A 111,970-nucleotide genomic window follows, 5' to 3' on the forward strand; every position below is an offset into this window, starting at 1 on the left:
AGTGACGGATGGTGCGCAGTGACAGACCGGTCCGCTCGGCCACCTCGCCGATCTGCATCTGCCGCTGATCCGTCATCGCCCCAGGATCCCCTTCGTTGTTTCCTTCGATCTTCGAAACCGTAAAGCATCTCGGGTGGAGTGGTGTGAATCACAGGATGCCCGTCGGTGTTCACCTGTGTTTCACATGCCGCCACTCTCACTCTGCCCTTACGTCAGGGTAGAGTCTTCAGGTGGCGCCGTGCCGCGGGCACCGACCGGCTCCGACGGCGTTCGAAGACTTCCGGGCCATGATGCCCGACCGAGGGGCTCCGCTCCTTGCGCAGGCACCGGGTCATGTGTGCCCTACGGCATGACCTCGCAGACGACGCGCACGCGTACCCGGCCGGTGACGCACGCGCCCGAACAGGAACGGTTGCATGTCCTCACTGCTGCCCGCGGCGCCCAGGTTCCGCCTGTCCAAGCCCGAATGGCTCGACTCCCCGAAGGTCCTGCGCACCGAGGTGCTGGCCGGCCTGGTCGTCGCCCTCGCGCTGATCCCGGAGGCGATCTCCTTCTCGATCATCGCCGGGGTGGACCCCGCGGTCGGGCTGTTCGCGTCCTTCACCATGGCGGTCGTCATCTCGGTCGTCGGCGGCCGCAAGGCCATGATCTCCGCGGCCACCGGTGCGGTCGCCCTGGTCATCGCCCCGCTCAACCAGGAGTACGGCCTCGGCTACCTGGTCGCGGCCGTCATCCTCGCCGGCGTCTTCCAGGTGCTCCTCGGCGCGGCCGGCGTGGCCAAGCTCATGCGCTTCGTGCCGCGCAGCGTGATGGTCGGCTTCGTCAACGCCCTGGCGATCCTGATCTTCATGGCCCAGGTGCCCGAGATGCGCGACGTCCCCTGGGCCGTCTACCCGCTCCTCGCCGGCGGCCTGGCCCTCATGGTGTTCTTCCCGAAGGTCACCAAGGTGATCCCGGCGCCCCTGGTCTCCATCGTCGTGCTGACGGTGATCACCGTGGCGGCCGGCATCGCCGTCCCCACCGTCGGCGACAAGGGCGAGCTGCCGTCCTCCCTGCCCGTCCCGGGCCTGCCGGACGTCCCCTTCACCCTGGACACGCTCACCACCATCGCCCCCTACTCCCTCGCCATGGCGCTGGTCGGCCTGATGGAGTCCCTCATGACGGCCAAGCTCGTCGACGACATCACCGACACCCGCTCCAACAAGACCCGCGAGTCCATCGGCCAGGGCATCGCCAACATCGTCACCGGCTTCTTCGGCGGCATGGGCGGCTGCGCCATGATCGGCCAGACCATGATCAACGTGCGGGTCTCCGGCGCCCGGACCCGTCTGTCCACCTTCCTCGCGGGTTCCTTCCTCATGGTCCTGTGCGTCGTCTTCGGCCCGGTCGTCTCCGACATTCCCATGGCCGCGCTCGTCGCCGTCATGGTCATGGTGTCGGTCGCCACCTTCGACTGGCACTCCATCCGGCCCGGGACCCTCAAGCGCATGCCGCTGGGGGAGACGATCGTCATGGTGACCACGGTGGTGTTCGTCGTCGCCACCCACAACCTCGCCATCGGCGTCGTCGTCGGCACCGTGGCCGCGATGATCATCTTTGCCAGGCGGGTAGCCCACCTGGCCAATGTCTCCGGCGTCGTCGACCCCGACGGCAAGCAGGTCGTCTACTCGGTCACCGGCGAGCTGTTCTTCGCCTCCTCCAACGACCTGGTCCACCAGTTCGACTACAAGGGTGACCCCGACGACGTCGTCATCGACCTCTCCGGCACCCACATCTGGGACGCCTCCTCCGTCGCCGCCCTCGACGCGATCGAGACCAAGTACGCCCAGCGCGGCAAGAAGGTCACCATCGTGGGCCTCAACGAGCCCAGCGCCGACATGCACCAGCGCCTCGCCGGCCAACTGACCGGCGGACACTGACCGAGGGCCGCTCCGGGCGGGTCAGCCCAGGGACTTCCAGAAGCCGTACCGGTGGTCCTTCGCGAAGTCGACCGGGTGGCTGCCTCCCGGCCCGGAGGCGAGGGAGTACGCGTTCGGTGCGGCCGGGGTGGTGGGCTTCCAGGGTGCCTCGCCGGTGCGGGCGAAGTCGGACCAGATCCGGATCATCGAGTCGGAAAGGCGTCGCTGGGCGTCGGTGAGCGGCTCGAACTCGCTGAGCTCGAAGAGGTAGGGGAGCTCGAAGGTGTGCGCGGCGCCCATCGGGAAGGAAGGCTTCGGACAGCTCTCCGCGTCCGCGTACCAGGGCGTCTCGTGGTCGGCGAACTCGTACGTGTAGGTAGGGACGGCACGTGAGAGGACCCGGCCGGTGTCGACCGTCAGCCGGGCGAGGTCGGAGTCGGTGAGGACCGCCCCCAGAGCGAGGGCCGGGCTCCCGTCGTACGCGACGACGGGGTAGCGGGCGGCGACGGCGGCGGCCTTCTCCGGGCCGAACGCGTCGTCCAGGCGCTCCAGGTAGTCGGCCTCGTCGAGCGTCGCCGCCGGGTCCTTGGTCTCGGACTTCTTGCCCATCTCCGCTCCGTACACCCCCGCCCGTCCCTCCTCGCGGTTGATGCCCTGGAGGACGGGGACCCTGTTGAACTCGCCGGTGGCGAAGGCCTCCCGCGGCGTGCGCGGCAGGAGCCTGCCGCCGTAGACCGGCCCGTAGGGACAGGGGCTCCGTCCGAAGTCGTACACCAGGTCCTCGGGTTCGGCGGTGCGCCAGTCGGTGCGCCGGCCGGTGCGCCGGTCGGCGGGCTCGCCGGGCCGGGTCCCGTCGTCCTCGGTGGCCCGCTCCCCGATCGCCCGGGCGGCCTCCTCGCCCTGCTCCAGTGCGTCCGCCCGCTCACGCGTGTGGGCCGTCGCGAGGCACGCCCCGCTCTGCAGGACGGCCCGGTGGAAGAGTCCGGCCGAGGACGGGGCGACCAGGTGGGCGCAGGTGCTGTAGGCGCCGGAGGATTCGCCGAACAGCGTCACGTTGTCCCGGTCCCCGCCGAAGGCGGCGGCATTGCGCTGGACCCAGCGCAGAGCCGCCTGCTGGTCGAGGAAGCCGTAGTTGCCGGACTCCCCGCGACGACCCTCCAGGCCGGGGTGGGCGAGGTAGCCGAGGGCGCCGAGGCGGTAGTTGACGGTCACCACGACCACGTCGCCCCGGGCCGCCGGCCGCCGGGCGCCGTGCATGTCCCCGGAACCGTCGGTGTGGTCGCCGCCGTGCAGGTAGACCATGACCGGCCTCGGCTCGGCCGAGGCGGTTCGCGGGGTGGTCACGTTGACGAAGAGGCAGTCCTCGTCCAGGGAGGCGGGACCGGCCGGCGGGGTGGATCCCGTCTGCGGGCAGGCACTGCCCGGCCGGGAGGCGTCCAGGACACCGTGCCAGCGTCTCGCGGGCGCGGTGGGAGCCCAGCGCCGCTCACCGGTGGGCGGGGCGGCGTAGGGGACGCCCTGGAAGACGCGCGCCGTGTCGGTCACCGTGCCGCGGACCGTGCCCTTGTCGGTGTGTACGACGGGACCGGCGCCGTGGTCCGTGGCGGCGGCGGTCCCCGTCGCGCTCACGAGTCCCGCGGTGATGCCGAGGGCGATGGCCATGCGTGCTGTCTTCTTCAACATGGCTGTCAGCGTAGGGAGTCGGGGCCCGGGGAAAGAGCCGGTCAGCCACCCCCGGACAGTGGGGGAAGCCCCACCACCCCACGGGTGGCCGACCGGCTCGCCTGTCGAACGCCGGCCCGGCCGGAGCCGGGAGTCAGCGCACCGGGAAGCCGAAGGAGTAGCCCTCCTCCTGGAGCCAGGGGAGGACGCGGCGCAGGGCCTCGACGGTCTGGGAGCGGTCGCCTCCCGCGTCGTGGAAGAGGAGCGTCGGCCCGTTGGGAAGCTCCCGCTCGACGGTGGCGACGATGGCGTCCGCGCCCGGCCGCTCGAAGTCCTTGGTGTCCACGTTCCAGCCCAGCGGGCGCATGCCCCGGGAGGCGGCGAGCTGACGGCTGTAGGGGGTGAAGGCCCCGCCGGGCGCCCGGTAGTACATCGGCCGTACGCCGCCGGACGCCTCGATGATCATGCGTTCGGCGTCGAGGATCTCCCGCGACTGGTAGGCCTCGGACTTCTTGTCCATGGCGGTGTCGTGCGACACCGTGTGGTCGCACAGCCGGTGACCGGCCGCGACCACTTCCTTCACGAGGTCCGGGTGGGCCTGCGCCTGCGTCCCCGTCACACAGAACGTGGCCTTCACCCCGTACTCGTCCAGGATGTCGAGAACCTGGGGGGTCCACGCGGGGTCGGGGCCGTCGTCGATGGTGATGTTCACGCCGCGCGGCCCCTTGTCCGAGGCGTGCGCGATGGTCACGTCGACCGGCTCGGCGCCACCGCCCGCCGGCGTGGCCGACACGGTCGCCTTCGGCGACGGTCCGCCCACGGGGTCGGCCTGCGCGGTCCACACCGAGGCGCCGACGGCGAGCACCGTCACCCCGAGCGCCGCCCCGACCACCTTGCCGTACCAGCCCCGTCCACCACCGTGCCGTGCCATGTCCGCCCCGCTCTCGCCCCGTCGCCCGTCGGTCCTCGTCGCTTCGGGACCATCTGACAGGACGACGAAAGGTGACCCCGGGATGCGTCCGTTACGGATCACGGACAATCCCGGCGGAGTTCACGGACAACTCGACGGTCACCGAGCTGTGTTCGACGGTCACCGAGCTGTGTTCGATGGCCACCGTCCCGCGTCCGCCGAGACCGTCCCGCGTCCGCCGTCACCGGCGACAGGGTCCCCGCACGTACCCGGTCCAGCGTTCCGGCCGGCGCCTCGGCCTACGTGAGCTCACCGTCGACGACGTGGACGCGGTGCTCGCCGGCCACGGTGACCCCAGGGCGACGGAGCACCTGTTGTTCGAGCCCCGCACCCGCGAGCAGACCGGCCGGATCGTCGCCCGTTCCGTCGCGGCGGCGACTGCGGAGCCCCGCACCGAGTACGCGCCGGCGGTGGTCACTCCGCCCTCCGGCCACCTGATCGGCTTCGCCCGGCTGGCGACGGACCCCCACCAGCAGCGCGCGGCCACCATGGGCTTCGCCCTCCGCCCGGACACCTGGGGCACCGGCCACGGCACCGAGACCGTACGCCTCCTGCTGGGCCTGGCCTTCGAGGACCTGGCCCTCCACCGCGTCTGGGGCGCCCGCTCCCCCCTCAACACCGCCTCGGCCCGCACCATGGCCGCGGCAGGCATGACGGAGGAGGGCACGATCCGCGGCCACGTGTGTACGCCCCCCTTCTCTCCCCGGGTGAACCCGGCGCAGGCTGTCGACCCGGTTCGAGTGGTTTGAACGCCTCTTCCGTGTGAAGTCACTACCTCCGTGTCGCTCGTGAGCCAAGAGTGATGCGCGATGAACACTCAGAACGCGCACACTCCCGGCGTCAGCACGCCGTCCGGGAAGAAGACCCACACGGCGGGCGAGGAGCAGCAGCCCGCCTCCGCCCCTCACGACACGTCGCACCGGCCGTCGGCCCCGCGTGTCCCCTTGCCCTCGCGGCGGTCCGTGGTCACGGCGACCGGCGCCTCGGCGCTCGCCGTCGGGCTCACCGCCGCCTCCACCACCTCCGCGACCGCGCTCAGCCCCGCCACCGCGCCCGCGATCGCACCGGCCGCGGCGCCGCCCGGCACCGACCCCGCTGCGTACCGGACGGTCGCCCGCGCCGTCGTCGTCCACGACGAAGACGACAAGCCCCTGGTCCCGTCCTATGTGAAGGTCGTCAACAACGGTCTGCCGACCGGCCGTTCGAAGGCCACGAAGCGGGTCCTGGTCGTCGGGGCCGGACCGGCCGGCCTGCTCGCCGCCGACCTGCTCAACCGGGCCGGCCACGACGTCGTCGTGATCGAGGCCAACGACAACCGGGTCGGCGGCCGTATCAAGACGTTCCGCAAGGGCGGTCACGAGAACGGCAGGCAGCCGTTCGCCGACCCCGCGCAGTACGCCGAGGCCGGGGCCATGCGACTGCCCGACAGCCACCCGCTCCTCATGGCCCTGCTGGAGAAGTTCAAGCTGCCCCGCCAGGAGTTCTACCTGGTGGACGTCGACCCCGACGACCCGGCGAAGAAGACCAACCGCACCTGGATCCACGTCAACGGCATCCGCGAGCGCCGGGCGGACTACGACAGGAACCCGGAACGGGTCAACGACACCTTCGGGATCACCGGCGCCGACCGCAAGAGGACCGCCGCCGCCATCCTCGCGGACGCCCTCGAACCAGCGCACCGGCTCGTGCGGGGCAAGGAGGGAACAGCCCTCGTCGACGGGTGGACCGAGGTCCTCGAGCGGTACGGACACTGGTCCATGTACCGCTACCTGACCGAAGTCGCGAAGCTCGACACCAGGACCATCGACCTGGTCGGGACCATCCAGAACCTGACCTCGCGGCTGCACCTCTCCTTCCTGCACAGCTTCCTGTCCGCCGCGCTGATCGACCCCAAGACCAAGTTCTGGGAGATCAAGGGCGGCACCGCGCTGCTCGCCGACGCGCTGTACGCGCCGGTGAAGGGGAAGGTACGGCTCGACCGGCGCGCCGTACGCATCGAACGCGCCGGCGGCAAGGTGCGGGTGCACACCATCTCCGAGGACTGCCAGACGGGAAAGGGGGGCGCCACGGAGGTCTTCGAGGGCGACGAGGCGATCGTCACCGTCCCCTTCTCCGGGCTGCGGCACGTCGCCTTCGACCCCCCGCTGTCGTACGGCAAGCGGCGGGCCATCACGGAGCTGCACTACGACTCCGCGACCAAGGTGCTGCTGGAGTTCTCCCGGCGCTGGTGGGAGTGGACCGAGGCACAGTGGAAGCAGGCCCTCGACACCATCGAGGACGGCCTCTACGACAAGTACCGGACGGGCAAGGTCAGGGACGCCAGGTATCTCGGCGCGCACAAGTCCGTGAAGGACCTGGGCGTGACGGTCCCCGACGCGTGCAAGCACTGCTTCGCCGCCTTCCGGCCCGCCATGGAGGGTGAGGTGGAAGCCGCTCACGTCCGTGGTGGCGGCTCCGTCAGCGACAACGCCAACCGCTTCATGTACTTCGAGCACGCCCACCCCATGGAAGGCAGCGACGGCGGCATCGTGCTCGCCTCCTACAGCTGGGCCGACGACGCCCTCAAGTGGGACGCCTACGCCGACGAGGAGCGCTGTCTGCGCGCCCTCGCCGGACTGCAGGCCGTCTTCGGCCGCCGGTGCGAGGTCTTCTTCACCAGCAAGTGCCAGACCCAGTCCTGGACGCGCGACCACTACGCCTACGGCGAGGCGTCCGTGCTCTTCCCGGGCCAGCACACGGAGTTGTTCCCCGACATCCCCACCTCCGAGGGACCGCTGCACTTCGCGGGAGACCACACCTCGATCAAACCGGCCTGGATCGAGGGCGCCCTCGAATCAGCCGTCCGGTCCGCCCTGAAGGTCCACACCGGCTGACAGCGGCGGCCACGATCCCCGTGTCCGCGACACCGGGCACGGGACCGGTCCACCGCGCACCCCGGGCCGGTGGCCTGGGGTGCACGGTGGAGCGCGGGTGACGAGAGGAGCCGTGGCGTTCACGGAGGTCCTCACAGGCCCAGTGCGCGGACGATGCGGGCCAGGTCGTCAGGGGCCGCCGCGAGGCGGACCGGCCGGCCCGCGTCGTCGAGTTCGGCGATGTGCCAGCTCCGGGGGACGGTCTCGCCGTCGCTGCCGCGGAGGCGTCGCACGCCCTTGGCGGTGAGCCGCCGCGCCGGGATCCGTTTCGCCGCGAACCGTCCCGGGCCGGAGTGCGGAGTGACCGCGGGCGCGCCGCCTCCGAGAACGATGTGGGTACCGAAGCCGTTCGGGTTGTAGTCGGTGGCTTCCAGGAACCGGGCGGCCAGGAACACGTCCCTGTCGGAGGGCTCCCGGGCCGCCGCTGCCGCCGTGGCTTCTCGGACGGTACGGACACTCGTCGCGCGCCAGGCCAGGGCGAGAAGTCCCAGCGTGGCAAGCGACCCCGCGACCGCCCAGGTCAGGGGCGCGGGAGACGCCGGCAGGCCCATGGGGTGGAGATAGCAGAGCGGCAGCAGCCACAGGGCCGTGACCACGATCACGCCCGTGAACGGGAGCGCCGACGGCAGTACCTCGTCGTCGGGCAGGCGGCGCCCGCGCCGGAGCAGCAGTACTCGGGCACCGGGCCAGCCGGCGGCGAGGGCGCACGCGGCCGCGACAACTGCCACTGACCGGGCGCTGGTGAAGTGCTCGCGCCACACGTGATCGCCTCTGGCGACCACCCTGACCTGCTCGCGCCAGAGGGTGACCTCGACGTGGTCGCCGGGCCGAAAGCCCCGGGCACCCTCGCGTGAGACCGTGAGCCGGTCCAGCGGGCGGTCGTCGGCGAAGTACAGGCTGCTGCTCCGCTTCCCCTCGCCGACCTCGGTCCGCGCGATCACGGCCGGCAGGGTGGTCAGGCACTCGGCGCGCTCGGCGGAGGGCGTCGCGGCGGTGCACGGGACGGCCGACGTCCACGCCTCCTTCGTGGCCCCGGTGACCGGCACGAACCACGCGGCCAAACCGGCCCCCGCGAGCAGCAGCACGCACAGGCCCAGCGGCACGGCCGAGCCCCGCCCGGCGGTGCGTTTCGAGATGACGGCGAGATGGTCCGACTCCGGCGCACCGTGACGACGGTGCAGCGCGCGGAACGCCTCCAACTCCTCGTCGAAGGCCGCCCGGTCGCTCCGGGACCCGCTCACCGGCAGGGGCAGGCGCCGGGTCCGCCCGTCGCGCAGCACCACCTCGACGCGCAGGTACTCCTCCCCGTGGCGCCCGTACTGCACGTACACGCGCAGGTCGGCGATGTCCTGCCACCGCATGCGCCTGCGGCGGCGCGACAACGACCGGGACTCCAGGCCGTTCGCGTCGGCGGTCACCCCGACGGTGACCGCGTACCAGCACACGGCGCCCACCAGAGCGACCAGCAGGCCCCCGAGCACCCACCCGTCCACGAGCTCACCCGAGTACGCCAGGCGCCCTCCGGCCAGGGCGGCCCCGGCCGCCCCCAGTCCGGCCACGAACCACAGGGGCCGTCTGTGGTGGGGGCGGCAGCTCACTTCCCGGCCAGTGGTCATGCGCGGCATCGTGCCATCGGCCGTGCCACGACCGCTTGTGCGGCATCCGGCAGTGTTCCGGCCCTCGACACTGCCGGAGAGCACATCGTGAAGCCCAGGTCAGGCGGTGCGGCGGTGCGGCGGTGCGGCGGTGCTGTGGTGCTGCGGTGCTGCGCGGAGGCGGAGGACGCCCGTCCGCCGGTGGTCGTCACCGGAGCACCGCGTCGGGTCGCGTGGGCCGTGCGCGCGGGTGGCGTGGGCCGTGCGCGCGGGTGGCCGGATTCCTTGTGCTGCGAGGGGGTCGAGTGGGACCGTGCGGCGTGACGGGAGAGGCATGCGACGACCAGATGAACCGCGCGGCGGCCGGGGTGCGGACGAGCACGAGTTCGACACCTTCTACGCGGCGAGCGTCGGCCGGCTCATCGGCCAGCTGTACGCGATGACGGGCGACCTCGCCGAGGCGCAGGACGTGGTCCAGGAGGCCTTCGTACGGGCCTGGGAGCGCCGGGCCGAGCTGGACCTGGACGGCGCCCCCGAGGCGTGGGTGCGCACGGTGGCCTGGCGGCTGGCGGTCAGCCGGTGGCGGCGGGTGCGGACCGCGCTCGCCTTCGCCCGGCGGCAGGGTCCGCCGGCCACGGTCCCGCCACCGGAACCGCACCACGTGCTGCTGGTCCAGGCGTTGCGGCAGATCCCCGAGGCCCAACGGCGGGCCGTCGTCCTCCACCATCTGTGTGACCTGTCGGTCGAGCAGGTGGCCGTCGAGGCCGGCTGCCCCGTCGGTACGGTCAAGGCACAGTTGAGCCGGGGGCGGGCGGCGCTGGCACGGCTGCTGGCCGACACCGAGCTGGATCCGCGGACGACCCGCCTGTCGGAGGTGCGTCATGGCTGACGAAGCCGGGCTGGAGGAGTACCTGGCCGAGCTCGCCGAGTCGGGCCGGCGGCACGCGGCGCCGCTTGCCGCGGAGCGGATCCGTGCGCGCGGTGAGCAGCGCCTGCGTCGCCGGCGGGCCGCTCTGGCGTCCGGCGGCGCGCTGCTGGCCGTGGCCGTGGCCGTGGGCGGTCTGGCACTGACCCGGGCGTCCCGGGAGCCCGAGCCGCCCGCCGCCGCCCCGACGCCGACCGCTTCGCGGTTCGTGCCGCCGAGGCCCGCGCCGGGTGAGGAGTACACCAGCGAGCTGGGCTACGTGTACGGCGCCGTGGCGAAGGAGGACACGGTCCAGGTCACGGTCGAGCGGCTCCGAGGCGAGGGGGGCACCGCGGAGCCCGGTGGTGTGGTGCACACGCTGACCCTGCCGCGGGGGACGCTGGTCGAAGCACGGCGGCTGGCCGGCGGGAAACCCACGGACACGCAGCTGGGCCGGCTGGTGGACCGACTGGCGGGCGGGCCGCGGTGGGTGTTCGCGATCGACTATGACGGCGAGGGCCGGGTGAACTCGCTGCGCGAGGCGTACTGGCTCGCCGACTGAGTCCGCCCGGGGTGCGCCGGGGTGCGCCGGGGTGTTCCGGGGCGGACGGCGGAAAATCCGCGGGACCGGGGTGCAACCCGAGGGGTGGGGTGGCGCGTAGAGACCACGTACTCAGAACACACCTGAACCTTGGGGGACTTCGACCATGCGCGTCTCACACCGCCGGACCGCCGTGCGCTGCCTCACCGCTCTCGCCCTCAGCCTCGCGGCCCTGACCGGGTGCAGCGGTGAGAGCGACGGGCCGGAGGCCGCCGCCACCGCACCCGCGGCATCGGCGACGCCCTCCCCGTCGGCCGCCACCACCGTGCCGGGCGACGGTGCGGACCCGGACGGCACGTCCTCGCCGGGCGACCCGGCCCCCTGGGCCGGCACCAAGCAGTTCGTGCAGATCGAGAAGGCCCGGACCAGCGACGCGGGGACGTACCTGTCGGTGCGGCCCGCCCAGAAGAAGGCCCACCCCCAGTTCGAGGCATGGGTGATCGTCCCCGGCGAGGGGCCGTACACCGAGGTGCGCATGGCCGAGGACGCCCAGGTGCTGCTGTCGGTCCCGCTCGGCGACGCGAAGCACGCCGCGTCGTACTCCCAGGCGGACTTCGTCAGCCGGCTGACGGCCCATGCCTCCTCGTCCCCCGCGCTTGTCGGGTACGACCTGAGTTTCGACGGAGAGGGACAGGTCACCAGGCTGCAGTCGCTGTACACGCCCTGACAGGCGGGCCACGACCTCGTCGACCCCGTGCCCGCTGGCAACCGGCGGCCCGAACCTGCTGTTACGGATCCGGCACGCGACGACGGACAACCACGGAGGCCGAACAACGGCGAAGACCGAAACAAACGGCGAAGACCGAAACAACGGCGGAGGCCGACCAACCGTGGAGGCCGAGCACGCGCGCGGCCGGACATCGCGTCCGCCCGGGGTGCCACCGGCCGCACCGCGCCCCGGGGGAAGGCGGGGCGCGGTGCGGCCGGACGGCGACTGTGTCGTGGGACGCCGGGACGGCTACCAGGAGAGGGCGTCCGCCGCGTTGTCCTGCCAGTACGTGACGGTGGCGGCGCTGTTGAAGAAGACACCGCCGTTCGGCAGCTTCTGGGTCTTCTCCTTGCCGGTCGCGTCGCCGTCCCTGTCGGCGAGGATCACGCCGAGGGTCTTCGCGGTGCTGCCGCCCTCGCCGTCGGGGGAGTACGTCAGGACACCCGCGTAGGCGGACTGGCCGGGCTTGAGCGTCACCACGGCCTGCGGCGTGGTCTCCTCGGCCCACGGCAGCGGGGCCTGAGCGTCGGCGCCGGCCCTCAGGAAGGGGGCGTTGTAGGCGTAGCAGGGCTTGGCGCCGGTGTTGGTGGCCTTGATCAGCAGGTGGTTGATCGGGCGGGACGCCTCGGTGACGGTCAGTTTCATGTTCGCCGCGGTGCAGGTGACGACCGAGGGCGCCCGCTTCGTGGCGGCGGAGGCGGTCTGGCCGGCGGCCTGGATGCCGACGAGTGCGAGGGCGGCGGTGACGACCATGGAGGAGGCGGCCGTACGGGAGAGGAAACGAGTGGCGATACGCATGAGTGGACTGCTTTCTCTGAGCATCAGGAGGACGTTCTCCTGATCGCGGACTGCCGGTCGGGTCCTGTCCTGGCCGTGCTGCCCGGGGCGCCGAAGAGCGCGCCGAAGCGCGGGCCGAGGGACAGGAGTCGAGCGGATCTGATCACCGTGCCCGGCGATGCGCCGTGCTGGGACGACCCCAGCCTGGGCCATGCGGCGTCCCATCCGCCGTTCCCTCGGCGATCGTGGGACGCTGGGACGCGTACACCGCCCTTGACCTGGTGGAACGGGACTCACCTGGGAAGCCGGAATGGAATGGCTCACGGCTGGGACGCCCCGGGCGAGGGGGCGGCCGACGCCGGGTCGTCCGGAAGCCGTCGGGCAACGCCTCGAACCGGATCAGGCGATGATCGGATACCGGTTCACCGTGCCGCGTTCACGCCTGGGCGGCCAGCACTGCCGCGAGGCCCTCTCGCAGGTCCTTGACGAAATACCGGGGGACCTCCAGCGACGGGAAATGCCCCCCGTTGTCGGGCGCCCTCCATCGGACGATCCGCCGGTACCGCTCCTGTGCCCAGGGGCGCGGACACTTCTCGATGTCGCGGGGATACATGCTGATCGCCGCCGGGACGTCGACCCGGAGGCCGGGGTCCAGCGAGTTGTGGCTCTCGTAGTAGATGCGGGCCGCGGACGCGCCGGTCCGCGTCAGCCAGTACAGGGTGACGTCGTCGAGAATCCTGTCTCTGGAGATCGTCTCGAACGGGCTGTCCTCGGTGTCCGACCACTCGGCGAACTTGTCAAGGATCCAGGCAAGAAGCCCGACCGGTGAGTCGACGAGCGAGTAGCCGATGGTCTGCGGTCGGGTCGCCTGCTGTTTCGCGTACGCCGCGCGGTGGCGCCAGAAATCCCGGGTCTGCTCGGTCCACTCGCGCTCGACCGCTGTCAGCCCGTCCGTCGTCAGTCCGGGCGGCGCCTCGGCGAACAAGGTGTGGATGCCGAGGACGTGCGCCGGGAACCTGCCGGCGAGAACCGTGGTGATATTGCCTCCCCAGTCGCCGCCGTGGGCCAGGAACTCGCGGTAGCCGAGCCGTCCCATCAGTTCCACCCATGCGGCCGCGATCCTTTCCGTTCCCCATCCGGTGCCGGCCGGCTTGTCGCTGTAGCCGAAGCCTGGCAGTGACGGGACCACGACGTGGAAGGCGGGCGCGTCCGCGTCTTGTGGATCCGCCAGTTCGTCCACCACGTCGATGAACTCGGCGATGCTGCCCGGCCAGCCGTGCGTCAGGACCAGAGGAGTGGCATCCGCGCGCGTGGACCGGCGGTGCAGGAAATGGATTCCCAGACCATCGACGACCGTGCGGAACTGGCCGATCCGGTCGAGGCGCTCTTCGAACGCCCGCCAGTCGTACCCGGTGCGCCAGTAGTTCACGACCTCGACGAGGTCGGCGAGAGGAACGCCCTGCTCCCATCGGCGAGAGCCGGACGCGGCGCGCGGGACCGTCTCGGCTTCCGGTAGCCGCGCCGCGGCCAGTCGCGCGCGCAGATCGTCGAGGTCGGCGTCGGTCGCATGGGCTTCGAATGCTCGTACGTCACTGGCTGGACGGGACATGAGACCTCCTGGGCAGCGCGGAACCGGCTAAGGCGGTTCTAGCATGCCGTCGTCCCGGCAGCAACCGGCTAAGGTGGTTCCATGCATGGTGAGGTACCTGACTTCCGTCTCGGTAACGTGCTGGCGACCAGCTTCACGGCGACTCTGACGGAGCGCCGTGGCGACGCTGTGGAGCGCATTCCCACGCCGCAGCGACTCGTCGACTGGCTGGCGGTGAACGGCCTGGCCGTGGAGTCCTGCACCCCCGCCCAGCTCGACCTCGCGCGGGCACTGAGGGAGTCGATCCACGCCGCCGCGACAGCGGCCGCGATCCAGGCCCCTCTCCCCGCGTCCGCTGTCCAGGTCATCAACGACCGCAGCGTTCGGGGGCGGGCCGCCGCTGTCCTGACGCCCGAGGGAAATCGCGAATGGCGCCTGGACTCGGCTTCCTCCGTGGAAGACGCCCTCAGCGTGATCGCCGCCGACGCGATCAGCGTCATCTCAGGCGAACGAGACGGAAAACTGGCCCTGTGCGCGTCACCGACCTGCCAGGCCGCGTTCTTCGACACCAGCCAGAGCCGCACCCGCAAATGGTGCGAGATGAACACGTGCGGGAACCGCCAGAAGAAGGCACGCTTCCATGCGAAACAGCGCGACACCCCAAGACCGGCGGAGTAGAGACAGCGGTACGGGTGACGCGAATCGAACTCGCGCTCTCAACTTGGGAAGCGGCGGCGCTTGAGTATCCACAGGGCGCCCGACCTGCACGGATTCGTCGTATCGCCCGCACGCGTCAGATCCTGGGGTCATCCGCTGCCGCGGTGAGGGTCCGCGGATGACGATTCGCGATCGCACGGGTGGGACATGGCCCGTCCGGCGACTTCGGCCGCACCAGCAGAGCGCCCGGCCAGTGACGGCGGCGATGCGGCCCGCAAGGGCGTTGGTGAAGCCGACACGCGGGAAACGCCGTAGAGCCCGGTCAACTCGGTGACGACACGGGCCATCTCCGCACGGGCCTCGGCGGGTCCGACGACCTGGACGTCGGTGCCGAACTGCAACAGGTGGCGGACCGCTTCCACCACGGGATAGACCACCTCCACCCGCAGCCACTCCCCGGTGCCCGCTTCGGCGACAGGTGGTCCGGTGAAGTAGCTGCCGGCGATGCGGGTCACCATGTCCACCCGCTCTCGGCGCAACCGCACGGTGACCCGAACGCCGGTCGTGCGGTCCTCCACCTCGCGGCGAAGGCTGTGCCAGACCTGGGCCAGCTCCACACCGGGACGACGGTGTGCCGCGGCTTCGACGACACGGACCTGTGCCAGCCGGTCGGTGCGGAAGAGTCGGGGCCTGCTCCGATGATCGGCGACCAGGTACCAGGTACCGGCTTTCGCCACCAAGCCGTACGGGTCGACGGTGTAGCCGCGCAGCGCGCTCCGGCCGCTGTGGCGGTAGCGGATGTGCAGCCGACGGTCACTGAGGACCGCGGCGTACAGCGCCTCCAGGTCCGTGTCGGAGCGGGGCGCGGCATGCCAGCGCTCCGGGTCGACCAGGATGCGGCGGCTGGTCAGCTCGGCCGCCGGGCGGTGCGGTGCGGGCAGCGCGGCCATCACCTTGCGCAGCGCGGAGCCGAGGGCGTGGTCCAGGCCGAGCGCCGCGTGTGCGCTTTGGGACGCCAGCACGAACAGTGCGCGCGCCTCGTCGGTCGTCAGGCCGGTGACGTCGGTGCGGAAACCGGGCAGCAGCCCGATGCCCCCGTTCTTGCCGCGCTCGGCGTACACCGGAACACCGGCCGACGACAGCGCTTCGGCGTCGCGGTAGATGGTGCGCTGCGACACCTCCAGGCGTTCGGCCAGCTCCTTCGCCGGGACCAGGCGACGGTGCTGGAGCAGCAGCACGATCGAGAGCAGGCGCTCGAACTTCACCCCCGCAGAATATGACGGCCGGTGTCATATATGCGTCTCAGGATTGCTCCCGCCGATACCGACGAAGGAGCAGGACTGTGGAGCGCACCGACTTCGATTCCCTGGCCGCCCGTTGTGAGGGGCCTGTGCTGTGGCCCGGTCAGGAGGGTTACGACGAGGAACGCACGGGATTCAACCTGGCCGTGCGGCACCGTCCGGAGGTGATCGTGGGGGCCGCGCGGGCCGACGACGTGACGGCGGCCGTCGCCTTCGCCACCGCACGTGGCCTGCCGGTCGCGGTGCAGAACACCGGGCACGGCTTCTCGGTGCCCGCCGAGAGCGGTCTGCTCGTCACCACCCGGCGCATGACCACGGTCCGCGTCGACCCGGCCGCACGAAGCGCGTACGTCGAGGCCGGCGCCCGCTTCGAGCAGCTCGTTCCCGAGGCGGCACGGCACGGACTGGCGCCGCTGAACGGCTCCGCCCCGCACGTGGGCATCGTCTCCTACACCTTGGGCGGTGGTCTCCCTCTACTCGGACGCAGCCACGGCTGGGCGGCGGACCGGGTGCTGGCCATGGACGTGGTGACCGCCGACGGCGAGCGGCGCCACGTGACCCCCAAGGCCGAGCCGGACCTGTACTGGGCCCTGCTGGGCGGACGGGACAACTTCGGCATCGTCACGGGCATGGAGTTCGGCCTGGTCCCGGTGGTCCGGCTCTACGGCGGCGGCCTCTTCTACGACGCCGAGCAGGTCCCCGGCCTCCTGGAGGCGTACGCGGGGTGGGCCGACACGGTGCCGGACGAGATGAACTCGTCGGTGGCGCTGATCCCCTTCCCGGACGATCCGCAGGTTCCGGAGCCGATGCGAGGGCGCCGCGTCTGGCACGTGCGGATCGCCTTCACCGGTTCCCCCGAGGCCGGCACCCGCCTGGTCGAGCCGCTCCGCCGGCTCGGCCCCCGGCTGGTGGAGAACCTGCGTGACATGCCCTACGAGCAGAACGCCGACATCCACGACGACCCTCCGGTCCCGATGCCGTGGGCCGCAGACAACGTCTTCCTGGCCGACCCCGACGGGGGAACGGTCCGTACGCTCCTCAAGCACGTCAGCGACGAGGCAGCGCCGCCCGCGATCGTGGAAGTGCGCCACCTGGGCGGCGCGCTCTCCCGTCGGCCCGCGCACCCGAACGCCGTCGGCCGGCGCGACGCGCCCTTCATGCTGGCGGTCCTCGTGCCTCTGACGAACGACTCGGCGGCCGGGCCACACGCGTTCGCGTTCCTCCGGCATCTGTTCGAGGAGCTGGAGCCTTGGGCCGCCGGCCGGTTCCTCAACCTCATGGGCCACGGCGCCGCAGCCGACCAGAAACGGACCCGCACCGCCTACACCCCGGACGACCACAGGCGACTGACCGGGCTGAAGGCGGCGTACGACCCACGGAACACCTTCCGCCTCAACTACAACATCGCGCCGGGTACCGGCGCATGACGCCGACTCCCGGAGGCCTCGATGACCCCGTCATCCGCGCCGGCACCGAGGCGCTGTCCCGCCCGCCGGTGGATGACCGGCTCCGTCGCGTCCTCGCCCTGGACGCAACCGGGATGATCCTCTTCGGGCTGGCCTACCTTCTTGCCCCCACGCGTCTCGCCCGGCTCCTCGGGGTCGGCGGCACGCTGGTGATCACCGTCGGCGGCCTGATGCCGACGATCGGCACCGGCGTCACTCTTCTGGCCCTTCGTGCCCGTCCACCGTCCGCGTGGGTGCTGTCCGTGATCGTGTTCGGGGCGGTGTGGGTGGCGGCGAGCATCGCCTCACTCGCCCTCGGCCGGTGGGACACCACCCACGTCGGCACGGTGTGGATCGCCCTGCAGGCCGTGCCCGTCTCGCTGCTCTCCGTCTTCCAACTTGACGCACTGCGCGCCAGGGCCCGGCTCCCTGCTCACTCCTGGGGTTCCCCGTGACCACTCACCACCGGCCCGCCCACGTGCCGGGCACCGCCGTGACCTTCATCAACATCTTCGAGATACCCGCTGATCACCTCGACGCGTTCATCACCGAGTGGGAACAGCGTGCCGCCCTCATGAGCACCAAGCCCGGTTTCATCGACTCCCGGCTGCACCGTGCCCACCGCTCAGAGACCCGGTTCCAGCTCGTCAACGTGTCTCACTGGACGAGCAGGGAGGCGTGGGAGGCGGGCACTGCGGACCCCGAGTTCCGCAAGCGCACTCGAGCCGTACAGGAGGACTCGCGGGTGCCGGTCACATCCAGCCGAGGGTTGTACGACGTCGCCGCGGAGTTCTCCGCCGCGGCGACGACTCCGAGGAAACCGCACTGACCCACCGTGCCGGCCTGCGCGGGACCGGCACCGATCGAGAGGAGGCAGGGGCTCACTCGTCCGAAGGGAAACAAGAAAGCGACCCCAGGCCATCGGCCTGGGGTCCGCAGCTTTGACCAGCATGGGCAGCGGTACTTCGAGGTGGTCGCGTGGCTCGGATGGCACCGCTGTTGACCGTGGGTTCCCGCCCTTACGGGCACGCGGAGGGCACGGAGTCCCGGGAAGAGTGGCAGCTGGCGCCACCAGGGGAGACTCCGCATGGTCCGCCCCATGCGCAGATCGGCCGTTGAGGTGGTGCTGCCGCTGTACGGCCCACCACCCCCGGCGCCGGTTCCTCTCGTCAGCCGATCACGGCCCGGCCCGTGCCCCCGCTGCACGCCGTGCCATATTGAATGGGCGTACTCGATGTGTGACTGATGACGACGTTGACTTCCCGCCCGGCGACGGCCACACCAGTGGTATCTCCCTCACGCTGACCGCCGGAACTCTGCGGGCGCTCCGTGAGCGGGTCGGCAAGCGAGGCGTCTCGGCGTACCTGGAGAAGGCGGCCCAGCGCCAGATCGAGCGCGACCACCTGGACGAGCTGATCGCGGACTTCGACAAGATGCACGGCCCGGCCGACCCCGCGGCCGTGACAGCCAAGCACGCCCGGCTGACCGGCGGCGCATCGGACGCCGGGGCGGCCGCGTGAGCGGTGCCCTGGTCCTGGACAGCGAGGGACTGGCGAAGGCCGTAGGGCGGGATCGGGAGATCCACGAGTGGCTGACGGCGGCTCGCGACGCGGACCTGCCCGTGGTCACCTCGGCGGCGGTGCTGGTCGAGGTGATCCACCCGAAGGTCAATGACGCCGCACTGAAGTGGACCCTGTCCCGTCTGAGTGTCGAGCCGGTTACCCAGGCCCTCGCGCAGTCCGCGGCCGCCTTGCTGCGCACGGCGGGGCTGCACGGCCACAAGTACGCCATCGACGCCGTGCTGTGCGCGACCGCCCTGCATCGTCCCGGCCGGGTGACGATCCTGACGTCCGGTGTAGAAGACATCGGGCTGCCCACCGCCGAGCATCCGCGTCTGAGGACATCGTGTCGGCAGGCCAAGGAGCCGGAGACGTGCAAGCGCTGCTTCGTTCCCTCGGAGACATGGCGCAGGAGACGCTGCGCCGGAACGGCGACCGCACCGACATGCGCAGCAGCTTGCTGCAACTGGAACCGCGGAGCTGGGACGACCTCGCCACGGCAGTACGGACGGCGGCAGGCACAGACGTCGGTGCGTTCCAGCTCGTGTGGGAGTCTTTCAGCGCCCGGGAAGGGCTGCAGAGCTCGGAGTTCTGCAGCCCGGTGGGGCTGGCCTCGTTGGCTGCGGCGCTCGTACTGACCCCGGGACGGAAGACCACGGTACTCGACCCCTACATGAGAGGGGGAGAGATGCTGGCGGCTGCGCACCGCCACCTCGGAGGCGCGCGCGGGACCGTGTTCGGCGAGACCCTCGACGGCCGGCTGCAAGCGGTCGCGAGTCTGTACCTTCTCCACCTCGGCGTGCGGCCGCGGTTGACCAGCACCCGGTCCGACCGATGGCCACCGAACCGCGAACACAGTGTCGACGTGGTGCTGACCAACCCTCCGTTCAACATGAGCGACGCTCCGGGCCCCGGGCGCCGGACCGGAAGATGGCCGTACGGATCACCGCCACAGGGCAATGACAATTTCGCCTGGGTGCAGTACGCCCTCGGCGCGCTGGTACCCGGTGGCCGGGCGGTGGTGGTCATGCCGGTCAAGGCAGGCAACTCGGTGAACACCGCCGAGCGGGAGATCCGCCGTGCCCTTGTCCGTGGATCGGCCGTGGAGTGCGTCATCACAGTGCCGTCCCATCTGTTCTCCGCGACGCCCGTGCCGGTGTCCCTGTGGGTGCTGCGACAAGCGGAGCGTCCGACGAGGAAAGGCATCTTGTTCGTCGACGCCCAAGAGTTGGGAACCAAGGTCCGACGCCGGCGTGTGTTGCGGGACGCGGATCGCGACGCGATCACAGCCGTGGTCCGCCCGTGGCTCGACGGAGAGCAGCGCCCGGACAGCGAGTACGGGGTGCGTGCGTCCGAGAGGGGCTTCTCCGCTGTCGTCGTGGCCCGCGAGGTCGTCGCCGATGGGGGATGTTCACTCCGTCCTGCCGACTACCTGGGAAGCGGGGACTACGGCGCCGCTCCCGTCACGGAGCAGTTGCTCGAAGCCGACGAGGCGGTGGCGGACTGCACGGACAGGCTGCGTCTGCTGGAGCGGCGCGCGAGGGAATCGGGGAGCGGCCACCGCACGGGTTCGGGGGCCGGCGACTGGAACAAGGCACTCCTCGTGGAGCTCTGCGAAATCAGACCCGGGCCGTCGTACACCCGCCTGTCAGCAGAGGCACGTACGGTGGACGTCGGCATCCCGCTCGTCTTCCCGCAGGATCTCGTTGACGGGAGGATCGCGGACGAGACGCGGGACCGCGTCTCGTGCCAGACGGCCGAGCGCTACAAGAAGTTCGAACTGCTTCCGAACGACATCGTCTGCGTACGCACGGGTGCGCAGCGACAACCCGCACTGGTCTCCGGCACGCAGGCCGGATGGCTGCTCAGCTCGAACGTGGTGCGTCTGCGCGTACGGCTGAACGCCGAGATCGACCCCCTCTACCTCCATGCCTACTTGAGCCTCCGGCATTCGCGCGAGTGGATGTCCCACCGTGCGGCGGCCACGGCAGCCCCCTCGTTGAGTTCCGCAGCTCTGGGTCACCTTCCCGTGCGCTTTCCGCCGATCTGGCAGCAGCGGCGGAGCGTGGCTCTTCTCGATGAGCTCGGCCGACGCGCCGACGCGTATGCCTCGTACGTTTCGGCGCTCGGTCGGCTGCGGGCCGAACTCTCCGAACACCTGCTGCACGGCGCCGTCGAGCCGCTGTGACCGCCTGTCAGCGCTGGGCGACTTCAAGCGCCCATTCCCTTCTCACCCACGACTCTCGAAAGGATCGGTCCATGTCCATGCCCGAATCGACAGCCCGTTCCGCACGTACGTGGCAACTGTGGCTGGCACTGTATGTCGCCTGCTCCATGGTGGTCGGCCTCTTCGTAAGCCTGCTGGCACTCCGGTCGGGCGTTGGCTCCACCGATGTGGTTCTGGCAGGCGGAGGGGGCTTCGCAACCTCCTTCGCCCTGTGCCTCGCGCTACCCGCGGCGGTACGTGAACTCAAACGACAGGGCTGACCCGCACTGATCGTCCGCACTGCTGGACCCGGCCGACCGAGACCTTCGAGCCACGGTCACGGCGAAGCTCTCGACGGCCTTCCGCAACGGTTCTGCTGTTGCCACAGCAAGGCCAGCAAAAAGGCCCAGGTCTCTGACCTGGGCCTACGTTCTGGAGCGGGTGACGAGAATCGAACTCGCCCCGCGACCGGTTCAGATCTGGCCGAGGTCGATCTCCGCCGCGAAGGGAGCGGTGATCTTCATGGTGCCGGCGAACACGTCCCCTTCGCGGTACGTCCTCGTCGCGGGATCGAGCAGGTACGTATACACCAGCGGTGTGCCCGTCGAGGCCTGCTCGATCCGCCAGTAGAAGCCGATCCCGGCCTTGGCGTACTGGTCCACCTTCACGATCCGATCGGTGGTCTCCGAGCCCGGCGTCACCACCTCGGCCACGAGCAGCACGTGCTCCGGACGGGTGGGCGTGATGTCGATCGTGTCCGCACGGTAGACGATGACGTCGGGGCGGCGATTGGTCAGCGGGACGTCCTGAAGCCGGACGTCGAAATCCGTGTCGGCGTTCCAATCGGGGCCGGCTGCGGCGTCCAGGGCGTTCGCCAGGAGCCGGGCCAGCCGATTGTGCCGCTTGGAGGCGCTGGGGCTCACGACGACCATTCCGTCCACGATCTCGATGCCGACGCACTGCTCCGCAGACCACGACTCGTACTCCTCGGCCGTGATCTGCTGGTGCATCCACGCCGGGGCCACCATCTCGGCAGTCATGACACGCCTCCCGGACACTGTGCGGCGGGCCTGGTCCCGCGCGACTCAGCGTACTGCGTTCGCTCGTCCGGCGTTCTGCGCAGAACTCGGCTCGCGGTTGCCTCTCGTCAGCCATGCGAACGTTCTGTTGCCCGTGCTGGCAGTGGTGACTCTTCTGCGGGAGCGGACGGCCGAACGGAGACTCGCGGCGCTACCGTCTGGTCTTCCGGCTCCGGTAGTAGCGCCTGGTGAGGGCGTGTGTCTGCCGGTACCGGGCTGATGGGCGGAGCAGGTACCTCGCCTGACAGGCACCCGGAGGACAAGAACGGACGCGACACGACCGGTGTGATTCGGCCGCAACGAACCGCTCTGGGTCCGGGGCTCCTTCGTCCCCTAATAGGGCACGTTGAGGGCACGCCGCCCCCTGATTGGACTAGACAACAAGTAAGGCCCAGGTCGATGACCTGGGCCCTCTTCATGGAGCGGGTGACGAGAATCGAACTCGCACTCTCAGCTTGGGAAGCTGATGTTCTACCACTAAACTACACCCGCGTAAGACGCCGACCACGGTCGGTGCCTGGACTCTCGCTCACTCTACCCCATCGCCGCCCCACGGTGTCCGCGCCGTGGGGCGGGTGGGTGTTTCGGGCGGGGTGATGCGGCTGCGGGGGGCCGGAGTTGGGGCGTACGGTGGGGGCCCGGCAGCAGGTCCGGGAGTGGGGCCGGGAGAGGCCGGAGTGCCGCCTGGAGAGTCGTCTCTTTGATCCCGTACTGTGGCTTTTGTCGTCAGGGTAGTAAGCCAGACGCGGCTCTTGGGGAAGGGACTTGAAGGACTTGATGGATCGCACCGTCCTCCGCTGTGCCGATGGGCACGTGTTCACCGCCGCCTCGTTCCCGATGCAGCAGGCCGAGCGACTCGGCCCTGGTCGGCTCGTCCGATGTCCGCGGTGCGCGCGGCTGCGGAGTGCCGTGCCCGTGGGCTCGGAGAAGCGGTAGCCGGTCTTCCGGGAGGGAGACCCCCAGCGGAACCCAGCGGAACCCAGTAGGACTCGCAGGACCCAGTAGGACCTGGCGCGCGGCGCGGCGGCGATTGTCGCTGCTCCGCGCGCCTTGCGTATCCTCGGTGCGTGCTTCTCTCAGACAAGGACATCCGGGCCGAGATCGATTCCGGGCGGGTCCGCATCGATCCCTTCGACGACTCCATGGTGCAGCCGTCGAGTATCGACGTGCGCCTCGACCGCTACTTCCGGGTGTTCGAGAATCACCGGTACCCGCACATCGACCCCTCCGTCGAGCAGGCGGACCTGACCCGGCTCGTGGAGCCGGAGGGGGACGAGCCGTTCATCCTGCACCCCGGTGAGTTCGTGCTGGCCAGTACGTACGAGGTCGTCTCACTGCCCGACGACCTCGCCTCAAGGCTGGAGGGGAAGAGCTCGCTCGGGCGGCTCGGACTCGTCACGCACTCCACCGCCGGGTTCATCGACCCCGGCTTCTCCGGGCACGTGACGCTCGAGCTCAGCAATCTCGCGACCCTGCCCATCAAGCTGTGGCCGGGGATGAAGATCGGGCAGCTCTGCCTGTTCCGGCTCACGTCGCCGGCCGAGCACCCCTACGGGAGCGAGCGGTACGGGTCCCGCTACCAGGGACAGCGGGGGCCGACGGCCTCGCGGTCCTTCCTCAACTTCCATCGGACCCAGGTATGACCAGTGAGAACGCAGGCGGGACGCGCGCATGAGTGATGTTCGGGAGAATCTGACCTACGAGCAGTTCGGTGTCGCCGTGCGCGAGCTCGCGCAGGCCGTCGCCGACGACGGGTACGAGCCCGACATAGTGCTCTCCATCGCGCGTGGCGGGGTCTTCGTGGCGGGCGGGCTGGCCTACGCCCTCGACTGCAAGAACATCCACCTCGTGAACGTGGAGTTCTACACCGGCGTCGGCACCACGCTGGAGATGCCGGTCATGCTCGCGCCCGTGCCCAACGTCATCGACTTCTCGCGGAAGAAGGTCCTGATCACCGATGACGTCGCCGACACCGGCAAGACACTCAAGCTGGTGCGGGACTTCTGCCTGGACACGGTCGCGGAGGTCCGCAGCGCCGTGATCTATGAGAAGTCCCACTCGCTCGTCCAGTGCGAGTACGTGTGGAAGCGGACCGACGACTGGATCAACTTCCCGTGGTCGGTTCAGGAGCCCGTCGTGCGGCGGTCCGGGCAGGTGCTCGACGCCTGATCCGGCGTACGGAAGAACCACGAAGGGCCCCCGGCGTCGCGCCGGGGGCCCTTTCGCGTGCCGGTCGGCCCGTCAGAACGTGCCCAGCTTCACGATCGACAGCAGCGCTATCAGCTGGATCGCGGAGGCGCCGAGCGCCTTCGGCCAGGGCAGGTCGTGGGAGCGGCCCACCATCAGGGTCAGCAGGGCGCCGGCCGCGACCCAGGTGGCCCAGCCGAGGATCTGGACGAAGGGCGCGTCGCCGCCGGCGAACATCGCGACGACCAGACGCGGGGCGTCCGTGATCGACATGATGAGCATGGAGAGGCCCACCGTGGGCTGCCAGGCGCCGTCACCGCCGAGCTGGCGGGCCAGGGTGTGGGTGACCACGCCCAGGATGAAGGCGCTCAGCACCATCGCCACGGCCGTGGTCAGGACGATCGGGATCGCGTTCGAGAGGGTGGCGTTGATCGCCTCCTCGCGGGCACCGTCGAAGCCGAAGACCGCCAGCAGGCCGTAGAGGAACGTCACGATGAGCGCCGGGACCCACATCGCGTAGTCCCGCATCTGCAGGAAGGTCTGGTTGGGGGCGAGGACGACTCCCCTCAGCAGGGCCTTCCAGTGCAGGCGGGGACCGACCGGGCCGGGCGGCGGGGCGGAGCCGGCGCGGTAGGTCCCGCCCTGGTTGTAGGGGTCGTCGCCGACGGTGAACGCCTGGGTGTGGCCCGGGTTGTTGGCGGCGTACGGGTCGTACGGGGCCTGGCCGCCCTGCGGGTGGTGCGGGCCGCCCTGGGGGTAGCCGCCGTCGCCGAAGTACTCCGGCTCGCCGTGTCCTGAGCCGTGCGGCTGGGGCCACGGTGAGCCGCCGGGGGCGGGGCCGCCACCCCCGTACGGCTGCTGCGGGTACGGCTGTTGAGGCGTCGCCGGACCGCCGTACGACGGTCCCTGGGGCGCCTGCTGTCCGTACGGAGGGTTTTGCGGTCGCGCGTGAGGAGCGCCGTTGTCCCGGCCGCGTCCGATCCTGAATCCAGCCACGCCTTCGAACGTACCTGGTCCCGGAGAGTGACGTGCCGGGACCGGCCCTTCGGGGCGTCCTTTGCGGCTGAGCTGTGACATCCCTTACGGGTGTTCCCCGAGGACTCCCCGAGGGCTCCCGACGACTCTCCGAGGGCTCCCGACGGCTCCCCGACGATTCCCCGAGGCCCCTTGAGGGGGCGGCCGTCGACAGTGGCGTACCGGTATACGGCGACACCCCCAGGTCCGTACGGGACCTGAGGGTGTCGGCGCGAGGAAGGCGGGCCGGTTACTTCACCGGTTCCGGCGTCGGCTCGCTCTCCGTCTCCGGCTCGCCCGCCGGGTCGGCCGGGGTCCTGACGGAGTCGAGGAGGAGCTGGGCGACGTCGACGACCTGGATGGACTCCTTGGCCTTGCCGTCGTTCTTCTTGCCGTTGACCGAGTCGGTCAGCATGACGAGGCAGAACGGGCAGGCGGTGGAGACGATGTCCGGGTTGACCGAGAGGGCCTCGTCGACGCGCTCGTTGTTGATGCGCTTGCCGATCCGCTCCTCCATCCACATCCGCGCGCCACCGGCGCCGCAGCAGAAGCCGCGCTCCTTGTGGCGGTGCATCTCCTCGTTCCGGACGCCCGGGACGGCGGCGATGATCTCGCGCGGAGGCGTGTAGATCTTGTTGTGGCGGCCCAGGTAGCACGGGTCGTGGTACGTGATGATGCCCTCGACCGGGGTGACCGGGAGCAGCTTGCCCTCGTCCACGAGGTGCTGGAGCAGCTGGGTGTGGTGGATGACCTCGTAGTCGCCGCCGAGCTGCGGGTACTCGTTGCCGAGGGTGTTGAGGCAGTGCGGGCAGGTGGCGACGATCTTCTTCGCCGACTTCGGCTTCGCCGACTCGGGCAGCACCTTGCCGTCCTCGTCCATCTCCTCGCCGAAGGCGGCGTTGAGGGACATGACGTTCTCCATGCCGAGCTCCTGGAACAGGGGCTCGTTGCCGAGGCGGCGGGCGGAGTCACCGGTGCACTTCTCGTCGCCGCCCATGATGGCGAACTTGACGCCCGCGATGTGGAGGAGCTCGGCGAAGGCCTTGGTGGTCTTCTTGGCGCGGTCCTCCAGGGCGCCGGCGCAGCCGACCCAGTAGAGGTACTCGACCTCGGTGAGGTCCTCGATGTCCTTGCCGACGACCGGGACCTCGAAGTCCAGCTCCTTGAGCCACTCCAGGCGCTGCTTCTTCGCCAGGCCCCAGGGGTTGCCCTTCTTCTCCAGGTTCTTGAGCATCGTGCCCGCCTCGGACGGGAACGCCGACTCGATCATGACCTGGTAGCGGCGCATGTCGACGATGTGGTCGACGTGCTCGATGTCCACCGGGCACTGCTCGACGCAGGCGCCGCAGGTGGTGCAGGACCACAGGACGTCCGGGTCGATGACGCCGTTCTCCTCGGCGGTGCCGACCAGCGGGCGCTCGGCCTCGGCGAGGGCGGCCGCGGGGACACCCGCCAGCTGCTCCTCGGACGCCTTCTCCTCGCCCTCCATCGTCTTGCCGCCGCCGGCCAGCAGGTAGGGGGCCTTGGCGTGCGCGTGGTCGCGCAGGGACATGATCAGGAGCTTGGGGGAGAGGGGCTTGCCCGTGTTCCAGGCGGGGCACTGCGACTGGCAGCGGCCGCACTCGGTGCAGGTGGAGAAGTCGAGCAGGCCCTTCCAGGAGAAGTGCTCGACCTGGGAGACGCCGAAGACGTCGTCGTCGCCGGGGTCGGTGAAGTCGATCGGCTTGCCGCCGGACGTCATCGGCAGCAGCTCGCCCAGCGCGGTGCCGCCCTTCGCGTCGCGCTTGAACCAGATGTTCGGGAAGGCGAGGAAGCGGTGCCAGGCCACGCCCATGTCGGTCTTCAGGGCGACCGTGATCATCCAGATGAAGGAGGTCGCGATCTTCAGGCCGGCGAAGAGGTAGACGAGGTTCTGGAGCGTGGAGACGTCCAGGTCCTGGAGCGCGGAGACGACCGGGTACGAGATGAAGAACGACGCCTCGTAGCCGTCCACGTGGTGCAGGGCGCCCTCGAGGGCGTGCAGCATGAAGATGCAGACGCCGACGATGAGGATGACGGCCTCGACGAAGTACGCCTGGCCGAAGTTGGAGCCGGCGAAGCGGGACTTGCGGCCCGGCTTGTTCGGCTTGCTCAGCTGGCGGATCCCGATCAGGACCAGGATGCCGAGCACCGTCATCGTGCCGATGAACTCGACGAAGACGTTGTACGGCGCCCAGTCGCCGATGACCGGCAGGATCCAGTCGGCTTCGAACAGCTGGCCGATCGCGTTGACGATCGTCAGCAGCAGGGAGAAGAAGCCCACCGCCACGAACCAGTGCGCCACCCCGACGATGCCCCAGCGGTTCATCCGGGTGTGGCCGAGGAACTCCCTGACCACGGTGATGGTGCGCTGTGCGGGTTCGTCGGTCCGTGTGCCGGCCGGTACGGGCTGGCCCAGCCGCATGGAGTTGTAGATCTGCAGGACGGCGCGGCCGAACAGTGCGACGCCGACCACGATCAGGACCAGCGACACGATGATCGCGGCGAGTTGCATTTTGGGGCTCCTCGGGCCTGCGAGGTTTCGAGGGGGGCGGTATTACTAAGCGGTAACTTAGGTAGTTCGTCTGAGACTACCCCCATCCTCCGCCGCACTGTAGCCGGACGTGCGGTGATCTGCGTCGCTGAGGCAACCCTGACCGGCGGGCCGGGCGGCCGGTCACGCGGGTCCCGCTGAGTCGGACGCGCCATTCATCGCAAATCATGATATTCAGCTTGTTTCCGGCATAGGTTGTGGCCGTGCTCTACGGGATCGCTGCTGCCACCGCCTCCTTTCTCCTCGCCGCCCTGCTCGCCGCGCTGCTGAGGAGGCCCGCGCTGCGCCTCTCCCTCGTCGACCGGCGACGGCAGCGGCCCGTTCCCCCGGTCGGCGGTGTGGCCGTCGCCCTCGTGACCGGGCTGGTCGCGTGGGCAGGGGACCGGACCGGTGTCGTGCCCCTCGGTACGGGGGTCGGCCGGGTGCTCGTGGCCGGGGCGGCCGTCGGCGCGCTCGGCCTGGCCGCCGACGTCTGGCGGCTGCGACGGCGGTGGCTGATCGCCGGTACGGCCCTCGCGGCGGCGTACGTGGTGCCGTACGACGTGACCGGGCCGGTGGCCGGGGTGCTCGCCGTGGGCTGGATCGCGCTGGCGGCCGTCGCCTTCCGGGGGCTCGACCACGCGGACGGGGTGGCCGGCACGGTGGGTGTGGTGACCGCCTTCGGTGTCGGTGCCTGTGCCGCGGCCGAGCTGATGGACGGGCTGGCGGTGCTGCTGAGCGCGCTGGCCGCCGCGCTGGCCGGGTTCCTGCTGCACAACGCGCATCCGGCGCGGATCGCGCTCGGCGCGTGCGGGTCGCTCTTCGCGGGCTTCCTGCTCGCCGCGGCGGCCGTGTTCACCCGGGCGGGCCGCGAGCCCGGGGCCGGCGTGGGGGTGCTGTTCGCGCTGACCGCTCTGGCGGTTGTCGACGCCGTCCTCGTACTCCTCTCGCGCCGGCTGGCGGGCCGGCCCCCGCTGCGCGGCGGGCCCGACCATCTCGCGCACCGCCTGCGGCGGCTCGGGCTCACTCCGCAGGGCGCCGTGGTGGTCCTCGGTGTGGCCTCCTTCTGCGGGGTACTCGTGGGCGTGCTCGTGCATACCGGCTGGGCGGGAACGACGGCGCTGCTGTGGGTGGCGGGCGGAGCGGTCGTCGTGGTGTTGGCGCTGCTGCGGGTGCGGGTGTACGAGCCGCGGAAGCGGCGGGCGGGGGTGCGGGCCCGGATCGGCGGACCCCGCGCGGCGCCGCCGGGGCCGACGGAGTGGCCGACGCGGCCGATGCGGCCGATGCGGCCGGCGCGGCCGGGGCAGTCGAGGCGGACGGGGGCGCCGGGGCGGCCTCGGGAGTGGCCTCCGCGGCCGCCTCAGGAGTCTCCCGAGGTGACGGGTGCACCGGCTCGTGCGCCCTTCCGGGCGCCGGTTTTTCCGGCTCGTCAGGCCGGGAGCGGGGAGAACGCGCAGGTCAGCGCGTCATTGCGCGTAAGGAACGGATAAGAGTTGAGCGACCCTGACTCACCTCTGTTGACCCAGCGACGGGCGTCGTGCACACTTGAGCCTGTTCCACTCAAGTCAGCTGGAGGTTATTCACCATGGCACGTGCGGTCGGCATCGACCTGGGCACGACTAACTCCGTCGTCAGCGTTCTGGAGGGCGGCGAGCCCACCGTCATCACCAACGCCGAGGGCGCCAGGACCACGCCGTCCGTCGTCGCCTTCGCCAAGAACGGTGAGGTGCTGGTCGGCGAGGTGGCCAAGCGCCAGGCGGTCACGAACGTCGACAGGACCATCCGGTCGGTCAAGCGCCACATGGGCACCGACTGGAAGGTCAACCTGGACGGCAAGGACTTCAACCCGCAGCAGATCAGCGCCTTCGTGCTGCAGAAGCTGAAGCGGGACGCCGAGTCCTACCTGGGCGAGAAGGTGACCGACGCGGTCATCACCGTCCCGGCGTACTTCAACGACGCCGAGCGCCAGGCCACCAAGGAGGCCGGTGAGATCGCGGGCCTCAACGTCCTGCGCATCGTCAACGAGCCGACCGCCGCCGCGCTGGCGTACGGCCTGGACAAGGACGAGCAGGTCATCCTGGTCTTCGACCTCGGTGGCGGCACGTTCGACGTCTCGCTGCTGGAGATCGGCGACGGCGTCGTCGAGGTGAAGGCCACCAACGGTGACAACAACCTCGGTGGTGACGACTGGGACCAGCGCGTCGTCGACTACCTGGTCAAGCAGTTCCAGTCGGGCCACGGCGTGGACCTCGGCAAGGACAAGATGGCGCTCCAGCGCCTGCGCGAGGCCGCCGAGAAGGCGAAGATCGAGCTGTCCTCGTCCACCGAGACCTCGATCAACCTGCCCTACATCACGGCGTCCGCCGAGGGCCCGCTGCACCTGGACGAGAAGCTCACCCGCGCCCAGTTCCAGCAGCTGACGTCCGACCTGCTGGAGCGCTGCAAGACGCCGTTCCACAACGTCATCAAGGACGCCGGCATCCAGCTGTCCGAGATCGACCACGTCGTTCTCGTCGGTGGCTCCACCCGGATGCCCGCCGTCGCCGAGCTCGTCAAGGAGCTGACCGGCGGCAAGGACGCCAACAAGGGTGTCAACCCGGACGAGGTCGTCGCCATCGGCGCCGCCCTGCAGGCCGGTGTCCTCAAGGGCGAGGTCAAGGACGTCCTGCTCCTCGACGTCACCCCGCTGTCCCTCGGTATCGAGACCAAGGGCGGCATCATGACCAAGCTGATCGAGCGGAACACGACGATCCCGACGAAGCGTTCGGAGATCTTCACCACCGCCGAGGACAACCAGCCCTCCGTGCAGATCCAGGTCTACCAGGGCGAGCGCGAGATCGCGGCGTACAACAAGAAGCTCGGTATGTTCGAGCTGACCGGTCTGCCGCCGGCGCCCCGCGGCGTCCCGCAGATCGAGGTCGCCTTCGACATCGACGCCAACGGCATCATGCACGTCACGGCGAAGGACCTCGGCACCGGCAAGGAGCAGAAGATGACCGTCACCGGCGGCTCCTCGCTGCCGAAGGACGAGGTCGACCGGATGCGCCAGGAGGCCGAGAAGTACGCGGAGGAGGACCACGCCCGCCGCGAGGCCGCCGAGTCCCGTAACCAGGGCGAGCAGCTCGTCTACCAGACCGAGAAGTTCCTCAAGGACAACGAGGACAAGGTCCCGGGCGAGATCAAGACCGAGGTCGAGGGCGCCGTCGCCGAGCTGAAGGAGAAGCTCAAGGGCGAGGACAGCGCCGAGATCCGCACCGCCACGGAGAAGGTCGCCGCCGTCTCGCAGAAGCTGGGCCAGGCCATGTACGCCGACACCCAGGGCGCGCAGGCCGCCGGCGGCGAGGCCCCGGGCGCCGGTGCCGCCGCGGGTGACAAGGGCGGCGACGACGACGTCGTCGACGCCGAGATCGTGGACGACGAGCGCAAGGACGGTGCCGCGTGACGGAGGAGACCCCGGGTTTTGAAGAGAAGCCCGACGTCCCTTCCGGCGCCACCCCTGACGACGCCGAGCCGAAGGCCGCCTCCGAAGAGGGGGCGGCCCCGGCCGGGGACGCGAACGAGAACGCGGGCCTGGTGGCCCAGCTGGACCAGGTACGCACGGCGCTGAACGAGCGCACGGCGGACCTCCAGCGACTCCAGGCCGAGTACCAGAACTACCGCCGCCGGGTCGAGCGGGACCGCGTCGCGGTCAAGGAGGTCGCCGTCGCGAACCTCCTGTCCGAACTGCTTCCCGTACTCGACGACATCGGTCGCGCCCGGGAGCACGGCGAACTCGTCGGCGGCTTCAAGTCCGTCGCGGAGTCGCTGGAGGCGGTCATCGCCAAGATGGGCCTCCAGCAGTTCGGCAAGGAGGGCGAGCCCTTCGACCCGACGATCCACGAGGCCCTGATGCACTCCTACGCGCCGGACGTCACGGAGACGACGTGCGTGGCGATCCTGCAGCCCGGGTACCGGATCGGCGAGCGCACCATCCGCCCCGCGCGGGTGGCGGTCGCCGAGCCGCAGCCGGGCGCGCAGCCGGCCAAGCCGGCCGAGGAGAGCGGCACCGAGGCACCGGCCGACTCCGCGGAGAACGCCGGGAACGCCGGAAGTACGGGTAACGCCGGAACCACTGGTAACGCCGGGAACAAGGAGAGCGGTGGCCCGGAGGAGGGCTGAGCTCGAAGTGACGAGAGAGGAGGGACGTCGGGGATGAGCACCAAGGACTTCATCGAGAAGGACTACTACAAGGTCCTCGGCGTCCCCAAGGACGCCACCGAGGCCGAGATCAAGAAGGCGTACCGGAAGCTCGCCCGCGAGTACCACCCGGACGCCAACAAGGGGAACGCCAGGGCGGAGGAGCGCTTCAAGGAGATCTCCGAGGCCAACGACATCCTCGGTGACCCCAAGAAGCGCAAGGAGTACGACGAGGCCCGCAGCCTCTTCGGCAACGGCGGTTTCCGTCCGGGGCCGGGCGCGGGCGGCGGCGGTACCTTCAACTTCGACCTGGGCGACCTCTTCGGAGGCGGCGCCCAGGGCGGAGGCGGGGGCCAGGGCGGAGCCGGCGGCTTCGGCGGCGGGCTCGGCGACGTCTTCGGGGGCCTGTTCAACCGCACCGGAGCCGGCGGCGCCGGCGCCGGCACGCGGACCCAGCCGCGGCGCGGCCAGGACATCGAGTCCGAGGTCACCCTGAGCTTCATGGAGGCCATCGAGGGCGCGACGGTCCCGCTGCGGATGTCGTCGCAGTCACCCTGCAAGGCCTGTTCGGGCACCGGCGACAAGAACGGCACGCCGCGCGTGTGCCCGACCTGCGTCGGCACCGGTCAGGTCGCCCGGGGTTCGGGCGGTGGCTTCTCGCTCACCGACCCGTGCCCGGACTGCAAGGGCCGCGGTCTGATCGCCGAGGACCCCTGCGACGTCTGCAAGGGTTCCGGACGCGCCAAGTCCTCCCGGACGATGCAGGTCCGCATTCCGGCCGGGGTGTCGGACGGCCAGCGCATCCGGCTGCGTGGCAAGGGCACGCCGGGCGAGCGGGGCGGCCCGGCGGGTGATCTGTACGTGGTCGTGCACGTCAAGGACCACCCCGTCTTCGGCCGCAAGGGCGACAACCTCACCGTCACCGTCCCGGTGACGTACGCCGAGGCGGCCCTCGGTGGCGAGGTCCGGGTCCCGACCCTGGGCGGCCCGCCCGTCACGCTGAAGCTGCCGGCGGGCACACCGGGCGGGCGCACCATGCGCGCCCGGGGCAAGGGCGCGGTCCGTAAGGACGGCACCCGCGGTGACCTTCTGGTCACCGTGGAGGTGAGTGTTCCGAAGGACCTGACGGGGAAGGCTCGTGATGCGCTGGAGGCGTATCGCGAGGCGACCGCGGACGAGGATCCGCGGGCGGAGCTGTTCCAGGCCGCGAAGGGAGCATGACGGAGATGGACGGTCGTCGACGCAATCCGTATGAACTGACCGAGGACACCCCGGTCTACGTCATCTCGGTGGCGGCCCAGCTCTCCGGCCTGCACCCGCAGACCCTGCGCCAGTACGACCGCCTCGGCCTGGTCTCCCCGGACCGCACGGCCGGCCGCGGCCGTCGCTACTCGGCCCGCGACATCGACCTGCTCCGTACGGTGCAGCAGTTGTCGCAGGACGAGGGCATCAACCTGGCCGGAATCAAGCGCATCATCGAACTGGAGAACCAGGTCGCCGCGCTCCAGGCCCGCATGGCGGAGCTGCAGGACGCCCTCGACGGGGCGGCCACGGCGATGCGCCAGCGCGAGGCGGCGGTACACGCCTCGTACCGCCGCGACCTGGTTCCGTACCAGGAGGTACAGCAGACCAGCGCCCTGGTGGTGTGGCGGCCCAAGCGGCACGGTCAGTCCCCCGACTGACCGGCCGCACAAGGCAGAACGGCGACGACAGGCCCGTGGGTTCGACCGAACCGACGGGCCTGTTCGCAACGGTGCTGTCTCATTGGTCTAGTACTTCTTGACGATTTAGTGAAGACAGCGTTGGCTTCCTTCACCTGGGTCACCACAACGCCCGTGTGTCGGAAGGTAAGTGCAGTGAACAGCCGTGCCCGTCGTATCGCCATATCCGTAACCGCGCCCATGATGATCCTTCCGCTGGCCGCCTGTGGCGTGCTGGGAGCGACGGAGAGCAGTGACGAGGCGAGTCCGACCAAGGGCAACGACATCACCGTGGGCCTGCTGCTTCCGGAGAAGGAGAACACGCGGTACGAGCACTTCGACTACCCGTTCTTCAAGGCGAAGGTCGCCGAGCTGACGCGTGAGCAGGGCGACGTCAAGTACGCCAACGCCGAGGGGAAGGCCTCGAAGCAGGCCGCCCAGATGCAGCAGATGATCGACGAGAAGGTCGACGTGATCGTCCTGGACGCGGTCGACGCGAAGTCCATCAGTACCAGCGTGGAGGATGCCGACGACGCCGGCATCCCGGTCATCGCCTACGACCGGCTGGCCGAGGGCCCGGTCGACGCCTACATCTCCTTCGACAACGAGCTGGTCGGTGAGGTCCAGGGCCGCTCCCTCGTCGAGGCGCTCGGCGAAGGCGCGGACAGCTCCGACAAGATCGTCATGATGAACGGCTCGTCCACCGACCCGAACGCCAAGCAGTTCAAGGCGGGTGCGCTGGCCGAGCTGAACGGCAAGGTGACGATCGCCCAGTCCTTCGACACCAAGGACTGGAAGGCGCAGAACGCCGAGGCGAACATGATCGAGGCGATCGAGAAGATCGGCCTGAAGAACATCGCGGGCGTCTACTCCGCCAACGACAGCATGGCGGGCGGCATCATCAAGGCCCTGGAGGACGCGGGCGTCACCGACCTGCCGCCGATCACCGGCCAGGACGCGGAACTCACGGCGGTGCAGCGGATCGTCACCGGCGAGCAGTACATGAGCGTGTACAAGTCCTACCCGCAGGAGGCCGAGAGCGCCGCGGAGATGGCCGTGGCGCGGATCCAGGGCCGGGACATCCAGTTCGACGCGCTCGCCCGCGACAAGGTCGACAGCCCCACCCACAAGGGCATCCCCGCACAGCTCGTCCCGGTCGTCGCCCTGACCCAGGAGAACCTCGAGCAGATCGTCGCCGACGGCTTCTACAAGGTCTCCGACATCTGCACCGCCACGTACGCGGAGGCCTGCGCGGAGATCGGGCTGAAGTAGTCCCGGTCCGGTTCCGGCACACCTCCCCGGCACCCTGGGTGTACCGCCGGAAACCGGTGTTTTCCGGCCGCCTCCCTGTGCGGAGCCGTGTTGCGGACCCGGTCCCGGCCGCGCATAGTTGCGCTGCGGAAAGAGCCGGAACCGGGGGTGGGATGGGCGATGGCCGGGCACGGGGCGGATGAGCATCCACACGGTGCCGACCGGCTGTGCGCGGCCGGGGACCGCGTGTACTCCCGGGCCGTACGACGCGGCCGGTTGCCCCGTCGGGACGCGGACTCGGTGCCCTGCCTGCTGGAGCTGGCCCTGCTGCACCCCGACCCCGACGACATGGACTGGCTGGTGCCGACCTCCCCGCAGGAGGTCATGACCCGCCTGCTGCGCGGGGTCCACGACGAGGTCAGTGCCAGTCAGCGGCGGGTGGGTTCCGCGGTGGAGGCCTTCGAGTGGTACGCGGGCCTCGGCCGGCAGATCCAGACGGTGGCCGGTGCCGAGGGGATGGCGATCCGGGTCCTCGACGGCCTGACCCGCATCCAGGCGGCGATGGACGAGGCGACGCAGGCGTGCACGACGGAGGTGCTCACCGTCCAGCCCGGCGGCATCCGGCGGGAGGCCGAGCTGTCGGAAGGGCTGCACCGGGCGCTGGCGCTGCGCGGGCGCGGGGTGCGGATGCGGGACATGTACACGCACGTCGCCCGGCACGGGCAGGGCCTGCTCAACTACCTGGAGCTGATGGGCGACACGGTGGAGGCCCGCACCCTCGACGAGGTCGTCGACCGCCTCATCCTCTTCGACCGCACGGTGGCCTTCATCCCCGCCAACACCGAGCGCACGGTGGCCCTGGAGCTACGCCACCCCGCACTGGTCGCCTACCTGGTCACCGTCTTCGAACGCCTGTGGCGCCTGGCGATTCCCCTGACCGCCCCGCTCCCCGACACCGGCATCGAGGGCATCTCCCACCGCGAGCAGTCCATCGCGGCGCTGCTGGCGGAGGGCCACCAGGACGCGGTGATCGCGGAGCGCCTGGGGATAAGCGTCCGCACGGCCCGCGCCCACATCGCCCGCCTCTCGGAGACCCTGGGCGCGACCAGCCGCACGCAGTTGGGGGTGCGCATCGCCCAGGCGGGCCTGGACGGCTCCCCGCGCGGCACGGCACCGGCCGCCCCCGTCAGGGTTCCTGGTCCAGAATCCCCGACTGCCCGATGAGGTAGCCGAGCTGTGCCCGGCTTTCGCTGCCGAGGGTGGCGGCGAGTTTGGCGATGTGGACGCGGGCGGTGCGGACGTTCATGCCGAGGCGGTCGGCGATGTCGGTGTCGGTGTGGCCTTCGACGAGGAGGGCGGCTATGGCGCGTTGGCGGGGGGTGATGCCGTTGAGGGTGGGCTGGCTGACGGCTTGGGGGTGCATGGGGGTGGCCAGGTGCCAGAGGCGGTCGAAGGTGTTGACGAAGTAGGTGACCAGTGCGGGGTGGCGGACTTCGAGGGCGAGGGTGCGGTCCGCGCTGGCGGGGATGAAGGCGACCGTGCGGTCCACGACGATGAGGCGTTCGGTCACTTCGTTGAGAGTGCGGGCCTCTACGTCGCCCGTCAGGCGTTCGTAGCGGTCGAGTACGTGAGCAGCGTGGCGGTACGTGTGCTGGTAGAGGGTACGGATGCGACCGCCGCGGTCAAGGAACGCCTGATCTCGCTCCAGCGCTCGCTCGTTGTCCTGCGGGGGTGGGGAGTTGGTGCCCCGGTAGGGCTGGATCGTCAGGGCCTGTTCCGTGGCGTCGGACAGAGTCTCGGCAATGGCCTTGCTGATGCGCTCCTTGCTGCTGAGGATCCTGAGCGACGGAGTGCCCTCGCTCGCCGCAGTGCGTGTGCCGAGGCGCATGAGTGGCTCGAAGACGTCGGCGATGCGTTGCCCGCGCTTCCGTTCGTCGGCGATGCGGTCCTCCGAGGCGCGCAGCAACCGCTGCAGGGCGACGGTCGGTGCGACCGGCTCCAACCGGTTCAGGTCGTCGACGGCCGGGTGGAGGAGACCGGTATCGATCAGGCAGGGCGCTGTGATGGCCGCGGCACTGCTCACATGCCCCTCACGCAATGCGCGGGAGTAGAGCTTGAGACCCGCCTCGCACGGTTCCTCGCCTGCATGCTGGTGGGTCTCGTCGGTCATGAGCGGTTGTCTCCTCCCAGGTCCCGGGGTTCCTGCTCCAGGATCCCCGACTGGGCTATGAGGTAGCCGAGCTGGGCCCTGCTGCCGCTCCCCAGGGCCATCGCCAGCTTGGCGATGTGGGCCCGGCAGGTGCGCACGTTCATGCCCAGACGGCGGGCGATTGCCTCGTCGACGTGGCCCTCCACGAGGAGCTTGGCAATGGAATGCTGGATCTCCGTGATGCCGTCGGGCGCGGTCTCGTAGGGAGCGCCTGTACTCAACGGAACCGCGCGGGACCACATGAACTCAAAGACCTTGATCAAGTAACGCACGAGCCCCGGGTGCCGGAGTTCCAGAGCCACCTGGCGATCATCACGCGTGGGAATGAAGGCGACGGACTCGTCGCACACGATGAGGCGCTCCACCAGCTCGTCGATCGTCCGGTACTCGACTTTGCCCTCCGCGAACTGGGACACGTAGCCCAGCGTCTCCGGGCTGTACCGCGCCGTGTGCTGGTAGAGAGTCCTGATGCGCACGCCGCGCTCGAGTAGAGGCCTGTCGCGCTCGAGTCCTTGCAGCAGGGTGTGTTCCAGGCGCCGGCCGCTCGGCTGGACCGTGAGCATCTCCGATCGGCACTCGGCCGTGGCCAGGTCCAGTGCCGCGTTGATGCGATCGAGTCCTTCCAGGACTGAGATCGAGTGAGTGTTCGTGGTGGCGTGTGCGCCGAGAGTCAGGAACGGTTCGAACGCATCGGCCAGTTCGATCGACATTCGTCGGCGTTCGGCGATTTCTCGCTCGATCGAGTTGAGCCGCTGAGCCAAGGCAACCGACGGGGGCACAGGGCACAGCCAGTTCGCATCGTCCGGATCTGGGTGGAGAAGAGCGAACTCCATCAGGCATGGAACAGCTTCCACGTCCCCTCGGGTGACGCGGCCCGTACGCAGGGCCGTCGCGTAGAGGCGACTGCCCTCCTCACAGAGTTCGGACATCGCATGGGGATGTGGCGTTTTAGTCTGATTCGTTGTCAAATCTACACCCCCCAGGGTCCTGAACATGCAGGAACATGATGCACTGATTGTGTGGCCATGACGTGCCCGAATGAGCCATCGTCTTGTTCGACGGGGGAAGAGGGACCTTCAAGTGAGGACGAAGCCGATTATGCGCAACAGATTGCTTCGCTCGGTGCTTGCTGTCGCCTTCTCCGCCGTCGTGGCCGTCGGTGCACTGACTGGTCTCTCCGGCGCGAAGGTCGACATTCGGGCGGACAGCACCTGGGGAATGGCTGCTGCCACGGTTGCTACGACCGTGGACAGTGCGGCGCCTGTTCCCCTTGGTGAAGACGACAGCACTTGGGGCTGACTGATGACCACACCACCCGACGACCGCTCCTTCCGGCGCGAGATGGCCACCGCCTACCGCTCCGGCTGGCACTTCATCGACCTGGTCACCGCGATCCCCCACGCCGGTGACTCCCTGATGGTGACCGTCTTCGGCGAGCCGGTCGTCGTCACGCTGGACGAGGACGGAGACGTGCGTGCCTACCGGTGCCTGCGGCGGCCTCGGGGGGCGCCGCAGCCCGTGCGGTGTGCCATCCGGTACGGAATGATCTTTGTGAACCTGGACCAGCGGGATCACCGGCTCGCACAGCCCGAGATCCCCGAAGTGAGGACCATCTCAGCCACCCCCCGCAGTGCCTGACGCGATTCCCCCGTCGCAACAAATCGCTCAGGTGCTTCCCCCCGGCAGCGGCGTCACCGTGACCTGAACACGGTGACGCCGCTGTCGTTTGCGGTGACATTTCCGGGTATCCCCCTGCCGCCGGCCTGGCTGGAAATCCTCTCGCGTCGCGTGGGCACCCACAGAGGGGAAGCGCGGTGGTCGCGCGGAGGCAAGTCGTGCCCGCGTTTCTTCCTTGAGTGGAATAGACTCAACTTTGTGTACGTTGTCTGAGTCAGCACTGGGAGACACGGCCGACCGCCGACGGCCGACGCGAGGAGGGAAGCCAGAACGTGGACGCCGAGCTGACCAACCGGAGCCGGGACGCGATCAACGCGGCCAGCAACCGGGCCGTGACCGAGGGGAATGCCGACCTCACCCCCGCCCATCTGCTCCTGGCCCTGCTCCAGGGGCAGGACAACGAGAACATTACCGATCTGCTCGCCGCCGTGGAGGCCGACCTCGCCGCCGTGCGCTCCGGCGCCGAGCGCATCGTCGCCGGGCTGCCCAGCGTGACAGGGTCCACGGTCGCGCCGCCGCAGCCCAGTCGTGAGATGCTCGCCGTGGTCGCCGACGCCCAGGCCCGCGCCAAGGATCTCGGGGACGAGTACCTCTCCACCGAGCACCTGCTCCTCGGCATCGCCGCGAAGGGCGGCGCGGCCGGTGAGGTACTGGAGGGGCAGGGTGCCAGTGCGAAGAAGTTGCAGGAGGCCTTCCGCAAGGCCAGGGGAGGGCGTCGAGTGACCACCGCCGACCCCGAGGGTCAGTACAAGGCGCTGGAGAAGTTCGGCACCGACTTCACCGCCGCGGCCCGGGAGGGCAAGCTCGATCCCGTCATCGGACGGGACCAGGAGATCCGGCGCGTCGTGCAGGTGCTGTCCCGCCGTACCAAGAACAACCCCGTCCTCATCGGCGAGCCCGGCGTCGGCAAGACCGCCGTCGTCGAAGGGCTCGCCCAGCGCATCGTCAAGGGGGACGTGCCCGAGTCCCTCAAGAACAAGCGGCTGGTCGCGCTGGACCTCGGCGCGATGGTCGCCGGCGCCAAGTACCGGGGCGAGTTCGAGGAGCGGCTGAAGACCGTCCTCGCCGAGATCAAGGACTCCGACGGGCAGATCATCACCTTCATCGACGAGCTGCACACCGTCGTGGGGGCCGGGGCCGGCGGCGACTCCGCCATGGACGCCGGGAACATGCTCAAGCCCATGCTCGCCCGCGGTGAGCTGCGCATGGTCGGCGCGACCACGCTCGACGAGTACCGGGAGCGGATCGAGAAGGACCCGGCGCTGGAGCGGCGCTTCCAGCAGGTGCTGGTCGCCGAGCCGACCGTCGAGGACTCGATCGCCATCCTGCGCGGGCTCAAGGGGCGCTACGAGGCCCACCACAAGGTGCAGATCGCGGACAGCGCGTTGGTGGCCGCCGCCACCCTGTCCGACCGGTACATCACCTCCCGCTTCCTGCCCGACAAGGCCATCGACCTCGTCGACGAGGCAGCCTCGCGGCTGCGCATGGAGATCGACTCGTCCCCCGTCGAGATCGACGAACTCCAGCGCGCCGTCGACCGGCTCAAGATGGAGGAGCTGGCGATCGGCAAGGAGACCGACGCCGCGTCGCTCGAACGCCTGGAGCGACTGCGCCGCGACCTCGCCGACAAGGAGGAGGAGCTGCGCGGCCTCACCGCCCGCTGGGAGAAGGAGAAGCAGTCCCTCAACCGTGTCGGTGAGCTGAAGGAGAAGCTCGACGAACTGCGCGGGCAGGCCGAACGCGCCCAGCGCGACGGCGACTTCGACACCGCCTCCAAGCTCCTGTACGGCGAGATCCCGACCCTGGAGCGCGACCTGGAGGCCGCCTCGGAGGCCGAGGAAGAGGTCGCGAAGGACACCATGGTCAAGGAGGAGGTCGGCGCCGACGACATCGCGGACGTCGTCGCCTCCTGGACGGGCATTCCCGCCGGGCGGCTGCTGGAGGGCGAGACGCAGAAGCTGCTGCGGATGGAGGACGAGCTGGGCAAGCGGCTCATCGGGCAGAAGGAGGCCGTGGGGGCGGTCTCCGACGCCGTGCGCCGCAGCCGTGCCGGGATCGCCGATCCGGACCGGCCCACCGGGTCCTTCCTCTTCCTCGGCCCCACCGGCGTCGGCAAGACCGAGCTGGCCAAGGCGCTCGCCGACTTCCTCTTCGACGACGAGCGGGCCATGGTCCGCATCGACATGTCGGAGTACAGCGAGAAGCACAGCGTCGCCCGGCTGGTCGGTGCCCCGCCCGGATACGTCGGGTACGAGGAGGGCGGCCAGCTGACCGAGGCCGTGCGGCGGCGCCCGTACACCGTCGTGCTGCTCGACGAGGTCGAGAAGGCGCACCCCGAGGTCTTCGACATCCTGCTCCAGGTGCTGGACGACGGGCGCCTCACCGACGGCCAGGGCCGCACCGTCGATTTCCGCAACACCATCCTGGTCCTCACCTCCAACCTCGGCAGTCAGTACCTGGTCGACCCGACGACCGGCGAGGCGGAGAAGAAGCAGCGGGTCCTGGAGGTGGTCCGGGCGTCCTTCAAGCCGGAGTTCCTCAACCGGCTGGACGACCTGGTCGTCTTCTCGGCACTGTCCAAGGAGGAGCTGAGCCGGATCGCGCGGCTCCAGATCGGCGCCCTGGCCCGGCGCCTCGCCGAGCGCCGGCTCGCGCTGGAGGTCACCGACGAGGCGCTGGCCTGGCTGGCGGAGGAGGGCAACGACCCGGCGTACGGCGCCCGGCCGCTGCGCCGCCTCGTGCAGACCGCGATCGGCGACCGGCTCGCCCGGGAGATCCTCTCCGGCGAGATCAAGGACGGCGACACGGTCCGCGTGGACCGCGTCGGCGACGACCTGATCGTGGGACCGGCGAGCGGCAAGACGCTCTAGCCCCGACGCGACGCACGGCCCGCCGCCCTCCCGGAGGGTGGCGGGCCGTCGTGCGTCACGTCGTGAACGCCGCGAACCGCACCAGCGCCGTCCGGGCGTCGTCCTCGTACACGACCCGCACCTCCACGGCATGGGCCCGCACACCGTCCGGCAGGCCCCGCGCGTAACCCAGATCCAGACACAGATCGACGTCGTCCCCCGCGCAGGACTCCGTCTCCGGCGCCGGGGCGTCCGGGTAGGTGTGCGCCAGCCAGGCCTGGACACCCGTGCGACCCGTGCGCGGCATGCGGAAGGACGCGCCGTAGTGAGTGTCCTGGAAGCCCTGAAGCGTGCACTTCCCGACGGGCCGGGCACCGTCCGGCAGGGCGGCGCCGCCGAACGCGAGCGCCTCGGAGCAGGGGACGTGGTCGGACGCCCGCCCGTCGCCCCGGCCGTCCTCCTCGGACAGGAGGACGCCCACGACAACGAGGAGCAAGGGGAGCAGGACGAGCACCGGCAGTGTCACGAGCGCCGCGAAAAGCCACCACCTGGTCCGTCCCCGCGGCACCACTTCGCCGCCTTCGGGCCCCACCGCCGCGTCCCGGGTCCGCCTCACGTACCCGCCTCCGTCCGCCGTACGTCCACCCGACCGGCCGGATCATGTCAGCCCAGGGCTGACAGGGCCACGGCGGGCTTGCCACGCCCCTCCCCGCATGGGAGAGGATGGCCAGATCCGTACGAAGGGAAATTCACGGTGACCATCGACCCGTCCTCGATTCCGAACTTCGGGGGCAAGCAGCCCGAGCCGCAGTCCCAAGGACCTGCGGGCCCCGTCGTCCCGGATCAGGATCTTGTGAAGCAGCTCCTCGAACAGATGGAGCTGAAGTACGTCGTCGACGACGAGGGTGACCTCGCGGCGCCGTGGGAGCAGTTCCGTACGTACTTCATGTTCCGCGGCGAGGGGGACCAGCAGGTCTTCTCGGTGCGGACGTTCTACGACCGGCCCCACCAGATCGACGAGAAGCCGCAGCTGCTGGAGTCGATCGACGACTGGAACCGGCGCACCCTGTGGCCCAAGGTGTACTCCCACACCCACGACGACGGCACGGTCCGCCTGATCGGCGAGGCCCAGATGCTGATCGGCATGGGCGTCAGCCTGGAGCACTTCGTCTCCTCGACGGTCAGCTGGGTCCGGGCCGCCATCGAGTTCGACCGGTGGCTCGTGGAGCAGCTCGGCCTGGAGCAGGAGGTCGACGAGTCGGACAAGCCGACGGACGAGGACGGCGAATAGTCCGCGCTGCGTGAGGAGAGCCCGGCCGGGCGCCGACCCACCGAGGTCGTGTGCCGGGGCCGGGCTCTCGCCGTTCCGGCTCCCGGCCCAAGCCCTCTCGGCTCATCCGGACAGTGTCTTCAGCCGGCGTACGGCCTCCTCGAGTACGGAGGTCCGCTTGCAGAAAGCGAACCGGACGAAGGGGGCGCCCGCCTCCCGGTGGTCGTAGAAGACCGCGTTGGGGACGGCGACGACACCGGCGCGTTCCGGCAGGGTGCGGCAGAAGGCGAAGCCGTCGCTCTCGCCGAGCGGGCGGATGTCGGTGGTGACGAAGTACGTTCCGGCGGGGCGGTAGACGCCGAAGCCCGCCTCTTCCAGGCCCGTCGCCAGCAGGTCCCGCTTGGCCCGCATGTCCTCGCGGTAGGCGGTGAAGTACGAGTCGGGCAGCGCGAGGGCCTCGGCGACCGCGTACTGGAAGGGCCCGGAGGCCACGTACGTCAGGTACTGCTTGGCCGAGCGGACAGCCGTGACCAGTGCGGGCGCGGCGGTGATCCAGCCGACCTTCCAGCCCGTGAAGGAGTACGTCTTGCCCGCTGACCCGATGGTCACCGTGCGTTCGCGCATCCCCGGGAAGGACGCGAGCGGGATGTGCTCGGCCGTGTCGAAGACCAGGTGCTCGTAGACCTCGTCGGTCACCACCAGCAGGTCCCGCTCGACGGCCAGCTGGGCGATCGCGGCCAGTTCGTCGCGGGTCAGGACCGTGCCCGTCGGGTTGTGCGGGGTGTTCAGCAGCAGCAGCCGGGTGCGGCCGGTGATCGCGTCGCGCAGCTCGTCGAGGTCCAGCCGGAAGGCCGCCCGCCCGTCCGTGGTCCCCGGGCGCAGGGTCACCGGTACGCGCGTGCCGCCCGCCATCGCGACGCAGGCCGCGTACGAGTCGTAGTACGGCTCCAGCGCGACGACCTCGTCGCCGGGCTCCAGCAGGGCGAGCAGGGAGGCGGCGATGGCCTCCGTGGCTCCGGCGGTGACCAGGACCTCGGTGTCCGGGTCGTAGGACAGGCCGTACCGGCGGTGCTGGTGGGCGGCGACGGCGGCGCGCAGCTCGGGGACGCCGGGGCCCGGCGGGTACTGGTTGCCGCGTCCGTCGCGCAGTGCCCGTACGGCGGCCTCCCGGATCTCCTCGGGCCCGTCGGTGTCGGGGAAGCCCTGACCCAGGTTGATCGCCCCGGTCTGCACGGCCAGGGCGGACATCTCGGCGAAGACCGTCGTCCCGAACTCGGCGAGCCGGCGGTTGAGGAAGGGGCGGGCGCTGGAGCTCATGGGGGTCATGCCGGTCATCCTGCGCCGAAGCTCTGGAGTTCCTCAACTCTGCTTTGGGGCGTGGCGGCGAGGGGCATCTCCCGTTCACGCGATGGGCTTCACCGGGCTTCAGTCAGCGACAAGAGGAGAAGCGCGGAGCGCGGAGACAGCGCGCGGAGACAGCGCGCGGAGACAGAGCGCGGAGACAGAGCACGGAGTGCGAGGCGCCCAACGGGGGGTTGCTTCGGGGGATCCGGGTGTGAGCCCGGGAAGCGGAAGGAGGGGTGGGTCATGATCGTCGGCATCATCCTGGTCGTGGTCGCCGTACTGGTGATCGGAGGGCTGCTGTCCGGAGCGCGGCGTTCCGGCGCGGGGGGCGGTTCGTCCACGGGCCGGTCACGTGGTCGGCACTCGCGGACGTCGAGCGGCGGCGACGGCGGCAGCACCAACAGCTGGTGGGCCGGCAGGGGAGACGGCAGCCCCTCCTCCAGCGGGAACGATTCAGGCCACTCCTGCGGAGGCGGCTCGTCCTGCGGGGGTGGGGGCGGATGCGGTGGAGGCGGCTGACACGGGGCAGCTGAGCTTCCGCAGAGGGAACCGCATCCCCGGCGCGGGGCCCGCGCCCGGGGCCGGGCCCCGCGCCCCCTCACAAGTGCCCACCGGGAACACATCCGGTGGGCACTCCCACACACCGGCGCGCGCTGTACGAGCGGGGTGTGCGCTCTGGTTGAACAGTTGAGCTGTGGAGCCCCCTGAGGGATGGAAACGCCACGAAGTTGGGTAAAAAAGCTGTGGCGGCGCCATCGTTCATGATTCCCTCTCCATCACCAACGCAGCTCCTCGGACGACCTGTTGACCCCCCTCCTGACCGGCCGACTGGGCTGAGCGGGCCGCATCCCCGGCAGTGGCCGGGATGCGCAGGCCCCACACCTTCCTCTCCTTGTGTGCTTGCGGAGCCGATCCATGCTCACGACCCTGAAAACCGCCTACACCGACACGCGCGCGGCCGACCTGGCCTGGGCCCTGGGGCGCGAGCCGCTGCCCGCGCTCGCCAGTCTCGACCTCGAACTGACTGGCGCGAAAATTCAGTTGAGACTCCTGGGGGCCTCGCACCAAGTCCTGCTCGAGGAGGAGCGGGGCAGCTGTTCGGAGACAGTGGCGTGCATCCCCGGCAGCAGTACCCCCCTTCCGCTGGGCGTCGCCAAGCGGGTGGGTGACTGGGAGTACGAGTTCGCCGCCCGCGTCGAGGTGCTGACGCCGGGCTCCTTCGCCGGGCGCGCCCAGGAGCTGCTGGCTCTGGTCGCCGACCACCCGCAGGGGCTGGCCGGCGTCTTCCCCGGCAGTCCGCACGCCTTCACCGCGCTGCTGGCCCAGCGGTGCGAGGGGCAGGTGCAGTGGCGGACCTGGCACGCCTATCCGCAGGACGGCCACCTGGTGGCGACCCGTACCCGGGTGGGTGTCCGGGTGCCGACGTCGCGGCTCAGCCCCTCCGGGGTGTGAGCGGTCGCGTCGCGGGCCCGGGCGGGATAAACCCGCGGTGTCCAAGGGAACGCCAGTTTCACACGTGTGGGTGACGAAGCGCAGTGACGGAGTGACGTAACGTCACCCCGTGATCGAACCGCACGCGCCCGTCCTGCCCGGCTCACCGCCGTCCTGGGGCGGCTCCGGCGGCTCCGGCGGCCCCGGCGACTCCTCGGGGAGTCCCGGTGGCTCCTCGGGTGTCTCCGGTGGCTCCCCGGACCCCTCCGGTGGCTCCTCGGGTGTCTCCGGTGGTCCTCCCGAGGGGTCGGGGGGACCGGCGCGGCTTCCCGTCCGGCCGGCCATGGGGCGGTTCCTGGTCCTGGCGGGGGTGTTCGTCTGTGCGGCCTGCGGGCTCGTGTACGAACTCGAACTCGTCGCCCTCGCCTCGTACCTCATCGGCGACTCGGTCACCCAGGCGTCCGTCGTCCTGTCCGTCATGGTCTTCGCCATGGGTCTCGGCTCGCTCGCCGCCAAACGGCTGCGCCGGTTCGCGGCGGCCGGCTTCGGCGCGGTCGAGGCCGTCCTCGCCCTCGTCGGTGGCTCCAGCGCGATGGTGCTGTACGCCGTCTTCGCCTGGACCGGCGGCTGGGGCGGACTGTGGGCCGACGGCCCGCGCTTCCTCCTGGTCGCCTTCTCACTCGCCATCGGCGTGCTGATCGGCGCCGAGGTGCCGCTGCTGATGGAGCTGATCCAGCGCGTCCGCCGCCAGGACGCGGGCGGCGCCGTCGCCGACCTGTTCGCCGCGGACTACGTCGGCGCGCTCGTCGGTGGCCTCGCCTTCCCCTTCGTACTGCTGCCCTTCCTCGGCCAGCTGACCGGCGCGCTGCTCACCGGCACCGTCAACGCGGTCGTCGGCGCCGCCCTGGTCCTCGGCCTGTTCCGGCGGGACATGACCCGCCGGGCCCGCTGGCTGCTGCTGACCGCCAACGTCGTCGTGCTCGCGCTCCTCGCCACGGCCACCGTCCTCGCCGACGACTTCGAGCGCGCCGCCCGGCAGGCGGTGTACGGCCACGACGTCCGCGTGGCCGTCCAGACCGACGTACAGGAGGTGGTCCTGACCGGCGACACCGACGGGCGGCCCCTCGACCTGTTCCTGGACGGCCGGCTGCGGGTCAGCGGCAGCGAGGAGCGGCGCTACCACGAGGCCCTGGTGCGTCCCGCGATGAGCGGCCCGCACGCGCGCGTGCTGATTCTCGGCGGCGGCGACGGCCTCGCCGCGCGTGAGGTGCTGCGCCACCCGGACGTGCGCCGCGTCGACATCGTCGAACTCGACCCTGGGCTCGCCCGGCTGGCCCGGCACGACCCCGGCCTGTCCGCGCTGAACGAGCACGCCTACGGCGATCCGCGCATCCACGTCACCACGACGGACGCCTTCCGCCGGCTGCGCTCGACGCCCACCGCGAGGTACGACGTGGTGATCTCGGACCTGCCCGACCCGGGCATCACGGCCAGCACGAAGCTGTACTCGCAGGAGTTCTACGGCCTGCTCCGGCGGGTGCTCGCCCCCGGTGGGCGGCTGGTCGTGCACGCCGGCCCGGTGGCCGCACGCACCCAGGCCTTCTGGACGGTGGACGCGACGCTCCGCGCGGCCGGTCTGCGGACCGCCCCCTACCGCGTCGATGCCCGGGACACCGGCTTCGCACCGGGCCCCGACCGCACGGCCGCCACCTCGCACGCCCCCCGCGACTGGGGCTTCCTCCTGGCCGCCCGCAGGGCCCCCGCGCTGCGCCTCGACCCGACGGCCCCCCGCCCGCGGACCCTCACGTCCTCGACTCTGTCCCAGGACGCCCGTTCCGCGTCCCGCACCCGGATCACCGGCCTGCCGCCGTCGACGCTGGTGCATCCGCGGTACTGAGCGCGCCGGGGAGGGAGGGAAGGGGAGCGGTAGGAGGACGAGGGCCCCCGCGCCCCGCACCCACGTCCACATCCACGTCCACGTACATGTACACGTCCGCGTGGCCGTCCGTCCTCTCCTCTTGGGCACCTCGCTCGGACATGCCCCCTGGAACGGCCCACTCGCGCCCCCCGGCACGAGCTGCCCTCCCATTCCCCCCGTACGTGCCGCCTGTGAGCCCTGGTGCCGAGCCCCGGTCCCGATCCCCGTGCGGCGGCCCGGCCCTCCCCCGGGTACGGGACGGGCCGCCACACCCCCCTGCGGATCGTTCGCACCGAGAACCTATGGCCGCCCCGCCCGCCCCGGAATCCCGCAGTGGGTGGATACGGGACCCAGCCCAGCGCGGTAGGCGCCCGGTTCCTGCGACTTCCGCGGTACGGCGGAAGGATGACGCCGCCGCCGGGCGGGCGGACTTACGCTGCCGCAATGCGCCCGCACCTCCTGGCGGCCGACGGCCTGATCGCCGCGGCGCTGACGACCGTGGCCGTCCTGCTCGGTACCGAGGCCGTCGCCCAGGGGTGGCCCGCGCTCGATCCGCTCGCCTGGACGCTCGTCGCCCTGCTGAACCTCCCGCTCGCCCTGCGCACCCGGGCCCCCGTCACGGTCTGCCTCGCCGTCCACACCTGCTGGGCGGTCTACGTCACCCTCGGCCACTGGCCCGTGGTCGGTTCCTTCGGCCCCATGCTCGCCGTCTACACCGTCGCCTCCCTGCGCCCCACCCGTACCGCCGCCGCGTGCGCCGCCCTGCTCGCCGGTGTCTGGATCTACGCCGGGGTGGTCAGTGACGCCGAGGCGATGGCGTCGGTCGTGGGGCAGGCCGTGGGCTTCCCCCTGGTGCTGTGGCGCTTCGGGTACGTCGCCCGCCGGACCGGCGAACTCACCCGGCAGCTCCGCGCCGAACAGGCCGACCGGGCCCGCCGCGAGGTCGCCGGGGAACGCGTCCGGATCGCCCGTGAGCTGCACGACGTGGTCGCCCACCACATCGCCGTCATCAACGTCCAGGCCGGACTGGCCCGCTTCGTCTTCCACTCCGACGCCCCCACCGCGCGCGGCGCCCTGGACACCATCGAGGGCGCCAGCGGCGAGGCCCTGGCCGAACTGCGGCGCATGCTGGGCCTGTTGCGCGCCGACGGTGTCCAGGACGCGGTCGGCGCCCCCGCTCCCGGCCTCGACCAGCTGGACGAGATGGTCACCCGGGTGCGTTCCGGCGGCGTGGGCGTGGAACTACGGGTCACCGGCGCACCGCGGCCCCTGCCGCCCGGTGTCCAGCTGTGCGTCTACCGGGTGGTGCAGGAGGCCCTCACCAACGTGCTCAAGCACGCGCCGGGGGCGTCCGCCACCGTCGAGCTCGCCTACCGCGCGGGCGGGGTGGCGGTGTCGGTGAGCGACGACGGATCGGGAGGAAGCGCCGGGGAGGCGGTCCGGGAGGGGGCGGATTCGGCCACAATCCCCGAGCGCGGTGGCCATGGCTTGATCGGAATGCGGGAGCGGGCCAAGCTCTACGGCGGGACGATCGCCGTCGGCCCGCGCAGCGAGGGGGGTTTCGGCGTGCGCCTGACCCTGCCGACGCCGGTACAGACCGCACGCCGGGGAGACGCCGTCAGGGAATGACCGACGCAGACCGCCCGACGGACCGGCCGGGGGAGCGCCCGCTGGACGGGCCGCACGACGACCCGATAAGGCTGCTCGTCGTCGACGACCAGTTCCTTGTCCGCAGCGGACTGGCCACGCTGCTGCGCGCGGCCCCGGGCATGGAGGTCGTCGGTGAGGCGGCCGACGGCGCCGAAGCGGTGGCGCTGGCCGCGAGGACCGGGCCGGACGTCGTCCTGATGGACATCCGTATGCCCGGCATGACGGGTATCGAGGCCACCGAGCGGATCCTCGCCGACGCGGTGGACCCGGCGCCCCGCGTCCTGATCCTGACCACCTTCGACCTGGACGAGTACGTGTACGGCGCCCTGCGTGCCGGGGCCTCCGGCTTCCTGCTCAAGGACGCCGGCCCCGAACGGCTGCTGGCCGCGGTCGCCGCGGTGCACGGGGGTGACGCGCTGTTCGCTCCCGCGGTCACCCGGCGCCTGGTCGAGGCGTTCACGCAGATGTCGGACACGAGACGGCCGGAGCCGTCGGACGCCGGCCCGCCACCCGGGCTGACGACGCTGACCACCCGGGAGGCCGAGGTCCTGAAGCTGGTGGCCCGCGGCCTGAGCAACGCCGATGCCGCCGACCGCCTGTTCATCAGCGAGGCCACGGTGAAGACCCACCTCAACCGCACGATGACCAAGCTGGGCCTGACCAGCAGGGCGCAGGCGGTGGTGGTGGCGTACGAGTCGGGACTGGTGACGCCGGGCGGTACGGGAGGGGCTGGAGGTACCTGAGAGGCAGGAGCTACGGGAGGCAGGGGAGGTCGCGGGTGACTTTGTGCGGCCGGGGGGTGTACCGGGCGCCCGCTGGGTAGGCTGCGCTGACATGGAGCATGAGGTGTTCGTTCCGGTTCCGGCCGAGCGGCTCAGGGACGTGCTGGCCGACCCCGTCCGGGTCGCCCGGGCGGTCCCGGGGCTCCAGCAGGACGCCGGGGCCGAGCCCGTCGCGGGACGGCTGAAGGTCCGTATCGGCAGTCACTCCATCACCTACCGGGGTGCCCTGCGCCTGTCCGCGCGGGAGGACGGGGCGTACGCCGTCGAAGGCGACGCCACCGAGTCGCGCGGTACCGGCGCGGTCACGCTCGCCCTCACCCTGCGGGTGCGGGACGCCGACGGCGGCTGCACCCTCGCGTTCACCGGGACGGCCACCGGGGACGGGCGCGTCACGGAGCTGCCGGAGGAGTCGGTGACGTCGGCCATGGCCCGGCTGCTGACCCGGTTCGCCGAGAACCTGGGCACGGCGGTGGCCGAGCCGACGGAACGGCCCGCCGCGGACGCGGAACCGCAGCACACCTCGGTCTTCGACACCGAGGTCCCTCCGCCCTCCCTCACGGACACGGACACGGACACGAGTGAGGACGCCGGGGAGGTCGGGGACGAGCCGGGTGTCCCGGCAGCCCCGGACGCCCCAGGAGGTACAGGAGCCTCAAGCGCCCCCGAAGCCCCCGAAGCCCCCGAGCCCCCCGCCGAGGCCGCGCACGCGCGCCGCACGATGATCGGCCGCAGCGCCGAGGAGGTGGACCACGCTCCGCCGCGTGGCCGGTACGCCCCTGTGCCCGCGCCCCAGGCGAGCTCGGTCGGAGCCCCGCTGCGCTGGGCCGCCCCCGCGGCGGCGCTGATCGTGGCGTCGGCGATCGTGTTGGGCCGCGCGCTGCGCAGACGCCACTGAGCAGCCGTCGAAGCCGTAGGTCAGCCGTCGCGCGAGCCGTCAGGCAGTCGCCGGTCACCCGTCGGACGAACCGCCTCCGGACCCGGCCGGGTGGGGCGCCCTTGATCACCCCAGTAGGGTCATGGCGTGAGTAACGAACCCATCACGCTGACCGCGGGTGACGCGGAGGCGACCGTGCTGCCGGGCAACGGCGGCCGGATCGGCGGGCTGCGCGTCGGCGGCACGGAACTGCTCCGTCAGGGCGAGCGGTACGGCTGCTTCCCGATGGTCCCCTGGTGCGGCCGGATCCGCGAGGGACGCTTCCGGGACGGCGCCGTCGTCCACCAGATGCCGCTCAACTCCCCGCCGCACGCCATCCACGGCACCGCCCGCGACGCCGCCTGGCACACCGCCCGCGTCACCGGGGACGAGGCCGTCATCACGTACGACCTCACCGACCCCTGGCCCTACTCCGGCCGTGTCACCCAGGTGATCGCGTTGGCCGAGGACGCGCTGACGCTGACGATGTCCGTGGAGACGTACGACTCGTCCTTCGCGGCGCAGATCGGCTGGCACCCGTGGTTCAACCGAACCCTGGGCGGCGAGGACGGCGCGAGTGTGGCGATCGCCTTCGACCCCGCCTGGCAGGAGGAGCGCGGCGACGACCATCTGCCCACCGGCGACCGCGTCGACCCGGGGCCGGGCCCCTGGGACGACTGCTTCGGCATGCCGGACGGTGTCGACGTCACCCTCACCTGGCCCCAGCGGCTGGAACTGAGGGTGACCAGCCCGGAGCAGTGGGCCGTCGTCTACGACGAGCAGGAGGCCGCCGTCTGTGTGGAGCCGCAGACCGGCCCGCCCAACGGCCTGAACACCCTCCCGCGCCTGGTCACGCCCCTGGAGCCGCTGGAGGCCACGACGACCTGGAGCTGGCGGCGCCTTTAAGCTGACGTACATGACGGACGTACGCGCGGCGCTGCTGCAGCAGATCAAGGACAAGGCCGTGGTGCACGGCAAGGTGACCCTCTCCTCGGGTCTCGAGGCCGACTACTACGTCGACCTGCGTCGCATCACCCTGGACGGCGAGGCCGCGCCGCTGGTCGGGCAGGTGCTGCTGGACCTGACCGCCGACCTGGACTTCGACGCGGTGGGCGGGCTGACCATGGGCGCCGACCCGGTCGCCGCGAGCATGCTGCACGCGGCCGCCGCGCGGGGCCGGAGGCTGGACGCCTTCGTCGTCCGCAAGGCCGCCAAGGCGCACGGTCTCCAGCGGCGCGTCGAGGGTCCGGACATCAGGGGCCGTCGCGTCCTGGTCGTCGAGGACACCTCCACCACCGGCGGCTCCCCGCTCACCGCCGTCGAGGCCGTGCGCGAGGCCGGTGCGGAGGTCGTGGCCGTGGCGACGATCGTCGACCGGGCGACGGGCGCCGCCGAGAAGATCCAGGAGGGCGCCGGGGTGCCGTACCGGTACGCGTACGACAAGGACGAGCTGGGTCTGGACTGAGGCGGCCGGGGGCCGGGACGGACGTCCACTCGGAGTATCCCGCGTCGTCTGGAAGGATGGGGCCGACGATGACGTCGCCCCCCAGGTCTAGGTCAGGGCCGTAAGCACCAATCACGCCCCCGCACATACAAGGAGCGGACATGCCCATCGCAACTCCCGAGGTCTACAACGAGATGCTGGACCGGGCGAAGGCAGGAAAGTTCGCCTACCCGGCCATCAACGTGACCTCTTCCCAGACGCTGCACGCGGCCCTGCGCGGTTTCGCGGAGGCGGAGAGCGACGGCATCGTCCAGATCTCCACCGGCGGTGCCGAGTTCCTGGGCGGCCAGCACAGCAAGGACATGGTGACCGGCGCCGTCGCCCTCGCCGAGTTCGCGCACATCGTGGCCGAGAAGTACGACGTCACCGTCGCCCTGCACACGGACCACTGCCCTAAGGACAAGCTCGACGGGTACGTGCGTCCGCTGCTGGCGGTCTCCGAGGAGCGCGTCAAGGCCGGCCGCAACCCGCTGTTCCAGTCCCACATGTGGGACGGCTCGGCCGAGACGCTGGCCGACAACCTCTCCATCGCCCAGGAGCTGCTGGAGCGCGCCCGCGCCGCCAAGATCATCCTTGAGGTCGAGATCACCCCGACCGGCGGCGAGGAGGACGGTGTCTCCCACGAGATCAACGACTCCCTCTACACGACGGTCGACGACGCGGTCCGCACCGTCGAGGCCCTGGGCCTGAGCGAGAAGGGCCGTTACCTGCTCGCCGCGTCCTTCGGCAACGTGCACGGCGTCTACAAGCCGGGCAACGTCGTGCTCCGTCCCGAGCTGCTCAAGGAGCTGAACGAGGGCATCGCCGCGAAGTACGGTCAGCCGGCCGGCAGCAAGCCGTTCGACTTCGTCTTCCACGGCGGCTCCGGCTCCTCCGCCGAGGAGATCGCGACCGCGCTGGAGAACGGCGTGGTCAAGATGAACATCGACACGGACACCCAGTACGCCTTCACGCGTCCGGTCGTCGCCCACATGTTCAGCAACTACGACGGCGTCCTGAAGGTCGACGGCGAGGTCGGCAACAAGAAGACCTACGACCCGCGCACCTGGGGCAAGCTGGCCGAGGCCGGCATGGCCGCGCGCGTCCTCGAGGCCTGCGGACACCTGCGCTCGGCGGGCCAGAAGATCAAGTAACGCTCACCGCGGATCTGGCGACGGCCACCGCGCGCCGTCCGCGCCGTGCCGTTCGCGCCGGGCCCGGCAGCTCAGGATTCTCCTGAGGTGCCGGGCCCGCGTACGTATGCCGACGGCATGACGCAGACTTGTGCCCATGGCCATTCACGAGAACCTTCTCGGGGGACCGCCCCCGACCCACCTCCCCGACGATCCCGGGCCGCGCGAGCTGCTGGCGGGCGGGACCACGCCCGCCGACGTCGCGGCGAAGTACCCGACGTCCTCGCTGGCCTGGGCACAGCTGGCCGACGAGGCGTTCGAGCGGGGCGGCGTCGTGGAGTCGTACGCGTACGCCCGTACCGGCTACCACCGCGGCCTGGACTCCCTGCGCCGCAGCGGCTGGAAGGGCCACGGCCCGGTGCCCTGGGAGCACGAGCCGAACCGCGGTTTCCTGCGCGCCCTGCACGCCCTCGCCCGCGCCGCCCAGGCGATCGGCGAGAAGGAGGAGTACGAGCGCTGCAGCCAGTTCCTGAAGGACTCCTCGCCGACGGCGGCCGAGGTACTGGGCTGACCGGGACCGGACACCGCACGTCCCCTGGCCCGTCTGCCGTGCGCAGGCGGGCCTTGCGGTTTCCTGCGACGATTGCGGAGGATGACGTTGGGGACCGGGGCCCCGTGTCGGTAACGGCAGGGCGGACCGCTACCCGAAGTGCACATCAGGAGACAGCGATGTCCCACGAAGCCCCGAATCTCGACTTCGAGGGCAGCACGCCGTACGAGGACTACGTCAAGGCGGACGTGCTCACCCACCTCCAGCACACCCTCTCCGACGATCCCGGAGAGATGGTCTTCCTGGTCACCACCCAGGTCATGGAGCTGTGGTTCACCGTCATCGTCCACGAGTGGGAGACGGCCGCCCGCGCCCTGCGCGAGGACCGGATCCAGGTGGCGACCGACGCGCTGAAGCGCTCGGTGCGGGAGCTGGAGGCGCTGAACGCCTCCTGGACCCCGCTGGCGGGCCTCACGCCCGCCCAGTTCAACTCGTACCGCAGTGCCCTCGGCGAGGGGTCCGGCTTCCAGTCGGCGATGTACCGCCGCCTGGAGTTCCTGCTCGGCGACAAGTCCGCGTCCATGCTCGTCCCGCACCGCGGCTCCCCGCGAGTCCACGCGGAGCTGGAGAAGGCCCTGCACGAGCCGAGCCTGTACGACGAGGTGGTCCGGCTGCTCGCCCGGCGCGGATACGACATCCCGGACGCCGTGCTCAGGCGCGACGTCACCCGGAAGTACGAGGCGGCGCCCGAGGTGGAGGCCGCTTGGACGACCGTCTACGCGGGCGACCAGAACGGCGAGCTGGCCCGCCTCGGCGAGGCGCTCACCGACGTCGCCGAGCTGGTGTGGCGCTGGCGCAACGACCACCTGGTCGCCACCCGCCGCGCGATGGGCTCCAAGACCGGTACGGGCGGCTCAGCCGGGGTGGCCTGGCTGGAGAAGCGGGCCCGCGGCAATGTGTTCCCCGAGTTGTGGACGGCGCGGTCGTATGTCTGAACTTTCCGAACTGGCCGCTGAGGCCGAGAAGCTGGACGCCGCCGACGAGCTGGCGGCACTGCGTGCGCGGTTCGTCCTGGACGACGCCGTCTACCTGGACGGCAACTCGCTCGGCGCCCTCCCGGCCGGTGTCCCCGCGCGCGTGGAGGACGTCGTACGCCGCCAGTGGGGTGAGCTGCGCATCCGGTCGTGGGAGGAGAGCGGCTGGTGGACCGCGCCCGAGCGGATCGGCGACCGGATCGCTCCGCTCGTCGGGGCGGCGGCCGGGCAGATCGTGGTGGGCGACTCGACGAGCGTCAACGTGTTCAAGGCGCTCGTCGCGGCGGTACGGATGGCGGGGGAGGACGACGGCGCGGGCCGTGCGCACGGCACCGGCCGGGAGAACGGTGCGGGCCGGGACGAGATCCTCGTCGACGCCACCACCTTCCCCACGGACGGGTACATCGCCGATTCGGCGGCCCGGATGACGGGCTGCGCCCTGCGCCCCGTGACCCCGGCCGAGATGCCGTCGGCGCTCGGCGACCGGACCGCCGCCGTCCTGCTCAACCACGTCGACTACCGCACGGGCCGGCTGCACGACCTGCCCGCGCTCACGGCCGCGGTGCACGAGGCGGGTGCGTACGTCGTCTGGGACCTGTGTCACAGCGCGGGCGCGCTGCCGGTCGGCCTCGACGAGCACGGCGTCGACCTGGCGGTCGGCTGCACCTACAAGTACCTCAACGGCGGCCCCGGTTCGCCCGCGTTCCTGTACGTGCGCCGCGGCCTCCAGGACCGCTTCGACTCCCCGCTGCCGGGCTGGAACTCGCACGCCGAGCCCTTCGGCATGCGGCCCGCGTACGCCCCGGCGTCCGGTGCGCTGCGGGGCCGGGTCGGCACGCCGGACATCCTCTCGCTGCTCGCCCTGGAGGCGGCGCTGGAGGTGTGGGACGGGGTGTCGGTGGAGGCGGTGCGGGCCAAGTCACTGGCACTGACCGACTTCTTCCTGCGCTGCGTCGGGGAGTACGTCCCGGCCGCCCGGGTGGAGTCCCTGACTCCGGCGGCGCACGCCGAGCGGGGCAGCCAGGTCGCCCTGCGCTGTGACGACGCCGGTGACGTCATGAAGCGGCTGGTCGAACGCGGTGTGGTCGGGGACTTCCGTGCCCCGGACGTCCTGCGCTTCGGCTTCACCCCGCTGTACGTCGGCTTCGCGGACGTGGAGCGGGCGGCGCGGGTGCTGGGGGAGACGCTGGTGTGACGGTCGGGTGGGGACCGGGCCGGCGCCCGGCCCTCACCCAGCGTCACATCCCCATGTCGGCGCACGTCACCGGCCTGATACGGTCCCGCCAACGGCCGATCTTGTTCTCCGGTCGGCCAACACCGTTTCGCCGCTGAGAGGTTGAGCATGCCGGACGCCGCCGCAGAACCGGGCAACGCTGCCGCGAGGGGCGCCGCGGAGGAGGAATCGGCCTTTTCGCACCGGGCGGTCGACCCCGACAGCACCGCTGTGTACGGCGACCACCCCGACCAGGTGATCGACTTCTACGCCCCGCGCGGCGCCGAGGGCCCTGGCGGTGCCGCTCCCGTGGCGGTGGTGCTGCACGGAGGTTCCTGGCGGGCACCGTACGACCGCCGTCATGTCAGCCCGTTCGCCGGCTTCCTGGCCCGCCGGGGCCTTGCCGTGGCCAGTGTGGAGTACCGGCGTGGCGCCCAGGGCGTCGGGCAGGGCGGGGAAGGGGGCGGCCCTGTCGCGGGGCGCTGGCCCGACACCCTCGACGACGTGGCGGCCGCGCTGGACGCGCTGCCGGCGCTGTTGCGGCAGTACCTTCCCGGTGCCGACGCGCGCCGGGTCGTGCTCACCGGCCACTCGGCCGGCGGTCACCTCGCCCTGTGGGCGGCCGCCCGGCACCTGCTGCCCGCCGACGCTCCCTGGCGCACCGACCGCCCGGCGCCCCTGCGTGGTGTCGTCGCCCTCGCGCCGATCGCCGACTTCGAGGTCGCCGACAAGCTCGACGTGTGCGGTGGTGCGGCGCGGCAGTTCCTGGGCGGAGCGGAGCTGTTCGCCGAGCGCCGTCCCTACGCCGACCCGGCCCTGCTGCTGCCCACCGGGATCGCGACGACCCTGGTCCAGGGCCGTGCCGACGTGGATGTTCCGCAGGCGGTCGCCGAGGCGTATGCCGACGCGGCGGCGAAGGCCGGGGAGGTGGTGGGCGTGACGCTGCTGGAGGACGTCGGTCACTACCCGCTGATCGATCCGGCGGCGGACGCGTGCGCGGTGGTGGCGGAGGAGATCGCGCAGCTGGCTTGGTGAGGGTGGGGCGGGGTGTGGTGCGAAGAAGCGTGAACTTTTCCCTTGCGATGTCCTTGGCCCGCTCAGATGAGCTGGATGCGGATTTCCCAGTCGTGTCAGGGCCGTACCCGTAGTACCTGAGAGCTACCCCGCAGGTGAGTTCCCTGGCGGGACGCGGGTTACCCGGCGCGATTCATAACTTCCCTTACAGGCACGCCCGATGGTCGGGCGAGCCGGAGGGGAGAGGCCATGGAGCCCGGGACGACGGTCCGTTGGCGGCGGCGCGTGGACAGATGGCGTCGCACCGTCCTCGCCGCGCTCATCTGTGGTGCCGTGGTTGTGCCTCTCTCCGGCGCCGCGCGCCCCGAGACACCCGCTCCGGCCCCCGCCGCGCTCGCGGCCCCGACGGCCGGCACGTTGGAGGAGGCGTACGCCGCCAACCGGGCCAACGCCGCCGAGGCGTCCCGGATGGCCGCCGCCCACGGTGACCGGCACCGCGCGGCGGCGGACCGCTCGATGGCCGACCCGTCCCGGCGCCTCCTCGCCTTCGACGGCCGTGGGGCCGGGCTGGCCACGGAGGTCTTCGGTGACCTGGCCCACGCGGACCGCGTCGCCGTCCTGGTCCCGGGCTCCGACACGAACCTCGACACGTACGGCCGGTTCCGTGCCGCCGCCCTAGCCCTGCACCGGCAGCTCGCCGCGGAGGCACCCGAGGGCACGAGCACCGCGGTCGTGGCCTGGCTGGGCTACGAGACACCGGGCACCGTCAGCACCACGGTCGCCACCACCGGCAGAGCCGACCGTGCCGCCCCGAATCTGCGCACCCTGGTCGACACCCTGCACGGGATCGCCGGCCCCGGTACCCGCGTCGCCCTGTTCTGCCACTCCTACGGGTCGGTCGTGTGCGCCCGCGCCGCCGACGGACTGCACGTCACCGACATAGCCCTGGTCGGCAGCCCCGGCACCGGCGACGACTCCGCCGCGGGCCTGCACACGGACGCCCGGGTCTGGGCGGCGCGGGGCGCCGACGACTGGGTGGAGCACGTGCCGCACCTCAGCGCCGACCTCTTCGGCACCACCGTCGGCTTCGGCACCGACCCCCTCTCGCCGGACTTCGGCGCCCGGGTCTTCGCGGCCGGCGACGGCGGCCACAGCGACTACTTCGACACCGGCTCCGTCTCCCTGACGAACCTGGCCCGGATCGCCCTGGGCGAGACCACCGAGGTGACCCATGACTGACGCGACCCGATCGACCCGAGCTACCCGATGGACCCGAGCGGCACGGCCGACTCCTCCGCACACCGCCCCGGGCCCGGGGCGCGGTCCCGCCGACCGTAAGGGGCTGAGACGCGCCGCTTTCAGGCAGGAACTGAGCCGCGCCGCTTTTGACCACGAGCTGAGCCGCGTCGCCCCCAGACAGCAGCTGCGCCGCGCCGCCGCCCGGATCGACGCCGCCACGCCCGCGTCGAGGGACCGGGCCGTCGATGCCCTGCGCGCCGTCGCCGTCCTCGGCGTGGTCCTCGGCCACTGGCTGGTGACGGCCCTGGTCGCCGACGGCAACAGCCTGCACGCGGCCAGCCCGCTTCAGGACATGCCCTGGTTCTCCCCGGTCTCCTGGGTCTTCCAGACCCTCGCCGTGTTCTTCCTGGTCGGCGGTCATGTCGCCACCCGCGGCTACGCGTCGGCCAGAGCCCGCGGCACGTCCTACGGCCGCTGGCTGTCCGCCCGGCTGTCCAGGCTGTTCCGCCCGGTCGCGGCCGTCCTCACCCTGTGGACGGTGACGGCGGCGCTGCTGCTCCTCACCGGCGCGGAGTTCGTGACCGTCCACACCCTGGTGAAGCTGGCCCTGTCCCCGCTGTGGTTCCTTCTCGTCTTCGCCGCGCTGACCGCGGCGACCCCGCTCCTGACCCGGCTGCACCCGCTGTGGCCGCTGGCCGTCGTCCTCCATGTGGACGTGCTGCGCTTCGGCTTCGGCGCTCCCTCCTGGCTCGGCTGGATCAACCTCGCCGCCGGCTGGCTGGTCCCCTACACCCTGGGCGCCGCCTGGACCCGTGGCGAACTGGACCACCGCCTTGCGGGCCGGCTCCTGCTCATCGGCGGTACGGCGGCGACGGCGGCCCTCGTCGCCTGGGCGGGCTACCCGGCGTCGATGGTCGGCGTTCCCGGCGCCGAGATATCGAACCTCAACCCGCCGACGCTGGCCGCCGTCGCCTTCGGCCTGGCGCAGTGCGGCCTGGCGTTGCTGCTGCGCGAGCGGCTGGGCCGCGCGATGCGGCGGCCCATGGCGTGGGCGGCGGTCGCGCTGGTCAACCTCTCCGCGATGACGATCTTCCTGTGGCACCAGACCGCGTTGATGGCGACGACGGCCACCGGCCTCCTCGTGGGCCGTCTGCCCGGCCTGCACACCCTCCCCGACGGGCTGGGCTGGGTCGCGGCACGGCTCGCGTGGCTCCCGGTGTTCGCGCTGGTCCTGGCCGGTTGCTGGGCCGCCTTTCGCTCCTTCGAGCGCGGCGGCGGCCGGCGCCGCTCCCGGGCCGTCCGGGCGCATCGCCCGCAGGGACGGTCGGGGGCAGCGGGTGCACGTCATGTCTAGGGTGGGCCGTGTGAAGCGACGGGGGAACCGGCAGATGAGAGCGAGAGGCCGGGTCGAGCGCGTACTGCGGGCGCTGCACGACGACTTGTGGACCTGGCGGGCGGACCCGCTGCCGCCGTCGGTGTGGCTGCTCTGGCTCCCGCACGGAGTCGTCTGTCTGGCCGCCCTCGGTGTGCTGGGGGGCGACGTGGCCCAGCTCAGTGACAACGGCGGGGTCGACCCCGGGTTCGCCTTCCTGATCGCCCTCGGCCAGGCCGGCGCGATGGTGCTGGCGCTGTGGCGGCCGGTCGCGGCCTGGTGGCTGTCGATGGCGGCCATACTGGTGGGGGCCCTCGCCGTGCGGGCCGAAATGGTGCCGGGCGGTGACAAGTTCACCTGGCCCTGGCCGGTCGCCGGCATCATCGGGCACCTTTTCGTCCTGTTGCTCCTCGCTCTGCGGGTCCGTACCCGGGTGTCCGTGGAGGCGCTGGTTCTGACCGCGCTCGCCACCTATGTCGTGCAGGGCCTGGTGGGCGGGCTGAACTACCAGCCGACCGGCCAGCTCGCCGTCATCCTCTTCGCGGTCTTCGTGGTGCTCGGCATCGCCCTGCGCGGACGCCGCGAGGCCCGCGCGGAGCTGAAGCAGCAGACCTCGCTGACCGCTGAGGAGAGAGCCCGGCGCACCCTGCTGGAGGAGCGTGGCCGCATCGCGCGTGAGCTGCACGACGTGGTCGCCCACCACATGTCGGTGATCTCCATCCAGGCCCAGGTCGCCCCCCTCCTCGTCGAGAATCCGTCGGACGAGCTCAAGGAGAACCTCGCGGGCATCCGACAGAACGCGCTGGAGGCACTCACCGAGCTGCGCCGGGTGCTGGGCGTGCTGCGCTCCGAGCATCCCGACGCGCCGGCGATGTCCGGCGGGGGCGACGTTGCCCCGCACGCCCCGCAGCCCACCCTCGACCGGCTCGACGCGCTGGTGGAGAACATCCGGGCCGCCGGGCTGACCGTCACCACCGAGACGAGCGGGACGCGCAGACCCCTGCCGCCCGGTGTGGAGCTGTCGGCGTACAGGATCGTGCAGGAGGCCTTGAGCAACGTCCTGCGGCACGCGCCCGGCGCGACCGCCCGGGTCCACCTCACGTATCTTCCGATCGGGCTGCGCGTGGACGTCACCAACACCCGGCCCCAGCGAGCCCCGGCACCGTCGGACGGGGCGGGGCACGGGCTGCTCGGCATGCGGGAGCGGGTGGCGATGCTCGACGGCACTCTCACGGCGTGCTCGCTGCCGGACGGCGGCTACCAGGTGGCCGCGTTCCTGCCGACCGACGGCCCCGACCATCCTGCCCACGACTTCGCCCCCGACCCGCCTGCCCCCGACCCGCCTGCCCCCGACCCCGCCCCCGACTCCGCCCACGACTCCGCCCACGAGCCCACCGAGGACGACACCCGATGACGACCAGCAGCAACGGCCGCGTGATCCGCGTGCTGATCGCCGACGACCAGCAGATGGTCCGGCAGGGTTTCACCGTGCTGCTCAACACCCAGCCCGACATCGAGGTGATCGGGCAGGCGGTGGACGGCCTGGACGCCGTGACCAAGGTCGCCGAGCTGGCCCCGGACGTCGTCCTGATGGACATCCGCATGCCCGAGCTGGGCGGTATCGAGGCCACCCGCCGCATCACCGGTGCGACCCCGGAGATCAGAGTGCTGGTACTGACCACCTTCGACCTCGACGAGTACGTGTACGAGGCGCTGCGGGCCGGCGCGTCCGGGTTCATGCTGAAGGACGCCTCCGCCGACCAGTTGGCCGAGGCGGTCCGGGTGGTGGCGGCCGGGGACGCGTTGCTCGCGCCGGGCGTCACACGGCGGCTGATCACCGAGTTCTCCCGACTGGACGACCGGCCGCGCGCGCCGCTGAAGGACCGCGTCGGCGATCTGACCGAGCGGGAGACCGAGGTGCTCGCCCTGATCGCGCAGGGTCTGTCGAACGCGGAGATCGCCACGCGGCTGGTCGTCGCCGAGCAGACCGTGAAGACGCACGTCGGCCGGATTCTGGTGAAGCTGGGGCTCAGGGACCGGACACAGGCGGCGGTTTTCGCGTACGAGTCGGGGCTGGTGCGGCCCTCCGGGTACTGAGCGGGGTGGTCCCGTAGTACCTGAGACGGATACCGAAGAACCCCTCTCGCTGGTGACGACCGCGGTACTCGGTGACGCCTACCGTTGCGAACGTGACCGAGACGACCCAGATGCGGACCGCCCCCTCCGGGGATGGCGAGCGCAGCCCCGAGTTCCGGCTGGCCATGGATGTCCTGAGCGGGCTGCGCCAGGACCTGTTCCACGACGCCTTCGCCTACCGCCCGCTGCCGCTCGTGGCGACGGACGGCCGGCTGACCCGTCGGCTCTCCGGCCGGCGGCGGTCGTACGCCACCCGCCTGCCGCACGCGGTGGTGGCGGCCCTCGCCATGATCGCGATGTTCGGCGGTTCCGCCGGGGGCGTCATGGACGGGCCGGTGGCTCTGCTGAGCGGGCTGGTGTGCGCGGCACCGGTGCTGGCCACGCTGGTCCGGCCGGTCGGCGCCTTCTGGATGTCGATGGCGGCGACACCGCTGGTCGCGTTGCTGGACGGCAGCCTGGGGGAGTGGCCGTGGCAGCCCGGCGTCTTCATCTGCCATCTGACGGTGCTGGTGGTCGTGGCGATACGCACCCGGCCCCGCACCGCCGCGTGGATGTGGGCCCTGACGGCCGCCTACTCCCTCTTCGCGGAGACCGTGATCGGCGACGGCGAGTACAACACCTCCGCGCCCATGCTGCTCCTCTCCGCCCTGGCCCTGCTGATGGTCGCGGTCCGGCACGTCCGCCGCGAGGCGCGGCAGGAGGTCACCGCCCAGCGGACGGTCACCGCGCACGAGCGGTCCCGGCGCACTCTGCTGGAGGAGCGCACCACCATCGCCCGCGAGCTGCACGACGTGGTCGCCCACCACATGTCGGTGGTCGCCATCCAGGCGGAGGCGGCACCGTACCGGGTGGAGAATCCGCCGGAGGAGCTGGAGCGCGCCTTCGCCACCATCCGGGAGAACGCGGTGGCGGCGCTGACCGAGCTGCGCCGCGTCCTCGGAGTCGTCCGCGCCGAGGGCTACGAGGCCCCGGACGCCCCGCAGCCCACGCTCGCCGACCTCGACGCCCTGCTGGACAACGTGCGGGACGCCGGCCTGAGCGTGGAGAAGGCGGTGACCGGCGCGGTGCGTGAGCTGCCGCCCGGTGTGGAGCTTTCGGCGTACCGGATCGTGCAGGAGGCGCTGAGCAACTCCTTGCGGCACGCGCCGGGTGCGACCGCCCGCGTCGAGGTCTCCTACGTCCTGGGCGGCCTGGGGCTTCGGATCGTGAACGGTTCGATGCCCCAGCCCTCCCTGGTCAAGCCGTCACCGGGCGCCGGGCACGGCATCACCGGCATGCGCGAGCGGGTGTCGATGCTGGACGGAGAGATGACGGTGGGTCCCACCGATGACGGGGGTTACGAGGTGGCGGTGTTCCTGCCGTTCACCGCGCGGACCGAGGGTGAAGCATGACTGACCGCACGATCCGGGTCCTGATCGCCGACGACCAGATGATGGTGCGCGAGGGCTTCTCGGTCCTGTTGAACGCGATGCCGGGCATCGAGGTCGCCGGCGAGGCGGTCAACGGCCGGGAGGCCGTGGCGAAGGTTCGGGAGCTCGCCCCGGACGTCGTCCTGATGGACATCCGCATGCCGGAGCTGAACGGCATCGAGGCGACGCGGGAGATCGTCGCGGCGGACGGCGCGGCGAAGGTCCTCGTCCTCACCACCTTCGACCTCGACGAGTACGTGTACCAGGCGTTGCGCGCGGGTGCCTCCGGCTTCCTCCTCAAGGACGCCTCCGCCCGCCAGCTCGCCGACGGTGTCCGGGTGGTGGCCGCCGGGGAGGCACTCCTCGCCCCCTCGATCACCAAGCGGCTGATCACCGAGTTCTCGAAGCTGTCCGACGGTCCGCGCCTGATGACCTCGGCGCAGGGGGCGTACGGCGACCTGACCGAGCGGGAGACGGAGGTCCTGGTCCTCATCGCGCAGGGCCTGTCCAACTCGGAGATCGCCGAGCGCCTGGTGGTCGCCGAGTCGACGATCAAGACACACGTCAGTCGGGTCCTGGTGAAACTGGGCCTGCGGGACCGCACCCAGGCGGCGGTCTTCGCCTACGAGGCCCGGCTGGTGACGCCGGGCTGAGGGGCACCGAGCTCGCACCACACGTACTTGCCCCGGTTGCCGAACCGGGAGAGCGGCTGCCACCCCCACAGGTCGGAACAGGCCCGGACCAGGGCGAGCCCCCGGCCGCTCTCCTCGTCGGCCACGTCCGCCAACCGGGCGGGAGCGTCCGGCGGTTCGGGGTCCGCGTCCCACGCGCCGATCCGCAACACCCCGGCCGACCACCGCACGCGCAGTGCCGCAGGACCCTTGGTGTGCAGCACGGCGTTGCCGATCAGCTCCGCCGCGAGCAGCTCGGCGACGTCGACGAGGCCGATCAGTCCGTGCATGGTCAGGATCAGGCGGAGGGTGCGGCGACTGATGGTGACGGCGCGGGGGTCGTTCGGGATGTACAGGGAGTACTCCCAGGAAGTGTCTTCGGGCATGCGTCGACTCCGTTCGTGAGGGAGGGGTGTCGCTGCCGCCGGGCGGTGTCGATGCCGCAGCCGTCATGACAGGACGGAGCGGTGCGCTTCCGGTGCTCCGGTGTTTCGCAGCGTGTGCGTCGCGTCACTGACGGTATGGCACTAATTCGTGCCAGAGCAACTGATTGACGTAATCTGACACTCGAACGTGGCGCCTGAACATGGCTGTTGGAGGAGAGCGCATGCCGCCGAGGAGTAATCCGACTGTCCGACAGGTGCGCTTGGGAACGGAGCTGCGCAGACTTCGTGAGGCCGCAGGCTTGAAGGCTCGCGAGGCAGCGGCCTTCCTGAACTCGACTTCCGGTCAGATGAGTCACGTGGAGCTCGGCATCGCGGCTGTCAGCGCGGAGCGTGTGCGCCGCCTGGCAGCTCACTATGCCTGCACGGACGATGCGTTGGTCGATGCTCTCGCGATCATGGCGACCGACCGTATGCGTGGCTGGTGGGAGGAGTATCGGGGAGTGCTGCCGCCGGTGTTCCAGGACACCGCTGAGGCGGAGCACCATGCCACGTATCTGCGAGAGGTTGTGATTACTCACGTGCCGGGGTTGCTACAGACCGCCGACTACGCCCGCGCGCTCTATGCGTATGTCCACCCTGGCTTGCCCGAAAGCGAGCTGGATTACCGAGTGGAACACCGGATGATGCGACGGGCTGTGATCGAGGGTGACAACCCCACCCCGTACGAGACGCTTGTCCACGAGTGCGCGCTCCGCGTCCGAGTGGCTGACAGGACCGCGTCGCGAGTTCAACTCCAACGCATTCTGGACCAGATGGAGCAGGGGCACGCCATGGTGCGGGTCATCCCGTTCGACCAGGACGGCTTCGGCGGCGCCGGTATCTCGATGATGTACGCGGGCGGTCCGGTCCATCAGTTGGACACCGGTCTCCGGGACGCTCCCACGGGTGTCGCGTTCATAGACGCGGCAGCACAACTGCACCAGCTTCGAACGCTGTTCCTTAAGATGCAGGAAGCATCGTTGGACCCCACTGCGTCGCGGGAGTTCATCCATCGCTTGACGAAGGAACTGTGAGGTGAGCCATGACCGAGGCCCTGCGTTGGCGGAAGTCCACGTACTCCGGTGGCGGCGACGGTGACACTTGCGTCGAGATCGCGGCCCTCCCTACCTGTATAGCCGTCCGTGACTCCAAGGCCCCGGCCCGCGCCACTCTCTCCGTGTCCGCGTCCTCCTTCGCCGTCTTCATCGAGGGTGTCAAGCAACACCCCCGGCAAGGGGAGTGAGCGAGAGGGCCGGGACCGCCACGGGGCGCGGGGCGGCGGCCCGTGGCGGACACGGCGGACGTGGCGGACAGGCGGGCGTCAGTGCTTGTGGGCCGCTGCCCTCAGGGTGTGACGCAGGGCGTGGAAGGCGGGCTTGCGGTCGAAGTCGTCGGTCATGACCGTCGCGTGGCCCTCACCCTCGAAGAACACCGGCACCCATGAGTACTTGTCGGTGAAGCCCCAGATCGTGAACGAGTTGCAGTCCTCGACGGCCAGGCACGCCGACAGGGCCCGCTGGTAGTAGTCGGCCTGCTGCTTCTGCTGCGCCGCGGTGGGCTCACCGCCGGCCGGCACGTCCATCCGTACGTCCAGCTCGGTGACGGCGGTTTCCAGGCCCAGCGCGTCGAAGCGCTCGAGGTTCGTCTCCAGGTCCGCAGGGAAGCCGTACCGCGTGCTCAGGTGCGCCTGTACGGAGAATCCGTCCACCGGCACGCCCTGCTGGAGCAGTTCCTGGGTGAGGGCGTAGTAGGCGTCGCTCTTGGCGTTGACGCTCTCGACGCCGTAGTCGTTGAAGAACAGCTTCGCCTCGGGGTCGGCCTCGTGCACCCAGCGGAAGGCGTCCGCGACGATGCCCGGGCCGAGTTCGCGGATCCAGATGTTGTCCTGCGTGCGGAGCTTGCCCTGGTCGTCGAAGATCTCGTTCGCGACGTCCCACTGCTGGATCCGTCCGGCGTACCGGCCGACGACGGTGGTGATGTGCTCGCGCAGGATCGCGCGCAGTTCCTCGTCGGAGAAGTCGCCCTGCTCCAGCCACTGCAGGTTCTGGCTGTGCCACAGCAGCGTGTGACCGCGTACGACCTGGCGGTTGCGCTCGGCGAAGTCGACGATGGCGTCCGCCGCCGCGAAGTCGTACCGGTCGCGCTCGGGGTGGATGAACTCCCACTTCATCTGGTTCTCGGGGGACACCGAGTTGAACTGGCGCCCGAGGACCTTCCGGTACTTCCTGTCCGAGGTGAACGGGTCCGGGTAGTCCTGCTCCAGGTGGTGGCCGCCGCCCGCCACGGCGGTGCCCACGTAGAAGCCGTCGGGGGCGGCCTCGCGCAGCCGGTCGAACTTGGCGTGGGAGTGCGGTGCGGGGTGCCGGCCGGAGGACGGGTCGGCCGTGGCGGTTCCCGCGACGAGCGGCAGGGTCAGGGCGGCGGTGGCGAGGGCCACGGTGGCGAAACGAACGGATCTCATGCGGGGAGTCTCATTCCGTCGTGCTCCGAAAGTTTCGGAGACGTTTCCGAAACATTGGCAAGGAAGCTAGGACTCCGGCGGCGCGAGGTCAAGACCCGTGCACACGGGCGGGCGGCACTCTGGGCACAGGGCCGGTCGAGGTCCTACTGTCCGTCCATGACGGCTGCATCCGGTCCCGTATCCGACTCCGCACCCGACCGCGCGTTCGACCCGTGGGACCCGGCGTTCGTCGCCGACCCGTACCCCGCCTTCGCCGAGCTGCGGGCCCGGGGGCGCGTGCTCTACTACGAGCCGACCGACCAGTGGCTGGTCCCGCACCACGCGGACGTGTCGGCGCTGCTGCGCGACCGCCGCCTCGGCCGGACCTACCAGCACCGCTTCACGCACGAGGACTTCGGCCGCACCCCGCCCCCGCCGGAGCAGGAGCCCTTCCACACGCTCAACGATCACGGGATGCTCGACCTGGAGCCGCCGGACCACACCCGTATCCGGCGTCTGGTGTCGAAGGCCTTCACGCCGCGCACGGTGGAGCGGCTGAAGCCGTACGTGCACGGGCTGGCGGACGACCTGGTGTCCCGGCTGGTGGCGGACGGCGGCGGCGACCTGCTGCGCGACGTGGCCGAACCGCTCCCGGTCGCCGTGATCGCGCAGATGCTGGGCATCCCGGAGCCGGACCGGGCCCCGCTGCGCCCCTGGTCGGCGGAGATCTGCGGGATGTACGAGCTGAACCCGTCCGAGGAGACGGCGGCGAAGGCGGTGCGCGCGTCGGTCGACTTCTCGGAGTACCTGCGCGGCCTGATCGCGGCCCGCCGCGAGGAACCGGGCGACGACCTGATCTCGGGCCTGATCGCGGCCCACGACGAGGACGACGACCGGCTCACCGAGCAGGAGATGATCTCGACCTGCGTCCTGCTCCTGAACGCCGGTCACGAGGCCACGGTGAACGCCACGGTCAACGGATGGTGGGCGCTGTTCCGCAACCCGGACCAGCTCGCCGCCCTCCGTGCGGACCACTCGCTGGTCCCCTCCGCCGTGGAGGAGCTGATGCGCTACGACACCCCGCTCCAGCTCTTCGAACGCTGGGTGCTGGACGAGATCGAGATCGACGGGACGACCGTCCCCCGGGGCGCGGAGGTGGCGATGCTGTTCGGCTCCGCCAACCACGACCCGGCGGTCTTCACCGCCCCGGACCGCCTCGACCTCGCCCGTCGCGACAACCCCCACATATCCTTCAGCGCCGGCGTCCACTACTGCATCGGCGCCCCGCTGGCCCGCATCGAACTCGCGGCGTCCATGACGTCCCTGCTGACGCGTGCCCCGGCGCTGCGGTTGGCGGCGGAACCGGAGCGGAGGCCGAACTTCGTGATGCGAGGGCTGACGGAGCTACGAGTGGAGCTCTGAGCGCCGGTGCCGGCGCCGTCCGAGCAGCCGGGCGCCCAGGGCCCAGACCACGGCGGGCACGACGGCTCCGGCGAGGAAGACGAAGGGCAGCTCGGTGTAGAGGACGCCGAGGTCCATGCCGTTGTTCTCGAACCCGTTGCCGAGGTGCCGTTGGGTACGGCTGGAGACGCCCCAGGCGAGCACGGCCCCCGCGGCCCCCACCGCCGAAACCCCACAGCCACCGCACGTCACCGCATCCCGAGTCATACCTACCGTGACGCCCTCACCCCCTCTCCGGGTTCCCCCAGCGGAGGCAGCGGCAACGGCACAGGCGACGGCAGCGGCAGACAGCAGGCCACCCCGGCCACCGGGTCACGTCGCCACGTCCCGGCGCCGCAGCCCGGCCAGCCCCGCCGCCACCAGCACCACCGCGAGCGACGTGAGCACCAGCACCGGCGCCCAGCTCATCTCCGCACCCGGCAACTTCGGCAGATGCCCGAACGGTGACACGTCCAGCACGGCCCGCGGCACGTCCAGCGCCGGCCCGACCCACCCGAGCAACAGCACCGCGCCCGCGACCCCCCACGCGGCCACCGCGCCCCGGGGCAGTACCCCGTGCAGCAGCACCGCCGCCCCGCCGATCACCCACACCGCCGGCAACTGCACCAGACACGCGCCCAGGATCGCCCCGGCGTCCCGGCCGTACCCGAGCGCGAAGCCCAGGCCCGCGAGCAGCATGATGAGCGCCGCGCCGCCGAAGGCGATCACCAGGTGCCCCGCTGCCCACCGCAGTCGGCCCACCGCGCCCGCGAGCACCGGCTCCGCCCGCCCGGAGGTCTCCTCGCCGTTCAGCCGCAGCACCGACGCGACGACGTACAGCGCGGCGATCAGCCCGAGCATCCCGACCATCGCCGACACGAACGCGTCGGTCAGCCCGGCCTGCCCGCCCATCCGCTCGATGATCCGGCGGGCCTGCTCGTTGTCCCCGACCAGATCGGCCGCGCCCTCGGTCATCGAGCCGTAGACGACCCCGGCGAGGAGGAAACCGAGGCTCCAGCCGCACACGCTGCCCCGCTGCAACCGCCAGGCCAGCGCACCGGCCGTGCGCAGGCGCCCGGCGGCCGGCCCGGGCCGGGTCGGCAGGAAGCTCATGCCGAGGTCCCGGCGGCCGGCCAGCTCGTAGGCCACCGCACCCTGCACCGCCGCCGCGCCGGCGATCAGCGGCAGCACCCACCACCGCTCGGCCGCGAAGGCCCGAAGGTTCTCCAGCCAGCCCAGCGGAGACAACCACGTCAGTACGGAGGAGCCGTCGGCCGTCGCCGAGTCGCCCGCCGCGCGCAGTACGAAGGCCCCGCCCAGCACGGCCGCCGTCAGTCCCCGGGCCAGCCGGGCGCTCTCGGTCAGCTGCGCCACGATCGCCGCCATCGTGGCGAAGAGCATCCCGACGCCCGCGATCCCGAGCCCGAGGGCCACCGCGCCGGCCACCCCCTGCGCGGCCAGCCCGGCGACCACCAGCAGCGCCAGGACGCCGTTGGCGACGGCCGCCGTGAGCAGGGCCGCCGTCAGTGCGGCGCGGCGGCCGACCATCCCGGAGGCGACCACCTCCTGCCGGCCGCTCTCCTCCTCGTCGCGGGTGTGCCGTACGACGATCAGCAGGCTCATCACGGCGGCGAGCGCGGCGGCGTACACACCTACGCGCCAGGCCGTGAGCGCGCCGAGGGAGTCGTCGAAGACGGGGCCGACCATCGCCCGCAGGGAGGCGTTGGTCTCCATCTGCCGCACCAGGTCGGCGCGTTCGGCGGCGGTGCCGTACAGGCCCTTGAGGGTGCCGGGCATGGAGAGCACCATGAGCGCGTTGACCGTGACCCAGACCGGGAGCATCATCCGGTCGCGGCGCAGGGCGAAGCGCAGCAGCGTGCCGGTGCCGGCCAGTTGGCGCGAGCCGCCGGTCCGTGCCCCGAAGGAGGCCGCGGCGGTCATCGGGCCGTCACCTCGTCCGCGGCCCCCGTGGCGCCCGTCGCACCCATGGCATCCGTGGCACCGGTCGCCTCGGCCGCCTGGTAGTGCCGCATGAACAGCTCCTCCAGCGTCGGCGGCGTCGACGTCAGCGACCGCACACCCGACTCGCTCAGGGAGCGGAGTACGGCGTCCAGCTTGTCCGTGTCGGCCTGGAACCTGACCCGGTGGCCCCGGACGTCCAGGTCGTGTACGCCGGGCAGCAGTCCCAGCCCGCCCGGGGGCCCCGCGAGTTCGGCGGTCACGCTGGTCCGCGTCAGGTGGCGCAGGTCGGCCAGCGAGCCGCTCTCGACGGTCCGCCCCTTGCGGATGATGCTGACCCGGTCGCACAACTCCTCGACCTCGCTGAGGATGTGGGAGGAGAGCAGGACCGTCCGTCCGCGCTCGCGTTCCTCGGCCACACACCGCTGGAAGACCTCCTCCATCAGCGGGTCCAGCCCGGAGGTGGGCTCGTCGAGGATCAGCAGGTCGACGTCGGAGGCGAAGGCGGCGACGAGCGCGACCTTCTGCCGGTTGCCCTTGGAGTACGTGCGGCCCTTCTTGGTCGGGTCGAGTTCGAACCGCTCGACCAGTTCCGTCCGCCGCCGGGTGTCCAGCCCTCCCCGCAGCCGGCCGTAGAGGTCGATGACCTCACCGCCGGAGAGGTTGCGCCACAGCGTCACGTCGCCGGGGACGTACGCGATCCGGCGGTGCGCCTCCACCGCGTCCGCCCACGGGTCACGGCCGAGTACCTGCGAGGCGCCCGAGTCGGCGCGCAACAGGCCGAGCAGGACGCGGATGGTGGTGGACTTGCCGGCGCCGTTGGGGCCCAGGAAGCCGTGTACCTCGCCGGTCTCGACCTCCAGGTCGAGCCCGTCCAGCGCGCGCGTCCGGCCGAACGACTTGTGGAGGCCGGAGACGCTGATTGCCTTCGTCATGATTACGAACGTACGCTGGCTTCAGAAACTTGTGAAGATAAGAAACCGTCAGGATGGTGAGAGATGATCGAACGATGACGGAAGCAACGACATCAGGGCGCGACCCCGAGGCGGTGTCGAGGTTCGTGGAGGGCTTCGCGGCCCAGCTCGTCGAGGCCGGGATGCAGCGCATGCCGGCCCGGGTCTTCGCCGCGCTGCTGGCCTCGGACTCGGGCTCGCTGACCTCCGCGGAACTGGGCGAACAGCTCCGGGTCAGCCCTGCCGCCGTCTCCGGCGCCGTGCGCTACCTCTCGCAGCAGCACATGGTCTCGCGCGAGCGCGAACCCGGCTCGCGCAAGGAGAGGTACCGGGTGCACAGCAACCAGTGGTACGAGGCACTCACCAACCGCGAGGCCGTCCTCAAGCGGTGGGAGAGCGCGCTGAGCGAGGGTGTCGCCAGCCTCGGCGCCGAGACCCCGGCGGGCCGCCGCATGGCCGAAACGCTTGCCTTCTTCGAGTTCGTCGACGAGGAGGTCGCGGCCATGATGGAGCGCTGGCGGGTGCGGCGGGAGGAGCGGTTCCGGCGGGGCTGAGGGGGATCGGGGAGAACGCGCTTCGAGAGCGTACTCGGGGTAAGACCTCGACGTCGTGGAGCTGGCGTGCGAGCAGCTTCGGCCGTATCTCCCCAAGGATCACCGGATCACCGGATCACCGGATCGGCTGACCTCGCTACCCCGCCGGCAGCGTCAGTCCCCAGGCCCCCTCCCGCACCGTCCACGTCCGCGTCCCCACCGGCCCCGACACCACCGCGTCGGCCCGGTACCGGAAGTGCGCCCCCGACACGGTCACCGTCCGTCCGCTCGCCGTGAGCGGTGACGCCTCCGCGCCCACCGACAGCGGCCGCACCTCCACCACGGCCAGCCCGCCCGCGCCCGGCATCACCGACACCGCCTCGACCGGCTGGTCCAGGTCCACCAGCGTCACCCCGTCGACCTCCACCCGCAGCCGGGCCGGACCGGACGAGCCCGGAGTCGCGACGCCCCGGGCCGGCCGCGAGGACGCCAGCGTCCGTACGAGCGACTGGCAGGTCCGAAGCCAGGAGTACGCCGACACCGACCCCGAACCGGAAGCCGGCGGTCCCGCGCCCGCTCCCGCCCCCGAGCCCGGCCCCACGCCGTCGTGCGCCGCGACCGGCGGAATCCCCACCGCCCCCAGCACCACCCCGTCACTGTCGTCGACGAGCAGGTCCAGGCGTCGTTCCGCCCCGTCCAGCACCGCCCGCGCCGCCGCCACCGCGCCCGACGGCAGTCCGAGCGACCGGGTGAGGCCCAGCGCCGACCCCACCGGCACCACCGAGAGCGCGCATCCCGCCAGCTCACGCTGCCGGTGCAGCAGGCCGACGGCCCGCAGCAGCGCGCGGTCGTCACCGATCACGACGGGCCGCCGCGAGCCGCGTCGCCGCAGCGCCCGGGCGAACTCCTCCGGGCTGTCCGGCAGACATACCTTCGTGCTCGCGGCACCCGCGCTGAGCACGTCTTTCGCGATCCGGACGGATTCTCCGTCCGCCCGCCGGGCGACCGGATCGATGACCACCAGAAGCTGATCGGGCGTCGCGGAGGACCTCGCGGAAGTCGCCACCTCGGCCATGCCTCGCTTCCTCGGGTAGCATCTTTGTGCAAGAGCCCCTTGCGCTATTGCGCCAGGGGTTTCGTCTATTCCGGGGCATCCGGTCCGACGGTTGGCGGCCAACGACGGTCGCGGTGCACGTGGCGAAAAATCGCCGCGCACGCCCTCGACCATGGACATGCCCCGCCCGGAAGGGGTGTACGCGCGTGCCCGCACTTGTGCTGCTCGGTGCTCAGTGGGGTGACGAAGGCAAGGGAAAGGCGACGGACCTGCTCGGTGGCTCCGTCGACTATGTGGTGCGCTACCAGGGCGGCAACAACGCCGGCCACACGGTAGTCGTGGGCGATCAGAAGTACGCCCTTCACCTGCTCCCTTCCGGAATCCTGTCTCCCGGTTGTACGCCGGTCATCGGTAACGGCGTCGTCGTCGACCCGTCGGTCCTGTTCTCCGAGCTGAGCGGGCTGAACGAGCGAGGCGTCGACACGTCCAAGCTCCTGATCAGCGGAAACGCGCACATCATCACGCCGTACAACGTGACCGTCGACAAGGTGACGGAACGCTTCCTCGGCAAGCGCAAGATCGGCACCACCGGGCGCGGCATCGGCCCGACCTACGCCGACAAGATCAACCGCGTCGGCATCCGCGTCCAGGACCTCTACGACGAGTCGATCCTCACCCAGAAGGTCGAGGCCGCGCTCGACGCCAAGAACCAGATGCTCACCAAGCTCTACAACCGGCGCGCGATCGCCGTCGGCCAGGTGGTCGAGGAGCTGCTGGGCTACGCGGACAAGCTCCGCCCGTACGTCGCCGACACCGTCCTGGTCCTCAACCAGGCCCTCGACGACGACAAGGTGGTCCTCTTCGAGGGCGGCCAGGGCACGCTGCTGGACATCGACCACGGCACGTACCCCTTCGTCACCTCGTCGAACCCGACCGCGGGCGGCGCCTGCACCGGCGCCGGCGTGGGTCCGACGAAGATCAGCCGGGTCATCGGCATCCTCAAGGCGTACACGACCCGTGTCGGCGCGGGACCGTTCCCGACCGAGCTCTTCGACGAGGACGGCGAGGCCCTGCGCCGCATCGGTGGCGAGCGGGGTGTGACGACCGGCCGTGACCGCCGCTGCGGCTGGTTCGACGCGGTGATCGCCCGTTACGCGACCCGGGTCAACGGCCTCACGGACTTCTTCCTCACCAAGCTCGACGTCCTGACCGGCTGGGAGCAGATCCCGGTCTGCGTGGCGTACGAGATCGACGGCAAGCGCGTCGAGGAGCTGCCGTACTCGCAGTCCGACTTCCACCACGCGAAGCCGGTCTACGAGATGCTGCCGGGCTGGAGCGAGGACATCAGCAAGGCGAAGACCTTCGCCGAGCTGCCGAAGAACGCGCAGGCGTACGTCAAGGCGCTGGAGGAGATGTCCGGCGCCCCGATCTCCGCGATCGGCGTGGGCCCGGGCCGGGACGAGACGATCGAGATCAACTCGTTCCTGTAGAGAACCGCGGGCCGACACCGGCGGCCGGGGCCCCGAGCGGGGTCCCGGCCGTCAGTCTTCTCGGGGACGGATACGCTGGCCGGTGCCGGCAGCGGCAGCGAACGGACAGCGCGGAGCGGATCGGATCGGAACATGCGGAAGCCCACCACCCGGATGTGGATCTGGCTGACCGTGGCGGTCGTCGCCGTGACCGGAGGTCTCCTCTACGTCGACAGCCACCGCGTCTCCGCCGCCCCGCACGCGGACGACGCCAAGTGCGACAAGGTCGTCTCCCGCCTCCCGGACGACATACCCGGCGCGTCGCGCGACTGGGCCCTCGGTGACGGCGTCGCCTCCTGGGGCGGCCAGAAGGGGGTGTTCCGCTGCGGAGCCGAGGAGCTGCCGCCGAACATCAACCTCTGCGTCACGGCCGACGGTGTCGACTGGGTCCTGGACGAGGAGCGGCTGGAGCGCGACGGCGTGAGTGTCCTGCGGACGTACGGCCGCTCACCGGCCGTGGAGTTCACGTACTCCGGTCCGCGCGAGGAAGTGGGCGGCATCCTCGCCACGCTGGACCCCGCCGTGAAGTGGATCCCGCAGGAGCGGAAGTGCGTCGGCCTGCAGGACGCCACCGTCCTGTAGCCGTTCGGCCCCCTCCGCCGGGCGCCGGCGTGAGGCGTGGGGTCGGATCGGGGCATGACCGACCGTGAGAGCGGGGGCGTGTCCGAGCGTGACCGCGCCGCGTTCTGCCAGGGCCCGTACGGCGGCGTGACCGACGAGGGGGCCTGCGGCGACCCGGCCCGCTTCGAGGTCGTCCGGCATCTGCGGGCGCCGCTGCGGGTGTGCCCCGTACATCTGGGGCCGTGCCTGCTGCTGGCGGACGGGGTGCTGTGGCCGCCGGAGATCCGCCTGATCCGGTGAGCGCTCGCGGGGGTTCGGGGTCGCCGGGAGTGGTTCACTTGGGTGACCTCGGGCGGCTCCCGGCCCCTGGGACCAAGGACGCGGAAGGAAGCCGTACGGTGCCCGGACGATCCGACGACCGCCCCGACGCCCGACTCGTCAGCCGACAGGGCGGCCGATCCGATGGCCGATCCGACGGCCGATCCGACGAGATGGCTCGGCGGTTCGAGCAGGACCGGCCCCGGCTGCGGGCGGTCGCGTACCGGATCCTCGGCTCTCTCGGCGAGGCCGACGACGCCCTCCAGGACGCCTGGCTGCGCGCCGACCGCGCGGACACCTCCGACGTGGAGAACCCCTCCGGCTGGCTCACCACGGTCGTGGCCCGGGTCTGCCTCAACCTGCTCCGCTCCCGGGACACACGTCGCGAGGAGCCCCTGGACGACGGGACGGGCCGGGGGCCGGTCGGTGGGGCGCCGCTGTCCGGCGGGCACTCCGTCGCCGATCCGGAGGAGGAGGCGCAGCTCGCCGAGTCCGTCGGTATCGCGCTGCTGATCGTCCTGGACACCCTGGGGCCCGCCGAGCGGCTCGCGTTCGTCCTGCACGACATGTTCGACGTGCCCTTCGACGACATCGCCGCGATGCTCGAGAAGACGCCCGCGGCCACCCGCCAGCTGGCCAGCCGCGCCCGCCGCCGGGTCAGGGGCGTCCCCGCGTCCGACGCCGACCTGCCCCGCCGGCGCCGCGCGGTCGACGCGTATCTGGCGGCCACGCGCTGCGGCGACTTCGACGCGCTGCTCTCCCTGCTCCACCCGGACGTCGTCCTGAGCGCCGACGCGGCGGTCGTTCCGACGCCCGAGCCCATCACCGTCCGCGGTGTGGAGCGGGTGGCCAGGGGAGCGATGGCCTCGATGGGCCGGGCCCGCTGCGCCGGTGTCGTCCTGGTCGACGGCCGGGCGGGCATGGCGATGTCCGAGAACGGCCGGCTGCGCGTGGTGCTCCGCTTCACCTTCGCGGAGGACGGCCTCATCACCGGCATCGATGTGATCGCGGAGCCGGAACACCTGAACAAACTGGACATCGCGGGCATAAGCTGAGGTCGTACACGCCGCGTCGGCAGAGGAAGCGGAGAAGGTGAGTGCGATGCGCGTGCTGCTCAAGGCGACGCTGGACACGGAGAAGGCGAACGAGGCCATCCGCAGCGGGAAGTTGCCCGAACTGATCAACCAGACGCTCGACCATCTCAAGCCGGAGGCCGCCTACTTCGGTCCTCTCGGCGGCCGGCGGACGGCCCTCATGGTCTTCGACATGCAGGACAGTTCGGAGCTGCCGCCCACCGGTGAGCCGTTCTTCACCCAGCTGAACGCCGAGGTCGAGGTGTCCCCGATCATGAACGCGGACGATCTGCGGAAGGGGCTCTCCCGGCTCAGCTGAAGACGATCATCGATCCCTGTGCCAGGCTCCGCGTGGCCGCCGTGTGCAGGCCCAGCCACACATGGCGTTCCCGGGCGAAGGGGCTGGAGTCGTACGGCGCGGGAACGGCCGGCTCCTCCAGTTCCGTCGGGGCGAGCGGTGGCCGTGGTGCTGCCGGGGGGTTGGCCGGATCGATGCCCAGGGCCGGGGCGACGGTCTCCAGCTCCCGCAGCAGGGCGTGCGAGGAGCCCAAGGGGCCGCCTCCTGCCAGGAGTTCGTCGCTGGAGAGCGGGTGCGGGAAGTCGACGGGAACGTAGGCGCCCGCGTGGTCGTAGTGCCAGACCAGGTGCGACTGCTGGGCCGTCGCCTCGAACATCTCCAGCAACTGCTCGTAGTCGCCGCCGAGTTCGTCGACCGGCGTCACCGGCAGCCCGCACACCTGGAGCAGGTAGGACCGGCGCAGGAAGTGCAGCGCGTCGTAGTCGAACCCGGCCACCGGGGCGACCTCGCCGGAGAGCCCCGGCATGTACTGGTACACCGGTACCGGTGGCAGCCCGGCCTCGGCGAGCACCTTGTCGTATTGCGCGAGTTCTTCGGCGAACGGGTTGTCCGGCGTGTGGCACAAGACGTCGACGAGCGGTACCAGCCACAGGTCACAGGCCAAAAGAGGGCTCCTCACACAGCACAGTGGTCAGCGAAGGGAAGCGTAGTCGGTACGCGTTGCGTGCAGTTCCCATACCCATCTGGGGCCGGACCACGACACGACGGGCGTTGGTCATCCGCCCGGCGTGCACCGGTCATCCGCCGGCGAGCCGCTCGATGAGGGCGAGCGAGTGGGCGTTGTACGCGTCGACGAGCGAGCGCGCGGCCGGGGCGTCGCGACGGGCGAGGGCGTCGACCAGCTCGGTGTGCCCGGACCACAGCGCGCCGCGCAGATCGCTGAGCCGGCGCAGGTGCTGCACCGTGCACACCCAGCTCTGCACGCGCAGCCGGTGCAGGAAGTCGGAGAGGTAGCGGTTGCCGAACAGGACGGCCAGCTCGCGCCAGAACCGCAGGTCGTAGCCGATGAGGATGGTCAGGTCGCCGGCCGCGGCGGCGCGCTGTGCCTCCTCGCCGCGCCGTCGGACGCCCGCGAGGGCGGCGGCGATCCGCGGGTCGTCCGGGTCCGGGCCGCCCCGGCGGTCGTCGATGAGGACGAGGAACATCCCGTCGGTGACGAGGCCGCGGGCCGCGATCATGCCGCGGAAGTCGTCGACCGAGTACTCGTGCACGCGGAAGCCGCGGTGATGGTCGGCGTCGAGCAGCCCCTGCGCGGACAGGTCGACCAGTGCCTCGCGCACGGGCGTCGCGGAGACCCCGTACTGCTCGGCGATCTCCTTGACCGTGAACTCCTGCCCCGGCTGGAGCCGCCCGGCCAGCACCTCGTCGCGGAGCGCGTCGGCGATCTGCTGTCGCAGGGTGCTGCGCGTGACGGCACCGGTGCCGCTGGGGCCGGGCATGATCGGGCGTCTCCTCGTGGCGTCCGGGTGGCGTGCTCGTCCACACGTCTGTGGCGTGCTCGTACACATGTCTACCGTGTACGAGCACGCCACCTTACGCGCTCGGGTCCCTCCCGCTGCCCGCGAGCGGGCAGGCCCCGCTCGGGCAGGCCCCGCTCGGGCAGGTCCCGCTCGGGCAGGTCCTACTCGGTGTACTCGTCCGCCACGGACAGCGCCGTGTCCAGGACCGCCAGGCCCTCCTTCAGTTCGGCCTCGGAGATGTTGCACGGCGGCACGACGTGGGTCCGGTTCATGTTCACGAACGGCCATACGCCGTGGACCTTGGCGGAGGCGGCGAACGCGGACATCGGGGTGGCGGCCTGCCCGGTGGCGTTGTAGGGGACCAGCGGTTCGCGGGTCTCCCGGTCGCGTACCAGTTCCAGTGCCCAGAACATGCCGGTGCCGCGCACCTCGCCCACGCTCGGGTGGCGTTCGGCCAGATCCCGCAGCGCCGGTTCGACGACATCGGTCCCGAGCCGGGCGGCGTGCTCGACGATGCCCTCCTCCGCCATGACGTTGATCGTGGCGACGGCCGCGGCACAGGCCAGCGGGTGCCCGGAGTAGGTCAGCCCGCCGGGGTAGGGCCGCTCGGCGAACGTCTCGGCGATCCGCGCGGAGATCGCGACGCCGCCCAGCGGGACGTAGCCCGAGTTCACGCCCTTGGCGAAGGTCATCAGGTCGGGCACGACGTCGTACAGGTCCGCCGCGAACCACGTGCCGGTCCGGCCGAACCCGGCCATGACCTCGTCGAGCACGAAGACGATCCCGTACTTGTCGCAGATCTCGCGGACCCCGGCCAGGTAACCGGCCGGCGGCGTCATGATCCCCGCCGTGCCCGGGATCGTCTCCAGGATGACCGCGGCGACCGTCCCAGGGCCCTCGAAGGCGATCGTCGTCTCCAGGTGCTCCAGCGCCCGCGCGCACTCCTGCTCCTCGGTCTCGGCGTAGAAGCGCGAGCGGTAGAGGAAGGGCGCCCAGAAGTGCACGGCACCGGCCGTGCCGCTGTCCGAGGCCCAGCGGCGCGGGTCGCCGGTGAGGTTGATCGCCTGCTGGGTGCCGCCGTGGTACGAGCGGTACGCCGACAGCACCTTCGGCCGCCCGGTGTGCAGCCGGGCCATGCGCACGGCGTGCTCCACGGCGTCCGCGCCGGCGTTGGTGAAGAAGATCTTGTCCAGGTCGCCGGGTGTCCGTTCGGCGATCAGCCGGGCCGCCTCCGAGCGCGCCTCGATGGCGAACGCGGGCGCGAAGGTGGTCATCCTCGCCGCCTGCTCCTGGATCGCGGCGACGACCTTGGGGTGCTGGTAGCCGATGTTGGTGTAGACGAGCCCGCTGGCGAAGTCGAGGTAGCGCTTGCCTTCGTAGTCCCAGAAGTACGACCCCTCGGCGCCGGCGACGGCGAGCGGGTCGATGAGCTCCTGCGCGGACCAGGAGTGGAAGACGTGCGCGCGGTCCGCGGCCTTCACGGCGGCGCCGGCCTGGGGATGGGGCTGAGGGGTCATGCGGCCGAGGGTAGATGTCCGCGATGCGGAAACGGAATCGGCGTCCTGTCTGCGGTCGGGGGCTTTCCACGACAGGTTGTCGACGGGGCGGGGCGTACCGGGAGGAGGCCGGGCACGAGGACTGTTGACAGGAGGCTGTCGAAATGACAGTCTTCTGTCATACGGCCGGGCGTGCACACCACGCCCGCACCTCACCCGCTGGAGGATTCATGAACGGCACCCGCAAGCCCGTCCACCTCGCCGTGTACGACACCCTGGCCGACTGGGAGACCGGCCACGCGACGGCTCACCTGGCCCGCGCCGGATACCCGGTCCGTACCGTCGGTCCCACCACCGACTCCGTCACGAGCATCGGCGGTCTGCGCGTCCAGCCGGACCTGGCTCTGGCCGGCCTGCGTCCCGAGGACAGCTCCCTGCTGGTCCTCCCGGGCGCCGACCTCTGGGACGCGGGCGACGACCTCGCCCCCTTCGCCCGTACCGCTCGTTCCTTCCTGGACGCGGGGGTGCCCGTCGCCGCCATCTGCGGCGCCACCGCCGGGCTGGCCCGCGAGGGTCTGCTCGACGACCGCGCGCACACCAGTGCCATCTCCTTCTACCTGGCGGCGACCGGCTACGCGGGCGGCGAGCGGTACGTGGAGGCCGACGCGGTCACCGACGGCGGCCTGGTCACCGCCGGGCCCACCGAGCCGGTCGCCTTCGCCCGGGAGATCCTCGGGTTGCTCGGGGTGTACGAGGGTGAGGTGCTGGACGCCTGGTACCGGCTGTTCCACGACTCCGACCCGCAGGCGTACGCCGTGCTGGAGAAGGCGGGCGCCGCGTGAGCCGGGAGCGTCAGGACCTGCTCAGCCGCGGCGCCCTCGGCGTCTTCAGGCTGGGCGGCCAGTTCCTCGCGGTGGCCGAGGAACTGGCCCGCCCCGCCGGGCTCACCGCGGCGTGGTGGCAGGTGCTCGGCGCGGTGCTGCGCGAGCCGCTGCCCGTCTCCGGCGTCGCGCGGGCGATGGGCATCACCCGGCAGAGCGTGCAGCGCATCGCCGATCTCCTGGTGGAGCGCGGCCTCGCCGAGTACCGGCCCAACCCGGCCCACCGCCGTGCCAAGCTCCTCGCGCCGACCCAGGCGGGCCGCGCGGCCGTCTCCCGCATCGGCCCCGGGCACGCCGCCCTCGCCGACCGGCTGGCCGAGGCCTACGGGTCCGAGGCGGAACTCGCCGCGGCGGTCGAGGCACTCGAACGCCTGTCGAAGGCGCTGGACGCTCTCGGCGACCCGCCTGTTACGGAACCGTAGAACCGGACCGGCTCACCGCACGGTCGCCCCGCACTATCTTGGGTCTGTTGCCACGTGGATTCACGTGCGGGGGGAAGGCGGCGCGACATGGAGAAGCTCGGGGGCGGGGACCCGAGGCAGATCGGGGTCTACCGGCTGCTGGCGCGGCTCGGTGCGGGCGGTATGGGCCAGGTCTATCTGGCCCGCTCGGACCGCGGACGCACGGTCGCCGTCAAGCTGGTGCGCGAGGAACTGGCCGCGCGGGAGGAGTTCCGGGCGCGGTTCCGGCAGGAGGTCGCCTCCGCGCGGCGGGTCGGCGGGTACTGGACGGCGCCCGTGCTGGACGCCGACACCGAGGCCGCCGTCCCGTGGGTCGCCACCGGGTACGTCGCGGGCCCCAGCCTCCAGCAGGTCGTCGGGCACGACCACGGAGCCCTGCCGGAGCGGTCGGTACGGACCCTGGGCGCGGGTCTCGCCCACGCGCTCCAGGACATCCACGCCGCCGGGATCGTGCACCGCGACCTCAAGCCGTCCAACGTGCTCGTCACCATCGACGGCCCCCGGGTCATCGACTTCGGTATCGCGCGGGCCCTGGAGACGGTCACCGACGGCGGACTCACCCGCACCGGCGCGCTGGTCGGCTCGCCCGGGTTCATGGCGCCCGAGCAGGTGCGCGGCGACCGCATCACGCCCGCGTGCGACGTCTTCTGCCTCGGCTCGATCCTCGCCTACGCCACCACCGGCGAGCTGCCCTTCGGCACCGCCAACAGCGGCGTGCACGCCCTGATGTTCCGCATCGCCCAGGAGGAACCGGACCTGGACGGTGTGCCCGAGGGCATCGCCGACCTCGTACGCGACTGCCTGAAGAAGGACCCCGCCGCCCGCCCCGGCCTCGCCGAGGTCCTCGAGCGCACCGGCGCGCAGGACACGGTGGCCGAAGGCCGTTCCCGCGACCCCTGGCTGCCCGGCGCGCTGGTGGCCCAGCTGGGCCGGCACGCGGTACGGCTGCTGGACACGGAGAACCCGGAGGCCCCGGAGCACCCGGAGACGCCGGGCGCGGCGGAAGCGGCGGAAGCGGCCGAGCCGCAGCCGGCCGCCCCGAACCCGCCCCCGGCCGCCCATCCCTCCGCTCCTTCCGTGGAGCGGGAACCGGCCGAAGGCCCGCCACCCCCGCGCGAGCCGGGAAGTGACAGCGGCGCCCCGCTGGACCACCTCCCCACACTCGTCGCGGGCCAGAGCCCCCCGACACCCCCGCCCGCCCACGGTTACGCCCCGGCCCCGACCCCGGCCTGGACCGCGCCCCCGGGGTACCACCCGCCGTACGGCGGCCCCGGCTCGACCCCGCCCTATGGCCCTCCGCCCTACGGACCCCGGCCGTACGGCTCGCCGCCGCCCGAGCAGCCCCGAAGAGGCCGTTCCACCGCGCTGCTGATCGTGGTCGCCCTGGTCGTCGCGCTGGGCGCCGGAGGATCGGTCTACGCCCTGATGAGCGGGGACGACGACGGTGGCGACCGGGCCGGCGGCGGCGACCGGACCAGCACCGCCACGGCCGGCGCGCCGCAGGACCCGGACCCCGGTACGGACGGCCCGGCGCCGACGACCGAGGCCGGCCAGCCCACGACGCCCAGCTCGTCGCCGACCCAGGACGGCACGATCCCGACGGAGTACCTGGGCACCTGGGCGACGACCATCGACAACGCGTCCGGCGTCCATCCCCGGCGGCTGACCATCCAGCAGGGCGACGTGGGCGACACGGTCCTGTCGCTCGTCGCCGACGGCCCCTCCGGCAACGGCTCCTACCACTGCGTCTTCGAGGCCGACCTGACCGGCGCGCCGGGCCCCGACGGCCCCCTGAACCTCGGCCCTTCCAGGGTGACGGTGGGCCCCTCCGCCTCCTGCACCCCGGGCGATCCCACCCGGGTCACCCTCCTGCCGAACGGCACCCTGGCACGTACCAACACCAGCGACGGCGAAACACTGACCTACCGACGCCAGTAGCAGCGTCGCGCGGTGCCGCGCCGTGCCGGGCAGTCGTGCCTCCCCCAGTGACTGAACGGCCTGGGAGGCACCCGGTCAGCGCCGGGCCGCGCGACCCACCCCCGGCCCGCACCCACGCCGGGCGCCAGAAACGCCGAGCACCGCACCCACCGCAGTCCGCAGTCCGGAGCCCACGATCACCGCGGCTCAGGCGGCCGCTGCCGAGGCATGTTCGGCCGAGCCCCGTTGGGCGCCATCGAGAAGCGCCCGGGCCCCCCGCCCCCCGCCTCCGAGGCCCGCCCCGCCCCGCCGGCGACCCCCGACTGCAACCCCAGTGGCGCGGCCCCGGTCCGGAAGTCCACCATCCAGTCCGCCGTCTCCGCCCGCACCAGCTCCGTCACGTCCTCCGAGAACCGGCGCAGCACCAGCAGACACCGGTCGGCCGCCTCGCTCGCCGTCCCGTCGGCCGGTCCCAGCACCTCCCGCACGCTCTCCGACGCCCAGTCGAACTGGAGCGCCTGAAGCCGCCGCTGCACCGCCTGAGCCGTGGCCACGTCCCGCATCCACCCGGACGTCACCCCGAAATACCGGTCGGCGGCCACGCACGCCACCCCGATCAGCAGCGCCAGGTACCCCCAGGGGGCGGCCCCGCCCACCATCCCGGACATGTCCAGCAACGGCAGCGCCGCCCCGGCGACCGCCCCCGTCGCCGCCCCGCCCCGCAGCGCCATGGCGCTCCGTCGCTTCCACACCCGGTCCGCCAGGTACCAGGCCGCCGTGTCCAGCGCGCCCCGCTCCACCCACCTGTACAGCTCGTCCAGCCGTTCCGCGGGCAGCGCCCAGTCCCCGAGTGGAAACGCCCGCCCGGTGAGGTCGCCCGGCCGTGGCCCGGCCGCCCCCTCACCGCCCCGCCCGTCGTGGGGCGGCCCCTCGGGCTGCATGTCCGGCTGACCCACCCGGCACTCCCTACTGCTCACCGTCCGTGAAGACCTCGAAGCCCGAAGTCCTGAGGACCTCATGCGCCGGAATCCTTCCTACCGCCCAATGGGTGGCGAAAACCTGGGTTACGTCGCTTTTCCATCCGGAAGAGGGCGTTGATCAGGTATAGGACTGTCCCGGCATCACTCGAAAGAGTGCTGGAGCGAGGGCCGCGCGGACCACGTAGGCTCGTGCCGAACGGCAAAATCCCGCGGTGACCCCGCGGCGACAGCGGCGACAGGAGCTGAACGTGATCCCCGGTGGTGGCCAGCCCAACATGCAGCAGCTGCTTCAGCAGGCGCAGAAGATGCAGCAGGACCTCGCCCAGGCCCAGGAGGAACTGGCGAGGACCGAGGTCGACGGCCAGGCGGGCGGCGGCCTGGTCAAGGCCACGGTCACCGGCTCCGGCGAGCTGCGCGGCCTCGTGATCGACCCGAAGGCGGTGGACCCGGAGGACGCCGAGACCCTCGCCGACCTGGTCGTCGCGGCGGTCCAGGCGGCCAACGAGAACGCGCGGAACCTCCAGCAGCAGAAGCTCGGCCCGCTCGCCCAGGGCATGGGCGGCGGCAGCGGCATCCCGGGCCTGCCTTTCTGAGTACGACTCCCCGTTCGGCTTTCTCAGACCGGCCCGAGCCCTCTACCGTACGTAGTGCAGGAACATCAGGAAGGACGGCAGTCCGTTGTACGAAGGCGTGGTCCAGGACCTCATCGACGAACTCGGGCGGCTGCCCGGCGTCGGTCCCAAGAGCGCGCAGCGGATCGCCTTCCACATCCTCCAGGCGGAACCGACCGACGTACGGCGGCTCGCCCAGACCCTCATGGAAGTGAAGGCCAAGGTCCGCTTCTGCGCGACCTGTGGGAACGTCGCGCAGGAAGAGCAGTGCAACATCTGCCGTGACGCGCGTCGCGACCCGTCCGTCATCTGTGTGGTGGAGGAGCCGAAGGACGTCGTGGCCATCGAGCGCACCCGCGAGTTCCGCGGGCGCTACCACGTGCTCGGCGGCGCGATCAGCCCGATCGACGGAGTCGGCCCGGACGACCTCCGCATCCGCGAACTGCTCGCCCGCCTGGCGGACGGCGCGGTCACGGAGCTGATCCTGGCCACGGACCCGAATCTGGAGGGCGAGGCCACGGCCACGTACCTCGCCCGCATGATCAAGCCCATGGGCCTCAAGGTCACCCGCCTGGCCAGCGGCCTCCCGGTGGGCGGCGACCTGGAATACGCGGACGAGGTGACCCTCGGCCGCGCCTTCGAGGGGAGACGACTCCTAGATGTCTGACGCCACTCTGCACGCGACCGACCAGAACCCGGACGACTTCGCGGTCCAGATCGCGGACCAGATCGAGAGCTTCCTGGTCGCCGTGACCGAGGTCGCCAAGGGCGACGAACCGGACTCGGCGGTCCCCTTCCTGCTCCTGGAGGTCTCCCAGCTCATGCTGGCCGGCGGCCGCCTGGGCGCCCACGAGGACATCGTCCCCGACGAGCGCTACGAGCCCGACCCGGGTCCGGAACTCGACGTGGACGACCTCCGCGAGAACCTCGCCCGCCTCCTCGAACCGATCGACGTCTACTCCGAGGTCTTCGACCCCTACGAGCCGCGCAAGGCTCCCGTCCCGGCCCGTATCTCCGACGACCTCACCGATGTCATCACCGACCTCCGTCACGGCATGGTCCACTACAAGGCGGGACGCACCACGGAGGCCCTGTGGTGGTGGCAGTTCTCCTACTTCTCCAACTGGGGCTCCACGGCCTCCGCGACCCTGCGCGCCCTCCAGTCGGTCGTCGCCCACGTCCGCCTGAACCAGCCCCTGGAGGAACTGGACGGCCTCGACACCGACCAGGACCTCGGCGACGAGGTCTTGGAGACGGAGGCCGGCCGGGTCATGGTGGAGGAGATCGCGGGCCCGCTGGGCCTGCGCCCGGTCAGGTGACGCGGTCCTTTTCCGGCGGGCTGGGGGCAGGTGCTGTGCTGAAAAGCGTGAACTGACGGCCGTAAATGTCCTCGGGGCGCTCGGATGAGCGGTGCGAGGACAGCGGGGCCGAATCGTTCACGCTTTTTGGGTGGGGGTACTGCTTGGGGAGGAGTTGCGCCTCCTCAGCCACCGGCCCCGACTCGCGGCCCTGTTCCGGGAGCCGGCGGACTGAGCCGTTCCGCTTGTGAACGTGTGACACACGGCACTTTCCCGAGTGACCCGCGTCCTCCTGGGCATGAGCCTGCCTGGACGAGCCAGGAAGTCTCACCATGCGATACCGCAGGGGGGAAATCCGGACGCTCGGTAAAATGAGCCGACCGCAGTACATATACGTACGTGCGGAAAGAGACGGATTGAGCGAGGAGCGCACGTGGGCCTTGTCGTGCAGAAGTACGGAGGCTCCTCCGTAGCCGATGCCGAAGGCATCAAGCGCGTCGCCAAGCGGATCGTGGAAGCGAAGAAGAACGGCAACCAGGTGGTCGCCGTTGTTTCCGCGATGGGCGACACGACGGACGAGCTGATCGATCTCGCCGAGCAGGTATCCCCGATCCCTGCCGGGCGTGAACTCGACATGCTGCTGACCGCCGGAGAGCGTATCTCCATGGCGCTGCTGGCCATGGCGATCAAAAACCTGGGTCACGAGGCCCAGTCGTTCACCGGCAGCCAGGCCGGAGTCATCACCGACTCGGTCCACAACAAGGCGCGCATCATCGACGTGACGCCGGGCCGCATCAAGACCTCGGTGGACGAGGGCAACGTCGCCATCGTGGCCGGCTTCCAGGGCGTCAGCCAGGACAGCAAGGACATCACCACGCTGGGGCGCGGCGGGTCCGACACCACGGCCGTCGCTCTCGCCGCCGCGCTCGACGCGGACGTCTGTGAGATCTACACCGACGTCGACGGCGTGTTCACCGCCGACCCGCGCGTGGTGAAGAAGGCGAAGAAGATCGACTGGATCTCCTTCGAGGACATGCTGGAACTCGCGGCCTCCGGTTCCAAGGTGCTCCTCCACCGCTGTGTGGAGTACGCCCGCCGGTACAACATCCCGATCCACGTCCGGTCCAGCTTCAGCGGACTGCAGGGCACCTGGGTCAGCAGCGAGCCGATCAAGCAAGGGGAAAAGCACGTGGAGCAGGCCATGATCTCCGGTGTCGCGCACGACACCTCCGAGGCCAAGGTCACCGTCGTCGGTGTGCCGGACAAGCCGGGCGAGGCGGCCGCGATCTTCCGGGCGATCGCCGACGCCCAGGTCAACATCGACATGGTCGTGCAGAACGTGTCCGCGGCCTCCACGGGCCTGACGGACATCTCCTTCACCCTGCCGAAGAGCGAGGGCCGCAAGGCCATCGACGCGCTGGAGAAGAACCGCGCGGGCATCGGCTTCGACTCGCTGCGCTACGACGACCAGATCGGCAAGATCTCGCTGGTCGGCGCGGGCATGAAGAGCAACCCGGGCGTCACCGCCGACTTCTTCACCGCGCTCTCCGAGTCCGGGGTGAACATCGAGCTGATCTCGACCTCCGAGATCCGTATCTCGGTCGTCACCCGCAAGGACGACGTGAACGAGGCCGTCCGCGCCGTGCACACCGCCTTCGGGCTGGACTCCGACAGCGACGAGGCCGTCGTCTACGGGGGCACCGGGCGCTGATGTCCGACATCCAAGGCGCCGGACGCTCCGGGCGGCCGACCCTGGCCGTCGTGGGAGCGACCGGCGCCGTCGGTTCCGTCATGCTCCAGATCCTGTCCCAGCACGCGGACGTCTGGGGCGACATCCGCCTGATCGCCTCGCCTCGCTCGGCCGGCCGCAAGCTGGCCGTGCGAGGGGAGGAGGTCGAGGTGGTGGCGCTGACCGAGGAGGTCTTCGACGGGGTCGACGTCGCCATGTTCGACGTACCCGACGAGGTGTCCGCCCAGTGGGCGCCGGTCGCCGCCGCCAAGGGTGTGGTGGTGGTCGACAACTCCGGCGCGTTCCGGATGGACCCGGACGTGCCGCTGGTCGTGCCCGAGGTCAATCCGCACGCGGTGCGGATGCGGCCGCGCGGGATCGTGTCCAACCCCAACTGCACGACGCTGTCCATGATCGTGGCGCTGGGCGCGCTGCACGCCGAGTTCGGGCTGCGCGAACTGGTCGTCTCGTCGTACCAGGCGGTGAGCGGGGCCGGACGGGACGGCGTGGAGACGCTGCGCCGGCAGCTGTCGCTGGTGGCCGGGACCGAGCTGGGGAACAGCCCCGGTGACGTGCGACGGGCCGTCGGCGACGACACCGGGCCGTTCCCGGAGCCGGTCGCGCTGAACGTCGTACCGTGGGCCGGGTCGTTGAGGGAGGACGGCTGGTCGTCGGAGGAGATGAAGGTGCGGGACGAGTCCCGCAAGATCCTCGGGCTGCCGAAGCTTCCGGTCGCCGTGACGTGCGTACGGGTGCCGGTGGTCACCACGCACTCCCTGACCGTGCACGCCCGCTTCGAGGGTGAGGTCACCGTCGACAAGGCCCGGGAGATCCTGGCCACGGCGCCCGGCGTGGTGCTCTTCGACAACCCGGCCGCGGGGGAGTTCCCCACCCCCGCCGACGTGGTGGGCACCGACCCGACCTGGGTGGGCCGGGTGCGGCGGGCCCTGGACGACCCGACGGCGCTCGAACTCTTCGTCTGCGGGGACAACCTGCGCAAGGGAGCCGCGCTGAACACCGCGCAGATCGCGGAGCTGGTGGCGGCCGAGTTCGGCTGAGCACGCCGGCCGTCGCGGGTCCGTTTGTAGGATTCGTGAACGAGATGTGATCCGGAAGTTGGTCCGGACTACTTGTACCCGGCACCTGTGGCATCAGAGGATTTGCTCCCCGCCCTCCGCAACCGTGCGAAGGGCGGGGAGCGTCTTTGCGGTCACCCATTCGGGCGCGGGGGCGCGTGGTCGGCGCGGGGACGCCGAGGGCGGGCGTGGGGACGCTCGTTCACATGGGACATAGGGGAAGAGCGGGACGATGAGGGCCTATGGCGCACCGTCAGTCGGATGGTTGTCCGACAGACGCGGGAACGTGACGCCCGGCACGTACAACCCTCACGGGGGTGGGCGTGTCCAACTGGCGTGGCAGAGGTACTCGATTTCACCGCTTCGACGCGTGGCCCCGCTGTGCGGCCGCCCGTCCGGTCCGTCCGGCCCGTCCGTCCCCGTGTGGCCGGTCCGGCCGGTGGCATGCCGGTGATCGCGCCCATGCCCGCTGCGCGGCCGGCCCGCATACCGAACCAGCGCGATGACGCGGAGGACGCGGCGGCGGGTACCACCGTCGACCACCTCACCGAGACGTACCGGAAGCACTACCGGTCGCTGCTCGGACTCGCCGCTCTCCTCCTCGACGACACCGCCTCCTGCGAGGACGTCGTCCAGGAGGCCTTCATCCGCGTCCACTCGGCGCGCAAACGCGTCCGTGACCCGGAGAAGACCCTGGCGTACCTGCGTCAGACCGTCGTCAACCTCTCGCGCTCGGCGCTGCGCCGCCGCATCCTCGGCCTCAAGCTGCTCTCCAAGCCCATGCCGGACATGGCGAGCGCGGAGGAGGGCGCCTACGACCTGCTGGAGCGCGACTCCCTGATCAAGGCGATGAAGGGACTGCAGCGCCGTCAGCGCGAGGTGCTCGTCCTGCGCTACTTCGCCGACATGACGGAGGCGCAGGTCGCCGAGACGCTCGGCATATCCCTGGGTTCGGTCAAGGCGTACGGGTCGCGGGGCATCGCGGCGCTCAGGGTTGCCATGGAGGCACCGGCATGAGCGACGGCAACGACGCGTGGCGCGCCGCCCGCGACGAGCCCGCCCCCCGGGAGGGGGACGCGCCGGCCGGACCCGCCGAGCCACCGGCCGGGTCGACCCGAGCCGCCGGGCCGCCGGCCGGGCGGACCGGGCAAGAACCGTCGACATACACGCACGCTGGGAACGGAACTGTGAACAACGGCCCCGCCGAACAGGGCCCCGGTACTCAGGGGCCTGACGGGCTGAACACGCCCGACGGGCTCGGCTCCGACGAGCTGGCCCTGCGCAGGATGCTGCACCAGGCCGTCCGGGACGTGGAGCCGAGCGACGGCACCCTGGACCACCTGCGCCGCGCGGTTCCCGCCCGACGGGCCCGCAAGCGCCAGGCCGTCGTCGGTATGGCCGCCGCCGCGCTCTTCATCGGCACGGCGGTCCCGGCTCTCGTGCACGTCTCGAACGCCACCGGTCCGGGCGCCGACCCGTCCGTCGCGGGCCACGCCTCGCAGGCCCAGGGCGGCACCTCCCAGGGCAAGGACCCGGCCGGCGGCCAGAGCGGCATCGCCGGCTCCGCGGGAACGGCCGAGGGCAAGGAGAAGTCCGGCCCCGAGGAGACGCCCGAGGACAAGGAGAGCGGTGCCGTGACGGGCTCGACGCCCGGCGCCGACCCCTCGGCCAGCGCCGCCGCCGACATCCCCGCGTGTACGGCGAAGCAGCTCGGCCCGGCCCTGGCGAGCAGCGCCGACCCCGACTCCACGGGTGTGGTCTACGGCTCCTTCCGCGTCACCAACGTGTCCTCCGACGGCTGTACCGTCGTCGGTCCCGGCAGTGTGGTCGCCACCCCGCAGGGCGCGGCGGACGCCACCCGGATCGGCACGGCACGGCACGCGGCCGGGGACGCCGCCGTCGGACTGCCCGACCCGTCCCTGGAGGCCGCGTCACTGACCCTGGCGGCGGGCTCCGCGTACGAGGTGCAGTTCGCCTGGGTGCCCTCGGAGACCTGCCCCACCACCGGCGGCAAGCCGGGGGGCGGCACCGACGGGCCCTCGCCCGACCCCTCGCCCACCGACGACACGGCCGCCACGGGCGGCACGGGCGGCACCTCCCCGGGCGCCGCCGACGCCGGCACCACGACCCAGTTGGTCACCGAGGACGGCCCGGCCGACGGGAGCGTGTCGGTGACGTACACCCCGCAGGGCGGCTCCGGCTCGGCGACGGCCACGGTGTCCAACGCCTGCGCGGGGACCGTCTACTGGACGGGTGTGCTGGCGGGCGCGGAGTAGGACCGCCGGCGTCTCAGACGCCGGACGGGGCGGGGCGGGACTCCCGTTCGCTCTCCTGCCCGGCGTTCTCCTGGTCCTCCGGGGCCAGGCCCAGCTCCGCGTCACGGGCGAGTTCGACCTCGCGGCGCAGCAGCCGGAACCACATGAAGATCACGAAGCCGACGAAGGCGAACCACTCGGCGGTGTAGCCGAGGTTCTGGAACGCCTTCAGGTCCAGCCCGGTTCCCTGCGGCGCGCTCACGGGCACGGCCCGCATCCCGGAGTCGCCCTCGTTGAGCGTGACCCACGCGTCGTACACGTCGTACGGCACGAGGTTCAGCAGCGTCGCCGCGCTGATCGCGCCGGTCTGGCCCTGCGGCCATCCGGAACGGCCGCTGACGCCGTTGCTGCCGGGCGACTCGGCCGCCTGGAGCGCTCCGGTGACGGTGACCTGGCCGGCGGGCGGGGCCGGGGCCTTCGCCGGGTCGGGTTCGCCGGGCAGCCAGCCGCGTACGACGGGCAGTGCCTCACCGTCGTCGGTGCGCAGCAGCGTGAGGACGTAGTAGCCCTCCCGGTCGTCCAGCTTCCGCTCCGGGACGAGCAGCTGGTCCTCGTACCGGCCGCTCACGGTGGTCTGCTCGCCGACCGTCGCCTTGTCCACCGGCAGCATCTCCGCCAGTGGGCGGGCCGCCTCCTGGCTCGCCGAATTCCGCTCGGTGGTCGTGGTCTCGTGGTCCTGGACCCGGTCCTCGAACCGGCCGAGCTGCCACGAACCCATGAAGATGCAGAAGGGGATGGCCAGGACGACGAAGACGTTGATCCCCCACCATCGGGGCGTCAGCAGAAACCGGTACACGCCCTCCACGGTACGGGGCGTGGCCGCGCGTCCTGTCCGCGGGGCTGTGGAAAAGCGCCCGGCTCGGCGGCGGCGGGGAAAGTTTTCCACAGGCTGGGGATCTGATCTGCGCGTTGTCGCCGGGTCGGGGCAGTATGGGGCCATGACTGAGAGCAACGGGTCCGTGTCGTCGGACCAGCGGCGGGGACAGGGCAGCACCGTGGACGGCCGGCGGGGCGGGGAGATGCCCGACTGGGAGAAGCGGTTCCGGGCCCCGCGGGTGTCGCTGCCCGACTGGGCCGAGGACGCACCGGACCGCTCCCTGTTCGTGTCGAACGCGACGGGGACGTACGAGCTGTACGCCTGGGACCGGTCGACCGGCGAGCAGCGCCAGGTCACGGACCGGCCCAACGGCACGACGGACGGCGTGCTGTCGCCGGACGGCGACTGGATCTGGTGGTTCGACGACAAGGACGGCGACGAGTTCGGCGTCTGGCGCCGCCAGCCCTTCGCGGGCGGCGAGGACGAGCTCGCGGTGCCCGGCCTCGACCCCTCCTACCCGGCGGGTCTCGCTCTCGGCCGGGACGGGCGCACGGCGGTGGTCGGCCGTTCGACCGACGAGGACGGTACGACGATCCACCTGTCGTACGCGGGCGGGCCCCCGGCGGAGATCTACCGGCACCGCGAGTCCGCGGGCGTCGGCGACCTCTCGCACGACGGCACGCTGATCGCCATCGAGCACACCGAGCACGGCGACGCCATGCACTCGGCGCTGCGCGTGCTGCGCCCCGACGGTTCGACGGTCGCCGAGCTGGACGACACGAAGGGCGGTGAGGAGGAGCTGGGCCTGGAGGTGCTGGGCTTCGCGCCGGTCGACGGGGACACCCGCCTGCTCATCGGCCACCAGCGCCGGGGCCGCTGGGAGCCCCTGGTGTGGGACGTGGCGACCGGCGAGCAGACCGACCTGGCCCTGGAGCTGCCCGGTGACGTCAGCGCCGAGTGGTACCCGGACGGCGGCGGCCTGCTGATCGTGCACGGCTTCGAGGCCCGCAGCGAGCTGTTCCGCTACGACTTCGCCGAGCGCGAGCTGGTGGAGATCGAGACCCCGGCCGGCACGGTCTCCGGTGCGACGGCCCGCCCGGACGGCAGCGTGGAGTACCTGTGGTCGTCGGCCGCCGAGCCGTCGGCGGTCCGCTCGACGACCGGCCGGGTCGTCCTGGATCCGCCCGGCATGAAGTCGCCGGGCTCGGTCCCGGTGGAGGACGTGTGGGTGGAGGGTCCCGGCGGCCGCATCCACGCCCTGGTCCAGAAGCCGGCCGGCACGACCGGCCCGCTCCCGACGGTCTTCGACATCCACGGCGGCCCGACCTGGCACGACAGTGACGCCTTCGCCGCCGGCCCCGCGGCCTGGGTCGACCACGGCTACGCGGTGGTCCGCGTCAACTACCGCGGCTCCACCGGATACGGGCGCGCCTGGACCGACGCCCTGAAGCACCGGGTGGGTCTCATCGAGCTGGAGGACATCGAGGCGGTGCGCGAGTGGGCGGTCACCTCCGGCCTCGCCGACCCCGACCGGCTGATCCTCACCGGCGGTTCCTGGGGCGGTTACCTCACCCTCCTCGGCATCGGCACCCGGCCCGAGGCGTGGACGCTGGGCATCGCCGCCGTCCCCGTCGCCGACTACGTCACCGCGTACCACGACGAGATGGAGGGGCTGAAGGCCCTCGACCGCACCCTGCTCGGCGGCACCCCCGAAGAGGTCCCCGACCGCTTCGAGGCCTCCTCGCCGCTGACCTACGTCGACCGGGTCAAGGCCCCGGTCTACATCTCCGCCGGCGTCAACGACCCGCGCTGCCCGATCCGCCAGGTCGAGAACTACGTCAAGCGCCTGGAGTCGAGGAACGCGGTGCACGAGGTGTACCGGTACGACGCGGGCCACGGGTCACTGGTGGTGGACGAACGGATCAAGCAGGTCAGCCTGGAACTGGACTTCGCGGCCAGGCACCTGCCGTAGAGCAAGGGGATGCCGTAGGGGCGGCGGCGCCCCTACGGATCCGTCCGCCGCCGCGCCCGCCGCCCGAGCAGCTCCGCCAGTCCCCGCCGGGTGGCAGCCAGCACCACCCGGTCCTCGCCCCGCAGGACGTACGTCTCGGGCAGCTCCCACACCAGCCCCCGCTCTCCCGTCCCACGCTCACCGGAGACCTCCAGCGCCAGCACCCGCCACGCCCCCGCCCGGAACGCCTCGCCGACCGTCTTCCCCTCCAGCTGCGGATGTCCGGCCACCTCCACCGCCGCGAACAGCAGCACCCGACGCTCGACGGGGATCGCCCCGAGGATCTGGCGGCCCATCATCGCCCCGGCGAACGCGGGCGCGGACAGATGGGTCACGCTGCGGCTCCGGGTGAGCGCGTCCGGGTGCGCGGCGCGCAGGGTGCGGTACACGGCGGTCGCGAAGTCGTCGTCGTACAGGCGCAGCACGACCCGCAGTCCGGACCGTACGGAGCGGGCGTAGAGCACGGCCTCCAGGTTGGTGGTGTCCACACTGGTCAGGGCGAGCAGGGAGTGCGCCCGGTGGATCTTGGCGGCCTCCAGGACGCCCTCCTGGGTGACGTCGCCGAGTACCACCGGAACCCGCAGCCGCCGTGCGGTCGCCATGCCGCGGGCCTCGGGGTCGGCCTCGACGCACACCACGGGGATGTCCATCTCCCGCAGCCGGGTCAGCACCCGGGTGCCGATCTTGCCGAGACCGAGCAGTACGACGTGTCCGCCGAGTCCGCGCGGCGGCTTGCGCACCGTCGAGGCGCTGCGGAAGGTGCCGAGGGCTTCGAGCACGGCGGCCAGCAGCACCGGCAGCAACAGCAGCCCGACGAAGCCGGAGAGCAGCTGGAGGATCTGACGGCCGGTGTCGTCGTTGTGGGCGGGCTCGTTGATGGAGAACAGGTCGAGCAGCGTCACGTAGATGGCGTGCAGCGGATGGTCGTCGGTGACCACCATCAGCGCCACCGCGAGCGCGACCACGCAGGCCCCCAGCCCTGCCAGCGACCACCGCAGCCGCCGCGAGAACAGCTCGCCGAACGGTGGCACACCGGCACGCGCGGTGGGCAGTGGAGGGCCGGAGTACGACACGTGCTCCAGGGCGACGGTGCCGCGTCCGGTGGCCGCCTCCACCGCGGCCGCGTCGGGCAGCAGTTGTGGTCCCTGGTCGCCGCTCCCCTCCGAACCGTCCGCGCCGGCCGGGTCGTTGCTCGTCGCGGAGAGCAGCGCGAGAGTGCACAGCCCGGGGTCGGCGACCTCACCGGGGCGGGGCGGCTGCCGTTCCACGGCGCGCAGCAGCAGCCCGTCCGTCTCGACGACCTTGCTGGTGCCGACCAGTGCGGTCGCGGCCAGCGCGGGTGCGGCCGTGTCGGCGTCGGACAGCACGGTCGTGGAGGTTCCGGCACCGTCGAGCCCCGAGTCCCGCGCGTCGCCGGTCGCCAGCGCGGCGCTCTGGTCGAGGAGTTCCTCGATGTGCTGGCCGAGCCGCCGGTTGTACAGGCGCAGGACCAGGCGCAGCCGGGGGTTGAGGCGGCGCGCGGTCAGGGCGGCGCGGATGTTGGTCTCGTCGTCGTCGTACACGAGGGCCAGTGCGGCGGCCCGCTCCACGCCGGCCTCCGCGAGCACGTCGTCGGTCGGCTCGGCGGCCTCCAGTTCGCGGACGGCGCCGTTCGGCTCGCCGGTGCCCGGGGTGGCGTCGCCGGAGCCGCTGTTGCCGCCGTTGCCCGAGCGGTTGACGGCGGCGCTGACCATGTCCAGCAGCGCCGCCGAGGCCGCGCGGGCGCGTCCGACCACCGGTTGCGGCACCTGGCGCCCGGAGGGCGGGACGACGAGGGTGACCTGTTCGCGGTAGACGCCGCGCAGCTCGGCGGCCAGCCGGTGCGCCAGCCCGTCGTCGCCGCACACCACCATGTGCGCGTCACCGTCACCCTGCGGAACCTGGTGCGGAACGCTCCCCGTTCGAGTCCCCATTTGTAAGAGGACAGTACCGGCGCCGGGTGCGGTTCCGGGAGCGACCGAGGAGTTGAGGGGGAGGAGAAGAGCGGCATTAAAGACGCGTAAAGATTGCCGGAACACGGCAGTGACGCGGTCACGGACCGCATGTGACTATTCGTTTCACCGAAGCTCAGCGACGGGCGAGAGGGGGACGGCACGCATGGCCTGGTTCATCGGGCTTGGCATCACGGGGGTCGTGCTGCTCGCCCTGTCGCTGGTCTTCGACGGACTGCTGGAAGGCGCGTTCGACGGAGTGCTGGACGGCGTCCTGGAGGGGTGGCTGTCGCTGCCGGTCGTCGCCGGGTTCACGGCGATGACCGGCTTCGGTGGGGCCATCGTCCTCGGTGCCGGCTGGACGGGCCCCGCGGGCGCCGCCGGGGCCGGCGCGGTCGCCGGAGTGGGGGCCGGCTGGCTGACGTACCGCTTCAGCCGTGCGCTGATGCGCGACCAGACCGCTGTCACGCCCAGTACGGACGACCTGCTCGGTACGTCCGGCAAGGTCGTGACCGCGATCCCCGCGGACGGTTTCGGCGAGGTGCTGCTCCGGCTCGCCGGGCAGCCGCTGAAGTGCGCGGCGCGCAGTGCGGGGCCGGTGGCGCGGGGCGCCGAGGTGTGGGTCGAGGCGGTCCCGACCGGTACGTCGGTCGTGGTGCGCCCGGTGGACCGCTGAGCGGGCTTTCGCCCTCTCCCCCTCTCCCCCTCTCCCTTCTCTTTCTTGTTCTGTGTGTTCCGTGTTCTGTGATTCGGGGGCGTTGTCATGAGTCCTGTCGTCATCGCGGTGCTGGGAGTCGTCGTACTCCTGGTGCTGCTCGCGCTGGTGGTGGTCAGCCGCTACAAGGTGGCCGGGCCGAGCGAGGCGTTCATCATCACGGGACGGCGCGGCAAGAAGTCGACCGATCCGGAGACGGGCCGGGTGTTCACCGACAACAGCGGCCAGAAGGTCGTGGTCGGTGGCGGTGTCTTCGTCGTGCCGTTCGTGCAGCAGAGGTTCACCCTGGACCTCTCCTCGCGGCACATCCCGGTCGCCGTGCGCGGCGCGGTGACGCTGCGCGGGGTCAAGGCCAACCTGGAAGGTGTCGCGATCGTCAAGGTCGGCGGCACGGAGGACGCGATCCGCGCCGCCGCGCAGCGGTTCCTGATGCAGCAGGACGGCATCGTCGGCTTCACCCAGGAGGTGCTGTCCGGCGCGCTGCGCGCGATCGTCGGCCGGATGTCCGTGGAGGACGTCATCCGGGACCGGGCCGCGTTCGCCGGGCAGGTCGCCGAGGAGGCGGAGGCGAGCCTGTCCGGGCAGGGCCTGGTACTGGACGCCTTCCAGATCCAGGACATCACCACGGAGGGTTCCTACCTGGAGGACCTCGGCCGTCCCGAGGCGGCGCGGGCCCGGCAGGAGGCCGACATCGCCGAGGCGGTGGCCCGGCGGGCCGCCGAGCAGGCGCGGCTGAAGGCCGAGGAGGAGATCGCGGTCGCGCAGCGGACCCTCTACCTGAAGCAGGCCGAGATCAAGGCCGAGACCGACCAGGCGTCGGCCCGCGCCAACGCCTCCGGTCCCCTGGCACAGGCGGCCCGGGAGCAGGAGATCCTCACCGAGCAGGAGAAGGTCGCCGAGCGGCAGGCCGCGCTGAAGGACCGCCAGCTCGACACCGAGGTGCGCAAGCCCGCCGACGCCAAGCGGTACGCGGCCGAGCAGGAGTCGGAGGCCCGCCGGGTGGCGCGGGTGAAGCAGGCGGAGGCCGAGCGCTCGGCCGAGATCGCCGCCGCCCAGGCCGAGGCCGAGCGGGCCCGGCTCACCGGTGAGGGCGAGAAGCAGCGGCGTGGCGCGCTGGCCGAGGCGGAGGCCATCGAGGGCCTCAAGCAGGGTGAGGCCGAGCGTTCCCGGCGTGCGGCGATCGCCGAGGCGGTACGGCTGGAGGGCGACGCGGAGGCCGCGGCGATCGCCGCCAAGGGCTCGGCCGAGGCCGGGGCGATGCGGGAGAAGGCAGACGCCTTCGGGAAGTACGGCGAGGCGGCCGTGCTCCAGATGCTGGTCGAGGTGCTGCCGCAGGTGGTGGCCAAGGCGGCCGAGCCGCTCGCGGCCGTGGACAAGATGACGGTCATCTCGACGGACGGCGCGAGCCGGCTGTCGCGCACGGTCGCCGACAACGTGGCGCAGGGCATGGAACTGCTGGGCTCCACCACGGGCGTCGACCTGCCGGCCCTGCTGAAGAACATCACCGGCCAGGCCGCGAAGGCGGCGGACGGGCCGGGCCAGGCGGGCCAGGAAAGTCAGCAGGGTCAGCCGGGTCAGCAGGGGCGAGCAGGTCAGCCGGACGGAGCGGACCCGCAGTTCAACGGCAAGGTGGAGATCACGGGCTGATCCACCGGTCCGTGCACCCGCCGCCTCGGGCCGGCCCGCTCAGACTTCCTGGGCGGGCCAGCCCAGCAGCCGAGCCCCGATGACCGCGGTCTGCAGGGTGTAGCGGTGCACGGGGTCGGCGGGGTTGGCCCCGGTCAGTTGATGGATGCGGTCCAGCCGGTAGGTGAGGGCCCGCACACTGAGCGCGAGGCGCCGGGCGGCCTCGGCCGCGGTGCAGCCGGCGTCGAAGTACGTCTCCAGGGTCCGCAGCAGCGGTTCGGCTCCGCCGCGGGCCCCGCGCAGCGGACCCAGCACGCTGACCACGAGGTCGGCCATGGCCTGCCGGTCGCGGGTGAGCACCGGGTAGACGAGCAGGTCGGCGGCGCGCAGCACGGGCTCGTCGAGTTCCAGCCGCTCGGCGAGTTCGAGGGTGCTCAACGCCTCCTCGTAGCTGTGCACCACGCCGCCCGCGCCGTTCTGGGGGCGCCCGATGGCCACCCGGCTGCCGTCCGTGGCGGCGTACGCCTGCTTGGCGAAGAAGGAGAGGACGTCGTCCTGGTCGCCGGGCGCGATGCAGATCAGCTGCCCGTTCTTGGTGGTGATCAGGATGCGCCGGTCGCCGAAGCGGGAGATGAGCGCGGACTCCACGAGCCGGGTGACCTGGGCGGTGTCGTCGTAGGCCTCGGGTCCCTCGGCCACCGCGACGGCGTGGGCGCGGGAGAGGACGAGTCCGAAGCGCTCGGCCCGTTCGGCGAGCCGGCCCAGGTCGCTGCGCCCGTAGAGCAGGTCGTCGATGAACTCCCGCCGCGCGGCCTCCTCCTGTCGTACGGCGAGACGCTGGGCGCGTTCGTATCCCTCGGCGAAGGCGTCGACGGCCTGGGCGACGGCGGCCAGCACACTGTCCGCGACGCCGGTGCCGGAGGCCGTCGCACCGCCGCCGGGCCAGGACGCGCGTGTGGCGTCCAGGTGCAGCCGTACGAGACTGCGCAGACTGTGGCCCGCTTCCGCGGCCTGCTCGCCGAAGAGCCGCCGGCTCTCCAGCTCGTCACGGTTCAGCCGGCGCCCGGTGCCGGCGGCCTGCGCGAGGATCTCGGCGTACCCGGTCAGGTACGTCTCCTGCTCGTCCGCCCGCCGGTCGTCCGCCCGCCGGTCGTCCGTCCGCCGGTCGTCCGCCTGCCGCTGTTCCGCCTGCCGCTGTTCCGTCTGCTGGTCCGTCACGCCGCGCCTCCCCCTGCCGTTCACGCCCGGTGCGCGGTGTCCGGCAACGTGAGGGTAGTCAAGGCTGCCGGAAACCGGCAACGCGCGAAGGCCTGGTCAGCGGCTGTCCTCCGCCGCTTCTGCCGGCCCCGGCGCCGACGCCTCGGGGCCGGGTGTCACGGCCGCTGGTACGGCTGCTGCTGCGACGTCCCGTACGCCTGACCGCCGAGGCCGCCCTGCCCGCTCACGGCCTGCGTCTGGAGCTGTCCGGCCTGTTCCTTGCTCACCTGCTGCTCGGCGCCGCAGAAGGTGCACTGCGTCATGTACTTCGTGGAGAACGGGAACAGCGGCACGAAGAACAGCGTGAACTTCGATACGCGCTTCCTGAGCGTGTGCGCGGAGGGGTTGCCGCACTGGCCGCACACCAGCGTCAGTATCGCGAGCTGGTAGAGGTATCCCTTGGTGCCGAAGATGATCACGAGGCGGTCCTTCCCGGGTCGGTCCCCCGCGGGCACGCAGGGCACGCAGATCTTCTCCCAGATTGCGCCCGGGCGGGCCCGGGAGGCCACCCGCGACCGATGTCAGTTTTCGGCGTGCGCGCCCCCGGCCTCCCAGCGCAGCAGATCCCCCGGCTGGCACTCGAGTACGTCGCAGAGCGCGGCGAGCGTCGTGAAGCGCACCGCCTTGGCGCGGCCGTTCTTGAGCACCGCCAGGTTGGCGGGGGTGATGCCGACACGGTCCGCGAGCTCGCCCACGGACATCTTGCGCTTCGCCAGCATCACGTCGATGTCGACGACGATCGGCATCAGATCACCTCCGCCAGCTCGGCCCGCATCCCCGCCGCCTCGATGTCGCGCGCGACGGCCTGCGCGAGCAGCATCCGCAGGACGAGCACGACCAGCGCGACACCCAGGACCGCCACGACGACCCCGCCCAGCAGGAGGACGATGCCGGGCGCGACGGCCTCGCCCGGCGCCAGGACGACCGCGAGCGCGAACACCAGGAGCGCGGCGGCGACGAAGGCACCGATCACGACATGGACGTACCGGAAGGCGCCGTGGGAGAACACGGTGCCCCGGCGCACCATCGTCACCAGCCGCCAGACGCAGACCAGCACCACCTCGGCCGCCGCCGCGCCCAGGACGACGATCAGGAACACCGGCGTGCGTACGTCCGCGAGGGCGGCGTCGGGATCGCCTGTCCCGGCCGCCAGCAGCCACACCAGCACCGTCTGAACGAACACCGCCCCGGCGAGCAGCACCCCGACCACACCGCGCAGCGCGAGCACTGTCAGCTGTCCCATCGCCCCTCCTTCAATCGAAACACGATGGAAATCTATCGATGAACGATAGGTGAGGCAAGAGATACAGGTCTCGTCCGGTCACATGTGGGCTCCGTACCGGATAGCGCGCGCCCCTCGGTCAAGGAGAGGCTGGAGCCGACCCGCCCACCCTTCCCCCTGTCCCGGACGCTCCGGGGCGGGTCGGCCACGTATGCGCGGCTGCGCCACTTCGTCCTGGTGTGATCGTGACGTTCCCACCTCGCAAGGAGAGCAGATGGCCCGCCCGACCGACCGCGTCGCCTGCCCAGGGCCCCGCGCCGGGAGGAGGACACCATGCCCGGACCCGACGACCAGCGGCTCAGTGAGATCGAGTCCCGCCTGCACCGCGACGACCCCCGGTTCTCCCACGCCCTCGACACCGGCCGTCCCCGCAGCCCCCGCGAGTACCGCCAACGCGGGGCCTGGCTGCTGTTCGCCACCGCCCTGGCGGTGCTGGGCACGGGCATCGCCCTGGCCCACGGGCTGCTCATCGCCACCGGTCTGGTCCTGGCGGGCGTGGCCGGGGAACTCCTCGACCCGCACCGACGCACGCGCGCGAACCGGCACTCCCCGCCCCGCTCCTGGCCCCGCTGACCGCGGGCCGGCCCCGGACGACTCGGGGCCCGGTCGATGACCCTGCCCGAGCTGTACCTGACCCTGCTGATCGGCGGCACGGTGCTGCTGGCCAGCATCGCCGCCGCCCGCGCCGCCCACCGCGTCGGCCTGCCCAGCCTGCTGCTGTTCCTCGCGGTCGGCGTCGTCGCCGGCGAGGACGGGCTGGGCCTGAACTTCGACGACGCCCAACTGGCCCAGGCGCTCGGCACCGCCGCCCTGGCGGTCATCCTCGTCGAGGGCGGCCTCACCACCCAGTGGGGTGACGTCAAGCGCCTGCTCGCCCCCGCCGGTGTGCTCGCCACCGCGGGCGTGGCCGTCTCCGTCGCGGTCACCGCGGCCGGCGCCCACTGGCTGCTGGGCATGGACTGGCACCTGGCTCTGCTGCTCGGCGCCATCGTCTCCTCGACCGACGCCGCCGCGGTCTTCGCCGTACTGCGCTCGCTGCCGCTGCCGCAGAAGGTGACGGGGCTGCTGGAGGCCGAGTCCGGGTTCAACGACGCCCCCACCATCATCCTGGTCCTGATCTTCGCCACCACCACCGCCGGCGACCTGCCCGGCCCCGCCCCGGTCGTCGGCGACCTGCTCTACCAGCTGGTGATCGGCGGCACCCTCGGTGTGCTGATCGGCCGCCTGGGCGCCGCCGCCCTGCGGCACATCGCCCTGCCCGCCACCGGCCTGTACCCGCTCGCCACGGTCGGCTTCGGCATCGTCGCGTTCGCCGCGGCCGGCGCCGTGAACGCCAGCGGCATCATCGCCGCCTACCTGTCCGGTCTCGTACTCGGCAACGCCAAACTGCCGCACCGAGCCGCCACCCGCTCCTTCGCCGAAGGTGCCGGCTGGCTGGCCCAGATCGGCCTGTTCGTCATGCTCGGCCTGCTCGTCGACCCCAGCGAACTGCCCTCCGCGATCCTCCCGGCACTCCTCGTCGGCCTGGTCCTGCTCCTGGTCGCCCGCCCCGTCTCCGTCCTGCTCTGCCTCCTCCCCTTCCGCATCCCCTGGCGCGAGCAGGCGTTCATCTCCTGGGCGGGCCTGCGCGGCGCGGTCCCCATCGTGCTCGCCACCTTCCCGATCGTCGAAGGGGTCACGGGCGCCGGCGACGTCCTGAACATCGTCTTCGTCCTCGTCGTCCTGTTCACCCTCGTCCAGGGCCCCACCCTGCCCGCCGCCGCCCGGCTCCTGGGCCTGACCCGCTCCGACGCGCTGCGCGAGATCCAGGTCGAGACCGCCCCCCTCGACGTCCTGGACGCCGACCTGCTCACCGTGACCATCCCACCGGGCTCCCGCCTGCACGGCGTCGCCGTCTTCGAGCTGAGGCTGCCGCACCCGACCGTCGTCACGCTGATCGTCCGGGGCGACACGACCCTGGTGCCCGACCGCGACACGGTGCTGCATGCCGGGGACGAGCTCCTGCTCATCACCACGCCGGAGGTCCGGGAGGCCACGGAGCGCCGCCTGCGCGCCATCGGCCGACGCGGCAAGATGGCCCGCTGGCTGGGCGAACACGGCGCCCCCGAGTCGGCGCCCGCCGCGCCGCGTGAGCCGTGAATCACCGAAGTCCGCACGTTCCGTTGATTCACGTATGGGAGGGAAAGCGCCACTGTGCGTAATAGGTCGTGCGGTAAACTTCTTTACCGAGCCGTGACGCTCCCTTGAGCGGTTGGGTGCTCATTTTGCGCAGCTCATTCACGGCATTCGATACGAGGTACGAGGGGGGACGCGCCATGAACCGAGCCGTCCCGGCCCGCAGGACCGTACGGATCGACAACACCGCTCGTGACAGCGTGCCAGACGCGAGCGGTGCCGCTGCCGGGGCCCGACCTTCCGGGGCCTGACCTTCCGGTGCCTTCCGGTGCCTTCCGGCCTTTTCCACGGCTCGAAGCACTCGCCGACCGTCCCCGGCTGAGCCCCGCCTGCCGACCACATGCCGTTCAACGGCCCCGGCCGACCTGCCCAGCCGAACCGTCCGCCGGAACCGTCCGGTCGGCCCCGGTCTCGCGCAGCAGCAGCAGGCCACGCACGCCGAACACGCCGCACGACCTCACGCCCCACCCCGCCGCACCCGCGCACCACGCCACCCCCGCACCACCCCACCCCATCCGCGCACCACGCCACCTTCGGCTGCCCCGCCGTGCCTCGGAGGGCTCACGCCCGCTCACCGGCCGCCCTCCACCGCCGCTCGCCGCCGAGAAGGCACAGACGCCGTCGCCGAATCGAACCGGAGGACAGACGCCCGTGCACAACACGACTGCCATGCTCATCGAGCTGGGAGCGATCATCCTCGCCCTGGGGCTGCTCGGCCGCCTCGCCGGCCGGGTGGGCTTCTCGCCCATCCCCCTCTACCTGCTGGCCGGGCTCGCCTTCGGCCACGGAGGCATCCTGCCGCTGCAGGCCAGCGAGGAGTTCATCGCCACCGGCGCCGAGATCGGCGTCATCCTGCTGCTGCTCCTGCTCGGTCTGGAGTACAGCGCCTCGGAACTCGTCACCAACCTCAAGACCCAGTACCCCTCCGGCGCGGTCGACCTCGTCCTCAACGCGGTACCCGGCGCCGTGGCGGCACTGATCCTGGGCTGGGGTCCGGTGGCCGCCGTGGCGCTGGCCGGCGTCACCTGGATCTCCTCCTCCGGGGTGATCGCCAAGGTCCTCGGAGACCTGGGCCGGCTCGGCAACAGGGAGACGCCCGTCGTCCTCGGCGTCCTCGTCATCGAAGACCTCGCCATGGCCGTCTACCTGCCGATCCTGACCGCCCTGCTGGCCGGCGTCAGTCTGGCCGGAGGCACCGTCACCCTGCTGATCTCCCTGGGCACCGTCGGCGCCGTCCTCTACGTCGCGCTCCGCCACGGGCGGCTGATCAGCCGCGCGGTCTCCTCGGACAACGCCGAGATGCTCCTGCTGGTCGTACTCGGCCTCACCCTCCTCGTCGCGGGCCTCGCGCAGGAACTCCAGGTCTCCGCGGCGGTCGGCGCCTTCCTGGTCGGCATCGCCCTGTCCGGCGAGGTCGCCGAGGGCGCCAGCAGCCTCCTCACCCCGCTGCGTGACCTGTTCGCCGCCGTCTTCTTCGTCTTCTTCGGCCTGTCCACCGACCCCGCCGACATCCCGCCCGTCCTTGTCCCCGCCCTCCTCCTCGCCGTCGTCACGGCACTCACGAAGGTCGCCACCGGCTGGTACGCCGCACGCCGCGCAGGCATCCAGGGCGGAGGCCGCTGGCGGGCGGGCGGCACCCTGGTGGCCCGCGGCGAGTTCTCCATCGTCATCGCCGGACTCGCCGTGGGCGTCGAGCCCCGCATCGGCCCGCTGGCCACCGCCTACGTCCTCATCCTCGTCATCGTCGGCCCGCTGACCACCCGCTTCACCGAGCCACTGGCCCGCCGCCTGACCCGCCGGGCCACCTCGCAGGCACCCGCCCCCGCCCCCGCCGACGCGGCGCCGACCGCGGAGTCCGAGCACGCCAACGCCTGAGCAGCGGCCCACCGCGGCAGGACGGTGACGAGACCATGACCGCACACGAAGCCCCGTGCACGACGTCCTGTGCACGGCGTCCTGTGCACGGCGCCCTGTGCGCGACGTCCCGTGCACGACGCCCCCGGCGGGCGCTTGGACGGTTGTGCCCGGAACCCGGCCGGCACCTCCGCCGACCCGCCGTGGCCCTCACTCCCGGCCGAGTACCTCCACGGCGGCATCGACGCCCTCACGCGTCCCGATCACGATCAGCGTGTCACCGCCGGCCAGCCGGAACTCCGGCCCCGGAGACGGGATCGCCTCGGCCCGCCGCAGTACGGCCACGATCGACACACCGGTATCCGTACGCATCCGGGTCTCTCCCAGCAGGTGCCCGCTCCAGTGGGACGTCCGCGACAGCACGACCCGTTCCGCGACCAGCCCCAACTCGGTCGTCGACAGAAGACTGGGACTGTGATGGGCCGGCATGAGCGCGTCGACGACCGCCGCCGCCTCGTCCGCGGTCAGCCGCACCGACATCGCACGGTCGTCCGGGTCGTCCTTGCGGTACGTGCTCAGTGTCCGGGCCCCGTCCGGTTCGGCCACCACCGACAGTCGGCGCCGCTCACGTGTGACCAGGTCGTAGCGCACCCCGATCCCCGGCAACGGCGTCCTGCTCGTACGCGCAGTACCCACGGCTGTCTCCCTGTCTTCCCTGCCCGCGCCAGGCTGTGTTCCGGCAACCCGGGACACCCTAGAGGGCCGGTGGCGCGTCCGCTCCCACGGGTTGGGAACGGCTGGACGCAAGGCCAGGACGCCCGCCGGACCGGCAGGACGACGTGGACGGAAGCGACCGCCCGGGGGCCGCCCGGACACTCGAACACCGAGAGGCCCTGAGGGCCATGCCCTTAGACTCCGCGCGCATGACAGACGATCTGCGATTCACGGTGCTCGGCAGCGCGAGCCCGTACCCCCAGGCCGGGAACCCGTGCTCGGGATACCTCGTCGAGGGCGCCGGAACCCGGCTGTGGCTGGACGCCGGCAGCGGCACGCTCGGGGCGCTGCGCGCACACGTACGCCTGGACCAGCTCGACGGCATCTGGGTCTCCCACCTGCACGCGGACCACTGCTCCGACCTGCTGACCGCGTACTACGGCCTCCTGTACGCCGACGTCCGACTCGCCGCACCCGTCCCCCTCCTCGGCCCACCGGGAATCGCGGACCGGCTCGCCGGCTTCCTCACCAACGGGCCGCGACGGAGCCCCGTGGAGGACGCCTTCCAGGTCGTCGAAGTGAGTGACCACCACCGCGCCCTGGTCGGCGGACTCGCGCTGACCAGCCGGGCGGTGGCGCACGGGATACCCGCGTTCGGGGTCCGTGTCGAGAGCGAGGACGGTGCCTCCCTCGCCTACTCCGGGGACACCGCCCCCTGCGAGGCGCTCACCGCGCTCGCCGACGACTGCACGGTGCTGCTGTGCGAGGCGGACTACGCGCACACGCCCCAGGCCGGCACGGAGGCCGTCCACCACACCCCGGAGCAGGCGGGCACGAGCGCGGCCGTCGCCGGTGCGCGGCGCCTGGTCGTCACCCACCTCGGCCCGTCCCTGGCCCCGGCGGAGGCCGTGACCCGGGCGGGCACGCGCTACGACGGCCCGGTGGAGTACGCCGCCCCCGGCCGCGCCTTCGGGGTGCCGGGCAAGCCCGGGGCTTGAACGGGACGGACCGTGTCCGACCGGGCCCCTCGCTCCGCGAGCCGGCAGGACCGCGCCGAGCAGCGCCCGGTCCAAGGGACGACATCGGAGCCACCGCCGTAAGCGGCGCGATCAGGCCGTGAGGGTGGGCCCGGGCGGCAGATGGACGGTCATGATCAAATGACAGGTCTCGTCACCCGCCCCGCGGTAGGAGTGGGGGAGGTCGCCGTCGAACGTGGCGGTCTGCCCGGCTTCGACGGGGTGCTCCGCGCCGTCGACCACCAGGACCACGCGCCCCGTGGTGACGCTGACGGTCTCCACGACACCGGCCTGGTGGGGGTGGCTGGGGTACTCCTCGCCCGGCTCCAGACGCCACCGCCACACCTCGACCGGGGCGGGGCCCGACGTCGTCAGCATGAGCCGGGCCTCACTGCCCCGCTCGCCCGCCCACAGGGGCATCACGGCGTCGGCCGAGACCACGCGTACGCGCCCCTCGGCCGGACCGTCCACCAGCGCGGAGACCGAAACGCCGAGCGTGTCGGCCAGCCTGACCAGAGTCGCGAAGTTCGGATTGCCCTGCGCCTTCTCCAGGCCGACCAGGGCGCCCTTGCTGACCTTGGCCCGCCGGCCGAGCTCGTCCAGGGACAGACCGGCGCGTGTGCGAGCCGAGCGGACGTTGTGCGCGAGCGTGCGCAGAGCCACCTCTGTCTCGGTCACCTGTCACCATCCCATCGGTCGGTCAGTGGAACGTGCGGTCAGTGGAACGTGCCACTCGGTCGTTCGGTTGACAGAGGGCGGTCGTTTCGTTGTACGCTCCAGTCGTTCTGCTGTAATCGTAAGGGATCGTCCCGTGACAGCTCCGCTGCCGGCCCCGGGCGGCTCGCCGGCCTGCGGATGCGCCGACTTCCTCGGCGGCCCGGCCGCTGCTCGCCGCGCACGACGATGACCTCACCGTCGTCACCGTGATCACTGCCCTGCCTGCCCAGGACCCGGCCGGGCGCGGTCCTGCCGCCCGCGGCGTGCACGCCGAGCGCGTCCAGAGCGGACAACGCGTCGGCCCGGGCGCGGCCGCGGCCGCCGTCGGCCCTCTTCGTCCTCGCCCGACCACCCCGCGTACTTCAAGGAGCCCCGCTTGTTCATCCAGCCCTGGGACGCGGCCCTGGACGAGGCCGAATGGCGGTCCTGGATCGCCGACGGTCACGACTTCGGGCTGCTCAGCGTCAACGGCCCGCCCGGCCACGCGCCCGTCACCGTGCCCACCCACTTCGTCCCGGACGGCAACGAACTGCTGATCCATCTGGCCCGGCCGAATCCGGTCTGGGAGCCGATCGAGCACGACCCGAACGTGACGTTCACAGTGATCGGCGACTACGCCTTCGTCCCCGGCCCCTGGCGTGCCAAGCCCGGCACACCTCCCACCGAAGGCGTGCCCACCAGCTACTACGCCGCCGTCCAGTTCGTCTGCCGGGCCCACATCGTCGACGATCCGGAAGCCAAGGCCGGGCTACTGCGCCGACAGATGGCCCACTTCCAGCCCGACGGCGACCACGCCCCCATCGAGGCCGATCAGGCGCCGTACGGGCGGATGCTGCCCGGGATCCGCGGTCTGAAGCTGGCGGTGACGGAGGTCCGGGCCAAGTTCAAGTACGACGACCACAAGCCCGTGGAGCACCGTGCCACCGTCGCCGACCGTCTTACCGACCGCAGACAGCCCCTCGACGAGCCCACGGCCCGCCAGCAGCGCCGCCGCCTGGCCCGCGTAGGCCCCTGGAAACCCTGACCCGGCCCCCCTGCCGACCCTCCACCACATCGGAACGGAGCCCTCCCATGACCGCCTTCCGCCTCGCCCCCGACGTCGCCCACGTCTTCCCCGACACGCTCATCGCCGTGGTCACCGCCGACGGACTGCGCGGCCACGAGCCCTGGCCCGGCAGTGCCGCCGCGCTCGACGGACTCGAGCAGCGACTGGCCGCCGGCGTCTGGGCCCCCGCCGACGAGAGCGACCCGCGGATCGAGGCGTGGCACACCGCCTACCGCGCCTTCGGCACCAACCCGCGCCGCGTTCGCCCCAGCGTCGACGCGCTCGGCCGCCGCATGGCCAAGAAGGGCAGCCTGCCGCGCATCAACCCGGCCGTCGACACCTACAACGCCGTCTCCGTCCACCACGGCCTGCCCGCAGGAGCCTTCGACCTCGACCACGTCACCGGCGCCGTGGACATCAAGTACGCGGACGGCACCGAGGAGTTCACCCCGCTCGGCGAGCCGGGCACCACCGAGAACCCCAAGCCCGGCGAGGTCGTCTACACCGACGCCACCGGCGTGCTGACCCGCCACTGGAACCACCGCGACGCCCACCGCACCCGCGTCACCGAAGACTCCACCCGCGTCGCCTTCGTCCTCGAAACCCTCCGGGCCACCCACGACGGCCACCTTCTCAAGACCGCCGCCGAGGAACTGACCGGCCTGTTGTCGCCGCACTCCGAGCAGACGCGCACGCACTACCTCAGCCCGCAACAACCGGAAGTCACTGTGTGAGCTCGTTGGCCACCCAAGGCGCCCGAGGAACCAGAGCCAGGCTCGTGGCCGAACACGGTCACCGACGAGGGGGTTGTGAGGCATGGGCGGAAGAGTGACGGCGGTCAGCAGCAACGGGGAGTACTCGTTCACCAAGCCGAACCGGGACAGCGTCAGACTGCTCGCCGGGCTCGGTGTGGAGGGGGACGTGCACGCCGGTGTGACGGTCAAGCACCGCTCGCGCGTCGCGCAGGACCCCAGCCAGCCGAACCTGCGCCAGGTCCACCTCATCCACGAAGAGCTCTTCGCCGAGGTCGCCGAAGAAGGCTTCGCAGTGGCACCCGGCGAACTCGGCGAGAACATCACCACGCGTGGCATCGACCTGCTCGGCCTTCCGGTCGGCACACTCCTGCGCATCGGCGACTCCGCGGTCCTGGAGGTCACCGGTCTCCGCAATCCCTGCCTGCAGATCGACAACTTCCAGGCCGGGCTCCTGAAGCGGGTCGTCGGCCGCGACGAGGCGGGGAACACCGTACGCAAGGCCGGAATCATGAGCGTCGTGAGGGAGGGCGGTGTGGTCCGCCCCGGCGACCCCGTCGAAACGGAACTCCCCAGCGGCCCGCACCGCCCCTTGGACCGGGTCTGACCAGCCCAGCTCGCCGATCACTCCGTGACCTGACGACGGCCACGCGGGTCCTTCAGGCGTGAAGCCCCAGCAGACCCGCACGACCCCGCACCAGGCCACCAAAGGGCTCCCGAAAAGACCCTCACAAACCACTCAGGGACCCGACCCGCTAAGCGGATCAGGTCCCTGACCTGGTGTTTCTCTGTCGGGGTGGCGGGATTTGAACCCACGACCTCTTCGTCCCGAATGAGGTTCGAACAAGATCGACACCTACGCATCCTGCTAAACGGGCAGGTCAGAGGCTTGGTCTGGGTTGGTGCGGCGGGGGCTCGGTTGGCCTCTGGGAGAAGACCATCTCCCAGATTTCTCCCAGCACCCGGTGCTGGGACGGTGGGTTGTCGGCGCGCTGCACCCGTGGGCCGACTTGCGATAGCAAGTTGCACGCTGGTCAGGGCGACTCGGGTGCCCTGCAGGGTGGCATGAAGGCGGCCAGGTGCGCGTCATGGACACTGACAACGAGTCACGTCGGAGAGGAGGCCGTCGGTGTCGGAGGCGAGCGAGCTGCGGACCAGTAGGTGAGTGACCGCGGGGGGAAGCGGACAGGGGCTCGCAGATACGGTCAGCACGGGCAGCTGGGTGCCGCCGGTCAGTTCGTCGACTGCAGATCGGTCGGAGCCGGAGACAGAACGGTGGGAACGTGCAGTCCTTCCGGACTGGCGGTGGTGTGGGCAGGGGCGAGTGGCATCAGAAGGCTAGGGCGAGGAGCTTGGTCTTCGCGGCGGTCCAGCGCTCGCGCGCCTCGCTGTCGCGGAGCGTGGTGCAGAGGCCAGCGAACAGGTCGTAGACCCGGCCCTCGGACAGGGCGAAGGAGTAGACAAAGGGCCAGGGTCATGGGCTGCGTGACCTGGCCTTTTCCGAGCCGCCTACGAGATTCGAACCCGAGACCTTCGCATTACGAGGGCTTGCAAGGTCGTGGCGGGTGGTGCTTGGCGGTGCCACCGAATCCTGTTCTCGCTGATCAGAGACCTGCAGCCTTGATCAGCATGACGCCCAATCCGCCGTGGTGCCGCCCAGTCCGCCCACGCAGCGCTCACGCTTCAAACCTACGTCCGCATACCAGCAAGCGGTCCGAACTGTCAGGGCGGATGCCGCGACCCAAGGAAATCGCAACATAGGAGTCACACTGCCGGGGCGAGTGCTCATTCTGGGGTCAGCGGTCCAGGTCTCACCCAGTGGTCGTACGGCGGCGGGGCGCAAGACACGGCCGAAGCAAGGACGGCCACGACGGATACCACGGCAAGAAACCCAGAGCGCCCGGTTCTGCTGACCCTGGTGCTAGCCTCGAAGTTTCGTGATGGGCCGCCGACGGAGTCGGTGGCCCGTTTTCGTGCCGTGAGCTGAGGGTGGGCAGGCCGAGGGCCCGAGCGTCGTCTCGGGGTGGCGCCGGGTTCCACTGCTCCGGGTGGTGAAGGGCTGTCGTAGGGACGGGTGGATGCGCTGGTCAGCCGGGGTTCGGCAGGAGTGCGAGCCGTTCGAGCGCGGCGGTGATGTGGCCGGTCCAGGGCCAGTGCCGGGCCAGGCGGAGGATGCGCCGTCGACCGGTGGTGACGAGTTGTCCGGCCGCAGTGAACAGGCGGAGCCGCAGGCGGCGGGGCTCCCAGAGCCTGGCCTTGCCGGTGAGCGCGAGCATGGGCATCCAGGCCAGCAGGTCGAGGGCGATCTGGACGATCTCGAGCCAGACCCTGTTCTGGGCTGTGGTGTGCAGGGGCAGGTTGCGCAGGCCGGTGGTCCGGGCGGCCCGGATGCGGTCCTCCGCCCGGGCCCGTAGCCGGTGACGGAGCTCGAGTTCGGCGATCGGCCGGCCGGCGGTGTTGGTCGCGAAGCAGGTGATCCGCATGCCGTCCGCGTCCGTGATCCTCAGCTGGGCGCCGGGGTGGGGCCGTTCCTTTCGGACGATCAGTCGCATGCCCTTGGGCCAGCCGTCCAGCAGCTTGCCGGTGAGCTCGGCGACCCAGGCCCCGTCGCGGACCTCACCATCGGTCTCGACGGCTGCCGTCCAGGCTGAGGCGGGGACCTTCAGCACGTGTTCGTGGATCACCTCGGTGACCGTCATGCCGACCGAGTAGGACAGCCATCGTCCTCGCCTGGCCAGCCAGGACACGAAGTCGTGGGTGCCGCCGGCGGAGTCCGTGCGGATCAGCGTCTGCCGCCCTCGCCGGTAGTGCTTGGGCAGTTGGGCCAGGGCCAGCTGGGCGGTGGTGATGTGGTCGGCGGCCGTGTTCGAGCCCGCGTTCCCCGGCCTGAGGAGGGCGGCGACCGGCTCGCCGGTTCCGCCCGGGCCGTGGTCGACGAAGGCCGTCAGCGGATGGTGGCCGTAGGTTCTCTTCCAGGTCGCGGCCGCGTCCTCCTTGTCGGAGTGCGCGATCACGAGGACGCCGTCAAGATCGACGACGACCTGACCTCCGGCGTCCGGGGCATCCTCACCGGCCAACGACCAGACGCGGCCACGCACTTCGGAGCGTGCGGA

Annotated in this window: 105 protein-coding genes, 1 tRNA gene and 2 pseudogenes (1 of these 108 running past the window's edge); 74 read left to right on the top strand and 34 right to left on the bottom strand. The window is 71.4% G+C overall.

Going from position 1 to position 111,970, the window contains the following annotated elements; genetic code table 11:
- On the bottom strand, positions 1-76 hold the start of the coding sequence (locus ACH4NX_RS25265; RefSeq protein WP_351387266.1) for a MerR family transcriptional regulator. Its footprint begins 329 nt before the window's first position; the window shows 76 of its 405 coding nt (coding positions 1-76); the start codon lies at positions 74-76; its stop codon lies beyond the left edge, outside the window.
- Positions 77-416: 340 nt separating this feature from the next.
- Here ACH4NX_RS25265 and ACH4NX_RS25270 point away from each other — a divergent pair, with 340 nt between their 5' ends.
- A complete protein-coding gene (locus ACH4NX_RS25270; protein WP_351387263.1) occupies positions 417-1,919 on the top strand; it encodes a SulP family inorganic anion transporter in 1,503 nt (500 codons plus the stop codon).
- A gap of 21 nt (positions 1,920-1,940) precedes the next feature.
- Here the strand turns inward: ACH4NX_RS25270 and ACH4NX_RS25275 are convergent, their stop codons facing one another.
- Positions 1,941-3,581: a carboxylesterase/lipase family protein gene (locus ACH4NX_RS25275; RefSeq protein WP_398128721.1), complete on the bottom strand. Its 1,641-nt coding sequence runs from the start codon at positions 3,579-3,581 to the stop codon at positions 1,941-1,943.
- 133 nt (positions 3,582-3,714) lie between these two features.
- A complete protein-coding gene (locus ACH4NX_RS25280; protein ID WP_351387258.1) occupies positions 3,715-4,491 on the bottom strand; it encodes a polysaccharide deacetylase family protein in 777 nt (258 codons plus the stop codon).
- A gap of 245 nt (positions 4,492-4,736) precedes the next feature.
- On the opposite strand from ACH4NX_RS25280, the pseudogene ACH4NX_RS25285 reads away from it, so the two are divergent.
- Together ACH4NX_RS25285 and ACH4NX_RS25290 are read left to right on the top strand one after the other, a co-directional pair.
- Positions 4,737-5,279: pseudogene (locus tag ACH4NX_RS25285) on the top strand (GNAT family N-acetyltransferase); the annotation flags it as partial.
- Positions 5,280-5,339: 60 nt separating this feature from the next.
- Complete coding sequence (locus tag ACH4NX_RS25290; RefSeq protein WP_398128720.1) at positions 5,340-7,403, top strand: flavin monoamine oxidase family protein; 2,064 nt, start codon at positions 5,340-5,342, stop codon at positions 7,401-7,403.
- Positions 7,404-7,534: 131 nt separating this feature from the next.
- On the opposite strand, the gene ACH4NX_RS25295 is transcribed toward ACH4NX_RS25290, so the two are convergent.
- A complete protein-coding gene (locus ACH4NX_RS25295; RefSeq protein WP_398128719.1) occupies positions 7,535-9,058 on the bottom strand; it encodes a PH domain-containing protein in 1,524 nt (507 codons plus the stop codon).
- A gap of 313 nt (positions 9,059-9,371) precedes the next feature.
- Here ACH4NX_RS25295 and ACH4NX_RS25300 point away from each other — a divergent pair, with 313 nt between their 5' ends.
- The 3 genes from ACH4NX_RS25300 (at position 9,372) to ACH4NX_RS25310 (ending at position 11,209) form a co-directional block, all read left to right on the top strand.
- On the top strand, positions 9,372-9,926 hold the full coding sequence (locus ACH4NX_RS25300; RefSeq protein WP_351387252.1) for a SigE family RNA polymerase sigma factor: 555 nt from the start codon (positions 9,372-9,374) through the stop codon (positions 9,924-9,926).
- Positions 9,919-10,503 carry a hypothetical protein gene (locus ACH4NX_RS25305; RefSeq protein WP_351387249.1) on the top strand — a complete coding sequence of 195 codons (585 nt, stop codon included), beginning with the start codon at positions 9,919-9,921 and terminating at the stop codon, positions 10,501-10,503. The genes ACH4NX_RS25300 and ACH4NX_RS25305 overlap by 8 nt, the downstream gene beginning before the upstream one ends.
- Positions 10,504-10,648: 145 nt before the next feature.
- Complete coding sequence (locus tag ACH4NX_RS25310) at positions 10,649-11,209, top strand: hypothetical protein (protein ID WP_351387247.1); 561 nt, start codon at positions 10,649-10,651, stop codon at positions 11,207-11,209.
- Positions 11,210-11,500: 291 nt separating this feature from the next.
- On the opposite strand, the gene ACH4NX_RS25315 is transcribed toward ACH4NX_RS25310, so the two are convergent.
- A complete protein-coding gene (locus ACH4NX_RS25315) occupies positions 11,501-12,049 on the bottom strand; it encodes a DUF4232 domain-containing protein (protein WP_351387244.1) in 549 nt (182 codons plus the stop codon).
- A gap of 415 nt (positions 12,050-12,464) precedes the next feature.
- Positions 12,465-13,637, bottom strand: coding sequence for an epoxide hydrolase family protein (locus ACH4NX_RS25320; protein WP_398128718.1), 1,173 nt, complete (start codon positions 13,635-13,637; stop codon positions 12,465-12,467).
- An 81-nt stretch (positions 13,638-13,718) separates the two neighbouring features.
- Here ACH4NX_RS25320 and ACH4NX_RS25325 point away from each other — a divergent pair, with 81 nt between their 5' ends.
- On the top strand, positions 13,719-14,294 hold the full coding sequence (locus tag ACH4NX_RS25325) for a CGNR zinc finger domain-containing protein (protein WP_351387239.1): 576 nt from the start codon (positions 13,719-13,721) through the stop codon (positions 14,292-14,294).
- Positions 14,295-14,422: 128 nt separating this feature from the next.
- Here ACH4NX_RS25325 and ACH4NX_RS25330 read toward each other — a convergent pair whose 3' ends face one another.
- Positions 14,423-15,538 carry a YafY family protein gene (locus tag ACH4NX_RS25330; RefSeq protein ID WP_351387236.1) on the bottom strand — a complete coding sequence of 372 codons (1,116 nt, stop codon included), beginning with the start codon at positions 15,536-15,538 and terminating at the stop codon, positions 14,423-14,425.
- 77 nt (positions 15,539-15,615) lie between these two features.
- On the opposite strand from ACH4NX_RS25330, the gene ACH4NX_RS25335 reads away from it, so the two are divergent.
- The 7 genes and pseudogenes from ACH4NX_RS25335 to ACH4NX_RS25365 all read left to right on the top strand — a co-directional run bounded on the left by ACH4NX_RS25335 (position 15,616) and on the right by ACH4NX_RS25365 (position 21,065).
- Positions 15,616-17,001 (top strand): FAD-binding oxidoreductase, encoded by a 1,386-nt coding sequence (locus tag ACH4NX_RS25335; protein ID WP_398128717.1) that lies wholly within the window; start codon positions 15,616-15,618, stop codon positions 16,999-17,001.
- Positions 16,998-17,474, top strand: a complete 477-nt coding sequence (locus ACH4NX_RS25340) for a hypothetical protein (RefSeq protein ID WP_398128716.1) — start codon at positions 16,998-17,000, stop codon at positions 17,472-17,474. The genes ACH4NX_RS25335 and ACH4NX_RS25340 overlap by 4 nt, the downstream gene beginning before the upstream one ends.
- Complete coding sequence (locus ACH4NX_RS25345; protein ID WP_398128715.1) at positions 17,471-17,848, top strand: antibiotic biosynthesis monooxygenase family protein; 378 nt, start codon at positions 17,471-17,473, stop codon at positions 17,846-17,848. Before ACH4NX_RS25340 ends, ACH4NX_RS25345 begins: the two co-directional genes overlap by 4 nt.
- Positions 17,849-18,257: 409 nt before the next feature.
- A complete protein-coding gene (locus ACH4NX_RS25350) occupies positions 18,258-18,539 on the top strand; it encodes a hypothetical protein (protein WP_398128714.1) in 282 nt (93 codons plus the stop codon).
- A pseudogene (locus tag ACH4NX_RS25355) lies at positions 18,536-18,916 on the top strand (PIN domain-containing protein); the annotation flags it as partial. The gene ACH4NX_RS25350 and the pseudogene ACH4NX_RS25355, both read left to right, overlap by 4 nt.
- Before the next feature lie 107 nt (positions 18,917-19,023).
- On the top strand, positions 19,024-20,766 hold the full coding sequence (locus tag ACH4NX_RS25360; protein WP_398153366.1) for an N-6 DNA methylase: 1,743 nt from the start codon (positions 19,024-19,026) through the stop codon (positions 20,764-20,766).
- 71 nt (positions 20,767-20,837) lie between these two features.
- Complete coding sequence (locus ACH4NX_RS25365) at positions 20,838-21,065, top strand: hypothetical protein (RefSeq protein ID WP_351387222.1); 228 nt, start codon at positions 20,838-20,840, stop codon at positions 21,063-21,065.
- A gap of 192 nt (positions 21,066-21,257) precedes the next feature.
- On the opposite strand, the gene ACH4NX_RS25370 is transcribed toward ACH4NX_RS25365, so the two are convergent.
- Entirely contained in the window at positions 21,258-21,824 is a 567-nt protein-coding gene (locus ACH4NX_RS25370) for a Uma2 family endonuclease (protein ID WP_398128713.1), read from the bottom strand.
- 457 nt (positions 21,825-22,281) lie between these two features.
- Positions 22,282-22,355, bottom strand: a tRNA-Gly gene (locus tag ACH4NX_RS25375).
- 575 nt (positions 22,356-22,930) lie between these two features.
- Here ACH4NX_RS25375 and dcd point away from each other — a divergent pair.
- Positions 22,931-23,506, top strand: a complete 576-nt coding sequence (dcd, locus tag ACH4NX_RS25380; RefSeq protein WP_351387218.1) for a dCTP deaminase — start codon at positions 22,931-22,933, stop codon at positions 23,504-23,506.
- A 28-nt stretch (positions 23,507-23,534) separates the two neighbouring features.
- Positions 23,535-24,032, top strand: a complete 498-nt coding sequence (locus ACH4NX_RS25385; RefSeq protein ID WP_345597162.1) for a phosphoribosyltransferase — start codon at positions 23,535-23,537, stop codon at positions 24,030-24,032.
- A 72-nt stretch (positions 24,033-24,104) separates the two neighbouring features.
- Here ACH4NX_RS25385 and ACH4NX_RS25390 read toward each other — a convergent pair whose 3' ends face one another.
- Both ACH4NX_RS25390 and ACH4NX_RS25395 read right to left on the bottom strand, forming a co-directional pair.
- Positions 24,105-25,127: a YIP1 family protein gene (locus ACH4NX_RS25390; RefSeq protein ID WP_351387215.1), complete on the bottom strand. Its 1,023-nt coding sequence runs from the start codon at positions 25,125-25,127 to the stop codon at positions 24,105-24,107.
- A gap of 187 nt (positions 25,128-25,314) precedes the next feature.
- Positions 25,315-27,597: a (Fe-S)-binding protein gene (locus ACH4NX_RS25395; RefSeq protein WP_398128712.1), complete on the bottom strand. Its 2,283-nt coding sequence runs from the start codon at positions 27,595-27,597 to the stop codon at positions 25,315-25,317.
- 242 nt (positions 27,598-27,839) lie between these two features.
- On the opposite strand from ACH4NX_RS25395, the gene ACH4NX_RS25400 reads away from it, so the two are divergent.
- The 7 genes from ACH4NX_RS25400 to ACH4NX_RS25430 all read left to right on the top strand — a co-directional run bounded on the left by ACH4NX_RS25400 (position 27,840) and on the right by ACH4NX_RS25430 (position 35,966).
- On the top strand, positions 27,840-29,105 hold the full coding sequence (locus ACH4NX_RS25400; RefSeq protein ID WP_398128711.1) for an undecaprenyl/decaprenyl-phosphate alpha-N-acetylglucosaminyl 1-phosphate transferase: 1,266 nt from the start codon (positions 27,840-27,842) through the stop codon (positions 29,103-29,105).
- 95 nt (positions 29,106-29,200) lie between these two features.
- Positions 29,201-31,057 (top strand): molecular chaperone DnaK, encoded by a 1,857-nt coding sequence (gene dnaK, locus ACH4NX_RS25405; protein WP_351387207.1) that lies wholly within the window; start codon positions 29,201-29,203, stop codon positions 31,055-31,057.
- Entirely contained in the window at positions 31,054-31,773 is a 720-nt protein-coding gene (gene grpE / locus ACH4NX_RS25410) for a nucleotide exchange factor GrpE (RefSeq protein ID WP_351387204.1), read from the top strand. The genes dnaK and grpE overlap by 4 nt, the downstream gene beginning before the upstream one ends.
- A 33-nt stretch (positions 31,774-31,806) precedes the next feature.
- The gene (gene dnaJ / locus ACH4NX_RS25415; protein WP_398128710.1) at positions 31,807-33,012 is read left to right on the top strand and encodes a molecular chaperone DnaJ; all 1,206 of its coding nucleotides are present in this window, start codon (positions 31,807-31,809) and stop codon (positions 33,010-33,012) included.
- 5 nt (positions 33,013-33,017) lie between these two features.
- Positions 33,018-33,473 (top strand): heat shock protein transcriptional repressor HspR, encoded by a 456-nt coding sequence (locus ACH4NX_RS25420; protein WP_279566068.1) that lies wholly within the window; start codon positions 33,018-33,020, stop codon positions 33,471-33,473.
- A gap of 174 nt (positions 33,474-33,647) precedes the next feature.
- Positions 33,648-34,763: a sugar ABC transporter substrate-binding protein gene (locus ACH4NX_RS25425; RefSeq protein WP_398128709.1), complete on the top strand. Its 1,116-nt coding sequence runs from the start codon at positions 33,648-33,650 to the stop codon at positions 34,761-34,763.
- Positions 34,764-34,922: 159 nt separating this feature from the next.
- Positions 34,923-35,966: a LuxR C-terminal-related transcriptional regulator gene (locus tag ACH4NX_RS25430; protein WP_398128708.1), complete on the top strand. Its 1,044-nt coding sequence runs from the start codon at positions 34,923-34,925 to the stop codon at positions 35,964-35,966.
- Here ACH4NX_RS25430 and ACH4NX_RS25435 read toward each other — a convergent pair.
- Positions 35,929-36,912 (bottom strand): LuxR C-terminal-related transcriptional regulator, encoded by a 984-nt coding sequence (locus ACH4NX_RS25435; protein WP_351387194.1) that lies wholly within the window; start codon positions 36,910-36,912, stop codon positions 35,929-35,931. The two genes, ACH4NX_RS25430 and ACH4NX_RS25435, sit on opposite strands and share 38 nt — an antisense overlap.
- Complete coding sequence (locus tag ACH4NX_RS25440) at positions 36,909-37,880, bottom strand: helix-turn-helix transcriptional regulator (protein ID WP_351387191.1); 972 nt, start codon at positions 37,878-37,880, stop codon at positions 36,909-36,911. Before ACH4NX_RS25440 ends, ACH4NX_RS25435 begins: the two co-directional genes overlap by 4 nt.
- A gap of 373 nt (positions 37,881-38,253) precedes the next feature.
- Here ACH4NX_RS25440 and ACH4NX_RS25445 point away from each other — a divergent pair, with 373 nt between their 5' ends.
- Together ACH4NX_RS25445 and clpB are read left to right on the top strand one after the other, a co-directional pair.
- Positions 38,254-38,589: a hypothetical protein gene (locus ACH4NX_RS25445; RefSeq protein WP_351387190.1), complete on the top strand. Its 336-nt coding sequence runs from the start codon at positions 38,254-38,256 to the stop codon at positions 38,587-38,589.
- 311 nt (positions 38,590-38,900) lie between these two features.
- On the top strand, positions 38,901-41,498 hold the full coding sequence (gene clpB, locus ACH4NX_RS25450) for an ATP-dependent chaperone ClpB (protein ID WP_351387188.1): 2,598 nt from the start codon (positions 38,901-38,903) through the stop codon (positions 41,496-41,498).
- A 55-nt stretch (positions 41,499-41,553) separates the two neighbouring features.
- Here the strand turns inward: clpB and ACH4NX_RS25455 are convergent, their stop codons facing one another.
- Positions 41,554-42,093, bottom strand: coding sequence for a hypothetical protein (locus ACH4NX_RS25455; RefSeq protein ID WP_398128707.1), 540 nt, complete (start codon positions 42,091-42,093; stop codon positions 41,554-41,556).
- A 138-nt stretch (positions 42,094-42,231) separates the two neighbouring features.
- Between ACH4NX_RS25455 and ACH4NX_RS25460 the strand changes: the two genes are divergently transcribed.
- Entirely contained in the window at positions 42,232-42,768 is a 537-nt protein-coding gene (locus ACH4NX_RS25460) for a YbjN domain-containing protein (RefSeq protein WP_351387182.1), read from the top strand.
- Between the two features lie 102 nt (positions 42,769-42,870).
- On the opposite strand, the gene ACH4NX_RS25465 is transcribed toward ACH4NX_RS25460, so the two are convergent.
- The gene (locus tag ACH4NX_RS25465; RefSeq protein WP_398128706.1) at positions 42,871-44,073 is read right to left on the bottom strand and encodes a pyridoxal phosphate-dependent aminotransferase; all 1,203 of its coding nucleotides are present in this window, start codon (positions 44,071-44,073) and stop codon (positions 42,871-42,873) included.
- A gap of 261 nt (positions 44,074-44,334) precedes the next feature.
- On the opposite strand from ACH4NX_RS25465, the gene ACH4NX_RS25470 reads away from it, so the two are divergent.
- The 19 genes from ACH4NX_RS25470 to ACH4NX_RS25560 all read left to right on the top strand — a co-directional run bounded on the left by ACH4NX_RS25470 (position 44,335) and on the right by ACH4NX_RS25560 (position 64,021).
- Positions 44,335-44,610, top strand: a complete 276-nt coding sequence (locus ACH4NX_RS25470; protein WP_398128705.1) for a hypothetical protein — start codon at positions 44,335-44,337, stop codon at positions 44,608-44,610.
- 396 nt (positions 44,611-45,006) lie between these two features.
- On the top strand, positions 45,007-45,543 hold the full coding sequence (locus ACH4NX_RS25475; RefSeq protein ID WP_398128704.1) for a DUF2617 family protein: 537 nt from the start codon (positions 45,007-45,009) through the stop codon (positions 45,541-45,543).
- 322 nt (positions 45,544-45,865) lie between these two features.
- Positions 45,866-47,419: a polyamine aminopropyltransferase gene (locus tag ACH4NX_RS25480; RefSeq protein WP_351387736.1), complete on the top strand. Its 1,554-nt coding sequence runs from the start codon at positions 45,866-45,868 to the stop codon at positions 47,417-47,419.
- Positions 47,420-47,884: 465 nt separating this feature from the next.
- Positions 47,885-49,069: a sensor histidine kinase gene (locus tag ACH4NX_RS25485; protein ID WP_398128703.1), complete on the top strand. Its 1,185-nt coding sequence runs from the start codon at positions 47,885-47,887 to the stop codon at positions 49,067-49,069.
- Positions 49,066-49,833: a response regulator transcription factor gene (locus tag ACH4NX_RS25490; protein WP_351387170.1), complete on the top strand. Its 768-nt coding sequence runs from the start codon at positions 49,066-49,068 to the stop codon at positions 49,831-49,833. Before ACH4NX_RS25485 ends, ACH4NX_RS25490 begins: the two co-directional genes overlap by 4 nt.
- 91 nt (positions 49,834-49,924) lie before the next feature.
- A complete protein-coding gene (locus ACH4NX_RS25495) occupies positions 49,925-50,767 on the top strand; it encodes an SRPBCC family protein (protein ID WP_398128702.1) in 843 nt (280 codons plus the stop codon).
- Positions 50,768-50,893: 126 nt separating this feature from the next.
- Positions 50,894-51,691 carry an aldose 1-epimerase gene (locus tag ACH4NX_RS25500; RefSeq protein WP_351387165.1) on the top strand — a complete coding sequence of 266 codons (798 nt, stop codon included), beginning with the start codon at positions 50,894-50,896 and terminating at the stop codon, positions 51,689-51,691.
- Positions 51,692-51,701: 10 nt separating this feature from the next.
- On the top strand, positions 51,702-52,250 hold the full coding sequence (gene pyrE / locus ACH4NX_RS25505) for an orotate phosphoribosyltransferase (RefSeq protein WP_351387164.1): 549 nt from the start codon (positions 51,702-51,704) through the stop codon (positions 52,248-52,250).
- A gap of 140 nt (positions 52,251-52,390) precedes the next feature.
- Complete coding sequence (fbaA, locus tag ACH4NX_RS25510; protein ID WP_351387162.1) at positions 52,391-53,422, top strand: class II fructose-bisphosphate aldolase; 1,032 nt, start codon at positions 52,391-52,393, stop codon at positions 53,420-53,422.
- 136 nt (positions 53,423-53,558) lie between these two features.
- Positions 53,559-53,972, top strand: coding sequence for a DUF3151 domain-containing protein (locus ACH4NX_RS25515; protein ID WP_351387161.1), 414 nt, complete (start codon positions 53,559-53,561; stop codon positions 53,970-53,972).
- 158 nt (positions 53,973-54,130) lie between these two features.
- Positions 54,131-54,946 (top strand): tryptophan 2,3-dioxygenase family protein, encoded by an 816-nt coding sequence (locus ACH4NX_RS25520; RefSeq protein ID WP_351387158.1) that lies wholly within the window; start codon positions 54,131-54,133, stop codon positions 54,944-54,946.
- A complete protein-coding gene (kynU, locus tag ACH4NX_RS25525) occupies positions 54,939-56,180 on the top strand; it encodes a kynureninase (protein ID WP_398128701.1) in 1,242 nt (413 codons plus the stop codon). The genes ACH4NX_RS25520 and kynU overlap by 8 nt, the downstream gene beginning before the upstream one ends.
- 147 nt (positions 56,181-56,327) lie before the next feature.
- Positions 56,328-57,233 carry an alpha/beta hydrolase gene (locus ACH4NX_RS25530; RefSeq protein ID WP_351387152.1) on the top strand — a complete coding sequence of 302 codons (906 nt, stop codon included), beginning with the start codon at positions 56,328-56,330 and terminating at the stop codon, positions 57,231-57,233.
- 228 nt (positions 57,234-57,461) lie between these two features.
- Complete coding sequence (locus ACH4NX_RS25535) at positions 57,462-58,451, top strand: alpha/beta hydrolase (protein ID WP_398128700.1); 990 nt, start codon at positions 57,462-57,464, stop codon at positions 58,449-58,451.
- Entirely contained in the window at positions 58,444-59,805 is a 1,362-nt protein-coding gene (locus tag ACH4NX_RS25540) for an acyltransferase (RefSeq protein ID WP_398128699.1), read from the top strand. The genes ACH4NX_RS25535 and ACH4NX_RS25540 overlap by 8 nt, the downstream gene beginning before the upstream one ends.
- Positions 59,798-61,237 carry a sensor histidine kinase gene (locus ACH4NX_RS25545; protein WP_398128698.1) on the top strand — a complete coding sequence of 480 codons (1,440 nt, stop codon included), beginning with the start codon at positions 59,798-59,800 and terminating at the stop codon, positions 61,235-61,237. Before ACH4NX_RS25540 ends, ACH4NX_RS25545 begins: the two co-directional genes overlap by 8 nt.
- The gene (locus tag ACH4NX_RS25550; RefSeq protein WP_398128697.1) at positions 61,234-61,920 is read left to right on the top strand and encodes a response regulator; all 687 of its coding nucleotides are present in this window, start codon (positions 61,234-61,236) and stop codon (positions 61,918-61,920) included. The genes ACH4NX_RS25545 and ACH4NX_RS25550 overlap by 4 nt, the downstream gene beginning before the upstream one ends.
- Before the next feature lie 92 nt (positions 61,921-62,012).
- Positions 62,013-63,350 (top strand): sensor histidine kinase, encoded by a 1,338-nt coding sequence (locus ACH4NX_RS25555; protein WP_398128696.1) that lies wholly within the window; start codon positions 62,013-62,015, stop codon positions 63,348-63,350.
- Entirely contained in the window at positions 63,347-64,021 is a 675-nt protein-coding gene (locus ACH4NX_RS25560; RefSeq protein ID WP_351387140.1) for a response regulator transcription factor, read from the top strand. Before ACH4NX_RS25555 ends, ACH4NX_RS25560 begins: the two co-directional genes overlap by 4 nt.
- On the opposite strand, the gene ACH4NX_RS25565 is transcribed toward ACH4NX_RS25560, so the two are convergent.
- Positions 63,991-64,425 carry an ATP-binding protein gene (locus ACH4NX_RS25565; RefSeq protein ID WP_351387137.1) on the bottom strand — a complete coding sequence of 145 codons (435 nt, stop codon included), beginning with the start codon at positions 64,423-64,425 and terminating at the stop codon, positions 63,991-63,993. The two genes, ACH4NX_RS25560 and ACH4NX_RS25565, sit on opposite strands and share 31 nt — an antisense overlap.
- A gap of 221 nt (positions 64,426-64,646) precedes the next feature.
- Here ACH4NX_RS25565 and ACH4NX_RS25570 point away from each other — a divergent pair, with 221 nt between their 5' ends.
- Together ACH4NX_RS25570 and ACH4NX_RS25575 are read left to right on the top strand one after the other, a co-directional pair.
- A complete protein-coding gene (locus ACH4NX_RS25570) occupies positions 64,647-65,498 on the top strand; it encodes a helix-turn-helix domain-containing protein (protein WP_398128695.1) in 852 nt (283 codons plus the stop codon).
- A gap of 8 nt (positions 65,499-65,506) precedes the next feature.
- Entirely contained in the window at positions 65,507-65,707 is a 201-nt protein-coding gene (locus tag ACH4NX_RS25575) for a DUF397 domain-containing protein (protein ID WP_398128694.1), read from the top strand.
- A 78-nt stretch (positions 65,708-65,785) separates the two neighbouring features.
- Here the strand turns inward: ACH4NX_RS25575 and ACH4NX_RS25580 are convergent, their stop codons facing one another.
- On the bottom strand, positions 65,786-66,925 hold the full coding sequence (locus ACH4NX_RS25580) for an endo-1,4-beta-xylanase (RefSeq protein WP_398128693.1): 1,140 nt from the start codon (positions 66,923-66,925) through the stop codon (positions 65,786-65,788).
- Positions 66,926-67,081: 156 nt separating this feature from the next.
- Between ACH4NX_RS25580 and ACH4NX_RS25585 the strand changes: the two genes are divergently transcribed.
- Complete coding sequence (locus ACH4NX_RS25585; protein WP_398128692.1) at positions 67,082-68,326, top strand: cytochrome P450; 1,245 nt, start codon at positions 67,082-67,084, stop codon at positions 68,324-68,326.
- Here ACH4NX_RS25585 and ACH4NX_RS25590 read toward each other — a convergent pair.
- From ACH4NX_RS25590 to ACH4NX_RS25600, 3 genes are all read right to left on the bottom strand, one after another.
- Positions 68,309-68,527, bottom strand: a complete 219-nt coding sequence (locus ACH4NX_RS25590) for a hypothetical protein (protein ID WP_351387127.1) — start codon at positions 68,525-68,527, stop codon at positions 68,309-68,311. The genes ACH4NX_RS25585 and ACH4NX_RS25590 overlap by 18 nt on opposite strands.
- 150 nt (positions 68,528-68,677) lie before the next feature.
- A complete protein-coding gene (locus tag ACH4NX_RS25595; RefSeq protein WP_398128691.1) occupies positions 68,678-70,285 on the bottom strand; it encodes an ABC transporter permease in 1,608 nt (535 codons plus the stop codon).
- Positions 70,282-71,238: an ABC transporter ATP-binding protein gene (locus ACH4NX_RS25600; RefSeq protein WP_351387121.1), complete on the bottom strand. Its 957-nt coding sequence runs from the start codon at positions 71,236-71,238 to the stop codon at positions 70,282-70,284. Before ACH4NX_RS25600 ends, ACH4NX_RS25595 begins: the two co-directional genes overlap by 4 nt.
- A gap of 74 nt (positions 71,239-71,312) precedes the next feature.
- Between ACH4NX_RS25600 and ACH4NX_RS25605 the strand changes: the two genes are divergently transcribed.
- Positions 71,313-71,810: a MarR family transcriptional regulator gene (locus ACH4NX_RS25605; RefSeq protein ID WP_351387120.1), complete on the top strand. Its 498-nt coding sequence runs from the start codon at positions 71,313-71,315 to the stop codon at positions 71,808-71,810.
- A 136-nt stretch (positions 71,811-71,946) separates the two neighbouring features.
- Here ACH4NX_RS25605 and ACH4NX_RS25610 read toward each other — a convergent pair whose 3' ends face one another.
- The gene (locus ACH4NX_RS25610) at positions 71,947-72,864 is read right to left on the bottom strand and encodes a diacylglycerol kinase family protein (RefSeq protein WP_398128690.1); all 918 of its coding nucleotides are present in this window, start codon (positions 72,862-72,864) and stop codon (positions 71,947-71,949) included.
- 185 nt (positions 72,865-73,049) lie between these two features.
- Here ACH4NX_RS25610 and ACH4NX_RS25615 point away from each other — a divergent pair, with 185 nt between their 5' ends.
- The 5 genes from ACH4NX_RS25615 to ACH4NX_RS25635 all read left to right on the top strand — a co-directional run bounded on the left by ACH4NX_RS25615 (position 73,050) and on the right by ACH4NX_RS25635 (position 76,643).
- Positions 73,050-74,333 (top strand): adenylosuccinate synthase, encoded by a 1,284-nt coding sequence (locus ACH4NX_RS25615; protein ID WP_351387117.1) that lies wholly within the window; start codon positions 73,050-73,052, stop codon positions 74,331-74,333.
- Positions 74,334-74,465: 132 nt separating this feature from the next.
- Positions 74,466-74,954, top strand: coding sequence for a DUF3515 family protein (locus ACH4NX_RS25620; protein ID WP_398128689.1), 489 nt, complete (start codon positions 74,466-74,468; stop codon positions 74,952-74,954).
- A gap of 54 nt (positions 74,955-75,008) precedes the next feature.
- The gene (locus ACH4NX_RS25625; RefSeq protein ID WP_398128688.1) at positions 75,009-75,233 is read left to right on the top strand and encodes a hypothetical protein; all 225 of its coding nucleotides are present in this window, start codon (positions 75,009-75,011) and stop codon (positions 75,231-75,233) included.
- A gap of 191 nt (positions 75,234-75,424) precedes the next feature.
- The gene (locus tag ACH4NX_RS25630; protein WP_351387729.1) at positions 75,425-76,306 is read left to right on the top strand and encodes a sigma-70 family RNA polymerase sigma factor; all 882 of its coding nucleotides are present in this window, start codon (positions 75,425-75,427) and stop codon (positions 76,304-76,306) included.
- A 46-nt stretch (positions 76,307-76,352) separates the two neighbouring features.
- On the top strand, positions 76,353-76,643 hold the full coding sequence (locus tag ACH4NX_RS25635; RefSeq protein WP_351387114.1) for a hypothetical protein: 291 nt from the start codon (positions 76,353-76,355) through the stop codon (positions 76,641-76,643).
- On the opposite strand, the gene ACH4NX_RS25640 is transcribed toward ACH4NX_RS25635, so the two are convergent.
- From ACH4NX_RS25640 to ACH4NX_RS25650, 3 genes are all read right to left on the bottom strand, one after another.
- Positions 76,636-77,286: a hypothetical protein gene (locus ACH4NX_RS25640; protein WP_351387113.1), complete on the bottom strand. Its 651-nt coding sequence runs from the start codon at positions 77,284-77,286 to the stop codon at positions 76,636-76,638. The two genes, ACH4NX_RS25635 and ACH4NX_RS25640, sit on opposite strands and share 8 nt — an antisense overlap.
- 133 nt (positions 77,287-77,419) lie before the next feature.
- Complete coding sequence (locus ACH4NX_RS25645; RefSeq protein WP_351387110.1) at positions 77,420-78,121, bottom strand: GntR family transcriptional regulator; 702 nt, start codon at positions 78,119-78,121, stop codon at positions 77,420-77,422.
- 182 nt (positions 78,122-78,303) lie between these two features.
- Positions 78,304-79,659, bottom strand: coding sequence for an aspartate aminotransferase family protein (locus ACH4NX_RS25650; RefSeq protein ID WP_351387108.1), 1,356 nt, complete (start codon positions 79,657-79,659; stop codon positions 78,304-78,306).
- A 209-nt stretch (positions 79,660-79,868) separates the two neighbouring features.
- Here ACH4NX_RS25650 and ACH4NX_RS25655 point away from each other — a divergent pair, with 209 nt between their 5' ends.
- The 3 genes from ACH4NX_RS25655 (at position 79,869) to ACH4NX_RS25665 (ending at position 82,918) form a co-directional block, all read left to right on the top strand.
- Positions 79,869-80,480 carry a type 1 glutamine amidotransferase family protein gene (locus ACH4NX_RS25655; RefSeq protein ID WP_398128687.1) on the top strand — a complete coding sequence of 204 codons (612 nt, stop codon included), beginning with the start codon at positions 79,869-79,871 and terminating at the stop codon, positions 80,478-80,480.
- A complete protein-coding gene (locus ACH4NX_RS25660; RefSeq protein WP_351387102.1) occupies positions 80,477-80,941 on the top strand; it encodes a helix-turn-helix domain-containing protein in 465 nt (154 codons plus the stop codon). The genes ACH4NX_RS25655 and ACH4NX_RS25660 overlap by 4 nt, the downstream gene beginning before the upstream one ends.
- Before the next feature lie 87 nt (positions 80,942-81,028).
- On the top strand, positions 81,029-82,918 hold the full coding sequence (locus ACH4NX_RS25665; protein ID WP_398128686.1) for a serine/threonine-protein kinase: 1,890 nt from the start codon (positions 81,029-81,031) through the stop codon (positions 82,916-82,918).
- 176 nt (positions 82,919-83,094) lie between these two features.
- Here the strand turns inward: ACH4NX_RS25665 and ACH4NX_RS25670 are convergent, their stop codons facing one another.
- Positions 83,095-83,853, bottom strand: coding sequence for an SLATT domain-containing protein (locus ACH4NX_RS25670; protein ID WP_398128685.1), 759 nt, complete (start codon positions 83,851-83,853; stop codon positions 83,095-83,097).
- A 272-nt stretch (positions 83,854-84,125) separates the two neighbouring features.
- Here ACH4NX_RS25670 and ACH4NX_RS25675 point away from each other — a divergent pair, with 272 nt between their 5' ends.
- The 7 genes from ACH4NX_RS25675 (at position 84,126) to ACH4NX_RS25705 (ending at position 90,867) form a co-directional block, all read left to right on the top strand.
- A complete protein-coding gene (locus tag ACH4NX_RS25675; RefSeq protein WP_398128787.1) occupies positions 84,126-84,470 on the top strand; it encodes a YbaB/EbfC family nucleoid-associated protein in 345 nt (114 codons plus the stop codon).
- Between the two features lie 85 nt (positions 84,471-84,555).
- Complete coding sequence (recR, locus tag ACH4NX_RS25680) at positions 84,556-85,155, top strand: recombination mediator RecR (RefSeq protein WP_279564150.1); 600 nt, start codon at positions 84,556-84,558, stop codon at positions 85,153-85,155.
- The gene (locus ACH4NX_RS25685) at positions 85,148-85,807 is read left to right on the top strand and encodes a DUF5063 domain-containing protein (protein WP_351387095.1); all 660 of its coding nucleotides are present in this window, start codon (positions 85,148-85,150) and stop codon (positions 85,805-85,807) included. Before recR ends, ACH4NX_RS25685 begins: the two co-directional genes overlap by 8 nt.
- Before the next feature lie 412 nt (positions 85,808-86,219).
- Entirely contained in the window at positions 86,220-87,497 is a 1,278-nt protein-coding gene (locus ACH4NX_RS25690; protein WP_351387092.1) for an aspartate kinase, read from the top strand.
- Positions 87,497-88,573: an aspartate-semialdehyde dehydrogenase gene (locus ACH4NX_RS25695; RefSeq protein WP_351387091.1), complete on the top strand. Its 1,077-nt coding sequence runs from the start codon at positions 87,497-87,499 to the stop codon at positions 88,571-88,573. The genes ACH4NX_RS25690 and ACH4NX_RS25695 overlap by 1 nt, the downstream gene beginning before the upstream one ends.
- Positions 88,574-89,035: 462 nt before the next feature.
- Positions 89,036-89,608: a SigE family RNA polymerase sigma factor gene (locus ACH4NX_RS25700; protein WP_351387724.1), complete on the top strand. Its 573-nt coding sequence runs from the start codon at positions 89,036-89,038 to the stop codon at positions 89,606-89,608.
- A complete protein-coding gene (locus ACH4NX_RS25705) occupies positions 89,605-90,867 on the top strand; it encodes a hypothetical protein (protein WP_398153367.1) in 1,263 nt (420 codons plus the stop codon). The genes ACH4NX_RS25700 and ACH4NX_RS25705 overlap by 4 nt, the downstream gene beginning before the upstream one ends.
- A gap of 13 nt (positions 90,868-90,880) precedes the next feature.
- On the opposite strand, the gene ACH4NX_RS25710 is transcribed toward ACH4NX_RS25705, so the two are convergent.
- Positions 90,881-91,702, bottom strand: a complete 822-nt coding sequence (locus ACH4NX_RS25710) for an SURF1 family protein (protein ID WP_351387088.1) — start codon at positions 91,700-91,702, stop codon at positions 90,881-90,883.
- Between the two features lie 142 nt (positions 91,703-91,844).
- Between ACH4NX_RS25710 and ACH4NX_RS25715 the strand changes: the two genes are divergently transcribed.
- The gene (locus ACH4NX_RS25715; protein ID WP_351387087.1) at positions 91,845-93,695 is read left to right on the top strand and encodes a prolyl oligopeptidase family serine peptidase; all 1,851 of its coding nucleotides are present in this window, start codon (positions 91,845-91,847) and stop codon (positions 93,693-93,695) included.
- Positions 93,696-93,727: 32 nt separating this feature from the next.
- Here the strand turns inward: ACH4NX_RS25715 and ACH4NX_RS25720 are convergent, their stop codons facing one another.
- On the bottom strand, positions 93,728-95,626 hold the full coding sequence (locus tag ACH4NX_RS25720) for an NAD-binding protein (RefSeq protein ID WP_398128786.1): 1,899 nt from the start codon (positions 95,624-95,626) through the stop codon (positions 93,728-93,730).
- Positions 95,627-95,870: 244 nt separating this feature from the next.
- Between ACH4NX_RS25720 and ACH4NX_RS25725 the strand changes: the two genes are divergently transcribed.
- Entirely contained in the window at positions 95,871-96,380 is a 510-nt protein-coding gene (locus ACH4NX_RS25725) for a hypothetical protein (RefSeq protein WP_351387084.1), read from the top strand.
- A gap of 87 nt (positions 96,381-96,467) precedes the next feature.
- Positions 96,468-98,066: a flotillin family protein gene (locus ACH4NX_RS25730; RefSeq protein ID WP_398128683.1), complete on the top strand. Its 1,599-nt coding sequence runs from the start codon at positions 96,468-96,470 to the stop codon at positions 98,064-98,066.
- Between the two features lie 39 nt (positions 98,067-98,105).
- Here the strand turns inward: ACH4NX_RS25730 and ACH4NX_RS25735 are convergent, their stop codons facing one another.
- The 4 genes from ACH4NX_RS25735 to ACH4NX_RS25750 all read right to left on the bottom strand — a co-directional run bounded on the left by ACH4NX_RS25735 (position 98,106) and on the right by ACH4NX_RS25750 (position 100,545).
- Entirely contained in the window at positions 98,106-99,152 is a 1,047-nt protein-coding gene (locus ACH4NX_RS25735; protein ID WP_398128785.1) for a PucR family transcriptional regulator, read from the bottom strand.
- A 266-nt stretch (positions 99,153-99,418) separates the two neighbouring features.
- Positions 99,419-99,721, bottom strand: coding sequence for a zinc-ribbon domain-containing protein (locus ACH4NX_RS25740; RefSeq protein ID WP_351387080.1), 303 nt, complete (start codon positions 99,719-99,721; stop codon positions 99,419-99,421).
- A gap of 102 nt (positions 99,722-99,823) precedes the next feature.
- The gene (locus tag ACH4NX_RS25745) at positions 99,824-100,048 is read right to left on the bottom strand and encodes a helix-turn-helix domain-containing protein (protein WP_398128682.1); all 225 of its coding nucleotides are present in this window, start codon (positions 100,046-100,048) and stop codon (positions 99,824-99,826) included.
- Positions 100,048-100,545, bottom strand: coding sequence for a DUF2975 domain-containing protein (locus ACH4NX_RS25750; protein ID WP_351387076.1), 498 nt, complete (start codon positions 100,543-100,545; stop codon positions 100,048-100,050). Before ACH4NX_RS25750 ends, ACH4NX_RS25745 begins: the two co-directional genes overlap by 1 nt.
- 312 nt (positions 100,546-100,857) lie before the next feature.
- Here ACH4NX_RS25750 and ACH4NX_RS25755 point away from each other — a divergent pair, with 312 nt between their 5' ends.
- From ACH4NX_RS25755 to ACH4NX_RS25765, 3 genes are all read left to right on the top strand, one after another.
- The gene (locus tag ACH4NX_RS25755; protein ID WP_398128681.1) at positions 100,858-101,157 is read left to right on the top strand and encodes a DUF3040 domain-containing protein; all 300 of its coding nucleotides are present in this window, start codon (positions 100,858-100,860) and stop codon (positions 101,155-101,157) included.
- Positions 101,158-101,193: 36 nt separating this feature from the next.
- The gene (locus tag ACH4NX_RS25760; protein ID WP_398128680.1) at positions 101,194-102,723 is read left to right on the top strand and encodes a potassium/proton antiporter; all 1,530 of its coding nucleotides are present in this window, start codon (positions 101,194-101,196) and stop codon (positions 102,721-102,723) included.
- Positions 102,724-103,410: 687 nt separating this feature from the next.
- Positions 103,411-104,634, top strand: coding sequence for a cation:proton antiporter (locus ACH4NX_RS25765; protein ID WP_351387069.1), 1,224 nt, complete (start codon positions 103,411-103,413; stop codon positions 104,632-104,634).
- A 189-nt stretch (positions 104,635-104,823) separates the two neighbouring features.
- Here ACH4NX_RS25765 and ACH4NX_RS25770 read toward each other — a convergent pair whose 3' ends face one another.
- Positions 104,824-105,309 carry a TrkA C-terminal domain-containing protein gene (locus tag ACH4NX_RS25770; RefSeq protein ID WP_351387066.1) on the bottom strand — a complete coding sequence of 162 codons (486 nt, stop codon included), beginning with the start codon at positions 105,307-105,309 and terminating at the stop codon, positions 104,824-104,826.
- Positions 105,310-105,536: 227 nt separating this feature from the next.
- On the opposite strand from ACH4NX_RS25770, the gene ACH4NX_RS25775 reads away from it, so the two are divergent.
- On the top strand, positions 105,537-106,325 hold the full coding sequence (locus tag ACH4NX_RS25775) for an MBL fold metallo-hydrolase (protein WP_398128679.1): 789 nt from the start codon (positions 105,537-105,539) through the stop codon (positions 106,323-106,325).
- A gap of 111 nt (positions 106,326-106,436) precedes the next feature.
- On the opposite strand, the gene ACH4NX_RS25780 is transcribed toward ACH4NX_RS25775, so the two are convergent.
- The gene (locus ACH4NX_RS25780; RefSeq protein WP_351387063.1) at positions 106,437-107,021 is read right to left on the bottom strand and encodes an XRE family transcriptional regulator; all 585 of its coding nucleotides are present in this window, start codon (positions 107,019-107,021) and stop codon (positions 106,437-106,439) included.
- Positions 107,022-107,436: 415 nt separating this feature from the next.
- Here ACH4NX_RS25780 and ACH4NX_RS25785 point away from each other — a divergent pair, with 415 nt between their 5' ends.
- From ACH4NX_RS25785 to ACH4NX_RS25795, 3 genes are all read left to right on the top strand, one after another.
- The gene (locus ACH4NX_RS25785) at positions 107,437-108,084 is read left to right on the top strand and encodes an FMN-binding negative transcriptional regulator (RefSeq protein WP_351387060.1); all 648 of its coding nucleotides are present in this window, start codon (positions 107,437-107,439) and stop codon (positions 108,082-108,084) included.
- 47 nt (positions 108,085-108,131) lie between these two features.
- Positions 108,132-108,839 (top strand): phenylalanine--tRNA ligase beta subunit-related protein, encoded by a 708-nt coding sequence (locus ACH4NX_RS25790; protein ID WP_351387058.1) that lies wholly within the window; start codon positions 108,132-108,134, stop codon positions 108,837-108,839.
- A gap of 82 nt (positions 108,840-108,921) precedes the next feature.
- Positions 108,922-109,464 carry an MOSC domain-containing protein gene (locus ACH4NX_RS25795; protein WP_351387056.1) on the top strand — a complete coding sequence of 181 codons (543 nt, stop codon included), beginning with the start codon at positions 108,922-108,924 and terminating at the stop codon, positions 109,462-109,464.
- Positions 109,465-110,944: 1,480 nt separating this feature from the next.
- On the opposite strand, the gene ACH4NX_RS25800 is transcribed toward ACH4NX_RS25795, so the two are convergent.
- Positions 110,945-111,970, bottom strand: a 1,026-nt coding sequence (locus ACH4NX_RS25800; protein ID WP_351401588.1) for an IS1380 family transposase, incomplete at its 5' end; no start/stop codon positions are given.

The sequence above is a fragment of the Streptomyces sp. NPDC017225 genome (assembly GCF_044331465.1).
Taxonomy (GTDB): Bacteria; Actinomycetota; Actinomycetes; order Streptomycetales; family Streptomycetaceae; genus Streptomyces.

Coding starts and splice junctions, on each gene's coding strand:
- ACH4NX_RS25620 (WP_398128689.1), top strand. CDS start 74,466: ATGCGGAAGCCCACCACCCGGATGTGGATCTGGCTGACCGTGGCGGTC.
- ACH4NX_RS25750 (WP_351387076.1), bottom strand. CDS start 100,545: ATGGGACAGCTGACAGTGCTCGCGCTGCGCGGTGTGGTCGGGGTGCTG.
- ACH4NX_RS25610 (WP_398128690.1), bottom strand. CDS start 72,864: ATGGCCGAGGTGGCGACTTCCGCGAGGTCCTCCGCGACGCCCGATCAG.
- ACH4NX_RS25465 (WP_398128706.1), bottom strand. CDS start 44,073: ATGACCCCCATGAGCTCCAGCGCCCGCCCCTTCCTCAACCGCCGGCTC.
- ACH4NX_RS25720 (WP_398128786.1), bottom strand. CDS start 95,626: ATGGTGGTGTGCGGCGACGACGGGCTGGCGCACCGGCTGGCCGCCGAG.
- ACH4NX_RS25475 (WP_398128704.1), top strand. CDS start 45,007: ATGCTCACGACCCTGAAAACCGCCTACACCGACACGCGCGCGGCCGAC.
- ACH4NX_RS25725 (WP_351387084.1), top strand. CDS start 95,871: ATGGCCTGGTTCATCGGGCTTGGCATCACGGGGGTCGTGCTGCTCGCC.
- ACH4NX_RS25755 (WP_398128681.1), top strand. CDS start 100,858: ATGCCCGGACCCGACGACCAGCGGCTCAGTGAGATCGAGTCCCGCCTG.
- ACH4NX_RS25700 (WP_351387724.1), top strand. CDS start 89,036: ATGCCGGTGATCGCGCCCATGCCCGCTGCGCGGCCGGCCCGCATACCG.
- ACH4NX_RS25470 (WP_398128705.1), top strand. CDS start 44,335: ATGATCGTCGGCATCATCCTGGTCGTGGTCGCCGTACTGGTGATCGGA.
- ACH4NX_RS25685 (WP_351387095.1), top strand. CDS start 85,148: ATGTCTGACGCCACTCTGCACGCGACCGACCAGAACCCGGACGACTTC.
- ACH4NX_RS25535 (WP_398128700.1), top strand. CDS start 57,462: ATGGAGCCCGGGACGACGGTCCGTTGGCGGCGGCGCGTGGACAGATGG.
- ACH4NX_RS25730 (WP_398128683.1), top strand. CDS start 96,468: ATGAGTCCTGTCGTCATCGCGGTGCTGGGAGTCGTCGTACTCCTGGTG.
- ACH4NX_RS25295 (WP_398128719.1), bottom strand. CDS start 9,058: ATGACCACTGGCCGGGAAGTGAGCTGCCGCCCCCACCACAGACGGCCC.
- ACH4NX_RS25340 (WP_398128716.1), top strand. CDS start 16,998: ATGACGCCGACTCCCGGAGGCCTCGATGACCCCGTCATCCGCGCCGGC.
- pyrE (WP_351387164.1), top strand. CDS start 51,702: ATGACGGACGTACGCGCGGCGCTGCTGCAGCAGATCAAGGACAAGGCC.
- ACH4NX_RS25595 (WP_398128691.1), bottom strand. CDS start 70,285: ATGACCGCCGCGGCCTCCTTCGGGGCACGGACCGGCGGCTCGCGCCAA.
- ACH4NX_RS25585 (WP_398128692.1), top strand. CDS start 67,082: ATGACGGCTGCATCCGGTCCCGTATCCGACTCCGCACCCGACCGCGCG.
- ACH4NX_RS25545 (WP_398128698.1), top strand. CDS start 59,798: ATGTCTAGGGTGGGCCGTGTGAAGCGACGGGGGAACCGGCAGATGAGA.
- ACH4NX_RS25390 (WP_351387215.1), bottom strand. CDS start 25,127: ATGTCACAGCTCAGCCGCAAAGGACGCCCCGAAGGGCCGGTCCCGGCA.
- ACH4NX_RS25775 (WP_398128679.1), top strand. CDS start 105,537: ATGACAGACGATCTGCGATTCACGGTGCTCGGCAGCGCGAGCCCGTAC.
- ACH4NX_RS25570 (WP_398128695.1), top strand. CDS start 64,647: ATGCCGCCGAGGAGTAATCCGACTGTCCGACAGGTGCGCTTGGGAACG.
- ACH4NX_RS25385 (WP_345597162.1), top strand. CDS start 23,535: ATGAGTGATGTTCGGGAGAATCTGACCTACGAGCAGTTCGGTGTCGCC.
- ACH4NX_RS25645 (WP_351387110.1), bottom strand. CDS start 78,121: ATGCCCGGCCCCAGCGGCACCGGTGCCGTCACGCGCAGCACCCTGCGA.
- ACH4NX_RS25315 (WP_351387244.1), bottom strand. CDS start 12,049: ATGCGTATCGCCACTCGTTTCCTCTCCCGTACGGCCGCCTCCTCCATG.
- ACH4NX_RS25630 (WP_351387729.1), top strand. CDS start 75,425: ATGGCTCGGCGGTTCGAGCAGGACCGGCCCCGGCTGCGGGCGGTCGCG.
- ACH4NX_RS25270 (WP_351387263.1), top strand. CDS start 417: ATGTCCTCACTGCTGCCCGCGGCGCCCAGGTTCCGCCTGTCCAAGCCC.
- ACH4NX_RS25440 (WP_351387191.1), bottom strand. CDS start 37,880: ATGTCCGAACTCTGTGAGGAGGGCAGTCGCCTCTACGCGACGGCCCTG.
- ACH4NX_RS25650 (WP_351387108.1), bottom strand. CDS start 79,659: ATGACCCCTCAGCCCCATCCCCAGGCCGGCGCCGCCGTGAAGGCCGCG.
- kynU (WP_398128701.1), top strand. CDS start 54,939: ATGTCTGAACTTTCCGAACTGGCCGCTGAGGCCGAGAAGCTGGACGCC.
- dnaJ (WP_398128710.1), top strand. CDS start 31,807: ATGAGCACCAAGGACTTCATCGAGAAGGACTACTACAAGGTCCTCGGC.
- ACH4NX_RS25430 (WP_398128708.1), top strand. CDS start 34,923: ATGGCCGGGCACGGGGCGGATGAGCATCCACACGGTGCCGACCGGCTG.
- ACH4NX_RS25365 (WP_351387222.1), top strand. CDS start 20,838: ATGTCCATGCCCGAATCGACAGCCCGTTCCGCACGTACGTGGCAACTG.
- ACH4NX_RS25760 (WP_398128680.1), top strand. CDS start 101,194: ATGACCCTGCCCGAGCTGTACCTGACCCTGCTGATCGGCGGCACGGTG.
- ACH4NX_RS25550 (WP_398128697.1), top strand. CDS start 61,234: ATGACGACCAGCAGCAACGGCCGCGTGATCCGCGTGCTGATCGCCGAC.
- ACH4NX_RS25540 (WP_398128699.1), top strand. CDS start 58,444: ATGACTGACGCGACCCGATCGACCCGAGCTACCCGATGGACCCGAGCG.
- fbaA (WP_351387162.1), top strand. CDS start 52,391: ATGCCCATCGCAACTCCCGAGGTCTACAACGAGATGCTGGACCGGGCG.
- ACH4NX_RS25290 (WP_398128720.1), top strand. CDS start 5,340: ATGAACACTCAGAACGCGCACACTCCCGGCGTCAGCACGCCGTCCGGG.
- ACH4NX_RS25515 (WP_351387161.1), top strand. CDS start 53,559: ATGGCCATTCACGAGAACCTTCTCGGGGGACCGCCCCCGACCCACCTC.
- ACH4NX_RS25485 (WP_398128703.1), top strand. CDS start 47,885: ATGCGCCCGCACCTCCTGGCGGCCGACGGCCTGATCGCCGCGGCGCTG.
- ACH4NX_RS25300 (WP_351387252.1), top strand. CDS start 9,372: ATGCGACGACCAGATGAACCGCGCGGCGGCCGGGGTGCGGACGAGCAC.
- ACH4NX_RS25325 (WP_351387239.1), top strand. CDS start 13,719: ATGCATGGTGAGGTACCTGACTTCCGTCTCGGTAACGTGCTGGCGACC.
- ACH4NX_RS25695 (WP_351387091.1), top strand. CDS start 87,497: ATGTCCGACATCCAAGGCGCCGGACGCTCCGGGCGGCCGACCCTGGCC.
- ACH4NX_RS25395 (WP_398128712.1), bottom strand. CDS start 27,597: ATGCAACTCGCCGCGATCATCGTGTCGCTGGTCCTGATCGTGGTCGGC.
- ACH4NX_RS25665 (WP_398128686.1), top strand. CDS start 81,029: ATGGAGAAGCTCGGGGGCGGGGACCCGAGGCAGATCGGGGTCTACCGG.
- ACH4NX_RS25495 (WP_398128702.1), top strand. CDS start 49,925: ATGGAGCATGAGGTGTTCGTTCCGGTTCCGGCCGAGCGGCTCAGGGAC.
- ACH4NX_RS25435 (WP_351387194.1), bottom strand. CDS start 36,912: ATGACCGACGAGACCCACCAGCATGCAGGCGAGGAACCGTGCGAGGCG.
- ACH4NX_RS25480 (WP_351387736.1), top strand. CDS start 45,866: ATGGGGCGGTTCCTGGTCCTGGCGGGGGTGTTCGTCTGTGCGGCCTGC.
- ACH4NX_RS25280 (WP_351387258.1), bottom strand. CDS start 4,491: ATGGCACGGCACGGTGGTGGACGGGGCTGGTACGGCAAGGTGGTCGGG.
- ACH4NX_RS25795 (WP_351387056.1), top strand. CDS start 108,922: ATGGGCGGAAGAGTGACGGCGGTCAGCAGCAACGGGGAGTACTCGTTC.
- ACH4NX_RS25715 (WP_351387087.1), top strand. CDS start 91,845: ATGACTGAGAGCAACGGGTCCGTGTCGTCGGACCAGCGGCGGGGACAG.
- ACH4NX_RS25520 (WP_351387158.1), top strand. CDS start 54,131: ATGTCCCACGAAGCCCCGAATCTCGACTTCGAGGGCAGCACGCCGTAC.
- ACH4NX_RS25705 (WP_398153367.1), top strand. CDS start 89,605: ATGAGCGACGGCAACGACGCGTGGCGCGCCGCCCGCGACGAGCCCGCC.
- dnaK (WP_351387207.1), top strand. CDS start 29,201: ATGGCACGTGCGGTCGGCATCGACCTGGGCACGACTAACTCCGTCGTC.
- ACH4NX_RS25530 (WP_351387152.1), top strand. CDS start 56,328: ATGCCGGACGCCGCCGCAGAACCGGGCAACGCTGCCGCGAGGGGCGCC.
- ACH4NX_RS25320 (WP_398128718.1), bottom strand. CDS start 13,637: ATGTCCCGTCCAGCCAGTGACGTACGAGCATTCGAAGCCCATGCGACC.
- ACH4NX_RS25490 (WP_351387170.1), top strand. CDS start 49,066: ATGACCGACGCAGACCGCCCGACGGACCGGCCGGGGGAGCGCCCGCTG.
- ACH4NX_RS25565 (WP_351387137.1), bottom strand. CDS start 64,425: ATGCCCGAAGACACTTCCTGGGAGTACTCCCTGTACATCCCGAACGAC.
- ACH4NX_RS25600 (WP_351387121.1), bottom strand. CDS start 71,238: ATGACGAAGGCAATCAGCGTCTCCGGCCTCCACAAGTCGTTCGGCCGG.
- ACH4NX_RS25445 (WP_351387190.1), top strand. CDS start 38,254: ATGACCACACCACCCGACGACCGCTCCTTCCGGCGCGAGATGGCCACC.
- ACH4NX_RS25635 (WP_351387114.1), top strand. CDS start 76,353: ATGCGCGTGCTGCTCAAGGCGACGCTGGACACGGAGAAGGCGAACGAG.
- ACH4NX_RS25605 (WP_351387120.1), top strand. CDS start 71,313: ATGACGGAAGCAACGACATCAGGGCGCGACCCCGAGGCGGTGTCGAGG.
- ACH4NX_RS25575 (WP_398128694.1), top strand. CDS start 65,507: ATGACCGAGGCCCTGCGTTGGCGGAAGTCCACGTACTCCGGTGGCGGC.
- ACH4NX_RS25370 (WP_398128713.1), bottom strand. CDS start 21,824: ATGACTGCCGAGATGGTGGCCCCGGCGTGGATGCACCAGCAGATCACG.
- ACH4NX_RS25745 (WP_398128682.1), bottom strand. CDS start 100,048: ATGCCGATCGTCGTCGACATCGACGTGATGCTGGCGAAGCGCAAGATG.
- ACH4NX_RS25560 (WP_351387140.1), top strand. CDS start 63,347: ATGACTGACCGCACGATCCGGGTCCTGATCGCCGACGACCAGATGATG.
- ACH4NX_RS25420 (WP_279566068.1), top strand. CDS start 33,018: ATGGACGGTCGTCGACGCAATCCGTATGAACTGACCGAGGACACCCCG.
- ACH4NX_RS25310 (WP_351387247.1), top strand. CDS start 10,649: ATGCGCGTCTCACACCGCCGGACCGCCGTGCGCTGCCTCACCGCTCTC.
- ACH4NX_RS25360 (WP_398153366.1), top strand. CDS start 19,024: ATGCGCAGCAGCTTGCTGCAACTGGAACCGCGGAGCTGGGACGACCTC.
- ACH4NX_RS25580 (WP_398128693.1), bottom strand. CDS start 66,925: ATGAGATCCGTTCGTTTCGCCACCGTGGCCCTCGCCACCGCCGCCCTG.
- ACH4NX_RS25275 (WP_398128721.1), bottom strand. CDS start 3,581: ATGTTGAAGAAGACAGCACGCATGGCCATCGCCCTCGGCATCACCGCG.
- ACH4NX_RS25305 (WP_351387249.1), top strand. CDS start 9,919: ATGGCTGACGAAGCCGGGCTGGAGGAGTACCTGGCCGAGCTCGCCGAG.
- ACH4NX_RS25790 (WP_351387058.1), top strand. CDS start 108,132: ATGACCGCCTTCCGCCTCGCCCCCGACGTCGCCCACGTCTTCCCCGAC.
- ACH4NX_RS25625 (WP_398128688.1), top strand. CDS start 75,009: ATGACCGACCGTGAGAGCGGGGGCGTGTCCGAGCGTGACCGCGCCGCG.
- ACH4NX_RS25655 (WP_398128687.1), top strand. CDS start 79,869: ATGAACGGCACCCGCAAGCCCGTCCACCTCGCCGTGTACGACACCCTG.